The organism is Pontibacter mangrovi, from assembly GCF_006385705.1.
In the GTDB taxonomy this organism is placed as follows: Bacteria; Bacteroidota; Bacteroidia; order Cytophagales; family Hymenobacteraceae; genus Pontibacter; species Pontibacter mangrovi.
In genome coordinates this window covers 284,306-397,067 of the sequence record NZ_VFRQ01000003.1, presented here as the reverse complement: position 1 = coordinate 397,067, position 112,762 = coordinate 284,306, and the positions used below count along the sequence as shown (strand labels likewise).

At 54.0% G+C, this 112,762-nt stretch carries 108 protein-coding genes and 1 riboswitch; of the genes, 73 read left to right on the top strand and 35 right to left on the bottom strand.

All coding sequences use genetic code 11. The features are described 5' to 3' along the window. The first annotated feature begins 284 nt into the window (after window positions 1-284). From FJM65_RS21210 to FJM65_RS07920, 18 genes are all read left to right on the top strand, one after another. Window positions 285-422 carry a hypothetical protein gene (locus FJM65_RS21210; RefSeq protein WP_181163671.1) on the top strand — a complete coding sequence of 46 codons (138 nt, stop codon included), beginning with the start codon at window positions 285-287 and terminating at the stop codon, window positions 420-422. 44 nt (window positions 423-466) lie between these two features. Next, complete coding sequence (locus FJM65_RS08005) at window positions 467-2,881, top strand: BT4734/BF3469 family protein (RefSeq protein ID WP_140620976.1); 2,415 nt, start codon at window positions 467-469, stop codon at window positions 2,879-2,881. 151 nt (window positions 2,882-3,032) lie between these two features. Further along, window positions 3,033-3,383 (top strand): hypothetical protein, encoded by a 351-nt coding sequence (locus tag FJM65_RS08000; protein ID WP_140620975.1) that lies wholly within the window; start codon window positions 3,033-3,035, stop codon window positions 3,381-3,383. 73 nt (window positions 3,384-3,456) lie between these two features. Then, a complete protein-coding gene (locus FJM65_RS07995) occupies window positions 3,457-3,795 on the top strand; it encodes a VRR-NUC domain-containing protein (RefSeq protein WP_181163670.1) in 339 nt (112 codons plus the stop codon). 4 nt (window positions 3,796-3,799) lie between these two features. Further along, on the top strand, window positions 3,800-4,027 hold the full coding sequence (locus FJM65_RS07990) for a hypothetical protein (protein WP_140620973.1): 228 nt from the start codon (window positions 3,800-3,802) through the stop codon (window positions 4,025-4,027). A gap of 49 nt (window positions 4,028-4,076) precedes the next feature. Then, on the top strand, window positions 4,077-4,835 hold the full coding sequence (locus tag FJM65_RS07985) for a terminase small subunit (protein ID WP_140620972.1): 759 nt from the start codon (window positions 4,077-4,079) through the stop codon (window positions 4,833-4,835). A gap of 1 nt (window position 4,836) precedes the next feature. Continuing rightward, the gene (locus tag FJM65_RS07980) at window positions 4,837-5,997 is read left to right on the top strand and encodes a PBSX family phage terminase large subunit (RefSeq protein ID WP_140620971.1); all 1,161 of its coding nucleotides are present in this window, start codon (window positions 4,837-4,839) and stop codon (window positions 5,995-5,997) included. 274 nt (window positions 5,998-6,271) lie between these two features. Further along, window positions 6,272-6,973 carry a hypothetical protein gene (locus FJM65_RS07970; RefSeq protein ID WP_140620969.1) on the top strand — a complete coding sequence of 234 codons (702 nt, stop codon included), beginning with the start codon at window positions 6,272-6,274 and terminating at the stop codon, window positions 6,971-6,973. Between the two features lie 71 nt (window positions 6,974-7,044). Continuing rightward, entirely contained in the window at window positions 7,045-7,497 is a 453-nt protein-coding gene (locus tag FJM65_RS07965; protein WP_140620968.1) for a hypothetical protein, read from the top strand. Beyond that, window positions 7,497-8,441 (top strand): DUF5011 domain-containing protein, encoded by a 945-nt coding sequence (locus tag FJM65_RS07960; RefSeq protein ID WP_140620967.1) that lies wholly within the window; start codon window positions 7,497-7,499, stop codon window positions 8,439-8,441. Before FJM65_RS07965 ends, FJM65_RS07960 begins: the two co-directional genes overlap by 1 nt. After that, complete coding sequence (locus FJM65_RS07955) at window positions 8,441-9,232, top strand: hypothetical protein (RefSeq protein ID WP_140620966.1); 792 nt, start codon at window positions 8,441-8,443, stop codon at window positions 9,230-9,232. Before FJM65_RS07960 ends, FJM65_RS07955 begins: the two co-directional genes overlap by 1 nt. After that, on the top strand, window positions 9,229-10,536 hold the full coding sequence (locus FJM65_RS07950; protein WP_140620965.1) for a hypothetical protein: 1,308 nt from the start codon (window positions 9,229-9,231) through the stop codon (window positions 10,534-10,536). The genes FJM65_RS07955 and FJM65_RS07950 overlap by 4 nt, the downstream gene beginning before the upstream one ends. Then, window positions 10,533-10,826 carry a hypothetical protein gene (locus FJM65_RS07945; RefSeq protein ID WP_140620964.1) on the top strand — a complete coding sequence of 98 codons (294 nt, stop codon included), beginning with the start codon at window positions 10,533-10,535 and terminating at the stop codon, window positions 10,824-10,826. Before FJM65_RS07950 ends, FJM65_RS07945 begins: the two co-directional genes overlap by 4 nt. Continuing rightward, window positions 10,823-11,011, top strand: a complete 189-nt coding sequence (locus FJM65_RS07940) for a hypothetical protein (protein ID WP_140620963.1) — start codon at window positions 10,823-10,825, stop codon at window positions 11,009-11,011. Before FJM65_RS07945 ends, FJM65_RS07940 begins: the two co-directional genes overlap by 4 nt. Then, window positions 11,008-11,535 carry a hypothetical protein gene (locus tag FJM65_RS07935; protein ID WP_140620962.1) on the top strand — a complete coding sequence of 176 codons (528 nt, stop codon included), beginning with the start codon at window positions 11,008-11,010 and terminating at the stop codon, window positions 11,533-11,535. Before FJM65_RS07940 ends, FJM65_RS07935 begins: the two co-directional genes overlap by 4 nt. Window positions 11,536-11,548: 13 nt before the next feature. Further along, window positions 11,549-13,405 carry a hypothetical protein gene (locus tag FJM65_RS07930; RefSeq protein WP_140620961.1) on the top strand — a complete coding sequence of 619 codons (1,857 nt, stop codon included), beginning with the start codon at window positions 11,549-11,551 and terminating at the stop codon, window positions 13,403-13,405. Then, entirely contained in the window at window positions 13,405-15,585 is a 2,181-nt protein-coding gene (locus FJM65_RS07925; RefSeq protein ID WP_140620960.1) for a hypothetical protein, read from the top strand. The genes FJM65_RS07930 and FJM65_RS07925 overlap by 1 nt, the downstream gene beginning before the upstream one ends. Before the next feature lie 19 nt (window positions 15,586-15,604). Beyond that, entirely contained in the window at window positions 15,605-18,247 is a 2,643-nt protein-coding gene (locus FJM65_RS07920; RefSeq protein ID WP_140620959.1) for a coiled-coil domain-containing protein, read from the top strand. Between the two features lie 142 nt (window positions 18,248-18,389). On the opposite strand, the gene FJM65_RS07915 is transcribed toward FJM65_RS07920, so the two are convergent. Next, window positions 18,390-18,932 carry a DUF4468 domain-containing protein gene (locus FJM65_RS07915; protein WP_140620958.1) on the bottom strand — a complete coding sequence of 181 codons (543 nt, stop codon included), beginning with the start codon at window positions 18,930-18,932 and terminating at the stop codon, window positions 18,390-18,392. A gap of 119 nt (window positions 18,933-19,051) precedes the next feature. Between FJM65_RS07915 and FJM65_RS07910 the strand changes: the two genes are divergently transcribed. The 14 genes from FJM65_RS07910 to FJM65_RS07850 are packed head-to-tail and all read left to right on the top strand — an operon-like array spanning window position 19,052 to window position 27,212. Beyond that, on the top strand, window positions 19,052-20,413 hold the full coding sequence (locus tag FJM65_RS07910; protein WP_140620957.1) for an XkdF-like putative serine protease domain-containing protein: 1,362 nt from the start codon (window positions 19,052-19,054) through the stop codon (window positions 20,411-20,413). 28 nt (window positions 20,414-20,441) lie between these two features. After that, window positions 20,442-21,419, top strand: coding sequence for a hypothetical protein (locus FJM65_RS07905; RefSeq protein ID WP_140620956.1), 978 nt, complete (start codon window positions 20,442-20,444; stop codon window positions 21,417-21,419). Window positions 21,420-21,432: 13 nt separating this feature from the next. Continuing rightward, window positions 21,433-21,822: a hypothetical protein gene (locus FJM65_RS07900; protein WP_140620955.1), complete on the top strand. Its 390-nt coding sequence runs from the start codon at window positions 21,433-21,435 to the stop codon at window positions 21,820-21,822. A 3-nt stretch (window positions 21,823-21,825) separates the two neighbouring features. Then, window positions 21,826-22,362 carry a hypothetical protein gene (locus FJM65_RS07895; protein WP_140620954.1) on the top strand — a complete coding sequence of 179 codons (537 nt, stop codon included), beginning with the start codon at window positions 21,826-21,828 and terminating at the stop codon, window positions 22,360-22,362. Window position 22,363: 1 nt separating this feature from the next. Next, complete coding sequence (locus FJM65_RS07890; RefSeq protein ID WP_140620953.1) at window positions 22,364-22,849, top strand: hypothetical protein; 486 nt, start codon at window positions 22,364-22,366, stop codon at window positions 22,847-22,849. Window positions 22,850-22,856: 7 nt separating this feature from the next. After that, entirely contained in the window at window positions 22,857-24,266 is a 1,410-nt protein-coding gene (locus FJM65_RS07885) for a hypothetical protein (RefSeq protein ID WP_140620952.1), read from the top strand. After that, entirely contained in the window at window positions 24,247-24,735 is a 489-nt protein-coding gene (locus FJM65_RS07880; protein WP_140620951.1) for a hypothetical protein, read from the top strand. The genes FJM65_RS07885 and FJM65_RS07880 overlap by 20 nt, the downstream gene beginning before the upstream one ends. Beyond that, on the top strand, window positions 24,735-25,223 hold the full coding sequence (locus FJM65_RS07875; RefSeq protein WP_140620950.1) for a DUF6712 family protein: 489 nt from the start codon (window positions 24,735-24,737) through the stop codon (window positions 25,221-25,223). Before FJM65_RS07880 ends, FJM65_RS07875 begins: the two co-directional genes overlap by 1 nt. 2 nt (window positions 25,224-25,225) lie before the next feature. Beyond that, entirely contained in the window at window positions 25,226-25,501 is a 276-nt protein-coding gene (locus tag FJM65_RS07870) for a hypothetical protein (protein ID WP_140620949.1), read from the top strand. A 44-nt stretch (window positions 25,502-25,545) separates the two neighbouring features. Further along, window positions 25,546-25,722: a hypothetical protein gene (locus FJM65_RS21205; protein ID WP_181163669.1), complete on the top strand. Its 177-nt coding sequence runs from the start codon at window positions 25,546-25,548 to the stop codon at window positions 25,720-25,722. After that, window positions 25,719-26,123, top strand: coding sequence for a hypothetical protein (locus FJM65_RS07865; protein ID WP_140620948.1), 405 nt, complete (start codon window positions 25,719-25,721; stop codon window positions 26,121-26,123). Before FJM65_RS21205 ends, FJM65_RS07865 begins: the two co-directional genes overlap by 4 nt. Next, a complete protein-coding gene (locus FJM65_RS07860; RefSeq protein WP_140620947.1) occupies window positions 26,120-26,302 on the top strand; it encodes a hypothetical protein in 183 nt (60 codons plus the stop codon). Before FJM65_RS07865 ends, FJM65_RS07860 begins: the two co-directional genes overlap by 4 nt. Continuing rightward, on the top strand, window positions 26,299-26,715 hold the full coding sequence (locus tag FJM65_RS07855; protein ID WP_140620946.1) for an N-acetylmuramoyl-L-alanine amidase: 417 nt from the start codon (window positions 26,299-26,301) through the stop codon (window positions 26,713-26,715). The genes FJM65_RS07860 and FJM65_RS07855 overlap by 4 nt, the downstream gene beginning before the upstream one ends. Next, complete coding sequence (locus FJM65_RS07850) at window positions 26,712-27,212, top strand: hypothetical protein (protein ID WP_140620945.1); 501 nt, start codon at window positions 26,712-26,714, stop codon at window positions 27,210-27,212. Before FJM65_RS07855 ends, FJM65_RS07850 begins: the two co-directional genes overlap by 4 nt. Window positions 27,213-27,380: 168 nt before the next feature. Here FJM65_RS07850 and FJM65_RS07845 read toward each other — a convergent pair whose 3' ends face one another. From FJM65_RS07845 to FJM65_RS07830, 4 genes are all read right to left on the bottom strand, one after another. After that, on the bottom strand, window positions 27,381-27,920 hold the full coding sequence (locus tag FJM65_RS07845) for a sigma-70 family RNA polymerase sigma factor (RefSeq protein WP_140620944.1): 540 nt from the start codon (window positions 27,918-27,920) through the stop codon (window positions 27,381-27,383). 249 nt (window positions 27,921-28,169) lie between these two features. Further along, window positions 28,170-28,649 carry a hypothetical protein gene (locus FJM65_RS07840; protein ID WP_181163668.1) on the bottom strand — a complete coding sequence of 160 codons (480 nt, stop codon included), beginning with the start codon at window positions 28,647-28,649 and terminating at the stop codon, window positions 28,170-28,172. 332 nt (window positions 28,650-28,981) lie between these two features. Beyond that, window positions 28,982-29,371: a hypothetical protein gene (locus tag FJM65_RS07835; protein WP_140620943.1), complete on the bottom strand. Its 390-nt coding sequence runs from the start codon at window positions 29,369-29,371 to the stop codon at window positions 28,982-28,984. Window positions 29,372-29,690: 319 nt separating this feature from the next. Beyond that, on the bottom strand, window positions 29,691-30,806 hold the full coding sequence (locus FJM65_RS07830) for a hypothetical protein (protein WP_140620942.1): 1,116 nt from the start codon (window positions 30,804-30,806) through the stop codon (window positions 29,691-29,693). 33 nt (window positions 30,807-30,839) lie between these two features. Here FJM65_RS07830 and FJM65_RS07825 point away from each other — a divergent pair, with 33 nt between their 5' ends. The 4 genes from FJM65_RS07825 (at window position 30,840) to recO (ending at window position 34,924) form a co-directional block, all read left to right on the top strand. Beyond that, entirely contained in the window at window positions 30,840-31,163 is a 324-nt protein-coding gene (locus FJM65_RS07825; protein WP_140620941.1) for a 2Fe-2S iron-sulfur cluster-binding protein, read from the top strand. A 121-nt stretch (window positions 31,164-31,284) separates the two neighbouring features. Further along, complete coding sequence (locus FJM65_RS07820; RefSeq protein ID WP_140620940.1) at window positions 31,285-31,881, top strand: thymidine kinase; 597 nt, start codon at window positions 31,285-31,287, stop codon at window positions 31,879-31,881. Window positions 31,882-31,897: 16 nt separating this feature from the next. Then, window positions 31,898-34,210, top strand: a complete 2,313-nt coding sequence (porZ, locus tag FJM65_RS07815; protein WP_140620939.1) for a type IX secretion system anionic LPS delivery protein PorZ — start codon at window positions 31,898-31,900, stop codon at window positions 34,208-34,210. Continuing rightward, window positions 34,211-34,924, top strand: coding sequence for a DNA repair protein RecO (gene recO / locus FJM65_RS07810; RefSeq protein WP_140620938.1), 714 nt, complete (start codon window positions 34,211-34,213; stop codon window positions 34,922-34,924). A gap of 79 nt (window positions 34,925-35,003) precedes the next feature. Here the strand turns inward: recO and FJM65_RS07805 are convergent, their stop codons facing one another. From FJM65_RS07805 to FJM65_RS07795, 3 genes are read right to left on the bottom strand one after another with little or no spacing between them, the layout of a single operon-like run. Next, a complete protein-coding gene (locus FJM65_RS07805) occupies window positions 35,004-35,516 on the bottom strand; it encodes an FKBP-type peptidyl-prolyl cis-trans isomerase (protein WP_140620937.1) in 513 nt (170 codons plus the stop codon). A gap of 10 nt (window positions 35,517-35,526) precedes the next feature. Continuing rightward, window positions 35,527-36,501 (bottom strand): FKBP-type peptidyl-prolyl cis-trans isomerase, encoded by a 975-nt coding sequence (locus FJM65_RS07800; protein WP_219855958.1) that lies wholly within the window; start codon window positions 36,499-36,501, stop codon window positions 35,527-35,529. 26 nt (window positions 36,502-36,527) lie between these two features. Further along, a complete protein-coding gene (locus FJM65_RS07795; RefSeq protein ID WP_140620936.1) occupies window positions 36,528-37,550 on the bottom strand; it encodes a DHH family phosphoesterase in 1,023 nt (340 codons plus the stop codon). A gap of 220 nt (window positions 37,551-37,770) precedes the next feature. Here FJM65_RS07795 and FJM65_RS07790 point away from each other — a divergent pair, with 220 nt between their 5' ends. Then, the gene (locus tag FJM65_RS07790) at window positions 37,771-38,190 is read left to right on the top strand and encodes a nucleoside-diphosphate kinase (RefSeq protein WP_140620935.1); all 420 of its coding nucleotides are present in this window, start codon (window positions 37,771-37,773) and stop codon (window positions 38,188-38,190) included. Window positions 38,191-38,863: 673 nt separating this feature from the next. Here FJM65_RS07790 and FJM65_RS07785 read toward each other — a convergent pair. Beyond that, window positions 38,864-39,199 carry a LysM peptidoglycan-binding domain-containing protein gene (locus tag FJM65_RS07785; protein ID WP_140620934.1) on the bottom strand — a complete coding sequence of 112 codons (336 nt, stop codon included), beginning with the start codon at window positions 39,197-39,199 and terminating at the stop codon, window positions 38,864-38,866. 164 nt (window positions 39,200-39,363) lie between these two features. Here FJM65_RS07785 and FJM65_RS07780 point away from each other — a divergent pair, with 164 nt between their 5' ends. Beyond that, the gene (locus FJM65_RS07780) at window positions 39,364-39,777 is read left to right on the top strand and encodes a hypothetical protein (protein ID WP_140620933.1); all 414 of its coding nucleotides are present in this window, start codon (window positions 39,364-39,366) and stop codon (window positions 39,775-39,777) included. Between the two features lie 134 nt (window positions 39,778-39,911). Here FJM65_RS07780 and FJM65_RS07775 read toward each other — a convergent pair whose 3' ends face one another. The 3 genes from FJM65_RS07775 to dxs all read right to left on the bottom strand — a co-directional run bounded on the left by FJM65_RS07775 (window position 39,912) and on the right by dxs (window position 43,258). Next, window positions 39,912-40,685: an alpha/beta fold hydrolase gene (locus FJM65_RS07775; protein ID WP_140620932.1), complete on the bottom strand. Its 774-nt coding sequence runs from the start codon at window positions 40,683-40,685 to the stop codon at window positions 39,912-39,914. 113 nt (window positions 40,686-40,798) lie between these two features. Then, window positions 40,799-41,152, bottom strand: coding sequence for an endonuclease domain-containing protein (locus FJM65_RS07770; protein WP_140620931.1), 354 nt, complete (start codon window positions 41,150-41,152; stop codon window positions 40,799-40,801). Between the two features lie 183 nt (window positions 41,153-41,335). Next, window positions 41,336-43,258, bottom strand: a complete 1,923-nt coding sequence (gene dxs / locus FJM65_RS07765) for a 1-deoxy-D-xylulose-5-phosphate synthase (RefSeq protein ID WP_140620930.1) — start codon at window positions 43,256-43,258, stop codon at window positions 41,336-41,338. Window positions 43,259-43,595: 337 nt separating this feature from the next. On the opposite strand from dxs, the gene FJM65_RS07760 reads away from it, so the two are divergent. The 4 genes from FJM65_RS07760 (at window position 43,596) to FJM65_RS07745 (ending at window position 47,423) form a co-directional block, all read left to right on the top strand. Next, window positions 43,596-44,369 (top strand): segregation and condensation protein A, encoded by a 774-nt coding sequence (locus tag FJM65_RS07760; protein ID WP_239022875.1) that lies wholly within the window; start codon window positions 43,596-43,598, stop codon window positions 44,367-44,369. 87 nt (window positions 44,370-44,456) lie between these two features. Next, the gene (locus FJM65_RS07755; RefSeq protein ID WP_140620929.1) at window positions 44,457-45,533 is read left to right on the top strand and encodes a lysylphosphatidylglycerol synthase transmembrane domain-containing protein; all 1,077 of its coding nucleotides are present in this window, start codon (window positions 44,457-44,459) and stop codon (window positions 45,531-45,533) included. Window positions 45,534-45,610: 77 nt separating this feature from the next. After that, entirely contained in the window at window positions 45,611-46,126 is a 516-nt protein-coding gene (locus tag FJM65_RS07750) for a lipoprotein (RefSeq protein WP_140620928.1), read from the top strand. Between the two features lie 154 nt (window positions 46,127-46,280). Then, window positions 46,281-47,423 (top strand): FAD-dependent monooxygenase, encoded by a 1,143-nt coding sequence (locus FJM65_RS07745; RefSeq protein WP_140620927.1) that lies wholly within the window; start codon window positions 46,281-46,283, stop codon window positions 47,421-47,423. 318 nt (window positions 47,424-47,741) lie between these two features. On the opposite strand, the gene FJM65_RS07740 is transcribed toward FJM65_RS07745, so the two are convergent. After that, window positions 47,742-48,422 carry a hypothetical protein gene (locus tag FJM65_RS07740; protein ID WP_140620926.1) on the bottom strand — a complete coding sequence of 227 codons (681 nt, stop codon included), beginning with the start codon at window positions 48,420-48,422 and terminating at the stop codon, window positions 47,742-47,744. 215 nt (window positions 48,423-48,637) lie between these two features. Continuing rightward, on the bottom strand, window positions 48,638-49,627 hold the full coding sequence (locus tag FJM65_RS07735) for an aspartate-semialdehyde dehydrogenase (RefSeq protein ID WP_140620925.1): 990 nt from the start codon (window positions 49,625-49,627) through the stop codon (window positions 48,638-48,640). 294 nt (window positions 49,628-49,921) lie between these two features. Between FJM65_RS07735 and FJM65_RS07730 the strand changes: the two genes are divergently transcribed. Further along, complete coding sequence (locus tag FJM65_RS07730) at window positions 49,922-52,642, top strand: lamin tail domain-containing protein (protein ID WP_239022874.1); 2,721 nt, start codon at window positions 49,922-49,924, stop codon at window positions 52,640-52,642. A 170-nt stretch (window positions 52,643-52,812) separates the two neighbouring features. Here FJM65_RS07730 and FJM65_RS07725 read toward each other — a convergent pair whose 3' ends face one another. Together FJM65_RS07725 and FJM65_RS07720 are read right to left on the bottom strand one after the other, a co-directional pair. Beyond that, window positions 52,813-54,492, bottom strand: coding sequence for an IPT/TIG domain-containing protein (locus FJM65_RS07725; protein WP_181163667.1), 1,680 nt, complete (start codon window positions 54,490-54,492; stop codon window positions 52,813-52,815). Between the two features lie 19 nt (window positions 54,493-54,511). After that, window positions 54,512-55,276, bottom strand: a complete 765-nt coding sequence (locus FJM65_RS07720) for a hypothetical protein (protein WP_140620923.1) — start codon at window positions 55,274-55,276, stop codon at window positions 54,512-54,514. A 426-nt stretch (window positions 55,277-55,702) separates the two neighbouring features. On the opposite strand from FJM65_RS07720, the gene FJM65_RS21515 reads away from it, so the two are divergent. Both FJM65_RS21515 and FJM65_RS21510 read left to right on the top strand, forming a co-directional pair. Further along, entirely contained in the window at window positions 55,703-56,137 is a 435-nt protein-coding gene (locus tag FJM65_RS21515; RefSeq protein WP_239022873.1) for a sulfite exporter TauE/SafE family protein, read from the top strand. Window positions 56,138-56,199: 62 nt separating this feature from the next. Beyond that, the gene (locus FJM65_RS21510; protein WP_394348134.1) at window positions 56,200-56,523 is read left to right on the top strand and encodes a TSUP family transporter; all 324 of its coding nucleotides are present in this window, start codon (window positions 56,200-56,202) and stop codon (window positions 56,521-56,523) included. An 80-nt stretch (window positions 56,524-56,603) separates the two neighbouring features. Here FJM65_RS21510 and FJM65_RS07710 read toward each other — a convergent pair whose 3' ends face one another. The 5 genes from FJM65_RS07710 to FJM65_RS07690 all read right to left on the bottom strand — a co-directional run bounded on the left by FJM65_RS07710 (window position 56,604) and on the right by FJM65_RS07690 (window position 63,060). Next, window positions 56,604-57,050 (bottom strand): DUF2059 domain-containing protein, encoded by a 447-nt coding sequence (locus FJM65_RS07710; RefSeq protein WP_140620922.1) that lies wholly within the window; start codon window positions 57,048-57,050, stop codon window positions 56,604-56,606. A gap of 758 nt (window positions 57,051-57,808) precedes the next feature. After that, window positions 57,809-59,251, bottom strand: a complete 1,443-nt coding sequence (locus FJM65_RS07705) for a TolC family protein (protein ID WP_140620921.1) — start codon at window positions 59,249-59,251, stop codon at window positions 57,809-57,811. A gap of 8 nt (window positions 59,252-59,259) precedes the next feature. After that, the gene (locus FJM65_RS07700; RefSeq protein ID WP_140620920.1) at window positions 59,260-60,624 is read right to left on the bottom strand and encodes an HlyD family secretion protein; all 1,365 of its coding nucleotides are present in this window, start codon (window positions 60,622-60,624) and stop codon (window positions 59,260-59,262) included. A gap of 3 nt (window positions 60,625-60,627) precedes the next feature. Further along, the gene (locus FJM65_RS07695) at window positions 60,628-62,367 is read right to left on the bottom strand and encodes a peptidase domain-containing ABC transporter (RefSeq protein WP_239022872.1); all 1,740 of its coding nucleotides are present in this window, start codon (window positions 62,365-62,367) and stop codon (window positions 60,628-60,630) included. Between the two features lie 3 nt (window positions 62,368-62,370). Further along, entirely contained in the window at window positions 62,371-63,060 is a 690-nt protein-coding gene (locus FJM65_RS07690; protein ID WP_140620919.1) for a TetR/AcrR family transcriptional regulator, read from the bottom strand. A 310-nt stretch (window positions 63,061-63,370) separates the two neighbouring features. Between FJM65_RS07690 and FJM65_RS07685 the strand changes: the two genes are divergently transcribed. Together FJM65_RS07685 and FJM65_RS07680 are read left to right on the top strand one after the other, a co-directional pair. After that, entirely contained in the window at window positions 63,371-64,636 is a 1,266-nt protein-coding gene (locus FJM65_RS07685) for a DEAD/DEAH box helicase (protein ID WP_140620918.1), read from the top strand. Window positions 64,637-64,968: 332 nt separating this feature from the next. Then, complete coding sequence (locus FJM65_RS07680) at window positions 64,969-65,196, top strand: hypothetical protein (RefSeq protein WP_140620917.1); 228 nt, start codon at window positions 64,969-64,971, stop codon at window positions 65,194-65,196. A gap of 95 nt (window positions 65,197-65,291) precedes the next feature. On the opposite strand, the gene FJM65_RS07675 is transcribed toward FJM65_RS07680, so the two are convergent. From FJM65_RS07675 to FJM65_RS07665, 3 genes are read right to left on the bottom strand one after another with little or no spacing between them, the layout of a single operon-like run. Further along, on the bottom strand, window positions 65,292-65,822 hold the full coding sequence (locus FJM65_RS07675) for a dihydrofolate reductase family protein (protein ID WP_140620916.1): 531 nt from the start codon (window positions 65,820-65,822) through the stop codon (window positions 65,292-65,294). Between the two features lie 30 nt (window positions 65,823-65,852). Further along, window positions 65,853-66,221 carry a thiol-disulfide oxidoreductase DCC family protein gene (locus tag FJM65_RS07670; RefSeq protein WP_140620915.1) on the bottom strand — a complete coding sequence of 123 codons (369 nt, stop codon included), beginning with the start codon at window positions 66,219-66,221 and terminating at the stop codon, window positions 65,853-65,855. 31 nt (window positions 66,222-66,252) lie between these two features. After that, complete coding sequence (locus FJM65_RS07665) at window positions 66,253-66,465, bottom strand: YgaP family membrane protein (protein WP_239022871.1); 213 nt, start codon at window positions 66,463-66,465, stop codon at window positions 66,253-66,255. A gap of 280 nt (window positions 66,466-66,745) precedes the next feature. Between FJM65_RS07665 and FJM65_RS07660 the strand changes: the two genes are divergently transcribed. Further along, a complete protein-coding gene (locus FJM65_RS07660; RefSeq protein ID WP_140620913.1) occupies window positions 66,746-67,120 on the top strand; it encodes a hypothetical protein in 375 nt (124 codons plus the stop codon). A gap of 22 nt (window positions 67,121-67,142) precedes the next feature. On the opposite strand, the gene FJM65_RS07655 is transcribed toward FJM65_RS07660, so the two are convergent. Beyond that, entirely contained in the window at window positions 67,143-67,355 is a 213-nt protein-coding gene (locus FJM65_RS07655) for a hypothetical protein (protein WP_140620912.1), read from the bottom strand. Between the two features lie 655 nt (window positions 67,356-68,010). Here FJM65_RS07655 and FJM65_RS07650 point away from each other — a divergent pair. From FJM65_RS07650 to FJM65_RS07620, 7 genes are all read left to right on the top strand, one after another. Continuing rightward, the gene (locus FJM65_RS07650) at window positions 68,011-71,232 is read left to right on the top strand and encodes a SusC/RagA family TonB-linked outer membrane protein (protein ID WP_140620911.1); all 3,222 of its coding nucleotides are present in this window, start codon (window positions 68,011-68,013) and stop codon (window positions 71,230-71,232) included. A gap of 10 nt (window positions 71,233-71,242) precedes the next feature. Next, a complete protein-coding gene (locus FJM65_RS07645; protein WP_140620910.1) occupies window positions 71,243-72,793 on the top strand; it encodes a RagB/SusD family nutrient uptake outer membrane protein in 1,551 nt (516 codons plus the stop codon). Window positions 72,794-72,951: 158 nt separating this feature from the next. Beyond that, window positions 72,952-74,625, top strand: coding sequence for an amidase (locus FJM65_RS07640; protein ID WP_140620909.1), 1,674 nt, complete (start codon window positions 72,952-72,954; stop codon window positions 74,623-74,625). A gap of 114 nt (window positions 74,626-74,739) precedes the next feature. Continuing rightward, entirely contained in the window at window positions 74,740-77,145 is a 2,406-nt protein-coding gene (locus tag FJM65_RS07635) for a prolyl oligopeptidase family serine peptidase (protein ID WP_140620908.1), read from the top strand. A 430-nt stretch (window positions 77,146-77,575) separates the two neighbouring features. Next, window positions 77,576-80,695 carry a SusC/RagA family TonB-linked outer membrane protein gene (locus FJM65_RS07630; RefSeq protein WP_140620907.1) on the top strand — a complete coding sequence of 1,040 codons (3,120 nt, stop codon included), beginning with the start codon at window positions 77,576-77,578 and terminating at the stop codon, window positions 80,693-80,695. Window positions 80,696-80,732: 37 nt separating this feature from the next. Beyond that, window positions 80,733-82,232, top strand: coding sequence for a SusD/RagB family nutrient-binding outer membrane lipoprotein (locus tag FJM65_RS07625; protein WP_140620906.1), 1,500 nt, complete (start codon window positions 80,733-80,735; stop codon window positions 82,230-82,232). Between the two features lie 19 nt (window positions 82,233-82,251). Beyond that, entirely contained in the window at window positions 82,252-83,094 is an 843-nt protein-coding gene (locus FJM65_RS07620) for a DUF1735 domain-containing protein (RefSeq protein WP_181163666.1), read from the top strand. 73 nt (window positions 83,095-83,167) lie between these two features. On the opposite strand, the gene FJM65_RS07615 is transcribed toward FJM65_RS07620, so the two are convergent. Continuing rightward, window positions 83,168-83,971, bottom strand: a complete 804-nt coding sequence (locus tag FJM65_RS07615) for a phosphatase PAP2 family protein (protein WP_140620904.1) — start codon at window positions 83,969-83,971, stop codon at window positions 83,168-83,170. Window positions 83,972-84,185: 214 nt separating this feature from the next. Here FJM65_RS07615 and metK point away from each other — a divergent pair, with 214 nt between their 5' ends. Further along, on the top strand, window positions 84,186-85,490 hold the full coding sequence (gene metK / locus FJM65_RS07610) for a methionine adenosyltransferase (protein WP_140620903.1): 1,305 nt from the start codon (window positions 84,186-84,188) through the stop codon (window positions 85,488-85,490). A gap of 92 nt (window positions 85,491-85,582) precedes the next feature. Here the strand turns inward: metK and hpf are convergent, their stop codons facing one another. The 4 genes from hpf to FJM65_RS07590 all read right to left on the bottom strand — a co-directional run bounded on the left by hpf (window position 85,583) and on the right by FJM65_RS07590 (window position 88,346). After that, window positions 85,583-85,882, bottom strand: coding sequence for a ribosome hibernation-promoting factor, HPF/YfiA family (hpf, locus tag FJM65_RS07605; protein ID WP_140620902.1), 300 nt, complete (start codon window positions 85,880-85,882; stop codon window positions 85,583-85,585). A 28-nt stretch (window positions 85,883-85,910) separates the two neighbouring features. Continuing rightward, window positions 85,911-86,789, bottom strand: a complete 879-nt coding sequence (locus FJM65_RS07600) for a tyrosine-type recombinase/integrase (RefSeq protein WP_140620901.1) — start codon at window positions 86,787-86,789, stop codon at window positions 85,911-85,913. A 71-nt stretch (window positions 86,790-86,860) separates the two neighbouring features. After that, window positions 86,861-87,055 carry a 30S ribosomal protein S21 gene (gene rpsU / locus FJM65_RS07595; RefSeq protein WP_140620900.1) on the bottom strand — a complete coding sequence of 65 codons (195 nt, stop codon included), beginning with the start codon at window positions 87,053-87,055 and terminating at the stop codon, window positions 86,861-86,863. 151 nt (window positions 87,056-87,206) lie between these two features. Next, the gene (locus FJM65_RS07590; RefSeq protein ID WP_140620899.1) at window positions 87,207-88,346 is read right to left on the bottom strand and encodes an acyl-CoA dehydrogenase; all 1,140 of its coding nucleotides are present in this window, start codon (window positions 88,344-88,346) and stop codon (window positions 87,207-87,209) included. Between the two features lie 244 nt (window positions 88,347-88,590). Between FJM65_RS07590 and FJM65_RS07585 the strand changes: the two genes are divergently transcribed. The 14 genes from FJM65_RS07585 to FJM65_RS07525 all read left to right on the top strand — a co-directional run bounded on the left by FJM65_RS07585 (window position 88,591) and on the right by FJM65_RS07525 (window position 104,319). Beyond that, complete coding sequence (locus FJM65_RS07585; protein WP_140620898.1) at window positions 88,591-89,340, top strand: tyrosine-protein phosphatase; 750 nt, start codon at window positions 88,591-88,593, stop codon at window positions 89,338-89,340. 37 nt (window positions 89,341-89,377) lie between these two features. Continuing rightward, on the top strand, window positions 89,378-90,352 hold the full coding sequence (locus FJM65_RS07580) for an NAD-dependent epimerase/dehydratase family protein (protein ID WP_140620897.1): 975 nt from the start codon (window positions 89,378-89,380) through the stop codon (window positions 90,350-90,352). 84 nt (window positions 90,353-90,436) lie between these two features. Next, window positions 90,437-91,834 carry a tetratricopeptide repeat protein gene (locus FJM65_RS07575; RefSeq protein ID WP_140620896.1) on the top strand — a complete coding sequence of 466 codons (1,398 nt, stop codon included), beginning with the start codon at window positions 90,437-90,439 and terminating at the stop codon, window positions 91,832-91,834. A gap of 6 nt (window positions 91,835-91,840) precedes the next feature. Continuing rightward, complete coding sequence (locus FJM65_RS07570) at window positions 91,841-92,623, top strand: phosphosulfolactate synthase (RefSeq protein ID WP_140620895.1); 783 nt, start codon at window positions 91,841-91,843, stop codon at window positions 92,621-92,623. Between the two features lie 96 nt (window positions 92,624-92,719). Continuing rightward, the gene (locus FJM65_RS07565) at window positions 92,720-93,664 is read left to right on the top strand and encodes a DUF368 domain-containing protein (protein WP_219855957.1); all 945 of its coding nucleotides are present in this window, start codon (window positions 92,720-92,722) and stop codon (window positions 93,662-93,664) included. 18 nt (window positions 93,665-93,682) lie between these two features. Continuing rightward, window positions 93,683-94,417 carry a shikimate dehydrogenase family protein gene (locus tag FJM65_RS07560; RefSeq protein ID WP_140620894.1) on the top strand — a complete coding sequence of 245 codons (735 nt, stop codon included), beginning with the start codon at window positions 93,683-93,685 and terminating at the stop codon, window positions 94,415-94,417. Window positions 94,418-95,031: 614 nt separating this feature from the next. Continuing rightward, entirely contained in the window at window positions 95,032-95,610 is a 579-nt protein-coding gene (locus tag FJM65_RS07555; protein ID WP_140620893.1) for an RNA polymerase sigma factor, read from the top strand. Further along, entirely contained in the window at window positions 95,594-97,285 is a 1,692-nt protein-coding gene (locus FJM65_RS07550) for an outer membrane beta-barrel protein (RefSeq protein WP_140620892.1), read from the top strand. Before FJM65_RS07555 ends, FJM65_RS07550 begins: the two co-directional genes overlap by 17 nt. 204 nt (window positions 97,286-97,489) lie before the next feature. Then, window positions 97,490-97,855 carry a hypothetical protein gene (locus tag FJM65_RS07545; protein WP_140620891.1) on the top strand — a complete coding sequence of 122 codons (366 nt, stop codon included), beginning with the start codon at window positions 97,490-97,492 and terminating at the stop codon, window positions 97,853-97,855. A gap of 364 nt (window positions 97,856-98,219) precedes the next feature. Further along, window positions 98,220-99,614 (top strand): DUF4270 family protein, encoded by a 1,395-nt coding sequence (locus tag FJM65_RS07540; protein ID WP_140620890.1) that lies wholly within the window; start codon window positions 98,220-98,222, stop codon window positions 99,612-99,614. A 10-nt stretch (window positions 99,615-99,624) separates the two neighbouring features. Next, window positions 99,625-100,641 carry a Kelch repeat-containing protein gene (locus FJM65_RS07535; protein ID WP_140620889.1) on the top strand — a complete coding sequence of 339 codons (1,017 nt, stop codon included), beginning with the start codon at window positions 99,625-99,627 and terminating at the stop codon, window positions 100,639-100,641. 344 nt (window positions 100,642-100,985) lie between these two features. Beyond that, window positions 100,986-103,013, top strand: a complete 2,028-nt coding sequence (gene uvrB / locus FJM65_RS07530) for an excinuclease ABC subunit UvrB (protein WP_140620888.1) — start codon at window positions 100,986-100,988, stop codon at window positions 103,011-103,013. Window positions 103,014-103,403: 390 nt separating this feature from the next. Beyond that, the gene (locus FJM65_RS21505) at window positions 103,404-103,808 is read left to right on the top strand and encodes a TPR end-of-group domain-containing protein (RefSeq protein ID WP_239022870.1); all 405 of its coding nucleotides are present in this window, start codon (window positions 103,404-103,406) and stop codon (window positions 103,806-103,808) included. A 13-nt stretch (window positions 103,809-103,821) separates the two neighbouring features. Then, window positions 103,822-104,319: a DUF6624 domain-containing protein gene (locus tag FJM65_RS07525; protein WP_239022869.1), complete on the top strand. Its 498-nt coding sequence runs from the start codon at window positions 103,822-103,824 to the stop codon at window positions 104,317-104,319. A gap of 231 nt (window positions 104,320-104,550) precedes the next feature. Here the strand turns inward: FJM65_RS07525 and FJM65_RS07520 are convergent, their stop codons facing one another. Further along, window positions 104,551-106,758 carry a B12-binding domain-containing radical SAM protein gene (locus FJM65_RS07520; RefSeq protein ID WP_140620887.1) on the bottom strand — a complete coding sequence of 736 codons (2,208 nt, stop codon included), beginning with the start codon at window positions 106,756-106,758 and terminating at the stop codon, window positions 104,551-104,553. A 240-nt stretch (window positions 106,759-106,998) separates the two neighbouring features. On the opposite strand from FJM65_RS07520, the gene FJM65_RS07515 reads away from it, so the two are divergent. Next, complete coding sequence (locus FJM65_RS07515; RefSeq protein ID WP_140620886.1) at window positions 106,999-107,358, top strand: hypothetical protein; 360 nt, start codon at window positions 106,999-107,001, stop codon at window positions 107,356-107,358. A gap of 82 nt (window positions 107,359-107,440) precedes the next feature. On the opposite strand, the gene FJM65_RS07510 is transcribed toward FJM65_RS07515, so the two are convergent. Continuing rightward, complete coding sequence (locus FJM65_RS07510; protein ID WP_239022868.1) at window positions 107,441-107,650, bottom strand: DUF2798 domain-containing protein; 210 nt, start codon at window positions 107,648-107,650, stop codon at window positions 107,441-107,443. Window positions 107,651-107,714: 64 nt separating this feature from the next. Further along, window positions 107,715-107,888, bottom strand: coding sequence for a hypothetical protein (locus tag FJM65_RS21200; RefSeq protein WP_181163665.1), 174 nt, complete (start codon window positions 107,886-107,888; stop codon window positions 107,715-107,717). A 141-nt stretch (window positions 107,889-108,029) separates the two neighbouring features. On the opposite strand from FJM65_RS21200, the gene FJM65_RS07505 reads away from it, so the two are divergent. Next, the gene (locus FJM65_RS07505) at window positions 108,030-108,350 is read left to right on the top strand and encodes a hypothetical protein (protein WP_140620884.1); all 321 of its coding nucleotides are present in this window, start codon (window positions 108,030-108,032) and stop codon (window positions 108,348-108,350) included. Window positions 108,351-108,414: 64 nt separating this feature from the next. Here the strand turns inward: FJM65_RS07505 and FJM65_RS07500 are convergent, their stop codons facing one another. Then, complete coding sequence (locus tag FJM65_RS07500; RefSeq protein WP_140620883.1) at window positions 108,415-109,506, bottom strand: YncE family protein; 1,092 nt, start codon at window positions 109,504-109,506, stop codon at window positions 108,415-108,417. 24 nt (window positions 109,507-109,530) lie between these two features. After that, complete coding sequence (locus FJM65_RS07495; protein WP_140620882.1) at window positions 109,531-111,450, bottom strand: TonB-dependent receptor plug domain-containing protein; 1,920 nt, start codon at window positions 111,448-111,450, stop codon at window positions 109,531-109,533. 111 nt (window positions 111,451-111,561) lie between these two features. Further along, a riboswitch (cobalamin riboswitch) is annotated at window positions 111,562-111,762 on the bottom strand. 140 nt (window positions 111,763-111,902) lie between these two features. On the opposite strand from FJM65_RS07495, the gene FJM65_RS07490 reads away from it, so the two are divergent. Then, complete coding sequence (locus FJM65_RS07490) at window positions 111,903-112,502, top strand: DNA-3-methyladenine glycosylase (RefSeq protein ID WP_140620881.1); 600 nt, start codon at window positions 111,903-111,905, stop codon at window positions 112,500-112,502. The last annotated feature ends 260 nt before the right edge of the window (window positions 112,503-112,762 follow it).

Genomic DNA, 112,762 nt, shown 5'->3' with positions numbered 1-112,762 from the left:
TTAACGCGATAACCAAAGAGACGAAGTTAGACGCTAAAAGCTGGCGACTACTTTATGATGATAACCTGACACCAACACAGGCGATTGATGATAATATGGAAATAAAATACAGTTGGCCTTATAGTATCTAAAACCTAATGGATTTATGAAACCAAAAATCCCAAAGCGCTTAAAGCTGCGACCTGTTGAGAGAAAGATAGTCAGCATGTTCCAAATCCTGACTAAAGAACAGGTGGAGGCCAACAGGTGTAAGGCATACGCTTATATAGTTTAATCAATAAACAATGATACGAATCCTGATAAGACTCCGGCAGTGGTGGTGCAGGCATAAAGAGGTTGACCTGGTCAACATTTACTACTCTGACCGCCATGTGCACATGAAGTGCCAGAACTGCCACAAAGAAGTTAACGCTTATTTCTAACCCAGCACCAGCAGGTGCGCCAAACCCACCCTTATACAGAAATCATGGTAAGCTTATACCCTAACATACATATCACCACCAACGGCGCCGAGGTAGACCTGCTGGCGGTGTTCGACGGCATCCGCACCGGTCGCTGGCGTGAGCAGGTGGAGCACGTGCGCGCCTCCGAAACCGACACCGAGAAGCGCAAGCGTAAAAAGAAACTGCCCTACTTCACGGTATCAGGCACCTTCACCAAGCGCGAAGAGAAAGGACTGCAGCAGCACTCAGGGCTGGTGTGCATCGACATCGACCACGACCTCTCCATGCGGGAGGAGATCGGCGCAGATCCTTACACTTACGCTATGTTCGTGAGCACGGGCGGTGATGGCCTGGCAGTGATCGTACGCATCCCCACGGACAACCACAACGCCAGCTACAAAGCCCTCAAACGCTATTATGAGGAGACGTATGGCATCAGCTCCATCGATTCGCTGCCAGACGTCTCACGGCCCCGCTTCGTGTCTTACGACCCGGAGATCTTCATCAATGCCGAGAGCCAGGTATTTACTCAGCAGCTGGCAGAGCCGGAGTTCAAGCCCGCCTCGCGCCCGCAGGTCCAGTACCCGGCACCCACCAAGCCGGCCAGCCATGGCCAGGCGGCGCTGCAGACCGCCGTGCGCAAGATCCTGGAGGCCCCGGCCGGTGACAAGCACCACACCCGCAAGCGCATGTCCTACCTGTGCGGCGGCTATGTAGCCACTGGGTTGCTATCCGAGTACGAGGCGCAGGAGGCGCTGGAGGAGGCGGTGCGGCAAACCTCGCCTTCCTCTGCCTGGAAGGATGCCTTCAGCACTATCCGCTCCGGCCTGAAGAAGGGGCAGGAGAAGCCGATCCTGCCCGAGCCGCTGGAGTACAAGGTGTACAACAGCAGGAAAATCGGGGAGCCGCAGGAATACGTTGCCACCACTTTAGCTACTGCCAGCGGCGGTAACGCTGAGGCTATTGCCAAAGTGGTGGCCGAGATCTACGCAGAGAAAGAGGAGGTGATCGAAGCCTTCTGGAGCGTGACCTATGAAGAGAAGAAAGACAAGCATAACTTATTCCTTTCGCTAGAGATGTACACGAAGTTTCTGGAAGCGGCAGGCTTCCGTAAGTACCGCCAGGGCAAAGCCTGCTCAGTGGTGCGCGTTACCAACAACATCGTGCAGGAGGTGACGCGCGACCAGGTGAAGTCCTTTGTAATGGGCTACCTCACGGAGCTACCCTTCGCCTTTGACAATATCTTCCGCCCGCACCTGATCAACGAGATCATGACGCAGCGCCGCAACTTCTTTGACGAGGGCATGATGGAGTTCCTGGTGGAGTTGCCGGATAACTTTGTGCGCGACACCAAGCACAGTGCCTTCTTCTTCTTTCAGAACTGTTTTGTGGAGGTGACCAAAGCGGGGCCGGAGGTGAAAGAATACCACGACCTTCATGGTTACATCTGGGAACAGCAGGTACTCCCACGGGAGTTCAACCTTATCGCTCAGGATGAAATATCTGAAGGTGACTTCAGTCAGTTCCTCTACAACATCTCCGGAGGCGATGACAAACGCATGCTCATGCTGATGACAGCAATGGGTTACCTACTACACGGTTACAAATCGCCAAGCAACCCGCGCATCATCATTCTGGTGGATGAGGCCGTGAGCGAGGATCCGCAAGGCGGCACCGGCAAGGGGCTGGTGTTCCAGGCGCTAGGGCACATGCTTCCCGTGGAGCCGCTGGACGGCAAGCTCTTCGACTTCCGTGATAAGTTCGCTTTTCAAGGAGTGACGGACGCCACGCGCCTGGTGGTGTTCGAAGACTGGGACGGCAAGCGCCTACCATTCGACAAGCTTTTCAACATGGCCACCACCATGCTCAAGATCAACCGCCTCTACCAGGGGCAAGTGACGATACCCTACGACCGCGCGCCAAAATTCGGTATTACCTCCAATGACATGGTGGGCGGTGAAGGTGATAGCCATGCCCGCCGTAAGCTGGAGATTGAGATCGCGCCGCACTACTCGAAAGACTATAAGCCAAGCGATGAGTTCGGCCACGACTTCTTCACTGACTGGACACTGACCCAGTGGGGATACTTCGATAACCTCATGATTGAGTGCTGCCGCGCATTCCTCTCCCACGGGCTGCAGGAGGCGAAGCCAATCAACCTCAACCGCCGCAAGCTGCTGCAGGTGACCAACGCCGATTTTGTGGAGTTCTGCGACAGCCTGGAGACAGGAAAGCAATACTATAAGCACGAGCTATGGGCTGATTTTCGCGCCGCTCATTCCCTGAGCGAGAGCGACTTCAAATTGGACAAGTTTAGCAAGTGGCTCAATCATTATATCCGCTACGAAAAGCTGAAAACTGAACAAGGGCAAACCCGCGAAGCCGGGCCTTATGCCGGTAAAAGATGGATAGAGATCATCAAGCGAAACAACGATTAGAACAGGTGCACAGGTTTATTTCTTATAGTTATACCTTTTCTTTATTATTAGCTTTTTCGAATATGCGATATATTGGAATAAGTCAATAACAAGGATATAAGGGTAAGGTATAGAGATAAACCTGTTCACCTGTTACAAAAAACATAAACCCATGGCAAAGAGATTAGCAAACAAGAGCGCTTTAGAATTGGAAAATCATCTGTATGAATGTGTCAAGAGTTTAAGGATTACCCAGGAAGCCCACAAGGAGAGTGGTTACCACCGCTCCTGGATCACGCCTATCCTGAACGAATCTGCCGCGGTAGACCGGTGCCTGCAGCACTTCCCACTCAGACCCGAAGCCGGCAGCCTCCCAGCATTGGTCCGGGACATGCGCAAAGCAGAAACTGAGTTCTTTAAAGTCAGGCGTCATCCCAAATCAAGTCCAACCTACAAAGATCGCTTTGCCAACATGGAATCCGCCAGGGCACTGGTTGATAAGTATCTTAAACAATTACCCTAACCCTACACCCTTATATCCTTTTAGCCAAATGCAAAAATCTATTACCCAGCCCCCTAAACAATCCGAAGCCCAGTTGCAATCACGTTGCGTGGTCTGGTTCAAGAACAACTTCCGCGACCTGCGCAACCTCTACTACTGCAACAAGAACGATGGCAACAAGCACAAGATCGCCGGCTCCCTCGACATGGCCATGGGCATCACCCCCGGCATACCCGACACCTTCCTGGCGGTTCCGAGACCAGAGCACGGCTACTGGGGCCTCTACATCGAGTTCAAGACGCTCACCGGAAAAGAGTCCCCCGCCCAGAAGATCGTAGCCGCCCAGCTCCGCGAGCAAGGGTACCGCGTCGAGGTCGTGCGCACCGAGGAGCAGTTCCGCCAGCTCATCGAGGGGTACCTGAGCCTGCAGTAAGCCTATGCAGCTATCCCTGTTCCCCGACCTGGTGCCGCCCGCCAAGTTGGTCAAGCGCCACACCTACACCATGGCGGAGGTACGCACGGTCAAAGCCGACTATACCGAAGGCTGGCTAAAAGGACCCCAGATGGCCCGCAAGCTCGGGGTGCCCTACCCGGCCTTCAAAGCCTTCGTCAAACGCAACCCCCAACTCAAAAAAGGCTACCACACCAAGCCCGACAGCAAGTAAAGTGCCCTTTCCGAAACCCCTCGGAAGGGGCTTTTTATTTTCGGGCATTATGGCAGACAAACTCAAGAAACTGACAGCAAGGGAGCAGCGCTTCGTGGAGGAGTACTGCATCGACTGCAATGCTACACAAGCCGCTATTCGTGCCGGCTACAGTAAGAAAGGCGCTAAGGTGCAGGGGCACCGCTTGCTAACCAATGCTAACTTGAGGCCCCACATCGACGCGCGCCTGAAGGAGCTGAGCCTGGCGGCCGCCGAGGTGACCAAGCTCACCGCCGACATCGCCCAGGGCAACCTGGCCGACTACTTCACGGTGACAGAGGTGGAGGAGACCCCGCGCATCCGCAAGCCACTTGGCGAGGTGATCGACAGCATCCAGGCGGAGATTGAGTTCGAGGAGGAGTACGCCCAGCGCGCCGGCTACAGCGAGGAGGAGATGAAGACCCACGATGCCGCCCAGGCCCGCCGCCGCCGGCAGATCATTCGCCACCAGCTGGAGCTGGAGCGTGACCCGCGTGCCACCGGCTTTGTGCAGGGGCCGCCGCAGAAGGTAAAGCGCGCGGAGCTGGACATGGTCAGGCTGGTGGAGGACAAGGAGCGCGGCATCATCAAGTCGGTGAAGCCGGGCGAGTTCGGGCTATCGGTGGAGATGTACGCCCGCGATGCGGCCCTCGACAAGCTGGCAAAGATGCACGGGCTCTATGAGAAGGACAATGAGCAGAGCAAGGCCACGGCGGTCATTCAGACAGAGGTGAAGATCATCCCTTCTACAAAGAAAATAGCCACCGACGAAAAGGATGTAGAGCTGTAGCATGTTCGAGACATCGGCGTTATACAAGGCGAATTATGAGGCCACTGCGCAGGTGGTGGTAAACCAGGGCGGCACCAGTTCTGGTAAAACCTATTGCATCCTGCAGGCGCTGTTCACCAAGCTCTCCGAATTCCCGAAGCGCAAGATATGCACTGTGGTGGGGCAGGACATCCCAAACCTAAAGGCCGGGGCGCTCCGTGATGCGTTGGAGATCTACGATACCTCCGAGACAGTGCAGCGCCTGATTAAGAGCTACAATAAATCAGACAGGATATTCAACTTCCATAATGGCTGCATCATGGAGTTTAAGTCCTACGATGGACCTCAGGACGCCAAGTCGGGTAAGCGCGACTTCCTGTTCATGAATGAAGCCAACGGTATACCCTACTTAGTTTGGAAGGAGCTTTTCCTGCGCACCAGGATACAGAGCTACATCGACTACAACCCGAACGCCGAGTTCTGGGTGCATGAGCACCTGATCGGGAAGCCTCATGTCTTGCGTCTTATCTCAGACCACCGAGACAACCCCTTCCTTTCAGACATGCAGCGCGCCACTATTGAGTCGCTCCGCGATGAAGATGAGGAGCTGTGGCGCGTGTACGCCCGCGGGCTCACCGGCAAGATCGAGGGGCTAATCTACCGCAACTGGGTGCTGGTGGATGAGATCCCGGAAGGGGCCAAACACCTGGGCACCGGCATGGACTTCGGCTTTACCAACGACCCCACCGGCGTGGTGGATGTGTATGAGCAGAACGGCGAGCTTTGGCTGGATGAGCTGGTATACGAGACTGGCCTGACGAACCAGGACATCGGGCAACGCCTGGACAAGCTGAGCTTTGACCGCAGCCGCTGGATCATCGCCGACTCGGCCGAGCCTAAGAGTATCGAGGAGATCAAGCGCCTGCGCTTCAAGATCGAGGGAGCCAAGAAAGGGCCGGACTCAGTGAACAATGGTATTGACATACTCAAGCGCTACCGCCTGAACGTTACCCGCCGCAGCGTGAACCTGCGCAAGGAACTCAACAACTATAAGTGGAAGGTGGATAAGAAAACAGGCAAAGGACTGAACGAACCCATCGACGCCTTCAACCACTTGCTGGACCCGCTCCGCTACGTGGCCCTCAACAAGATCGGCGCGAAGCGAAGCTGGGGCTGGGCATAGACTATACTTAACCTACATACACAATGGCACGAAGATCAATCCTCAAGGGTATTAACACCGATGGCTTTCCAACCAAAATGTACATCACCACCTTCACCTGCAGAGGCGAGAAGTTAACGAGCGTGGTACGCGTAACGCTTGTTCCAGAAGACCATGTTTACCTATATTCCACATCTCTAAAGGTTTATAAGGGGCGCCGCCTCCTGATGGAAACAATGGGCTTCAGGTCCGACACTCTTGCGCTAATCAACACAATCTCCAAAACAGCAGAAGTATGAAAACCATCACCCTGACCGACAACGAAGGCACCCGCATCGAGGGCGCCATTCCCGAGGGCTGGCACGAGGTGCCGCTCTCTGCCTTCATCAACTACCACCAGCTCATGAGCGGCAAGCCTGCGCCCCTGGCGGCGGTCGTGGCGGCCTCCTGCCTCACCGGCCTACCGACAGAGGCGGTGCAGTCCGATGTGTCGCTGGCGCCACTTATTCTGCGCCAGATGCCCTGGCTCTCCGAGCTACCCCAGCCAGAGCCAATGCTCAGCTTCAAACACGGGAAGAAAACCTACGAGCACGTGGGCAACCTGGAGCGGATAGACGCCGCCCAGTTCGAGGCGCTGCTCTCCTTCCTGGAGGCCGCCGAGGGCAACCCCATCGCGGCGGCCCCGAACCTGTTGGCGGTGCTCTGCCGTGAGAAGGGTAAAGCGCAGACCGCCGAGAGTGTGGCCGCCGCCGCCGAGGCCTTTGCCTCGCTGCCGATGGACAAAGCCTGGGGCGCGGTTGCTTTTTTTTTGACCAGCTCGCAACCATACGCCGGGCGCATCCGCTCACTTTCCCAAGCCCAAGAGGAGGCGGAGAAGGCACTGAAGGCACTGGATCAGCTGGTGGCGCAACGTTTACCGAAGCGCTCATCGCGCATAGCCGCGCGGTTGGTGAGAGCATATACACGCTCCGCACGCGCAATGCTGCGGAAGTCCTAGAGGATATGGAGTGGGAGCGGAAAAATAATGCCCGCCCCCACCAAGATTCCGCCCTTCTGCATTAGTGGAGTATGCAGACACCCGAAGACTACATACAGGAGCTGGCCTCTCGCTTCACCGACCTCAAGCACGTGGGCTTCGGCTACGGCGACGAGCAGGGCGAGGGCGGCCACTCGGCCTACCCCCAGCTGTTCCAGGAAGCGGAGATGGAGATCAGGGAGACTAACCCAGGCCTCGACTCCTACAGCGTGGCCTTGCTGCTGCTGGACCTTCCGGCTGAGCAGGGCACCCAGCCCGGCACCCGGGCAGAGAAGGAGATCCTGCAGCGCACTAAGCGCATGGCCGATGCCTTCACAGAGCAGATCAGGCTAGAGGGCGTGCTGATGAGCCTGCGGGTGATGAGCATGCTGAGCCTGGTGGCCTTCAACGACGATGCAGCCTACGGCTGGCGCGTGGAGCTCTCCTTCGAGTACCCCAAGTATGTGGACCGCCAAGACATTCAATCACGATTCACCCCTAGATAATGGCTGGACAGAAAAAGACCGAGGAGGAGTTGTACCTCCAGAATGACGAGACCTTCCGTGATGAGGGCAGCGATGCGTTGAAGCTGAAAGGCAAGATCCGGGCGGCGGAAACCCGCAGCTTCTTTGCCAACATCATCGCCTCGATGAAGGGGGCCTTCACCCTCTCCGGCGCATCTGCCATAGACGATGCCAACCCTCTGGCAGACACCGACAACTTCGGCGTGCAGAAAGAAGACGGCAGCTGGTGGGGGCTTAGCTGGGCGAAGTTGCAGGAGCTGTTAGGCGCTACGGGCGGACAGGCAACTTTGGAAGCGGCAAACAATGCGCTGGCTTTCACCAACCCTTTTGGCCATATCCGAACAGAAGCTTTAACCGGGGCACAGACCTTTACCAAATCAGGCACCACGCTAGGCACTACCATTGTGCAGGCGTACACGGCAGACGGTACTTCTACTTTAACCTTTGACTTTGCCCATACTATCCTGAACTCAGATTTTGAGTCAGGCACGGCACTGGCTCAAGGGGAGTACAAGCTGTTCTTTTCCAATTGGGGGGATGTGGTAGCGGTGTCGGTTACTTCTGTAGGTGCAGGCGTAGAACCAACACCGAACACAGCGCCTGCTATTACGCTCTTAGGGGATAACCCGATGACTTTGACCGTGGGGGATACTTACACTGAGCCGGGGGCAACCGCCACCGATGCGGAAGATGGCGACATCTCAGCAAGCATTGTGATAACCGGCACCGTGGACACCGCCACGGCAGGAACTTACACCAAGTACTACAATGTGACGGACTCACAAGGACTGGCAGCTACGGAGGCTACCAGAACGGTGCAGGTGAACGCAGCGGGTGCAACCCAACTCAACGCGCCGGGCAGTTTCACGGCCACAGCCAGCGGTGACACGCAGATCAATCTTTCATGGACAGACACTAACTCGTAATGGCACAGGAATCAGGCATACTACTAGAGGTATCGGACAATGGCACAAGCGGCTGGACACAGCTTGCCTCCTTACCGGCGGGCACCACCTCCTACCAGCACACCGGCCTGACCCCCGGTGTGGCGAAATACTACCGGGCGAAAGCCTTGGGCAACGGCTCGACCACTACGGATTCAGCTTATACGGCGGTAGTGAGCAATGCCACCTCGGACGGTGCTTTGTTCTCTGACTACTTCGAGGGCGCGGCAGGGGCTGTTGATTCCTCTAAGTGGACACGCCGGGGGGCAAGCTCGCAGGTGACCTTCGCCAAGGACGGAACCGGCAGGCTGAGACTGGAAAGCACCGGAGGCGGCACCGGCACGGCCTACGATGACGCTTTGGTCTCCATCCCGACTTTCGGGGACTGCTACGTGGAGTTCCCGCTGGTGACCTCCGTGCACACGGCTAACGTGTTCTACTTCGGCTTTGAGGTGGATGCCGACAACTACGTGGTACTGTCACGAAAAACAGATGCTGCCACTTATGCTAATGCCCGCTATTTGCAGAAACTGGCAGGTACTACGACTTATACCGACTCCAGCCCTGTCGTTGCGATTGACGGGCGCTGGCGCATCAAACGGCAGGGCAATGTCTTTACCTTCTCCAAGTCAAACGATAACGGGGCCACGTGGCAGGATGTACACAGCCGCACCGCCGCCATAGGCGCAAGCGCTAAAATCATGCTAGGCGTTGCGGCGGCTGGGGACACGCGCCTGCAATTCATGGACTACCTCAAGGTGATGCCACTATGATAAACCTGTTCATGCAGTCACTGGGGCGGGTGACGGTAACACCACCGCCCATCACCTCCTTTACCTACACGTTCCAGAGCGTACTTGCGGACAACTCCTATTCGTGGTGGTGCAAACCATTGGCTACCTATGACCCGGTAACGGGAGATAGCTACTTTACCTCCATTGGATCGGAGAGTACCGGAAAGGGGCCGCACATGCTGCACCGCCTACAGCCTAACGGCACCATTACCAGCGCGCAGCTCCACGGCACCGAGGGGCGCGACGAGCACAACACGGCGGGCCTTTTGATACTGGATGATGCGGTACTGGTGGCCTACACCGGGCACAACATAGACAACATGTGGGTTCGAAGGGTAAGCAAGGATTTATCGGATATTGGCGCCGAACAGGATATTAACGCCAACGGGTTTGATAATAACTCTTACGCACAGCTTTACCGTTCACCGTCCGGCAGAATCCTTTTGTTTACCCGTAAGAACCTGTACCGCTGGGCCGTGGCATGGAGCGACGATAACGGGGTTACATGGAGTAGCGCAGTGGATTTTTTAGCAAAAAACACCACCACCATACCCGATAAACTGTACATGACTGGGCAGATGGACGCATCCGGGATGATACGTTTTGCCGTGTACCACCACCCGACCGGGGCGCTTGATTTGAATGAGATCTACCTCGTGGAGATCGACTCAGTAACGGGCACTGTAACGGATGCGGGCACCAGCTTGGGCAACCTCTATAGTGGCTGGACGGCCAAAACCGTGCATACCCGAACCGTGGTGCTACGGCCTTATACGGGCGGCTCCTTCCGGCTTTTGGACATCACCACCGACAGCACCTATACCTATTTGCTGGTAGCGGATTTTGTGAACGCGGAGAGCGGCAGCGACTACGTGTCGGGAAATTACCGCCACATTAAGGTGAACCGCAGCACAAACGCGGTGGTTTCGGACACCATCATTTGCCCTCATGGCACGGATGTATACAGCTCATATTTCGGCGGGGTGTACTACGTGCAATCCGATAAAGGCGAGTGGAACAACCAGATCACCGTAGCTAGGGAGGAATCAGGTACGTGGTATGTGGAGTTTTGGCGTTGGAGCGGTACTGCATTCGAGAAAACCCACACACTTGACACTTTGCAAACCGGGGCAACGGGCTTATCACTGACCAGGCCGCAGCCCTTTTTGAATGGGCACCTAGCGAATGCACCTCTGTGTATGTACCAGAAAGGTGACTATGACGAGGGATACACCTCATGGGATAATGAGATCATTCTGGTAACACGTCAAACAGCGACATGATGCACCTGCGCCTCTTCCTCTGCTTCCTCACCCTCCGAAAATCCACGCTAACAGAGCGCGACCTGTCAGCCAGTGAACTCGACAGGCTGCGTTCCTACGCGGCGGGCAACTACGACCGGGGTATGCTGCTGGCCTTCGGGCAGGTGCGCGTCGTGGAGGGCTACGTGCTGGATACCTACGACTTCCACCCGCAGCCGTGGACATCGCTTTTGAACGCTTTGCAGAACCTGGCTTGCCTCTACCACAGGCTGGGGTATCCTGGCTACAAAATCAAAATCAAACTGATATGAAACGATTCGCACGCGACTATTTCAAAGATAACTGGCACCGCTTTTTGTGGGTGTTCTGCGCTCTGTTTGCAGCCAAAGGGCTGCACCTGGTCTACTTAGAGGATTGGGGAGGCTGGGCTGGCGTATTCATGGGCGTAGTGGCCCCGGTGGCGCACTTCTGGATTACCTACAGGAGGGCAGCATGAGCGACATCCGCGACATACTGCAGGCCATCGGCGAGGCCATCATACAGCATGCCATCTTCCTGCTGGAGAGCAAGGGCCGATACCCGCTCGACCGCTCCACCTCCCGGCTCCTGAAGTCCTTCCGGGCGGAGGTGAAGCAGGGCCGCAACGCCAAGGGGCAGTTCGAGGGCTTCACACCCAACGCGCAGTTAGAGCTTTACGCGCTGGAGTACTGGAAGTGGGTAGACAGCGGGCGCAAGCCGTTCACAAAAAAAATTCCGCTCCGCTACATCCTCGAGTGGATAAAGCGCAAAAAGATGCGCGGCAGGGTGCGGGCCGGCAAAGGACGTGGGCGCTTCATCACCGATAACCAGCTGGCCTACATGATCCAGAATTCCATTTACAAAAAAGGCATACAGGGTAGGCCGTTTGTGCAGGCCGCCTTTGACGAGGGGCAGCGCCTGGTGGAGCTCTATCTGGACAATCAGTTGCTCGACGACATGACCTACGAATTGGACCGCACATTCAAAGACATTCCGAACTAACCTATACACGCTAATGGCGCAGATACTCCTTAAGTCTTACTGGTTCCTGGAAAATGCAGGCACCCCGAGCTTTCCCAGCTACTACTATGTCCAGCGGCTCTATGAGTTCAACACGGAGACACGCACCGTGGCCGTGCGGGATGATACCAACTCACCGCAACCCTCGGACCCGACCAATGAAGGGTACAGCCGCCCGACCAACCAGGCCTTTTTCTCTGAGTGCCTTCCAGAGACCTATACTAAGCGCAGCTATTACCATGACGGCAACGGTGGCTTTGTCTCCAATGACACGCTGAACTCTTCGGACTGCGGCTATGTGCCGGCCGAACCGGTGTACGGCTGCACCAACCCGGAGGCAAGCAACTATGACCCTACGGCCACTGTCGATAACGGCTCCTGTATTCTGCCGGAGCGCCTGACAGTGGACGCGCTGCCGGACCTGGCGGTGGTGGGCAACCCGATCACGGCCACGCTGCATGCCGCGGCAACAGGCCAGGAGCCAAAAAAGGCAGAGGCGGTGCTGACGCTGGGCGCGGTGGGGTATGCCACCCAACTCACGGTGGATGGCCAGCTGTTTACCTTTTCCCTGGCACCGCAGATGGGCCAGTTCTATGACGCCGACACCTTGGCGCAGGCATTCTTCGACAACGAGTACGTGAGCAGCCGCTATACCATCGGCCAGCCTGGAGAGGGGCAGGTAAAGCTGACGGCCATCAAGGAAGGATCGGCTTTTACCCCCAGCATCACCGTCAATGAGGAGACGATCACTGTGGCCATCACCGCCGGGGTGGATGCGCTCCGCTCTCAGACAAAGAAGGCATGGGGCTGCTACCTGGAAGTGTGGGGCTGCGCCGGCAGCTATGGCACTCCGGTGGGCAAAGAGGGGGCGGAGCTTTTGGAGCGCAGCGAGCTGCTGTACGCGCCCGGCAACAGCTACGCCTTTGACGTGGCCTCGGTGCTGCGCCTACATACGGGGCATGCGTTGTTCTCGGAGGCTGACCGCCTGAAGCCGTATTTCCTGCGCTATGGCGAAGTATACTCTTCCGATGGCCTAGCACTCAGGCGGCGCTATCCGGTGGGCGAGAGCCCGGTGCTGTGGGCGCTGGAGGGGGCGCTGCCGCTTTACGCGCTCAATGACCTTGCCGCGCCGAGGCTGCTCAACCGGCAGACCCTGGCGCAGGCGCCCCTGCACGGAGGAGCCTATGCCGAGGCGCTGTACGTGCTGGCAGCCACCGGCGCCGAGCTGACGCTGGAGGCATCTTTCCGCTACTATGACGGCAGCGTGGTGGAGGAGGTTGTATCCTCTGTCGCGACGGTGGGCGGCGTGCAGCGTCTGGCGCTGCAGGCGGTCTTCACCCGGGCCTACGCGCTGAGCGCCACCAAGAAAGTAACAGGCTGCACGGTTACAGTTAAAATAGCGATGGGCGCTGCCGCTACGGTGCTGGGCAGCCTGCCCTATCACTTCCCCCCGGCAACCGGAAGGGAGCGCTGCCTGGTGTTCCTCACCTCGCTGTCGGCCTACGAGACCGTGTGGGTGCAGGGGTACACGGAGCCGGCCATGCGCAGAAGCCCGCAGCTGTACCGCTCCGGCGTGCCATTCAACGCCACCACCTCCAGCCGCAACAGCCGCGTGCAGCGCGTGGAGCTTAGCCCCTCCGAAAGGCTGCACACTGGGCTGCTCACACGGGAGTCCTTTGATTTCCTGCTGGCTGAGCTAGCCCCCTCTCCGGAGGTTTACCTCTATGAGAACGGCACCTACACGGCCTGCCAGCTGACAGACATGGACCCTGCCGCCGACGTGCTGGCCGAGGAGTACTCCCTGTCGCTTACCCTGGAGCCGGGGCTCACCCATAACCCGATCAGCAACTAATGGAAGAGATAAAGCTGTACATCAACAACCAGCTGGCAGACCTGCCGGCTGATGCGGCGCGCCAGATCCGCGTCAGGAAGGGGGCCGCCGACGTGTCTGAGCTGGGGAGCCGCACCTCGGACATCTCCTATACCATGGCCCTGCCCCTGACGCGCGGCAATGAGCGCATCTTCGGCAACCGCAGCAGGCTGCACCGCATTGACAAGTTCCGCTCGCTCTCCCCCTACAGCGCCGTGCTGGAGGTCAGCGGCCGGACCCTGCTTCGGGGGTACTTTCAGCTGACCTCAATCAAGGGCGCCTATGTGGGGCGCATCGTGTCAGAGGAAGTGGACGTGTTTGCGCTGCTGGAAGACAAGAGCCTGCGCGACATCGCCTCCTTTGCGCCGTTCGCCTTCGAGGGGCAGCATGGCTTTGAGGAGCGGCTGGCCCTGGGCATAGACGAGACGGATGCGCAGTTTCCCCTGGTGGCCTACGGCAACTTCTTCCGGGAGCCGGTGGTGGAGGGGCAGGATGTGCCGGCCTCTAACGAGTACACCGGCGCGGTACACCCCGAGGATTACCCGCCGGCCGTGTACCTGTTGGCTGTGATCCGCAAGATCTTCGCCGACGTGGGTTGGCAGGTGGCAGGCGAGCCGCTGCGCGACGAGCTCTTCCAGGAGACGGTGCTGCCCTATGTGGGCGATGGCTTCCAATGGAACTGGGGCACCCTGCTGCGCTACCTGGGCGACGATACCGGTGTGTCAAACCCACTGACCCAGCGCCTGTACTTTACACAGCTGCCCGACGGATGGCAGCCGGGCCAGTTTGTGATCATCCACAACGCCTCCTACAGCACTGGTGAGCTCGGGGATCCGGGCGGGCACACCCTGTACTGGAAGCTCTCCCCGCAGGAAGTGCTCAACCCGTTCCGCTATTTCCAGGTGGGCGACTTCCGGGCCAGGAAGGGCGCCGGTTACCGGGTGGTGGTGACCACCACGCTGGGGGAGTATGCCGCCGATTACCAGCCCGACAGCGTGCTGCTGTCGGTGATTGCGCGCAAGCCGGGCCAAGGGATGGAAGCGGGCCGCGTGCTGGCCCAGGCGGATGTGCTCAACTCCGGCCCTTATCCCGGCAGCGCGGTGGGAACCTTTACCCTTGACACGGGGGTGCCGGTGTATGTGGATGAGGAAGACCTGCTAAGCGTCTGCATCAGCGTGGCCACGTCACGCAATGCCTACAACTGGGGCGACTTCCAGGTAACCCACACCGACACGCGCATCGAGATCCTGCCTGAGGAGCTGGTGGGGCCGACGCACATCGACCTGGCGGCCAACCTGCCGGACCTGGGGCAGCTGGACATGGTCCGGCTCTTTGTCACCATGGGCAACCTGCGCTTTGACACTGATGCCGAGAAGCGCACCGTCACCTTCTACTACCATGACCGCTACGAGCTGCCGGCTGACTTTGCCGTGGAGTTGACGGGGCTAGCGAACCCGGAGGACGCTGAGTACCTGCCGGCCCTGCCTTACCGCAGCATCGCTTTCACCTATGCCGACGACACAGCGGATGCGGTGCTGCAGGCAGTAAAGGGCTTTGCCGACAAGCTGCACGACTCCCGCAACCTGAACCTGGAGGGGGAGAAGACGATGGAGCTCCCGGTGGCGCCGGTGGCCATGCGCCGCTACGCGGCCGCGGGCGGCGCGGAGAAGGTGCTGCCCTGCATGGCCTCGCAGGATCAGCTGGCCACGCCCCTTAACCAGGTGCAGTGGGCCTATGGCTACCTGCCGCGCCTGCTGCGCTACCAGGGCCCCAGCCAGGCAGGTGATGTTATCAGCTATGGCGGCGTGCCGATGCGCTATGGCCTAGCTTCTTTTGAGGGGCTGGACTTTGAGGCGCTCTATCAAAGGTTTTACAGCAACTATATCACCGAGGTGACGCGCGGGCACCTGGTAAAGCTGCGCTTCATGCTCTCGCCTGAGCTGTACCGCAGGCTGTCGCCAGCCCGGCCGGTGCTCTTCCACGGCATCCTCTATCGCTTCAACAAGGCAGATGGGTTCCAGGTGTCGGGTGAGTCCGCCACAGAGCTGGAGCTGCTGCACATCGTGCGCGAGGCCTCAGGGGGCGGCAAGCCGCAGAACACCGAGGAGGCGGCCGGCAGAGAGTTCTACGGCGGTGAGTTCTCCAGCGCAGAATGGTACTAACAATCTAAACAAACGCATCATGGGATTAACTAAAACCTACACCATTGAGATCGAGGGCCAGAAAGGGCAGGCCACGGTCGGGCAGATCAAGGCCCGCATAGAAGAGCTGGAGACGGCCATCGACAGCGCCAAGCTCGGTACCAAAGAGCTTGAGGAGATGATGCTCGAACTGGGCAAGGCCAAGGGCGCGCTCAAAGAGCTCGACGACGCCGTGGACGCGCTGGACCCCAAGGCCAAGACCGCGGCCCTGCTGGACTTCGCCAACGGTTTCACCGGCGCCTTCGGCGTGGCCACCGTCGCGGCCGAGAGTTTCGGGCTGGCCTCGGAGGGAAGCATGGAGAAGTATGAGGCCAAGCTGCTCTCGGTGATCACCGTGATGCAGGGCGTGGAGGCCATGCACAAGGCGCTCAACTCCGAGACGCAATCGGTGCTCAAATCAGTGCTGGGCATGGGCAACGGCTGGACCATCGCCGGCGTGAAGGCCAAGCTCATGGGTATCACCACCCGGCAGGCGCTCATGGCCACCGGTGTGCTGGCCTTCGTGGTGGTACTGGGCACCATCGTGGCCAATTGGGATTCGATCAGCGCCGCGGCCAAGCGCTTTGGCTCCTACCTGGCCGATACGTTCCCACGCCTGTTCGCCTTCTTCGACAAGCTGGGGGACCAGATCCGCGATGTGGCCTCTTTCCTCTCGCTCGGGCTCGTGGACTCCTCCACGGAGAAAGCCCTGCAGGAGCTGGAAGATAAGGAGAAAGCCGCCACCGAGCGACGCATCGCCCGCCGCAAGCGCCTGATCGCAGAGGAGGCCGCGGCCGGCAAGTCCACGTATGCCCTCCGCCAGCAGCAGCTGGCTGATGAGCTGAGCCTGCTGGAAAAAGGATCGGAGGAGTATGCCGACAAACTGAGCGAGATCCGCCAGCTCAAGGCCGCCCACGACAAGAGCCTGGCCGAGCGCGATGAGAAAGCATGGGCCGAGGCGCTGGACCGTCAGAAAAAAGCCTCGGAGGAAGCCTACAAACTGGCAGAGGAAAACTACAACAAGCGGCGGCAGCTGGAGGCCTCACTCGCTGATCAGGCGCGCAGTGAAGCGGAAGAGGAGCGCCAGCGCCGCCTGGAGCAGGCCAAGCTGGACGGTGCCTCACAGCAGACCCTGCTCCGCATCGAGGCCGACGGCCTGCAGGAAGTATTGGTGGAACTGGTGGCCCAGGGTAAGCGCTACAGCTCGGAGTACCTGGCTATCCAAAACCAGATCGCCGAGAAGGAGAAAGCCATTGTGGCGACTAACCTGGCCGAGCAGAAAAAGGCGAAGGAAGAAAAAGAGCGCCTTTTAAACGAGGAGCTGGCCACGCTGCAGGAGGCCAGCGATATGGCCGTGATCGAGCTGAAGCTCAAGGGGGCCACCGAGCGGGAGATCACCGAGGCCACGATCCGGGGACTGGAGCAGCAGCTGGACGTGATGGAGAAGGCCGGGCTGGCCCGCACCAAGGCCTTTGCGGAACTCAAGCTGCAGGTAAAGGAACTAAGGGATAATCTGGTGCCGGCGGAGAATGACCTGATGGGTGAGCTGCTCACCAAGCTTTTCCGGGTGAATCCCGGGGACCTGGAGCGGGTAAAGGAGAGTCTGGCCGAATCACTGGCCTCGCTGCAGCAGAGCCTGGGCTATATCGCCGAGACGCTGTTCAACGATGCCTTCATGCGGCTGGATGCCTACACCGAGTATCTGGATGAGCAGCTGGAACTTTCACGGGAGCGGCAGGAGGCGGCAGAGGACAGCCTGCAGGAGGCCATGGAGCGGCGCCAGGCACTGGAGTCCCGCCTGGAGGACGCCCGCGGCGCCAAGCGCGAATACCTCATCCGCCAGATCGCCAAGGAACGCGCCGAGGAGGCCCGGCTGACAAACGAGAAGAAGAAGGCGGCAGCCGAGGAGGCCAAGATCGCCAAGCAGAAAGAGCAGGCAGAAGAGAAGCGCCAGCAGCTGGAGGCCAAGGCGCAGGCCCTGATGGCGGCCACCACCCTGGCCACGAATGTGCAGAATGCGGCCGATGCGGTAGCCGCAGCACTAAAAGCAACGAAATCAGGCGCAGGTTTACCGCCTCCCGCCAACATCGCGGCCATCGCTGCCGGGGTTGCCGCGGTGGCCGCTGCCGTGCTGAGCGCGAAAAAACTAGCGGGCTCGCTGCAGGAGGTAAAAGCTTCTAAGAGAGCCAACGGCGGGGCGCTGGATGGTCCTTCGCATGACGCAGGCGGCATCAGGGGCACCGGCCGCTTCTCTAACATCGAAGTGGAGGGCGGGGAGTTTGTGACCAACAAGCACGCTTACCGCAATAACCGCGAGGCCATCGAGCGGATCAACGCCATCGGCCGCTCGGTGCGCTTCGTGGCTATTCCGGAGCACCAGCTGAAAAGGAAGTTTGCGGACGGCGGCCAGTTGCCTGGGAGCGCTGCCGCAGCCGCTGCGAGTGTAGGAGCCGAGGGCGGGGCCTTTGTGCCGACCGCCACGCTAGAGAAGATCGAGCGCTACCTGCAGAGCATCGACGGCAACACGGCCCGGACGGCAGATAAGGACTTCACCTATCCGGAGCCAGACAACTGGCAGAGCCGGCGCATTGTCAGGAAAGCCGAGAGCCTTAACCGTGATGAGCAGGTAGGGAAGCTGCTTTAGTGAACAGGTGCACAGGTTTATTCTAGTACGTTACTACACTTCTTTATTATTGACTTATTCCTATATGTGCTGTATAGAAATAAGTCAATAATAAATATTATAAGGTAAGGATATACTGTAAACCTGTGCACCTGTTTTATTTTTACCAGTCATCACCGGCTACATCCAAGGCAAAAGCCTCAAACACGGCAGCTACGCTTTTAAAATCCTGATCCAAGCCTTGGTAAATCGTGTCAAGCTTCTGTGCCCTTCTGCCGGAAAGGTTTTGTTTAGGGTAGTCTTCCAGCGCAAAGCTGCCTCTTGTGGCGGGGGTGCCATAGTCGTACTGCAGCACAAAGTTTGTCAACTCATACTTATACCGTCCGTCTTTGAAGGAGAGTATAAAGTCGTAGCTGTGGGTATGGCCGTTGAAATTAGACTGCGCCACGCTTCCTTTCCCTATGATCTTCTCCCCTGGCACCTCGGTTTCAATCGCGTAGCGCGCATCGGAGTTTCTTGCGATCCATTCTTTGGCCGCGCTGTAGAGCTGATGGGCGCTCATGCCCTCAGCGGGCACCACCCCTTCATAGGTGACCTTGCCGGTCCTTTCATTCACGGGAAAATTCCGAATGCCTTTGTACTCATAATTCTGGGCATAGCAGGTCAGGGCGCAGAGCAGCGCCAGGAGGGTAAAAGCGTATTTCATGGCAATGGTTTGGTAAAGGATTAATAACAATAGCAGGGTAAGTATACGCAATCCCCTATATAAAGTAAAAATTTTTTCCCTTCAGCCACCAAGATTCCGGCTTTCTGCATTAGTGGGGTATGAAGCGGAAAAGCCAGGCGCCGGTATTTGCCATCTCCATCGACGACACGGACGAGAAAACGGGTGTGAACCTGATCTCCTTTGTGTCGCGCCCCGCCATCGAGGCTGATTTTGTGGCCCTTTCGCAGTCCGTGAAGCTGGCGCAGGACAAGCACAAGCAGATCCTGACCGGCCCGGTGCTGATCCCGGATAAAAAGATCTTCCGCCTCACGGAGGACGAGGAGCCCTTCTACATCCAGTTCGACGCCGACACCATCGAGCGCATTCGCAACAAGTTCCATAAGAACAACTTCACCCATGCCACCAACGACGAGCACGAGCTCGCCCTGGACGGCAATTACGTGGTGGAGTCCTGGCTCATCTCCGATGCCGAGAAAGACAAGGCCGTGGCACTGGGGCTTTCCGATCTTCCGGTGGGCACCTGGATGGTTTCTTACCGGGTGGAGGATGCCGACTACTGGGAGAAGGAGATCCTTTCGGGTAACAAGCGCGGCTTCTCGCTGGAGGGCCTCTTCGACTACGAGGAGGTGAAAGAGCAACTGTCAAAAACCGATACGCCTGACCAAGATATGAAAAAGCCAAAAGGCTGGTTCCAGCGCATGAGCGCGCTGAAGCTCTCCACCATCGAGCTGGAGGACGGTACCGTGATCGTGCATGACCCGATCACGAACAAGCTGTTCAACTCCGACAACACCTATCTGGAGTCCGGCACCTACAAAACCAAGCAGGGTGTCACCTTCAAGGTGGAGACCTCGACGAGCGTGTACCAGTGGTTCTACCAGGAGCCTGAAAAATTAGCCCAAACAGAAATGAAGAAACCCTTAAAGAAGCCGGGCCTGATCGCCCGCATGATGGCCAAGCTGACCGCCTTTATGGCACTGGCCACAATGACTTTGGAAGACGGCTCCACCATCGAGGTGGATGACGAGACCAAGGAAGTGTTCAGCCTCAGCGAAGAGGGCGAGCGCGGTGAGCCGCTGGCCGACGGCACCTACACCCTGGAAGACGGCACCACCATCGAGGTGGCCGAGGGCAAGCTGAAAGAGGCCGCCCCGGAGGAAGACCAGGAGCTGAGCAAGGCCCAGGCCCGCATCGCCGAGCTGGAGAAGCAGCTATCGGACGCCAACGCCTCCAAGCTGTCTGCCGAGCAGAAGGCCACCGAGCTGGAGGCGAAGCTGAAGGCCGAGGAGGACAAAGCGACCAAGCTTTCTGCCGAGAAGCAGGAACTGGAGGTGAAGCTGAAGAAGAAACCCGGCGCAGAGCTTCTCAAGATGGGCGGCGACAAGGAACCGGCCGATGAGAGGCTGTCCCCTGCGCAAGTGCGCCTGGCGGAGGTACGCAGCCGCAACAAGAAAAAGTAACCCTAACCCTTTTATACTTTAGCCAAAGATGGAATACAATCCAAAGGTATTTGAAGGTGAACACGCCCAGGAGATTTTCTCGGAAGTAATTCACCGCAACAACACGGTCGAGAAGAGCCTCGTGCGCGTGATGGATGACATTAAGAATGAGATCGTCGTGACCTCGATCGAGGGCGAGATCCCTTACTCTGACTATAAGGAGGACCTGCGCGAGACGGACCTGGCCAACTACACCGACACAGTGAAGTTTGGCGACAGCAAGATCCGCCCGGTAAAGATCATGGCTTTCACCACCTTTAAGATGGACGAGCTGCGCAACTCGCGCTTTGCCCGTGACATGCAACAGGGAGCGGCCAACATCACCTCCAACGAATTCGAGCAGGCGGTGCTGGGCCACTGTATCCCGCGCCTGGGCAAGAGTTTCGAGCGTCTGTTCTGGGTGGGTATCACCCAGGCATCAAAAGACGCCATCGCAGCCGATGCCGAGATACCGGCCAAACAGAAGGCGTGGGCCGCGGCGCAGGTCGTTGGCAAGGTGGATGGCATAATCACCCGCATGATCCTTTCCAAGCAGGTGATCGAAGGCTCGGGCACGGCAAACACAGTGGAGGCCCTGGCCACGGAATACGGCGACCTGTTCGCCCTTATCCCTTCCGAGGTGTTTGAGCAGACGGACCTGGTGATCTACGCGCCGCATGCCGACAAGCAGAAGATCCTGCAGGCCAACGCCAACCAGCAGTACCGCGACATCTTTACGGTGGCCGGGGATAACTTCTCTTTCCTGGGTGTGAAAATAGAGTTCGTGCCGCTTCCTTCTAACATGAAGCTGGCGGGTCGCGGCGGTGCATCCGGCGACTTTATCCTGGGCACAGACCTACTGGATGACTCGCTGAAGCTGGAGATCGGCAAGGTGAATAACTTCGGGGAGGAGATGTTCATGAAGCAGGTCTGCACCCTGGACTCTGCCGTGGTGACGCCTAAGCAGAAATTATTGTACATCATCTAAGGAGACCTGAAGCATGTCTAAAGCTAAGAACAATAAGCCCCAGGAGCAGCCAGCCGCTGCTCCTGTAGAGGCAACGCAACAAGTAGCCCTTGCCCCAAACGGTAACGCCATCGTGACGGAGCAGTCAAAGGAAGCCGCTGCGCAGGAGGCTGCGCCAGTTGCAGAACAGCCAGCCGCTGCTCCTGATGCGCCGACCCCTTCTAAGGATCCAGCGGAAGAGCAGGGAACTGCGGAAGTTGAGGATGAGCGCGTCTACGAGGTGAAGCGCGCCCTGCGCTCTTTCCCGACGCTGAAAGAGGGCTACCTCACCGCCAAAGGCGTGTACTTCGACAAGGCCGTGGCCGAGAAGTCGCTGGCCGAGGGCGAGGAGCTGATCATTGTGGAACGCGAAAACAAGCAGTAAGCCATGGGTAAGCTGACCAACATCAAACGCGGGAACGGCTACGCCCAGGGCGGGCTCGTTGCCATCCTGGCCTTCCCGACGTTCCTGGCCAACGGCGCCACGCGCTCGGCCTCCTACACGCCGGACGCCACCAACGAGAAGCTGATCTCCACCATCACGCTGGACGCCACGGTAGTACCCGTAATCCTGGAGTCGGAGATCGACAAGGCCAACTACACTGCCAACCTGACGGTGGGCGCCGGGCGCTACATCGCCCAGGCGCTGGGCTTCACGCTGGCCGGCACCGACGCTGAGAAGACGAAGGCCCTGGAGGACGTGGACCTGCAGCTCTACACCTACATCGTGAAGGACCGCCGCGGCAAGTACTTCCTGCTGGGTGAGGAGAACGGCCTGATCGCAAGCCAAAACAACAACGGATCGGGTTCTGCCGCCGGAGATCTGAACGGCTACGAGATCATCGTGGGCGGCTCGGAGAACGGCAGGCCGCGCGAGGTGTCAGAGGCCGCCTACGCTACCCTGGCAGCACTTGTAACGCCATAAGATGCTAAGGGCTATCCAGACAAAGTATGGGCAGGCGGGGTTTCGATCCTGCCTGCTCACTTTTTTTCAGCCGGGCGTGGAGGCCTTCTACGCCACGGCGGAGCTGGGCACCATCGCCACACTGGGCCTTTCCTTCCAGGAGGGTCTGAGCGCCTTTGTGGAGGCGCAGGAGGGCAGCACGTTCGCCGAGACGCAGACCACCAACCTGCAGGGCGACCTCTACATTCAGTCCATCAGCCTGGCAGCGGGTGGGCTCTCCGTGGAGAAGCGCGAGCTGCTGCGTAGCCTCTCGGGCCACAGGGTACACGCCCTGGTGCAGGACATGAGCGGCAACTGGTGGCTCTACGGGCAGGAGCGCGGCCTGCGGGTGGCGGTCAAGTCCGCCTCCGACACGGGCATGAGCCTGGCCATTACCGGCCTGGAGCGGGAGCCGGCACGCCGGGTGGCCGCCAGCCTCATTCCCGGATTCCTAACCTTTTTGAACTAAGCAAACGATGCACGCAGAATACATATCGGTAGCCCTGAGTGTGCCTGAGCCTCCGGAGGTGAAGGTCAACAAGCAGAAGGGCTGGGTGGAGTACGGCAAGAAGCACAGCTACTGGGCGAGCCTGATCAAGCTGAAGAAAAACAGCCCTACCCAGCGCTCTGTCACGGCGACGAAGACGGCGCTTCTGAGAGGCGAGGGCTTCAGCTATGACGAGAAAAACGCCCCGCTGCATGAGTTTATGTGCAACATGGCCGGCGAGGGCAGGCATGCCAACCGCCAGCTGGCGGGCATCGCCGCCGACAAGGCCTTTTTGAACGGATGGGCCGTGCAGGTGCTTTGGAACGATGCCGGCGACAGCGTCGCCGAGATCCACCATCAGCGTATCTCCACGGTGGCGCCGGAGCCTATGAACGACGAGGGCGTGATCGAGGGGTATTACCTCTGCCGTGACTGGAGCAAGAGCCAGGACGCCAAGTTTAAGCCTGAGTGGATTGCCGCTTTCAACCCCGACACGGCAAAAAATCAGAAGCGCCAGCTCTACGTGAGCATGACTCCTTCCGACTCGAACGACTACTTCCCCGAGCCGGAGTGCGACGCGGCGCTGGCCTACATGCAGCTGGAGAACGATCTGGGAGAATACCACCTGGGCAATGTGCAGGGCAACTTCGCCCCGCGAAACCTGCTGTACGTGCCCAACGACCCCCCGCCACGAGAAGGGCAAAGCATAGCGGAGGCAAGGAAGGAATTCGTGGATGCGATCAAAAAGAAAACCACGGGGCCTAAAGGGGAGAGCCTGCTGGTGATCTTCGGGGAGGCTGGCGTGGACGCCGCCTCTATCGTGCCATATTCCCCTCCTGTCAACGCCGACATCTACAATACCTACTCCTCGCTGGCTGTGGAGAAGATCCTGGCCGCCAACCGCGTGCCCTCGCCTACGATCGTGGGCCTTCCGGGCGGCGCCTCGCTTGGCGGCGACAGCGGCACCATCCGCACCGCCTACGAGCTTTACTACAACACGGTGGTAAGGCCCGAGCAGGTGGACATCATCGAGGGCTTTGAGGAGCTACTGCAGTACGTGCAGGGCGTGGAGCTGAAGGGCGACGCCGACACCCCGGCGCTGGACATCGTGACCAACCTGCCGGTGAAGTTCACCTTCTCCGAGGGCCTGCTGCAGGATATCGCCGACGTGGACGAGCTGCGCGCCATGGTAGACATGAAGCCGCTGGAGGAGAATACCTTCGATTCGGAGACCCGTGACAAGCTGGTGGAGCTGCTGGAGAAGATGCAGGGCGGTGAGCTGTCGCGGGCAAGTGTGTACGGTCTGCTGACGGTGCTCTACAAGCTGTCTCCGAAGGAGGCCAATGCACTGTTAGGGCCGGAAACCGCCACAGGAGCCAATGCAGAACAGGGAGCTTAGGAAACTTACCCAGGAGAAGCTAAAAGGCTACCGAAAGCTCTCCATGCGCGAGAAGAAGGACTTCGAGCTGTCGGCTGTGGATGACTTTCTTTTCTGGAGCCGCAAGACCTGGTGTCAGTTCATGTATTTCTACGCTGACAATGCAGAGAACAGGGAAAACGGCCGGGCAGGTAAAGCCACCAGCATACGCTTCGGCACCCGCAACCTGGACCTGATCCCATCCCGCAAAAGGCCCAAGACCCGGAATAAGTCCATTAAGACAGTCCGCTATTTCGACACGGGAAAGTTTGGGAAGATCAGGGGCGCAGATGGCAAATACAAGAATGCAGACGGGGCCGTGGTAAACGGACTATGGCGCTCCTTCCGCCGCGATCAGGTGATCATGGTGCTTAAAATATGGTCCTTCGAGCGCAATAAGTTCGTGACCGACTTTGAAGACTTCAATATCAGAGACACAGCAGCAAGCTAATGGAACAGAAATACTTCATCACGGCAGCAGAGGTGGCTATCCACACCGATGTGCAGAAAAATGTGGATAGCCCGTACTTCGCCCCGCGCCTGGCAAGGGTGCAGGAGGATGTCATCAAGCCGCTATTGGGCGCGGCGCTATACGAGGAGCTGCTGGCCGCCTTCCTGGCAAAGCAGCAGGAGGTGCCGGTACCGATGCCCGAGAACCTTGCCCAACTGCACGCGCAGCTGGCGCCGGTGATGGCGCAGTACGTGTTCCTCCGCTCGCTGCCCCACATGGTCGTGAAGGCCACCAACAGGGGCCTGAAGCCGGCGGGAGAGCTGGATCTGAGCGATGCCCAGTACCGCCGGTACCGCGACGCGGTGGAGGTGGAGGCCCAAAGCCGCAGCCGTGACTTTACCGAATGGCTGGAGGCCCGCAAGGCCGATTACCCCAACTACAAAGCCGCCGCGCTGGAAGGCCGGCCTATAGGGGGGATCGTGCTGTGAGTATGGACATGATTATCATCTCGGTGGGCGGCACGCTCATCATGGTGCTGCTCTCGGTAGTGAGCTTTTTCCTGGTGCGGCTGGTGAACCAGCTCGACAAGCTAGACGACCAACTCACGGAGCTGGAGCGCAAGCTGGCCCTCTACGCCCAGACGGTAGACTACCTGCAGAAGCAGCTGGAGAAGCTGCAGGCCAAGTACGACGAGCTTTTGAACAAGTACACCGTGCTGCAGCGCGGTGTGGAAGCCTTCGACGAATGGCTCAACCGCAACAAATAGCAACCAAACTTTTAGCCTAATATGAAAAAGGATTCCTGCGCCACATGCTCCAAGGAAAGGAGCTGGCGCTAAACATCTTCGCCCTCTGGCTCATCGTCGCCTGCCTGTGGTGGCACAGCCAGGACTTTTATGCCGATGGCCGCTACGACATCATGGCCCTTTTCTTTTTTGCGGTGCTGGCCCTGAACTGGGCCATAAGCTACAGGAGGTACAAGCCATGATCCTGCTGCTGTTCATACTCTACGCTCTGGCGCACGGCCTGACGAACGCCGTGTGCTACAGCCGCAGGGGCGCCCATGCCCTGACGATGAACGAGCATTGGCTGTTCGGGATAGAGCGTGGCCTGTTCGCCCTGGCCCTTTTATGGGCAGACTACGCCTTCCTGCCGCGTGTGTTCGAGGCAGTGGCCGGCGTGCTGGCCTTCTCGTGGTTCCATAACGGCGCCTACTACCTGATGCGCGATAAGATTGCCCGGGGAGGCCGCCGCTGGCAGGACTCCTGGCGCTACCAGTCCGATACCGATACGAGCCGCTACAGCTTTGACTACAAGGAGCGCACCCTGCTGCTCCTGGCCGGCCTGGTGCTGCTGGCGGGCTGTTACGCGGTATACCTGACGCAATGATGAAGAAGCTATACAAGTGGCTTATGGCCAACAAGTGGCGCAAGTGGGGCACGGTGGCCCTGCTCAGCATCGCCCTCAACTATACCCTGCTGATCCTGGAGGTGATCGACGCCGACCAGTTCCAGACCATCACGCAGGTGATCCTGTCGATTGTTAAATTTTTCACCCTCGGAACATGAGAAGCATAAGTTACATCGTCATCCACTGCACGGCCACGCTCCAGAGCGCCAAGGTGGAGAGCATCCAGAACTACTGGAAGAATAACCTGAAGTGGAAGAGCCCCGGCTACCACAAGATCATCGAGCCCAACGGCACGGTGCGCACGCTGGCCCCCGACGCTGCCGTGTGTAACGGCGTGAAGGGCCATAACAGCCACTCGCTGCACGTAAGCTACATCGGCGGTATCGATGCCAAAGGCAACGCCAAGGATAACCGCACGCCGCAGCAGAAGGCCGCTATGGAGCGCGTGGTGCGGGAGTGGAAGCGGCAGCACCCGCAGGCCGTGGTGCAGGGGCACCGCGACTTTGCGGGCGTGGCCAAGGCCTGCCCCTCGTTTGACGCCATCGCCTGGGCAAAGGAGGTGTGCCTGTGAGAGCGCTGCTGTTTGTCCTGATCCTGATGGCGCTGGTGGGGTGCAACTCCATCCAGGGCCTTTTCAGCCGCAGCACCGTGGCCCAGGCAAAGCCGTTCGTGCAGTCGGTACCGGACACAACGCCCACGCCTGTTGTCTCGCCCAACGGCTGGCAGCCGGTGCGCTCCACCCCCACGGAGATCATCTGGCTGCCGCCGCTGGCGCAACCGGTGCCGCGATGGGTAAAGAACAAAAACGTGGGTAACACCACCGTGAAGAATAGCGGCAATACCTCTGTAAAAGACAAGTCAAAAGAAAAGCCCAAGGTAAAGGACTCGGGCAACGCTGACTCCTTCAACACGGCCAAGCAGGCGGGGGTGATCGGCGACAATTCCAGGTCCGACCAAAAGAAGGGCATCCCGCCGCTCCTTATTTACATCGTGCTGGCGCTGGTGGTGCTGGGGATTATTTACTATATTATACAGCGCTTCTTCCGCCTGCCCCGCGGCGGCAGCTAGTGATGAGGTAATGATTAGGTGAGTGATAAGTTTTAAGTTTGTGAACGCAGAGAAGCCCGTTCTTTTGGAACGGGCTTCTTTTTTATGGGCCGCCCCGCCATGGAACCACCCGGGCCTCAAGCACCTCCTTTGGAAGATAGATTAAGGTTAATAGACGGGGCGGGTATCTTAGAGGCTGAAGTTGGCCTTGATGCTTTTTTTGATGCGGCGCACTGTCTCCACGGCCTTCCAGTAGGTGTAGCCGGTGGCGAAGACGATCTCGGCGTAGGCCAGGCCATTGACGTAGAGCTCCCACACCGCGGCGTCCTCCTGGCTGTAGTGGCTGGAGACAAAGGTCATGATGCCGGTGAAGAGGGCGTCGCGGCGCTGCTTCTCCTCGGCCGTGCCTTCCTCTTCGGGGATGGTCGCCAGCTGGAGGTCTGACAGCGACACGGTGGCCACCGCCTCGCGCTGGGCGTAGTAGAAGTTGTACTTGATCGCGCTCACCAGGTAGGGCACGAAGGCCGTGCCGAAGAAGCCGCAGGAAAGGATGCGATCGTGGCACTTTAGCAGCGCGTCCTGGAACAGGTCGTGCGCCGCTTCGTCGCATTTGGTAAGGGATCTGGCGTAGGCGGTGAGCTGCTCGCGGTGCCGGGTGGCCGCTTGCAGGAAGGCCTCTGCCTGCTGCTGGTGCGTCATATAACTAAGGGTGTGACCGAAGTTATACATGCCCGGCGGCAGGGTTGCGGAAAGGGCACTTAAGGTGCCGGGAATGCATAAAAACCGGGCAGTGTTTCCCTATAGTTTCCCTGAGGGAAAGGAGTATTCCGGTTAATTATTTGTTTTATAGCTACTTAGGTATTGTAGTTCTCACTATAGGCATAATACGGCAGTAGCGTCAAGTTATTGCTTAGCGGCGCGCAAAACAATAGCGCCTGCTGTCAGGCGCTTCGGATAAAATGCGGTGTAAGGGGTGATCTAGGCGGCAGCCATGGTGTCGGTGGCAGTGGCAAGACGAGCGGAGGCCTTGTACACCGGCTTTTCCAGTCCCAGCTTTTTCAGCCGCTTCTGCTGTGCCTGCCTCACCATGTCGATCAGGCTGTTGATGTGGCGCTGCTCCACATCTAACGGCAGTACCATGGAAGTGCCGCTGGTCGTAATCACGTGCACCCGGGGGTGGCGCGTCATAAAGAAGAGGGCGGTAAAGAAGCCGCTCAGCAGCAAAAAGGAGTCGTTGAAGTATACAAGCGCTGCCATCAGCAGGCCAAGGGCAATGTACAGTTGAGAGCCGGTAGCCTTCACCTGCCAGGTGGCGATGTCTTCCAGCATAACAGCCTTGTTGCCGCGCGCCGATAGCGGGCGGCGTAGCTGAATGAGCCGGTGGGTGGTGAGTGCTAACCGCTTATCCACTGTCTGGATAAGGTATTGCTCCCCAGAAAGTAGCTTTGGTTTAGCCATCTGTGCCGGAGTATTAAGTTTGTTACCTAGTGGGTAGAGAAAAAAAGTTGCTATCACTGCTTTCAAAAAATTCTGGTTTCCTTTTATCCTAAGATTCCGAAAACCAGCAAAGGGTTGCATTATATTATGGTGCAAATATATTAAAATTCCTCTTAAGAGTTATTCGCATTGGATTATTATACGCATAAACACCAAAGTTATTGTCTAAATAATTGATAATTAGTCAAGTATATTAATTATGAGATATTGTGTATTGCACCGTTTGGCCAAAAAAACATCAGCCTGAGCCGCGGGGCGGCTCAGGCTGATGGGTGCAATTAAATGTAAAACAATTAGTCTGTCAGGTACAGTTCGCCCTCGTAACCGTGCGCGCGCTGGTTCTTAAAGCGGGCAATATCGGTTTGCATGTTGTCGTATATTTCCTGTATCTCCTCCGAGTCCTGGGCCAGGGGTTTGATGTGCTCGCTCAGGAGCTTGGCTGCCAGTGGGTAAAACTTAGAGTCGTCGGTGTTCTTCGCATTTACCTTAAACGAGCTCACAGCGCTTTCCAGCTTCTTCAGGGCAGGGAACTGTGTTTTGTACTCCTGAATGGTGTCGCGGAGCTTTTCCCGTATCATCAGGTATAAATCCTCCTCAAACGTCATTCCGAAGTCATCATCCTCCTCCTCGTCGTCGTAATCGTTGTAGGCGAAGTCGTCGTCGTAGTCAAAATCGTCTCTCATGGCTGATAATCAGGTTGCTTTTTAGTTGTTACGGGTTCAAACGCTGTTTGTGTCAGGCTGTGGCCACTTTTTGCCGACTGCCTCAGCGGCCTGGCCGGGGCAAAAAACCAAGGCGCGGCGCAAAGCGAACTGCATAATTAGTATTTCGCCTTTTTATTTGCAATGCCTACGGCCGCACTTTTAGGCATGTTGCCTAATTTTTTACGGAGCTTTTATTTTGGTGAGTATAACAACCCAGGTGCGGCGTAGATGGAATCTTAAAAACGGCGAGAGCCGCTGTTTTGGCAGCGGCTCTCGTTATACTTTGGGAGTTAATACCTTAGGAAAACTTGCGCTCTATCAGGCGCAGCAGCTTGTTCACGTGATCCTGTTTTTTGCTCCAGTCATACTTGCTAGCCAGGGTGCCGGTTACATACTGCATCGCCGACTCGGCATCTTTGAAGTCATCCAGCGTCTGTACCGTCTGGTAATAAGTCAGGTTATCGCCGTTAAACAGCTCGTTTATAAAGCTGAAGCGCTGGTTAATAGAGATGGAGTTCTTCAGCGAGTCGATCTTACGGTTGCTGTGCGCGTCGGCCACCGACGAGGAGGCTGCCTTGCGGAAGTTATCGTTCAGGGTTGGACGCGCATTGGCCGCTGCTGCCTCCAGTTCCTCATCCTCCTCTTTATACATAGCGGGGCGTGCGGCAGGTGCGGCCTCACGCTGTGCTGTGTGTATCGGGGCCACCACATCCTTCTCCTGTACCGGCGCTACGGGAGCGGGCTTGGCTGCCATGCGCTCGGGCCTGTCCAGAAACGATGGTGAAGTCTTTGCCTGCGCTCTAATCTCTTCCTCTGAAATTGGCAGCAGGGTATTGAACTGCTCCACCAACTGGTGCAGCGGCGTGCGCAGCTCCTGGTTGGCGTTTATGTATAGTTTAAAGCGGCTCAGGATGTACTCGCGGTCGCGGCTGCTAGGCGAGAGCGTATCTACAAAACCTGCAAAAAGCTGCTTGTCAATGTCGATATACTTCAGGTTCTCCTGCAGCTTGGGCAACGTGATCTCCTCCTGTATGCGCAGGAACTTCTCCTCAAAGGTGGCCACCGGGTCCAGCACCACCAGAAACGTGTCGTAAATGGCCTTCTGCAGCAGCGGCTCAAAGGCGTTACGCTTCATCAGGATCTTGCGCGAGAGTACGTTCATGAAGTTCACCAGCGCCTCCTTTACCTCCTCGTGCTCATAGTCGAAGTATGGGCTGCGCAGGTTGGCCATCTCGTGGTGCCACTTCAGCAGCAGCTCCTTTATCCCGAACAGGTTTACCTGCTTAATAGGCGTAAAACTGATGAGTTGCGGGCCGTTCAGGGTGTCGTGAGAGGCAAAGTGACGGTCGCAAAGCAGATTTGCCAGCTCTTTGCTGTACCGTTCCAGGCGTAATTGATTATATTTGTCTTCCATTGCTGTCGCTTTCTCCTGTAAAGTTATAAAAATATGCCAAAGTTGAAGGTGCAAAACCTGGCTAATCTTGTAGTTGAGGTAGCCGAGGGGCAGACGCTGCTGAAGGCGCTGCAGGCCGGGGGCACCGACTGGATGCACGCCTGCGGAGGCAAGGGCCGCTGCACCACCTGCCGCATCATTATTTTGCAGGGGATGGAGCACACCGGGCCGCTCACGGCTGCCGAAATCCGCTACCGCGACAGAGGCCGCCTGAAGGATAACGAACGGCTGACCTGCCAATGTACATTAACCGGCGGCGAAATTACCGGAAAGGTGCCTGAGCAGACCAAGCTGCCGCACATGAGCTATAGTAGTTAGAAGGTTAAAAGTTAGAAATTTAATACGTTTTATTGTTGATTGTTAATTGCTGATTGTTCTTAAGAAGGACGCTGCTCTTACATCTGACAACAACAATCAACAACCAGCAATCAGCATCAATATGTTTATTGAACCACGCGTAGGCAACAAAAACAGCGCTAACAGAAAAGGATGGATTGAGGTGATCTGCGGGTCGATGTTCTCGGGCAAGACCGAGGAGCTGATCCGGCGGCTGAACCGCGCTAAAATTGCCCGGCAGAAGATCGAGATATTTAAGCCTACCGTAGACAAACGCTACCACGAGGAGGATGTGGTGTCGCATAACGCCAATGCCATCCGCTCTACGCCCATAGACTTTGCCCAGGACATGCTGCTTTTGGGCGGCAGCTGCGATGTGGTGGGCATAGACGAGGCCCAGTTCTTTGACGAAGGCCTGGCCGAAGTATGCGTGAAACTGGCCAACAGCGGCGTGCGCGTGATTGCCGCCGGCCTGGACATGGACTATCTTGGCAAACCCTTCGGGCCGATGCCGGCGCTGATGGCCGTGGCCGAGTACGTGACCAAAGTGCATGCGGTATGCGTGCAGTGCGGCGACATTGCCAATTACTCCTTCCGCAACGCCGCCGACGAGAAGCAGGTGCTGTTGGGCGAGACCGATTCTTACGAGGCCCGCTGCCGCCACTGCTTTACAGAGGGTATGAAGCAGAAGAAAAGCTGAATTTATACTTTAAGCCGTGAAAGCCATACTTGCCCATCGCCTCAAACAACTGCCCCTCGTGCTGCTGGTGTGGCTATGTTGGTGCCATGTGGCGCAGGCGCAGAGCCAACTGCCCATCGGGGGCTGGCAGGTGCATGTGCCTTACCACCGGGGCAAGGCCGTCGCCGTGGCCGGCGACAAAGTATACCTGGCCGCTGAGCGCGGGCTTTTCTACTTCGACACCGAGTTCAATACCACTGAAATCATTTCCAAGGCGGACGGACTGAGCGAACAGCAGCTTAGCGATATTGCCTTTTCTGGAGATGCCAACACCCTCATCATCGCCTACCAAAACACCAAAGTAGACCTAGTGCAGGGCAACCGCCTTTACGCCATCACCGACATCTTCCGGAAAAGCATCTCGGGCGAGAAGAAGATCAACCGCATTTATACTTACAAGCAACTGGCCTACCTGGCCACCAGCTTTGGCGTGGTGGTGCTGGACCTGCAGAAGCATGAGGTGAAGGAAACCTACAGCGGCCTGGGTGCTAACGGCCAGAATATTTCCATTGCTGATGTGGCCGTGCTGGAAGGCAACATCTTCCTTGCCACCAGCCAGGGCATTCTTACAGCCCCAACCGCGGGCACAAACCTGCAGGACTACCGGAACTGGAGCACTTTACATGCCGGCTTGCCTGCCCAGGCGGCGGTTACCGCACTGGCGGCTTTTAACGGGAGGCTTTATGCGGGCATCGGCAGCGGCGTCTATACTTTAAGCGGCGATACGTGGGAAGAAACCGCCCTGGCTGCCGGCACAGCGGTACAAAGTATAAATGCCACGGATGCTTACATAAGTATAACTACGGCAGAAGGGGTGCTGGTGCAGGATGCCGGCGGCCATACGTATACTTTGGATCAAGCCTTACTTACGGAGCCGCGGGAGGCAGTGGCCACAGTCACCGGCGATGTCTGGATAGCAGATGAGGCAAAAGGGTTGGTAAGGCTGAGCCTAAACACTGCAGAGGCCGCAGCCTATGCTCCCCAAGGCCCCTTCTCCAGCAAAAGCTTTCAGGTCTATGCATTCAACGGCAACGTATATGTGTTAAGCGGCGGCTACAGCGGCGGCTACGAACCCTTCGGAAATCAAGAGGGATTTTATACGTACAGCAACGGCACGTGGCAAAACTATAACAGCCAGCTTTACCCGCACACGGCGCTTGCCTCCGCCCCGGATCTGGTAGATGCCATGTATAACCCCATCACCGGTAAACTATACCTTGCCAGCTTTGGCGGTGGCCTGCTGGAGTGGGAGGGGCCGGATAGCGCTAAACTGTACAATGGCTATAACAGCCCGTTACGAAGCACATTATCCTACTCTGAGAAGGAGAAAAGTATAAGAGTAGCCGATGTGGCCGTGGATTACGAAGGAAACGTGTGGGTGGTGAACCCGAACCAGCTAAGCGGCGCGCCCGGCCTGCACCGGCTAAGCCCAAGCGGGGAGTGGGAGTCGTATACTTTGCCGGGGGTGGCGGAGGGCAGCAGCCTAATGCACCTGGAGCTGGATGACTACGGGCACAAATGGCTTTCCTATGCCGTCGGCAGTGGCCGCGGCGGGTTAGTGGTGTACGATGAACAGCAGGAGCGCACACGTATACTTGCTGCTGGCGAGGGCAACGGCGGCCTGCCAAGCAACGCCGTTTATAGTATAACCCGCGACCTGAACGGCGACATTTGGGTAGGTACGGGCAGCGGCGTGGCCGTTTTCTATAACCAGGCACTCGTGTTTGAGCCGCAGCGCTACGATGCCCGCATCCCTATCATAGACGGAAGGCCGCTGCTGAGCGGGCAGATCGTTAGAAGTATAGCCGTGGACGGCGCAAACCGAAAATGGATCGGAACCGACAACGGCCTCTGGCTTTTCGGGCCCGACGGAGATGAGCAGATCCACCACTTCACCACCCAGAACAGCCCTTTGCCATCCGATAAAGTATACGCAGTAGGCGTGGAGCACCAGTCGGGGGAGGTGTTTGTGGCTACCGAGGCCGGTGTGGCTTCTTTCCGCTCCAGCGCCACCGTTACCGAGGGCAAGCCCGAGTGTGCCATGGTGTTCCCAAACCCGGTGCGGCCGGACTATACGGGCCAGGTGGGCATTTCCGGTTTACCAAACAATGCCGATGTCCGTATCACAGATGTGGCGGGCACGCTGGTGTACAGGGGCCGGGCCTCCGGCGGCACATTTGCCTGGAATGTGCGCGACTACAACGGAAACCGCGTGAAAGCCGGGGTATACCTGGTGATGAGCAGCAATGGAGAGCAAACCTGTATCAGCAAAATAGCCGTACTGGAGTAAATGTTAGTCAAGACAAGAGGGGTCGTTCTCAACAACATCAAGTATAGGGAGACGTCCATCATCACCAAAATCTATACTGAGGCGCTGGGCGTGCAGTCGTACGTGGTGAACGGCGTGCGCAAGAAGGGCAATGGCTCGCGGGTGGCGCTTTTCCAGCCGTTCACGCTGCTGGAGATGGTGGTGTATACCTCCCACCGGGGCGGCCTGTCGCGCATCTCTGAGTTTAAAACCGATTACTCCTTTGTGTCCATCCCGTTTGATATCCGGAAGAGCAGCATCGTGCTGTTTTTATCGGAGGTGGTGTCGCGCACGGTGAAGGAGGAGGAGGAGAACCCGCCGCTGTTCCATTTCCTGTACACGGCCATCACCACGTTTGATGAGATGGAAAGCGGCTTTGAGAATTTCCATCTGGTGTTTCTGCTGCAGCTGAGCTTTTACCTGGGCTTTGGCCCCGGCTCGGGGGCCGAGGTAGTGGAGCAGGTGGCCTTCTCGCCAAACGCGCAGGCAGCCACGTCGGCACCCACCGTCCTGAACATGCAGGTGCACGAGAAGTACTTTGATGAGCTGCTGCAGGAGCCTGACTATGCCACTATTCCTAACGGGCGGGTGCGCCGCGAGCTACTCGATATCCTTGTGCGCTATTACCAACTGCACGTAGACAGGCTGGGCGATATGAAGTCACTTTCCATACTTTCGGAGGTGCTGGCGGAGTAAGAACGTAGAGTATAAAGTATAAAAAAAGCGCCGCTGGTATGTATACCAGCAGCGCTTTTTTATAGGTGTAGGATATTGGTTAATCCTGCATCTCCACTACGTGCACTTCAAAAACGAGCGGTGAATTGGCAGGAATAGCTACGCCTTGTGGGTTTCTACCGTAGCCAAGGTGAGACGGGATGAACAGGCGCGCTTTCTCGCCTACCCGCATCAGCTGCAAACCCTCGTGCCACCCAGCTATCACACTGCTTATGCCTACCGTTACCTGGTAAGGCTCGCCTCTTTCGTAGCTGGAGTCAAACTCGGTATCGTTCAGCAACATGCCTTTATAATCCACCAGCACCACGTCGCCAGGGAAGATTCTGCTGCCAGTGCCTTCTTCCAGCTTCTGGTAATACAGGCCGCTGTTAGTTTTAACCACGGTGGCCGTGTCGATGTTGTGCGACACGAAGTACTCCTGTATCTTTTTGTCGTCCTTTACCTTCTGGTCTACGCTGTCGTCTTTGCAGGCGGCAAAGCCCAGCATCACCACAAGAAGGAGGAGCGCCTGTAGCAGGCGCCCTCTGTTGTCTCTCTGATAGCTAGCCATCATTCTTGCTTAATTATTTTTCGGCTTTCTTCACGTCAACCAGTTCCACGTCGAAACGCAGGATGGAGTTGGCCGGCATTTCCGGTCCGCGCTCCTGCTCGCCATAAGCCAGCGGAGAAGGGATTAGCAGGATAGCCTTGCTGCCTTCGTTCAGCTCTGCAATGGCATCGTCCCAACCCTGAATTACGCGTCCCTGTCCTAGCGGGAAACGGATCGGCTCGCCACCAGACATCGGGTTGTTGTAAGATGAGTCGAATTCTTTGCCATTCAGGTGGGTGCCTTTGTAATGCACAGCCACTTCGTCGCCGGGAGCTGGCTTTTGGCCCTTGCCCTGCTCGGTTACCACATAGTATACGCCGGATTCGGTCTTCTGTACATTCTCCAGGTTTTGCTCCTTAATGTACTCCTGTATCTTCTCGTCGTCTACTTTAGTCTGCTTCTTGGCGCGCACTTTCGACTCTTCCATGTACTTCTGCATCAGCTCCTGCTGGTAAGTCTCGGCTTCGGCCTGGTTCATTACGCGCTCCGCCTTAATACGGAACGTAAGCTCAGAGCCTGGCTTCACGAATGGAGGAAGTGGCTGGCCAAACGTTTTGTTGAAAAGCGTGTCGGCGTTCAGCTTAAACACGCCGCTGTCGCCGGCAGAAAGCATCATAAAGGCATTCTCCAGGCCGCCTTTCATGGTTGGGGCCATTACCGGAACAATTCTAGGAAGGCCCGGGCCCTGCGCACGCGTATCCACAAACACAGAGTCATCGGAGTTTACCATCTGCCAGTGGAAGGACACAAATTCACCAATCTTGGCACCGGTAGAGTCCTCAGGAGCTACCTCTCCTTTGTTTTCGTACTCGCCCTTGTCGTTTTTCTCGTAGATTTTATAGGTCAGGCCATCAGCCGTCTTATAAAACTCATCACTTTTCTTGTTGCATCCCTGCAACGCAATGGCACCGGCCAACACCGGCAACAAAAATTTAGTTTTAGATAGCATCTAGGTATAGTTTGATATAAGGTTTTTTATCTGATTGTGGCGTGCTGCAGCTTGTCTTTGTACTGCGGCAGCAGGCTCTCGAACTTAGCCACGGTGTTCTCCAGCGTGTCCAGAGACATACCGCCGGCTGCGTTTTTGTGGCCGCCCCCGTTAAAGTGCTCGCGGGCAAACTCATTAGCGGAGAAATCGCCTACCGAGCGGAACGACATCTTCACGGCATTGGTGCGGTCGATGATCAGGGCCGCAAACACAATGCCGTCAATAGAGAGCGCATAGTTCACAAGCCCCTCCGTGTCGCCTGTCTTAGAGTCGTATGCCTTCAGTTCGTCAGCCGTTATGGAGATATAGGCCGTATTATACTCGCGCAGCACCACCAGCTTGTCCTTCAGGGCATAACCCAAAAAGCGCAGGCGCAGTTCCGAGGAGCTGTCGTATATCAGGCGGTGGATGTCGGATGTTTTCACGCCGATGTGCAGGAGGTCGGCAATAATGAGGTGCACGTTCTTGGAGGTGCTCGGGTGGCGGAACGAGCCCGTGTCGGTCATAATGCCGGCGTAAAGGCACTCGCCAATGCCCGTGTCGATCAGGTCAGCGTCGCCCATGGCCTTGATCAGGTCGTACACGATCTCGGCGGTGGCGGCAGCGCTGGTGTTGGCAAAGTCCAGGTCGGCAAAGTCTTCGGGCTGCAGGTGGTGGTCTACCAGTACCTTGGTGCCGGGGGCCTGCCGGATGTACTCGCCCATCTCGTTTATGCGCGAGAGGTTGTTAAAATCTAGGCAGAAGATCACCTGCGACTCATTGACGATGCGCTGCACCAGGCCGTCGTTTTTCTCCGAGTACACGATCACGTCATCGTTGCCCTCCATCCAGTTCAGGAAGCTGGGATAGTCAGACGGCGTGATGACGGTAACGCGGTGCCCTTTCTTTTTGAGATAGCCGGCCAGGCCAAGCGAAGAGCCCAGCGCGTCCGCGTCTGGTTTATGGTGTGTGGTGATCATCACCTCTTTAGGCTCTTTCAGAAGCTCTTTCAGAGCGTTGATATCATGCATAAGGTAAGTATAAATCCTCTGATTAATAAGGATATAAGGCGCAAATTTCTGAATAAAATATGTTTAAAGCAACACTATGCGCTGTCGGAGGGGCCGCAGATCCCACTGCACGACGCGGCGCTTTCATTAAAGTTAGCGGAAAAGTATACTAATATTGGCTGAAATGCGCTACTTTTGCAGGCTAAAGTAGACATTATTAACGATAAAGTAAAAAGAGAACATGGCCGGAAACAAGACATTCACCATGATTAAGCCTGATGCGGTGGCAGAAAACCATATTGGCGGCATTACCAAAATGATCGAGGAAGGCGGCTTCCGCATTGTGGCGATGAAAAAGACAAGACTGTCTGAGGAGCGCGCAGGCAAGTTTTACGAGGTGCACAAAGAGCGTCCGTTCTACGGCGACCTGGTAAAGTATATGTCTTCTGGCCCAATTGTGGCGATGATCCTGGAGAAAGACAACGCAGTGGAAGACTTCCGCAAGCTGATCGGCGCTACTAACCCTGCGCAGGCGGAGGAAGGCACTATCCGTAAGGTTTACGCCAAGTCTATCGAGGCCAACGCCGTGCACGGCTCTGACTCTGACGAGAACGCGCAGATCGAAGGCGACTTCTTCTTCGCTGCCGACGAGCGCTTCTAAGCTCCCAAAGTATACTTATTGATTGAGAAGCCCGCCAGGTGTTATGCCTGGTGGGCTTTTTGTTTTGCCCCAACCTAAAACCAGGGGAGGGAGTTATCAGCAGGTGTAAACCCACCCCAACCCCTCCGAGGAGGGGGATTTACCCCGCTCAATCCTAACCCTTAAAAACAAGGGGAAACTTGCAGGACCGGGTCCAACCACCCCTGCCCCTCCTTGGCTAAGGAGGGGAAATATACTTGTTCCATAGCCATACTTGTTCCATAGCCGAAACCATAGCTATCGAACTTGATCCCAGTCCTTGGGTGGGGGTAGGGGCCCTCGACAAGAGCGCCTTGTGCATGTTGAGGTGCCGCGCATGCGGCAGCCGGAGCAGCGCGAAGGCAGCTTCAGGCACGCCGCGCGATGCCCGAGGACGAGCCCTCCCGTGCTTGAGGGCACCAAAGTATGAAATGAAACTGTAGGCTTGTAAGACTGAGGATGATTGGTAGCTAGAAAGGATAGCTTGGTTCAAGCTACAGGAAGCAGTAGCTAATAGCGGTACAAGCGGACGCTTGCGCCAGGGAGGTGAGGATCAGCAGCTACGGAAGTATAAACCTTATCAAAGTATAAGAAAACAAACAGCCAACCCCAGAAAGGGGGCTGGCTGCTCTACCTTCAACACAAACAGGTGCCTTTAATCTCTTGGTATCGTCAAGCGCTGGCCCGGACGGATCAGGTCTGGGTTATCGCCGATGGTTTGCTTGTTGGCATTGTAGATCTTTTTCCAGTCGTTGGCGTTGCCGTAGTGCTTTTGCGCAATTTTAGAGAGCGAGTCGCCGCTCTGCACTGTGTAAATATCCTGATTGGCGTTGGCCTCAACTGTTTTATCTGTGGCGGCAGCCCCGAAAGGCCCGGCGCCCTTGCTCACCGGCTGCGTGCCCGGAGGCGTCTGCACGTTCTTAGACGAAATATTGCCTGATGTATTAGCGGGCTCTTTTTTGCCCTTCTTAAAGAAATCTGAAAGTCCCATATCAGTATCTGTTTAAATCAAATCTTATACAATGGCCCCTGTGTCTCAAAAATAGGTAGCCTACAGTAAGATACGCCGCCTGCAGGAGTTGGTTGTGCCTGCCCACGCAACGACAAAGCATTACAGGCCGTAAGCATCAGACAGAACATCAACAAGATAAAACTATGAATAAATTAAAGAACAGCTGGTACGGCCTGTTGGGGCTGTTGCTGGCAATAACCATAACAAGCTGTGGCGGAAACAAAGAGGAAGTAGGCTCAGAAAGTATGATCTCGGGAACGAGCAGCAAAACCTGGGTAGCCGATAAAGAAAAGAATGCCACCGGGGACAAAGAGAAAATGACGGACGCCGAGGAAGCCCAGACGATGCAGTTTTATGCAGATGGCCGCTTCGCGTTGAGTAGCGGCGGGTCTTTGCAGACCGGCACCTGGTCTTTCGACCAAACGGCTAAGCGCTTGACGCTGCAGTTTGAAGGAGCTGACATGACAGAGAATTTTGATGTGATGAAGCTGGACGATGATGAACTGGACCTGAAAGCATCTGACGGCAGCACCATGGAAATGGAGCTGAAAGAGTAACCAAAAGCCTCTATAAAAGTATAAATAAGTGGTTTCGATACAGCGGCAGCCTGCCCCAAGCAGGTTGCCGCTTTTTTTTGCACTTCAACCGGGTTAAAGAGCAGTAGTCTTATAAAAAGCTGTTAGGTTATAGCTTAGCCAAAAATGGTCTCGGCAAACTTCTCGATGGCTTTGCGGGTTTCGTAAGTGCGCTCAAACATGCCCATGTGGCCGGTTTTCTCCAGAAAGTAGACCATGCTGTTGCCGGGCAGGTGGCACTGCTCCAGCGCCTTCTCCAGCGGCACGGCCCCATCCTCTTTGCCAAAAATAAACAGCACCGGGAAGGTGGCCTTGCGCAGCACATCAGTGCGGTCGGGGCGGTCGCGCATGGCGGCCAGGGCGCCAGTCACGCTATCCTGCGGGGTGGCGCGGCCAATCTCCTTCATCATCTCTATCTCCTGCTTTAGCCAATCGCGGTTTTCTTTGTAAAAGAGCGGCTCCACAAACGGGTTGATGAAATTGATCACCCCGTGGCGCTCTACATAATCTATACTTTTTTCGCGGTTCTCCTTTTTCTCGTCGGTGTCGGGGAGAGCGGAGGAGTGGAAGAGGCAGAGGCCCTGCAGCATGTTGCCATACTTTTTGGCGAAGGCCATACTTACGTAGCCGCCCATCGAGTGGCCCACCAGGATGCAGCGGCGCACGTTCAGTTCCTCCAGGGTATGCTTCACATAGTCGGCCATGCTTTCCATGCTGTAGCTGCTGATGCTGTGGGTGTTCTCGCCGAAGCCGGGCAAATCCAGGGCGATGATACGGAACTTGTGCTGCAGCGGCCTGGTGAACTCCGCCCATACCTGTTTGCTCTCGCAGAAGCCGTGCAGGAAAACCAGTGTATCGCCGGAGCCGTGGTCGGTGTAGGTGTTTGCCATTTTGTCTGAATCAGGATTTTTGTTGGTAGTAGCAAAGATAGTAAATACAGAATGGCTGCAGTACCGGGTCCAACCACCCCTGCCCCTCCTTATCCAAGGATGGGAGCCTACTGCTACCTAAAGTTGCGGGTGACTTCTTGTAGCACGGCTTGCAAATTCTCAAACACATCTCTATTCTCAAATCGGATCACTCTAATATTTAATTTTTTCAGATGCTGGTCTCGTTCCTGATCAGCATATTCTGCCACAATGCTGTTATGCACCTGCCCATCTAGCTCAACAGCTAATTGCTCTGATAGACAGTAGAAGTCAAGAATATAATTTTTGACGCTATGTTGTCGCCTGAATTTTCTGCCCTTAAGGCTCCCGCTTTTCAAATACTTCCACAGCTCTGCCTCGGCAGGTGTTAAATTACTCCTTAGCTCCCTGCGATTTTCTTTTAAGTATCTGCGATTTTGTATTGCCACTTCTTATAAATAATAGAGTGTTAAAGCAATTTAACGTAAAGTAGAGGAATAAGTAAGAAGGAGCTCCCTTCCTTGGATAAGGAGGGGTAGGGGTGGTTAGACAATCTGCACAAGACAAAAAGTCCCCGCAAGTATAAAACCTGCGGGGACTTTTTCTAACGTCTAATATCTAGCGCCTAAAATCTATACTTGTACTTTCACCGGCACACCGGCCAGCTCGCGTACGGTGTTTTCAATGTCTATCGGGGCAAATCCGGCCTCGTGCTGCAGCTCTAGCTGGGTGCCGTGCTCGAATATCTTGTCCGGAATGCCGAGGCGCTTCACCTGGCAAGTATAGCCGTTGTCTACCATAAACTCCAGCACCGCGCTTCCGAAGCCGCCCTGCAGGCAGCCGTCTTCCACGGTCACTACTTTATCATACTTGGTAAAGATGTGGTGCAGCAGCTCGGCATCCAGCGGTTTGGCGTAGCGCATGTCGAAGTGGCCCGGGGTGATGCCGTCTAAAGCCAGCTTCTGGCAAACCTCCACCGCATAGTTGCCCACGTGGCCGAAGGTAAGTATGGCTACCTCTTCACCTTCCTGAATCGTGCGGCCCTTGCCCACCTGCTGCAGCTCCAGCGGCGTACGCCACTGCGGCATAACGCCCTCGCCGCGCGGGTAGCGGATCGTGAACGGGCCCATGTCATCCTGCGAGGCGGTATACATCATGTTGCGCAGTTCCTGCTCGTTCATTGGGGCGGCTACCACCATGTTCGGGATGCAGCGCATGTAGGCAATGTCGTAAGCGCCGTGGTGCGTCGGGCCGTCGGCACCGGCAAAACCGGCCCTGTCGAGGCAGAACACCACGTTCAGGTTCTGCAGGCACACATCGTGCACCACCTGATCGTAGCCGCGCTGCATAAAGGTGCTGTAGATGTTGCAGAACGGTACCAGGCCCTGCGTGGCCAGGCCAGCGGAGAAAGTAACGGCGTGCTGCTCGGCTATGCCCACGTCAAAAGCGCGGTTCGGCATGGCCTTCATCATAATATTAAGGGAGCAACCCGACGGCATGGCAGGCGTTACGCCCATGATCTTGGGGTTCTGCTCGGCCAGCTCCACCATGGTATGGCCGAACACGTCCTGGTACTTCGGCGGCTGCGGCTGGTCGTACTGTTTCTTGTAGATTTCGCCGGTAATCTTATCGAACGTGCCGGGGGCGTGCCATTTGGTCTGCTCTTTCTCGGCCAGGGCAAAGCCTTTGCCTTTGGTGGTGAGCACGTGCAGGATCTTCGGGCCCGGAATATGCTTCAGGTCTTCCATCACCGACACCAGGTGGTTGATGTCGTGGCCGTCTATCGGGCCGAAGTAGCGGAAGTTCAGCCCCTCAAACAGGTTACTCTGCTTCAGGATGGCCGCTTTCACGCCGCTCTCTATCTTAGATACAATCGTGCGGGCATCCGGACCGAACTTGCTGATCTTGCCCAGTATCTTCCAAACCTCGTCGCGCATCTTGTTGTAGGTGCGGGAGGTGGTGATGTCTGTTAAATATTCTTTGAGAGCGCCCACGTTCGGGTCGATGCTCATGCAGTTGTCGTTGAGCACCACCAGCAGGTTGGCGTTGGCCACGCCGCCGTGGTTCAGGGCCTCAAAGGCCATGCCGCCGGTCATGGCACCGTCGCCGATCACGGCAATGTGCTGGCGCTGGTTCTCGCCTTTATACTTGGAGGCAACCGCCATACCCAGCGCCGCCGAAATGGAAGTGCTGGAGTGGCCCACGCCAAAAGTATCGTACTCGCTTTCTTTACGCTTCGGGAAACCGGAGATGCCGCCATACTTGCGGTTGGTATAAAACACGTCGCGGCGACCGGTCAGGATCTTGTGCCCGTACGCCTGGTGCCCCACATCCCATACCAACTGGTCGTGAGGTGTGTTAAACACGTAGTGCAGCGCTGTGGTCAGCTCCACCACACCCAGGCTGGCCCCAAAATGACCACCATGGATCGACACGACATCGATGATGTATTGCCTTAGCTCCTGGCTCACTTGCAGCAGCTGCTCCGGCTTCAGGTTCCGTAGGTCGGCAGGCGAGTTGATGGAGGCAAGCAGCTCTCCGGGTTTGATTATCATACTGTTATCCTTATAGACCCCTAACAAAAAATTAGGGCTAAAGTTTAAAAACGAAAATTGTGCCTTTTTATCAAAAGCGTAAAGTTAGCAAATATAAAAACACGAGCCGCTACTTAATAAAGGCAAGCGGTTAAAGTGCTTCTAAATGAGAGCGGTATCTTCCGGAGGCTGGCACGTGCGGCATATCCGTTTCGCTATATACCTTCTCCTGCCAAAATAGTTGTGAACCATGCCCCGCCCGTTTAGGTTGAAGCAGAGAAGCGGAGGTTCCCAATCCGCTGAAAATGTTTATTTTTGCCACCTGCGCAGCCAAACGCGCCCATAATAAGTTGATAAGGTGAGTTTCGAGATAAGATTACCATTGTTTGAGGGTCCGTTCGACCTGCTGCTGTTCTTTATTGAGCGCGATGAGCTTGACATACACGACATTCCGATCTTCCGGATAACGACGGAGTTTGTGGGCTACCTGCAGCAGCTGGAGCAGCTGAACATTGAGGTGGCCAGCGATTTTATACTTACCGCCGCCACCCTGATGCGCATTAAGGCTAAAATGCTGCTACCCCGCGTAGAGAAGGACGAGGAGGGCAACGAGATTGACCCGCGCGAGGAACTGGTGCAGCACCTGCTGGAGTACAAGAAGTATAAAAGTGCCGTGCCGAGCCTGTCGGAGATGGAGGACCAGCGTATGGCGCAGGAGAGCCGCGGCAACATCCACCACGAACTGCAGCAGATCGCCAACGCCAACCACTTCGAGTATGAGCTGCAGGACCTGAGCCTCTATAAGATCATGCGCGTGTTCGAGAAGGTGATGGTGCGCTTTGAGGAGGAGCAGAACAGGCCTAAACACACCGTTATCCAATATCCGTATACCATCGAGGAGCAGCGCGACGTGATTTTGCGGATGGTGCTTGCGCGCAACCGCGTGGCCTTTTCGAAGCTGATAGAGGAGTTTCCGGACAAGATCGGCATGATCTTCAACTTTCTGGCCATCCTGGACATGCTGCAGCTAAACCAGATTGGCGTAGAGGTGGGCGAGGGCTTCAACGATTTTATTATTACAGAAGCAGAAGGGCAGGCGACCCAGGTAACGCAGCTGCTGGTGGCCGAGTAGCTTTTGCGTACCGGCCAATAGTTCTTAGCTTTACGCGTTTGCCCGGCTAAACAGTGGTAAGCGGCAAACCTCCCACGATCACGTTACATGGATCAGAATAAAAAAACCATACTTAAGAGCTTTAGCCCGGTAAAGGTGCTGATCCCCGTGCTGCTGGGCTTGGCCGCCACGGCCTGGCTCTTTATTAAAGACGATAAAGTTAGCGAGCTGAAAGGCATTGCCGATGCCAACATCTGGTGGCTGGCGGCGGCCTTGGTCGTGCTGGTGATCCGCGATGCGGGCTATATGTACCGCATCCGCTCGCTTACCGATAAGTTCCTGACCTGGCGCAACAGCGTGGACGTGATCATGCTTTGGGAGTTTGCCTCGGCCGTTACACCCTCCGTGGTGGGCGGTACCACCGTGGCCACCATCATCCTCAACAAAGAGGGCATTCCGCTGGGCAAGTCCCTGGCCTATGTCATGCTCACGGCGGTGCTGGACAACATGTTCTTCATCGTGGCCGCGCCCATTGCGCTACTGCTCTCGCAGGGGCAGGTGTTCCCCACCTTTAACCTGGAGCCCGCCGACGTGGCCAAGCTGCAGTCGGCCTTCTACATCAGCTACGGCCTGATCGCGGTGTATACGTTCATCATGATCTATGCGCTGTTCGTGCGGCCGCGGGCGTTCAAGTGGCTGTTGCTCAAGATCACCTCCATCGGTTTCCTGCGGAAGTGGCGCGTGAACGCCTTTCAGCACGGCAACGAAATTGTGTGGGCATCGGAGCAGCTCAAGGGCAAGGACTTTAACTACTGGGCTCGGGCCATACTTTCCACGGTGTTTGTCTGGAGCGCCCGCTATTTCCTGCTCAACTGCCTTATCGCCGCTTTCGTGGACGTAACCTTCAGCGAGCACCTGCTCATCATCTCCCGCAACCTTATCTTCTGGATCGTGATGCTGATTGCCATTACGCCGGGCGGGGCCGGCATTGTGGAGATGGCTTTCCCGAGCTTCTTCGGCCTTTTCCTGGGCACGTTCAGCAGCGTGGTGGTGGTGCTGTACCGCCTCATCACTTACTACCCATACCTCATCCTGGGCTCCATCTTCCTGCCGAAATGGGTGGCCAAGGTGTTTGGGCGGCAGCAGGAGGAGCAGGAAGAACTGGCGCAGGAGTATAAGCGCTAGCCCAAAGTATGGCATGTTTGTAAGGTATAGCCGAAAGCCGTACCTTCAGCTGCACAATGTATAAAGTATAAATTTTGATGAAACGATACCTCTTGCCACTGCTGGCGCTGCTCTGGCTGGCCGGCTGCAGTGGCAGCAACGACTCGCTGCGCGAGAAACTGCAAGCCGCCGTTACCGAAGGAGAGGCCGGACCGGAAGGCTACAAAACCATCGATATGGCCGCGCTAACTGATTTTGACTGGGACAGGATGTACTTCTTTCAGCCAAACGAGGACGAGGCAGCCATCAGCGATGTGCTTGGGTTTGAGTGGAGCGGCTCTGAGGTGCCGGAGGAGCACCGCCGCCTGCTGTTCGTGAAAGGCCAGGAAGTGGTGAGCTACGTGGACTACTACTATAAGGACTTTCCGCTGTTTGTGTATGGCTGCGGCGATGATAGGTGGATCTACCCGAAAAGCCGCGCTGCTTTTGCAAGCTTTAAGTACTGCAGCGGCGACCAGGAAATCTATACTTTTATTCCGGTGGCCTGCCTCGATAACGTGCGGGAATTGATGGGCAGTAAGTGCCCGGAAGCGGAGGCCACAGTGGCAGAATAGTATAAGCCGGTTTAACGCCGGCTTTTTTTGTGCAGCGGCATATTTGTTAGGCCAAAATAAGAGGCTACAACCTGATCGAAACCGTATAAAAAAGTAATACCACAGCCCTGCGCAAAGTATTTGGCCGGGCTGGTGAAAACAAAGCATTAGCTATATGAAAGCCATTGTGATAGGAGGCGGTATCGGGGGGCTGTGTACGGCCCTAGCCCTTCAGAAAGCAGGCATAGCGACAACCGCGTACGAGGCAGCACCCAAAATCAGGGGGCTTGGGGCCGGGGTTGCCTTGGCTGCCAACGCCATGCAGGGCCTGGCGCGGCTAGGCGTGGCCGAGGAAGTGGTGGCGCGCGGCAAGCAGCTGGAGGCGCTCGTTATTTTCGATGAGCACGGCAAGGTGATCAGCAACATGGATACCCGCTCCTTGAGCAACAAGTATGGCATCAACAACTTTGTCGTCCACCGGGCCGACCTGCACGAGGTACTGTGCAACCACCTGAATCCGGGCTCGCTGGTGCTGGGCAAGCGCTGCGAGGAGGTACGGCAGGAGGGGGAGCAGGTAACAGCCTTGTTTACCGACGGCAGCTCCGACACGGCAGACCTGCTGGTTGCCGCCGATGGCATTAGCTCGGTGGTGCGGCAGCAGCTGGCGCCAGCAAGCGTCCCGCGCTACGCCGGCTATACTTGCTGGCGCGCTGTGGTGGATAACCCCGGCGTAGACATCAACAACATGATTTCTGCTGAGACCTGGGCCCCGGCAGGCAGGGTGGGCATCGCTCCGCTGCAGGGCGACAAGATTTACTGGTATGCCTGCATCAATGCCCCGCAACGCGATGAGAAGATGCGCCACATGACGCCTGAAAAGCTGGCCCGCCATTTCGAGAAAGTACACTCGCCGGTAGAGATGCTGCTGGCCTCTACTGCCCCGGACCAACTCATCTGGAACGACATAGCCGACCTGAAGCCGCTGAAGCATTTTGTCTTTGGCCGTGTAGTTTTACTGGGTGATGCCGCCCATGCTACGACCCCCAACATGGGCCAGGGCGCTTGCCAGGCCATAGAAGACGCCGTGGTGCTGGCGCAGTGCCTGCAGCAGGAGCCTGACCTGGCAAAAGCACTTACAAAGTATGAAAAGCGCCGAATGCCCAGAACTGCCAAAGTGATCGAGCTATCGAGGAGGCTGGGCGAGGTAGCGCACTGGCGCCACCCGCTGCTGGGCCGCCTGCGCAATTCCCTTTTCCGGGCCATGCCAACGTTTGTAACACAGCGCCAGATGGAAGATTTGTACAAGGTAGATTTTTAGATCAGGATTTTCAGGATTGGGAATTCGCGTCTTCTGGCCTGCCGCAAGTTTAGCGGTAGCGTAAATGTGGCAGTTCATGAGGCAAGTTTGAAACTTGCCTGCTGCATTAGCAGAAAAAGTATACTTTAGGTGCGTTTATACTTTGCTAAAGTATAAAGTATGGCTTCAGTTGTTGTCGGTCTTGCTTTTGTAAAGCAAAGCAGTCGCAAACTGCTGCCAAGGTAGCCACAAGTTGCGCTGTCGCTAAACTTGCGGTATGGGGCATATATTGTTTAGCTTAGTATGTTCTAATGTACTTTAGCTGGAAATCGAAACAAGTTAAATCATGTTCCCCACCAACCTTTGAGTTAATCCCCAATTTGTTAGGACCCAAACAATTTCATAGGCACCGGCACCATCGCTGTTCCACTGGTGCACAAAGTATGTGTCGCCGTTTTCATAAACCTGAAACTCATTGTCACACTCAAAAATGTCCATATACAAGTGTTTGGGTACATCTATACTTTTACCATTTACACTTACTACCATAGCTTCAACTTCCGTTACTGGCATATTCCCGTCAGTGCCCCAAGGGTGCCTGCCATCTACTGCAGTAACTATTTTCCCGTCCCTGTAATCAATGTAGTGGGAATTAGGATCAAATTTTTTTGTTGAATAATGGAAGGTAAATCCTAAGCTTGTGTATGGCTTTAGCTTATCCAGGGGTAGAAGTTTGCTTTTATGAATATAGCCTGTGAAGTATGGCTGTGTAGAACAGAGGTTGCCATTCAAAGAATATTTATTTGTTGGAATGAAAACAGCTACCCAGTCTCCGTTGGCATTATTTTCATCATAGTTATACCAAAAGACCTCGTTAGGTTTTAGTTGGTGGATGATTTGAGCTTTACTGCTAGGCTTTTCCCGCACACTTGTAAAGCCATCTTTATCCTGAATAATGGCAACCTGTGCCTGAGCGGTGGTAAAATTCAGGAGTAGTAAAAGAAGTATCAGTTTTTTCATACAAATAGTAATATAGAAAATTTATACTATCCCCGCTGTTTCGGACTTCCCAGTCCGAAACCATACCTGCAGCGGATTTCCTAATCCGCATTTCCCGCAAAATAAAAAAACGGGGACTAAGAAGTCCCCGTCAGTTCGCTTCCGGACTGGGAAGTCCGGAAGAGCGTGTTGTCATAAGTCTAACGTCTAGTATCTAGCGTCTAATATCTAAAAAACTATACCAGCTCGTGCTTCACCAGGTACTCGGCAATCTGCACGGCATTGGTGGCAGCGCCTTTGCGCAGGTTATCGGCCACGATCCATAGGTTCAGCGTTCTTGGCTGCGTTTCGTCCAGGCGTATGCGGCCTACCAGCACCTCATCTTTGCCGTGCGCGTCTTTTGGCATCGGGTATTGCAGATTTTTCACGTCGTCTACTACCTTCACGCCCTCTGTCTGGTTCAGGATGCGGTATACTTCGTCCAGCGTAAAGTCCTTCTCAAACTCCACGTTCACCGATTCCGAGTGGCCGCCCATTACCGGTATGCGCACCGCTGTGGCCGTTACACGGATGGAGTCGTCGCCCATGATCTTCTTGGTTTCGAGGATCATCTTCATCTCCTCCTTGGTATAGCCGTTGTCCTGGAACACGTCGATGTGCGGCAGCACGTTCAGGTCGATCGGGTAAGGATAGGCTTTCTCACCTTCTTTGCCCGCACGCTCGTTCATCAGCTGCTCCACCGCCTTCACGCCCGTGCCTGTCACCGACTGATAGGTGCTCACGACAATGCGTTTTGCCTGCAGCTCCTCGTGCAGCTTGTTCAGGGCCACCACCATCTGGATGGTGGAGCAATTCGGATTGGCAATGATCTTATCTTCTTTCGTCAGTTCTTTGGCGTTGATCTCCGGCACCACCAGCTTTTTGGTAGGATCCATGCGCCAGGCCGAGGAGTTGTCTACCACCACGGTGCCTGCTTCGGCAAACTTCGGGGCCCACTCCGTAGAGGTGCTGCCGCCGGCAGAGAAAATGGCAATTTGCGGGGCAGCCGCAATCGCGTCCTGCATCCCGATAACCTTTATCTGTTTACCCTTAAACTCCATCTGTTTACCAACAGACTTCTCAGAAGCAACCAACATCAACTCTGTCACCGGGAAGTCGCGCTCCGCCAGTACTTTCAAAATTTCGCCGCCTACCAAACCGGTAGCGCCTACTACTGCTACTTTCATTTAGGGTATATATTTAATTGTTTAATGGATGAATGGGTAAATTGTTGGGGTACGATTCGGACAGGTCGCGACCTGTCCCTACAAAAGAACTAACTCTTTAACTCCCAAACTCTTTAACTTCCTTAACTAACGCCCCAGCATCCCGTAATAGTTCTAAAAATACAAAAGAGGTTGCATGGTACCCGACCTCACGGCGTCTGAAAGACCTGGGAGCGTCTTTGCGTTTGCTCAAATGTAGGGAGTAATTGCTGATGCGGCTGCTAAGTTCGTAAGTTTTCACCACAATTTCTGCGCATGGAACAAACTTTACGCCAAGCTATTACCAAAGAAACAAAAAGTATACTTGCCCGATCAGCTATAAAAACTCTCATCCTTAGACAAGGAGGGGCAGGGATGGTTGGACTCGGCACTGCACAAAGCAACAAGAGCAGCAGAGGCTTAACCATACTTTTACTCCTGTTTCTCCTGCCATACTTCGCCGCCGCCCAGCTGCATGATGATTTCTCCGACGGCGACTTCACCCAAAACCCCACCTGGAGCGGAAACACCGATAGCTTTATCATCAACTCCCAAAAACAGTTGCAAAGCAATGGGCCCGCCGTAACCGGAACCATACTTCAGCTCGCCACACCATCGCAGGCAGCGGTGGGCACTATCTGGGAGTTCTGGGCAAATTTGAAACTGGCCACCTCCTCCAGTAACTACGCCGATGTATGGCTCACCTCCGACGCCGGGGACCTAAAAAGCAACAGCACCAGCGGCTACTTTGTGCGCATCGGCGGCACGCCCGATGAGGTAAGCCTGTTCCGGAAAGACGCCGGCAAAACTGCCGTGAAGATTGTTGACGGCCAGGACAAAACCGTGGCTTCCAGCAATAACGTGGTGCGCGTGCAAGTAACCCGGAGTATAACCCACGAGTGGGAACTAAGTATAGACGTGACCGGCACCGGCGATAGCTACGTGAGCCAGGGCACGACCACTGACGCCACCTACACCCGCTCGGCATACTTTGGCGTGCTGCTGAAGTATAGCTCCGCCAACAGCCAGAAATTCTATTTCGATGATTTTCGCATTACCGACACCGCGCCGCCGGTGCTGCAAGAGCTGCAGACTATCAACCCGCAGGAGCTGACGCTGCAGTTCAGTGAGCCGCTGCAGCCGGAAGAGGCGCAGAAGCTGGCAAATTATACGTTGAACGGAAGTATAAACCCGCTCCTCGCGGAACTGGTAGAGCCGGAGAAGGTGCGGCTGGTGTTTAGCCAGAGCTTCCGGAGCGGCAACAATGAACTACGTATAACTAACCTGCAGGACCTGTACGGCAACGCAATTCCTGAGCCTATACTTTCCAGTTTCAGCTTTATACCTCCGGCCGTGCTGCCCGGCTATAACGAGCTGCTGATCACCGAGATCATGGTCGATGAGAGTCCGGTGGTGGGGCTGCCGGCGCAGGAATATATCGAGCTCTACAACCCCACCGACAAAGTGCTGCAGCTGCAGGGCATCCGCTACTCCGACGCTACCTCCACGGCTACCTTTCCGGATGTGCAGCTGCTGCCGCAGGAGTATACCGTAGTGGTGCCCACCAGCCAGGTTACAAACTTCAGCGGGTACGGCAACGTGATCGGTATCAGTAATTTTCCGAGCCTCAACAACAGCGGCGAGCTGCTGCAGCTGCGCCAGCCCAACGGTAAACTCATTTATGATGTCAACTACAGTGATGCCTGGTACAAGAACAGCGGCAAAAGCGAGGGCGGCTGGAGCCTGGAGATGATCGATGTGAACAACCCTTGCGGTGGCGTGGAGAACTGGGCTGCCTCCGAAGACTCGCGCGGCGGCACACCCGCGCAGGCCAACTCCGTAGCCGCCTCTAACCCCGACAACACGCCGCCTATACTTGTTGACGTCACCGCCACTGCGCCAGACAAGCTGCTGCTCCGCTTCAACGAGCGCCTCGACAGCACGCAGGCCGCAAGTATAGCCGACTACAGCCTCAGCCCAAGTATAGGTATAAAGCAAGTTCAGGTGCAGGGGCCGCTGTTCACGGAAGTTATACTTCTACTTGGCGACCAGTTGCAGGAGCGACAGGAGTATACGTTAACTGCCCAAAGTATAACCGACTGCGCCGGCAACTCTAATCCGCAGCCCTTGACTTATACTTTTGCCTTGCCCTCCGCACCTGCGCCCGGCGATGTGGTGATCAACGAAATCCTGTTTAACCCGCGCACCGGCGGCGCCGATTTTGTGGAGCTGGTCAACCGCAGCGACAAATACATCAGCCTAAAAGACTGGAAACTGGCCAACACCTCCGGCGACACCATCAGCAATATCAAAAATATAACGACGGCCAACTACGTGCTGGCGCCGGGGCAATACGCGGTGCTCACCTCCAGTCCCGACAATATCAAGCAAAACTACCCGCTGGCCCGGCAGGAGACTTTTATCCGCATGGCCAATCTGCCCAGCTACCCCGACGATGCCGGAACCGTGGTGGTGCTGCAGCCGGATGGCGAAGTGTCGGACAGGTTCAGCTATGATGAGAAGATGCACTTCGAGCTGCTGGACGATGTGAACGGCGTGTCGCTGGAGCGGGTGCGACTGGAGGGGCCAAGTATGGCCGGCAACTTCCACTCGGCGGCCACCACGGTTTTTGCCACGCCGGGGTATAAAAACTCGCAATCGCAGGAGGAGGTGCAGGCGCAGCGGGTGTTTGAGATCTCGTCCAAGGTTTTCTCGCCTGACGGCGATGGCTACGAGGATTTTACCATCATCAACTACCGCACCGACAAAACCGGGCTGGTCGCCAACATCACGGTCTTCGATGCCAATGGCCGCGAAATACGCAAGCTGGTGCGCAACGAACTGTTGGAGGCAAACGGCTTCTTCCGCTGGGACGGCCTCCGCGAGGATGGGGCCAAGGCCAATATCGGCTACTACCTTTTCTACATCGAGTTGTTCGGGCTGAACGGGGAAAAGGGTGAGTATAAAGAGAAGGTCGTAGTGGGGGGCAGGTTCTGATTATACTTTTCTTAGCAAGAGTAGCTAAAATTTTTGGAGTGCAGCTAAATATGTTAGCAACTTGTGTGGAAAACCTGCGTTATCCACAGTTTGGTTAAATAATACCTCGTGTAAAAATAAAAACGGCCCCTGTTAAAGAGGCCGTTTTTATTTAGGAGTAGTTGCTAAAGCTAGTTCGTTACCACGAAGTTGTCAGGGCTTATAAGCGTTTGCCCGTTATGGACAACGTTTATTTTCATAGAGCCAGTTACGTTAGAAGGAACTACGGCGCGTATGGTGTTTTCAGTGACACCTAGTACCGAGGTTGGCACTGTGCCGAACTTCACAGCTGTATAGGAGCTAGGTGTAAAGCCAGAAGTTGTTATGGTTACCACTGAGCCTGCCACGCCAGAGGCTGGGGAAAAAGAAGCAATGGACGGGGCCAGCACAGTAAACTCATCCTCTGCCTCTATTAGCTGGTTTCCGTGCTTTACAGCTATTTTCACCTTGCCCGCCTCTATACCTGACGGAACATAAACCCGAAGTGCGTTTCCTGTATAGCTACGGGTGGTTACCGCTACCGACCCAAAGTATACCTGATAGTACTGGTTCGGCAAAAAACGGCCATTGATCACGACCTCTTTGCCAATACCGCCGGAAGCAGGCGAAAATCCTGTGATCTCAGGAGAGAGTACCTGGTACTGTTCAGGCGCATCCACTGTATGAGGCCCTGCCGTAACACTTACTTTATAGCTGCCGGCCGGCAGGTCATGAGGTACTGTTACGGTGAGCTGCCCCGATGACACGACAGAGGCACTGGCAGGTATTTCGCCAAGCTTAACCGATATGTTGCTGTTGTAATTATAAGGGAAGTTGCCAAAAACAGAAAAGGAGCTTCCTGTTAAGCCGGAAGCGGGCGATATGGAGGATACTGTGTGTGGCGTTATGACGAACTCACCGGGCAAAACAGTGGTCACACCGTCAATTAGTACTGATATAGTTACCTTGTCGCTGGTTAAGGTGTAGGGCACCTGTACCTGAAGGCTACTTGGGCTGTAGTTAGAAACAGACACCTCCGTTCCGTTCATGTAGACCCTAACATAACCTGAGTAATAATAAGAGGAGTAAGGAAGGTTTTCCCCGGTGATAGTGATACTGGTGCCTAAGGGACCTGTAGTAGGGGTAAAGTCCTTAATCGTGGATATTATCTTGAAGTTAGACGTTACGTTATAAGTCTGGCCTGCCATCCTGAGCACTACCTGCACTTGGTTATAGCTGTAATAGCTGTTGAAGGAGATGCCGCTTGGTACCTCCACCACAACTTTAGATGGCGAAACCTCCAGCACCTTGGCCGCTATGCTGCCAAACAACACTTCTACCTCGCTTGTGTTGTTGCTATAGAAATTACCGGTTATAGTAACTCTGTCGCCTGCCTTGCCGCTGCCAGGAGAAATGCCCTGCACGTTAGGCGACGGCAGCACCACGGAGGATACCTGGCCAAAGACCGTTCCTTTCTCATTCGTTAAGTAAGCCCTGGCATACAGGGTGCGGTCGTAGTTGTAACCTGAGATGTTCAGGTTAGTTAGATCCTTAGAGTAGTCCCCCACCTGCGCATCCTTCCCCAAAGAGGCTTTCGCCCCTCTGGTTTCGCTCAGGTCAGAGTTATAGCCATATACAAAGCCGTAGTCAATAATCTTAAAGTCGCCCTTGTTGGTGATATGGCCTTTTAACCTGGCGCTTGTTGGTGAAAGGGCTGTTACTTCTGTTGTCTCTACCTCCGGATGGTTTACCTCGTCTTTCTTACAAGCCTGTAGCAGCAAAATAGAGAACAAGGCCAGCAGGAGGGGGTGTTTTAAAGTATATAAACGCATAACTGTACCTCGTTTTCCCTTAGAACACATACCCTATTCTAACTCCATTCATCAGGCTTGGGCCAAATGAGAAGGACGTGTTAGTAACATCAGCAGAATTGGATGGAGAGTTGGAGGAGTCACTTTGCTTCACCTCTATGTCATCCATTGATCTTTTGCTGAAGCCGAAGCTTGCCTCATAGCCAAAGAACAGGTTCTTTGCCATGTAAAAGTCGAAGCCAGTCACTAAGTTTAAGCCATAGCGGGAGTAGCCCTGCTGCATGAAAGTATAATACGTCTGTGACGGATAGCCACTTGAGTAGCTGCTCTCGCGCCACGCGCCGGTTATGGTAGTGGTGCTGTTGCCGGAGGTAATCTCTTGCTCTGATGTCCTCTTCTCAAGCACAAGATCAGCCCCGATGTAAGGAGAAAGCCTTCTGGTGCCTTTAAAGTGTTTTTCGATGCCGGCATTTACCCCAATGGTAGAGCTGCTGCGCTCGTCCTTGTTGTCATAGGCGTTGGTGCCGTAGGCGTTAGAGCTTTCCAGCCGTCTGCTATCCTTGCTACCGTTAAAGCCCAGGCGCAAGGCCAAATCAGTCTTGGCGAAATAGCGGAACTTTAGTTGGTTAAGTGAGTTGTTTAAGCTGATCGTGCCGTTAAAAGGGTTCACGTTTAGCTCTGTGGCCAATTTTCCAGCCAGTGGCTTCAGCGGCGACACAACAACACTGTCTGGCTGAGAAGTTTGCCCATAGGAAGTGAGAGCGGCTAGCGTGCAAGCCGAGAGCGCGAGTAAAAATGTTTTCATATAAATTGGTTAATAATTGAGGCCGCGAATATAGAAACTTAAAATATAACATTTGATATATATTCGTAAATATTGTACAATTTTTACAAGGTGCCGGAAGCGGCTTATAGAAAGGAAATTTAAAAAGAGGAAGTATAGTTGAGCTTTGAACAGAGGGACGCGAAGAACATTGGGTTATCCACGTTTCCTTTATGGTGCTGCCGCTCTTGCTGCGGCCATAAAGGCCAGGCATTAGAGCAGCAACGTATAAACAAAGAATCTCTTAATTACAGGCGATCTGTTTTGGGTGTGCAAAAGCTCAGCATTGCTGAGGCTGTAGAAGTGCCATCAGGCTTAGTAAAAATCAATCAGAAAATTTTAAGGCGGGGGAGAGTCAGGTAAGGGAACTGCGCTGTAACTTGCGCCGCTTCTATACTTTATACTTCTGTGGAAGAGATTGTTTACCTGTGCCTGTTCGCCTTTATGGCAGGCTTTATCGATTCGGTGGTGGGCGGCGGCGGACTGATACAGGTGCCGGCACTGCTCGTGTTTTTGCCGGGCGTGCCGCTGCCCACGGTGTTCGGCACGGGCAAGTTTGCGGGCATTGCGGGCACCACGGCGGCCATGGTAAAGTACGTGCGCAGCGTCAGGATCAATTACCTGGCTATACTTCCGGCGGCAGCGGCGGCCTTTGTGTGCTCGTTTCTGGGTGCCCGCGCCCTGAGCCACCTCGACGCCAGTTTGCTGAAGCCGCTCATCCTGGTGCTGCTGGCGCTGGTGGCGGTGTATACGTTCATCAGGAAGGATTTCGGCTCGCTGCACGCGCCCAAGCTTACCGAGTCAAAAGAGCGGCTGTACGGTTTGCTGATCGGGGCGGCATAGGTTTCTACGACGGCTTCTTCGGCCCCGGCACCGGTAGTTTCCTCATCTTTATCTTTATCGGCTTGTTCGGCTTCAACTTTCTGGCGGCCTCGGCGGCGGCCAAGGTGGTGAACGTGGCCACGAACCTATCTGCCCTGCTATACTTTGCCTGGAACGGGCATGTGCTGTACCAGGTGGCGGTGCCGATGGCAGCGTGCAGCATCATCGGTTCGCAGTTGGGTACGCGCACGGCCCTGAAGCGCGGCGTGGGATTTGTGCGGGTGCTGTTCCTGGTGGTGGTTGCCGGCATCATCCTCAAATTCGCCTACGACACCTACGGCTCCGGCGGTAGCGATTTTGCCAAAGTAGCTACCTCGGTGCAGGAGTGGTTCGGCAGGAAAGGCTGATTACGCTTCAGGTATAAATACATCAGGCGCCACCTCCTAAAGTATAGGGTGTGGCGCCTGAGCTTTTGCTAGTTTGCCTATTAGTTTTGCGGGAGCTTGCCTTCTGCCTGCATTCTCTGGATAACACGCATGGCCACCTCCTGGCCGTACTGTTGCCCTTTCACCATGGACTCCTGCAAGATCAGCGGCATCTTCTCCAGCATTTTCTGCCCAAGTGGCGTTTTGTACAGCGCAATCATGTCTTTTATCTCCTGGTGGGTGAAGTGCTTGTCGTAGATCGGAACAGTCATGTTAACGAGGTCTTCCTTCGAAAAGCCTTTCTCAAACTCGTCCCATACCTCGGACGGAACGGATGGGTTTGCCTTGCGCACGGCCGCCATGTTGCCTTTTATTGCCTGCATGCCCAACTCACCGGACTTTGTTAAGCGCAGCAGCTCTCTGATGTCGTTTGTTTTGGCGGCATCCTGCGCGAAAGCCGTTGCGCAGCTTACCAGCAGCACAAGTACAAGGGTGTAAAGTTGTTTCATTGAATTAAAGTATAAAAGATAGAATAATAAATGACAGAGAAGGAAAAGGCGAGTTAGCGCCTGAGTGGGAACAGCTTGTTTTCATGTTAGTGTAGGTTTGTGGCGTAAATATAAGAACATAGATTTCTTATGTTCTTATAAAAGTATACAGCTCCAGAATCTGGGCTCTGCTTTGTGGAGTGGGGTTGGTTCGTTGTTGGGGAAGGTAGCTGCTCTTCTTCATGGCTTTACCGGGTCCAACCACCCCTGCCCCTCCTTGTCTAAGGAGAGGAATTTTGCTACTGCTAGCTCAAAAGTAAAAGTTTCATAGCTGACGGTATAGCGCGGACAGGTCGCGACCTGTCCCTACAAACCCCTCCCCAACCCTCCCCTAAGAACAGGAGAGGGAGTCCGGTTCTAGTTGCATCAGCCGTGGCCACCGAACTTGATCCCAGTCCTTGGGTGGGGTAGGGGCCCTCGACAAGAGCGCCTATGCGAGTTTTTCCGGTGCTGAGCCGGAGGCGAGGCAGCCCGAGGCACGAGGGCAGGAAAAGCTCCCAGCGCGATGCCCGAAGGCGAGGCCTCCCGGCCTAGGAGGGCACCAAAGCTAGCTATGGAAAAGGACGCTTGTAAGACTGAGTATAATCGGCAGCTAGAAAGTATAGCTTGTGTCAAGTCGCAGAAAGCAGTGGCTATGAAAGTATAAAGGCATTTGCGCCAGAGGGAAAGTGGAGCCGGTATACGCCTTCCGCAGCAGAAGGCTGACCCCAACAACCAAGCTACTCCACTTCTATACTTCCTGCAGACCAGTAGAGGAAGGTGCGGGCCTTGGCATACTTGGCGCGGAGAGTATAAAGTTTTACCTGCGCCTCCATCAGCTTCATTTCGCGGGAGTTAACCAGGAACAGTGAGCTTTCGCCGTTCTGGAAGCGGACTGCTTCGCCGTTGCGGAGCGTGTTAGCGTTCTCCACCATCTGCTCCTGCAGCCGTATCTGCTCCTCCAGCGCCAGCCACTCGTTGTAAGCTGCCAGAATACTGTTTTCTACCTCGCGGGTGGTTTGGGTTAGCTCCAGGGCGTTTGCCTGCTGCTTGGCTTTGGTAAGCTGCAGCTTTCCGCGCTCTTCCCGTAGAAAAAGGGGTAGGCTAAAGCTGAGACCCAATTTATAGTTCTCGCCCATGTAGGCACGGTCTATCGCCTCCGGCCGCATGTAAAAATCGCTTTGCAGCAGGTTATACTCTGCGTTTAGCTTGGGCTTCAGCTTATCGGCGGCTACGCGACGGTCCAGTTGCAGTTGCTCGCCCTTCAGGCTGAGTTTGCGCAGGTCGGGGTGATTGGCTTTGGCCGTTTCCAACAGCTGTTGCAGCTCATTTTGAGGTAGCGGAACAATCTCACTGCCGGTAAGGGCAGGGGTGGTTGTCTCCTGCAGCTCCAGTGGCGTTTCGTCTTCGGCCCAGAGGTGGGTGGCCACCATCAGGCGGGCGTTGTTATAACCTAGCTGCGCCTCCTGCAATAGCACTTGCCGCGTTTGTACTTCCGTCAGCGCCTCCACGGTATCAATGGCCGCCAGGTCGCTTTCCTGCACCCGCGCCCGCACCGCCTGCAGCCGGAACTCCGCCAGCTCCACCGCCTCCTGGTACAACTGCACCTGCCTGAAGTATAAAAGCCAGTCCCAGTAATCTTTGGTGGCCTGCAGCAGCAGCTTGTTTATGAGTTTTACGCGTTCTGCCTCGGCCACATCCTGCATCAGGCGGGCCTGCCGGATGGTAGCGCGCCGTTCGTCTATAAACAAGCCCTGCCCCAGCGGCACCGAAATGCCCACCGAACTCAGGCCTTCGGAGGAAGTGTAATCCATGGGGTTGAGGTTGGCGCCGCTGTTCTTATCAAAGCCTGCCTTTAGCTCCGGCCCGAACCACAGCGGCACGCGCAAGGTATTGCTCCAGAGTTGATAGTACTCCTTGCCGCCGTACTCTTTACGGTATACTTTACTGGAGATAACAGGATCCAAGGTGCCGCGGGCGATGCGCAGCTCCTGCCGCGCCTGCTCAGGCAATAGCGCCCCCTGCGAGGCCACTGGGTGATATTGGAGCACGATCTGGTAAAACTCCTGCAGCGTGAGCACCTGCTGCACCGAGTCCGGCTGCTGCGCCCTAATGGTGGGCATGGCAAGTATAAACAGAGCCGCAAAAAGCAAAAGTGCCCTTATGTTGATGTTGATGCGCATGCTGTAGGTTATTCCTTTTTACCGTCTGCTGTTGTCTTTTTGTCTGTTGCCGAAGCGCCTTTACCCTCAGTATAGTCTGGCGGGAAGTTGTTGAGTTGGCGCCACAGCTCATACCAGATCGGCACGGTTTTCAGCATCGCCCAGCCATACACGCCCGAGCCCACACGCAGTGGCTCCGGCCATGGCTCTGCGTTAGGGTCGGGTATTACCAGCATGCGGTAGCGGCCGTTGGTGCCGGTGTTATCTATCACGGCCACCCTGCCGCCAAAAGTGCCGAAGCTTGCCCCCGGCCAGCCGGAGAACACCAACGTAGGCCAACCCTCAAACTGCAGGCGCACCTCGTCACCAGTCTTTATCAGGGGCAGGTCCAGGGCATCAATGTATAGTTCGGCGGCCAGGTCCGGGTCGCGGGGCATGATGGTGGCCAGCGGCTCGCCTTCTTTTATCGTCTCACCTATACCCGCCTTTAGCGTTTGTACCACATAGCCATCCTGCGGCGCCACAATTTGGTAATACTGGCTCCGGACTTGGGTGCTGCTGAGCTCGTTCTGCAGCTTGGCCACGTCGGCTTGCGTGGCAAAAGTATAGGAGCGGGTGGAGCTGAGCTCGGCTTCGGCCTTGGCGATCTTATCGCCATACTCCGCCTGAAGCGAGTTTAGTTCGGTACGGGCGTTCTGCAGCTCGGCCTGCGTGGCCTCATACTTGTTGATGAGCGAAAGCAACTTGGCCTGTGCCTCCTGCAGCTTCAGGCGCCGCTGCTCCAGTTCCGTCAGCGATTTCAGGCCCTGCTCGTACAGGTTCTCCTGGCGCTCAAACTGCGACTCGGCAATGGCCAGCTCGGTGCGCTGCGCCACCACGTCCATGCTATCGCTTTGCAGTTTCAGGCGTGTTTGCGCTACCTTGTTGCGGGCTTTCTGCAGGCTGAAGGTCAGCCCCTCGCGCAGGGCGCTTATCTGTTCCTGCATAGCTTTTTCCTTCGCCAGGTTGGCTTCCACAGCTCCTTCTTTTGCCTGTACCTGCTCCTCCAGCCGCGTCAGCAGGTTCGGGTCCATGTACTTCTCCTTTATCTCTGATAGGCTGGCAATGGTATCGCCTTTTTTCACGAACGCCCCCTCCATCACGTGCCATTCCTCAATACGGCCGGCGATGGTGGCCTCCACGGTCTGCGGCCTGTCCTGCGGGGTAAGCGCCGTAAGGGTGCCCTGCGAGCGGATGTTCTGCGTCCAGGGGAGGAACAGGGAAAGTATGAGGATCAGAAAAATGCCCCCGATCCAGAAGGCGAGCGTGCGGCCCAGGTGCGGCGTCTGCACCTCATCCATCACCTCCAGGTGCTGCTTCTCGGTATTGTCAAACTCTTTCAATTCGGTAGCCATAAGTTAGCTGATTACGTCGGTTAACTCCTGCAGAACACCCATTTCCTTTATCTCCTCATAGCTGCCGTTGGCTACCAAGCGGCCGTCCTGCAGCAGGAGCGTGCGGTCGCACAGGCGCATCACCTCTCTGTCGTTAGATACGATGATCATGGTCCAGTCGAACTGCGGGCTGGTGAGCAGGCGCAGGAGCTCCATCTTATCTTTCTTGGCCATGCCTGCCCAGAAATTATCCACGATCAGGAGCTTGGGGCGCTGCACCAGGCTGCGGGCCAGCACTATTTTGCGCGCCACGCTGCCAGGCAGGCGCATACTGCCGCCGGTAAGGTAGGCGTGGAGGCCATCGGGCAATGAGTGCACAAACGGCGTAAGGCCGGTAACCTCCACAGCCCAAAGTATGTCCTGCATCGGCAGTTGGCGGCCTAGGGTGATGTTTTCTATCAGGGTGCCGTCAAACACCTGCTCCTTGCTGATGTTGTCGCCGATAAGGCTGCGCAGGCTGCCTTTGTGCAGGTCGTGCATGGAGATGCCGTTGAAGCTCAGGGTGCCGCTATAGGAGGGCAGGAGCCCCAGCAGTATACTTATCAGCGTGCTTTTGCCGGAGCTGTTAAAACCTGCCAGGCACACGCGCTGCGACGGTTGTATGGCAAAGGTAAGGTCTTCCAGGGCTACCTTTTTGGTATCCCAGAACTTGTAGCCCAGCTGGCGGGCCTGTAGGCTCAGGCCGCCATTCAGGGGCAGCTCGTCCAGTTTTATGCCTTTCACCTCCTCCACCGGCAGGTCTGTTACCTGGCCTATCTTGTCCAGGCTCGCCATCACGTCGTACACCGTGTCCAGCTTAATAATGATCTTCTCCACGGCCGTCATGATAAGGATGATGATGATTTCGGACGCGACGAACTGACCGATGTTGATTTCCTGCTGCACCACTAGGATACCTCCCAGCACCAGCAACCCGCCCGTAATAAAGGTCTTGAAGCCCACGAAGCTGTAGTACTGCGTCATCAGTACCTTAAAATGCTCGCGGCGCACGTCCAGGTAGCTTTTTACATAGTTGTTGGTGCGCTCCATGGGCAGGTTAGTATGGCCCACCAGCTTAAAGGTGCTCAGCGAGCGCGCCATCTCCTCCAGCCACGCCACCAGCTTATACTTATACTTCGATTCCTTTACACTGGTGTCGATGCCTTTGCCGCCGGTGGCCCAGATGATGAGCACCAGCACCGTTATGAGTAGCAGGCCCAGAAAAATAAAGTATGGGTGGTAGAACGAGAGCAGGATCAGGCCGAAAACGATCTGGATGACCGCCGTGGAAAAGTCCACGAGTATCTTGGCTATCCCTTTTTGCAGGATGGGCACGTCGAAAAAGCGGTTCATGAGCTCCGGCGGGTTGTACTGCAGCAGCGCCTCGGGCTGAAAGCGCGGGATGCGGTAGGCAAACTCGGAGGCGGTGCGGGCAAACAGGCGCTGCTGTATAAACTCCACCAGCCACAGTTGCATCACCTGCAGGCCGCCCACAATCAGCAGGGCCAGCACGATCAGGCTGATCAGCACCACCACTGAGGTCGTAACCTGCCCGCTCGACACAAAGCCCACAATGCTCTGTATGCCCAGCGGAATCATCAGGCTGATGAGGCCGGCGGCCACGGCGTATACATACATATACATGATCTCCCGGCGCTCGATGGAGAGCAGGTTCAGGAAACGCTGCAGGGGCGTCATTTGCTTTTTTGGTTTGGTAGCGTCCATCTTTTAGCGGTAGTTCAGGTGTTGGTCTATGGCGGCAAAAACCATCTGCTTCAGAAAATCCACTGTCTCCGTGTATCGCTCGGCCTGCACATCAGTTAGCGAGGGCAGGTGCTGCGCAAAGAACAGCTGCTGGTGCGCAGCTTCCAGCATGGTGCTCATCAGGGCGTGCGGGTAAGGGAATGCCGGGTTGATCTCGAGCACGAGCAGCGCCAGGTAATGGCAAAAGTGCTTTAGCTCCAGAAAAAAGCCAGCCTTGTTCTCCGCATCCACCTCCTTGGTATGGTATACTTTCGACGACTCAGCCACCACCACGCGGTGCAGCACGCGCTCATCAATGTGTGCCACGGCAGGGTCGTCGGCCTCGCCGGCTTTGGTGATCACCTCTATGGCACGGGCCAGGCGCTCGCGCGGGTCAGCTATGTTCTGCGTCTGGAAGATGACGAGGTAGTGCAGCCAGGCCCAGTACCACGACACCAGGTATACCAGCAGCCTGTGCTTGTTCTCGAAATAGCGGTACACCGAAGCCTCGGTAGAGCCAATCTCGGCGGCTAGCTTTTTAAAGGTGAAGTCTTCAAACCCCAGCCCGTCTATCAGGTTTATACTTTCAGAAACAATTTTTCGGCCCAATTCCGTCGCTTCCGGCTCACGCAGGTACGACTGGTGCTTCAGGTTTATCTGTATGCTGGTGGTCATGGTTTGGGTGTTTTATACTTTGCTGCGGATGCGTTTTTAAACTTTGTAACCGCTTCTCAGGGAAATAGTTTTTAAATGCTTTCATGTATAATAGTATTACTATCAAAAAAGTTTTGGCTTAATTCGGATTTTTGTGAGAGGGGAGAAGCTGCGGGCTAAACGTTGCCTAAACGGAGGCAAAGGGTGGAGCAGGGCAACACCGCTGTGTCGGCATCAGTAATAAGAAAAACCAACAATCAACAATTAACCCTACCTTTGCATCAGGGTTAAGCCGAGCGAGTTGGCGAAGCCAAGTATAAATGCCATTACCATGAAGTTTGAAGATTACCGCATCTCCGACGAGATAAAGAAAAGCCTGAGCAAACTGGGCTTTAAAAAGCCAACCGATATCCAGTTCAAGGCCATCCCGCCGATCATGAAGGGGGAGGACGTGCTGGCCATTGCCCAAACGGGCACGGGCAAGACAGCCGCTTTCGCCATCCCGGTGCTCGACAGGCTGCAGTTTAGCAAGAACCGCAAGCGCGGCGACGGCATTAAGTGCATTGTGATGGTGCCGACGCGGGAGCTGGCGCTGCAGATTACAGAAGTGTTTAATGAGATCGGCCGCGGCACCCGCGTGACCACGTTCTGCGTGTTCGGAGGCGTGGAGCAGGGGCCGCAAATCGCGAAGCTGGAGGATGGCATTGATGTGCTGGTGGCCACGCCGGGCCGCCTGTTCGACCTGGTGAGCCAGGGCCACATCCACCTGCACCGCGTGGAGACGCTGATCCTGGACGAGGCCGACCACATGCTGGACCTGGGCTTTATACACGACATCCGCCAGCTCATCACTAAGCTGCCGCGCCAGCGCCAGACGCTGTTCTTCTCGGCCACCATCAACGAGAAAATAAAGGAGCTGGCCTACTCGCTGGTAAACAAGCCGGTGCGCATCCAGATCTCCCCGAAAGACCCGGTCTCCAAAAACGTGGACCACTCCGTGATGTACGTGGAGATGGAGGATAAGCGCTTTTTCCTGGAGAGGGTGGTGAAGCAGAATCCGGACAAGAAGATACTGGCCTTTGTGCGCACCAAAGTACGCGCCGAGCGTGTGGTGGCGGCCATGGAGCGTGTGGGGATTCAGGCGATAAGTATACACGGCGGCAAAGAGCAGAAAGACCGCCTCGACGTGATGCGCAAGTTTAAGAAAGGCGAGGTGAAGCTGCTGATCGCCACCGACGTGAGCGCCCGCGGCATCGATATACCGAACGTGGAGTATGTGGTGAACTATGATTTGCCGGAGCAGCCCGAAAACTACGTGCACCGCGTGGGTCGTACCGGCCGTGGCACCGAGAAAGGCATTGCCGTGAGTTTCTGCTCCCTGGAGGAGCGGCCTATACTGGAGGAGATTCAGCAGTACCTGACCAAAGACATTAAGGTGCTGGAGGTGGAGAAGGAGGACTACGAGGCCACCCTCGACTTCAGCGCCGATGCCAAGTATGACTGGAAAGCCCTGATTAAAGAGGCGGAGCAGACAGATGAAAAAGTGAAGGCGGCCAAGTCTAAAAAGGCAAAAGCTAAAGCCAAAAAGAAGAAGTAAGACTTGCGAGTGACATACAAAACTGGCCTGTGCAGACCTGTCTCTGCACAGGCCGGTTTTATTGTATTCAGATTTCAGTAGTTTTTCTATAACAGCGGGTGTAGGTTTTAGCGTGAAAGATTATTACTTGCCTGCGAACGGTTGATAGAGGCCCTAAAAGCCCTTGTCGGTAGATTAACTTTGCTGGTAGAATAATTGCATCAAAACCCAAGCCTTAGTTGCACTATGTGGCGCTTTTTTCGTATAATACTATAGATAAAGGCAAATAAATATGTAAAATTTAAAATTGTGTACCTGTGCCTCCGGTGCACAGTTGGAAAGGAGCGAGAGACATGAGACGACATAGGAGAAGGTCTACAGGTGAGATATCAGACACCTGGAACTACACCTTAAGTTCAGTAGACGACAGCATGGGCTTTACAAGGGATTTTACCGACGCTCTGAACCAGGAAATGATGGACGAGGAGCGCATCCTGAGGAAGCACAGGCTGGAAAAAGAGCACAGGCACGACCCTGAGTATCCAAGCTGCAACCTCGACGACAGACCGGCGCTAGTATAGCTATGGTTTGATATGGTGGAAGTATAGGATTGATCACCCAAACATATTGGCGGCCTACCTTGCGTTATAAGAAAACTGCAGGGTAGGCCGCTTTTTTATGGCTTCAGCCTTAGCTGTACAAAGCCGATCGGGTATGTTTTGCTCTCCCGCACTTCTAACTGCCGCTCCGGGGCACCGGTGGCGAACAAAGGGACGCCTGCTCCAAGTATGACCGGCACCGTCGTCAGGATAATTTCATCTATAAGATTGGTCCGCAGCAGCATTGTGTTCAGTTTTCCGCCGCCAATAAGCCATATAGCCTGCCCGCTTTGCTGCTTTAACCGCTTCACGAAGGCTGTAGCTTCCTCTTGCGGTATAAAACTTACCTGTGCCGTGTCGGCCTCCGGCGACCTGCTAAAAACATAGTTTGTTTTACCGGAGTAAGGGAAGGGGCCGGCAAAGTTAAGGATGGTTTGATAGGTGTTGTAGCCCATCAGCGTGGTATCTATACTTTGGAGAAAAGTACTGTAACCAAAGTCTTCATCTTGCAAGGTAAACGCTGGCGCTTCCAGCCAATCGGTGCTGCCATCGGTGCGGGCAATATAGCCATCCAGGCTGACGGCAATATAAAGTATAACTTCGCGCATCGTTCCGATAAGTATACAGTACAGCCTTCGTCAGGCATCTTTAAAAACTAGCTTTGTGAGCTTGTAAAAAGCATCACGGTTGTTAGCCACAATGCGGTAGCCAACCTCTGCCAGGCTACCAGCCAGGGGCACACGCTGATAGATCCAGTGCCACACGCTGAAGCCGCTTAGCTGCAGCAGCGCCGCCACTGCCTCCGCCCCATGCAGCCGCTGCTCGTAGGGGGTAATCAGGTAAACGGATTTTTGGAACTGCGCCCGCGACACGCCATGAAAGGGATCGGGCACCTCCTGAAAAGGCACATACGTAATGCGGCTGCCTGTTCTGTGCCGCCACTTGTTTACCCAATACTTGCAGAAGCTGCACGCACCGTCGTATACCAGGATCGGCTTCTTTTCCATACTTCTGCAGGGGCTGATAGTCGAGAAAAAATTATTTATTGCCTCTGGCTGTTTCAGCGCAGGAGCTGTATCCCAGGGCCGCGTTGATGGGGCACCACCGCAGCATACCCGTAAGGATAGGAACCAGGCCAGCGGCAGCCAGCGGCTTTGAATTATAGTAGGCGCCAATACCTATAAGTGCAAGCCCTGCCAGCACGCGCGCCTTCTGCTCTACTAATCCTACATTACATTCCATTGTTTTCATAGTTTAGATCTTTCCTGTTATACTTCTCCGGCATACTTTGGTTAGCCTTTTTAGGGAGCCTCTTTGCTGCCACAATTTAGCCCCTTGTTGCATAACAGTCTGTGGATAATATCCACACATTGTAGAATATTTTAGCAGGTTGTTTATAGAGTATTTGAATTCATTTGCGAATAAAAAGCTTTAAAACGGCGTTTAAAGCGATGTTTTGAGAGTATGTATGGGTTTGGCACGGTTCTTATACAGTATAAATCAGATTATTTGAAATACGACAACTATAACTATGAAAAAAGCGACATTTTTTGCAGCAGCAATAGCCATATTAGGATTTACTTCATTAGAAGCAAATGCACAAACGCAGCAGGGCCAAACGCAAACACAAGGCCAGCAGCAGGGCGAGCAGATGCAAGAGCAGAATGCTAACGAAAACCGCGAAGCGGTAACCCAGGACCAACTACCGGAAGCAGTACAAAACGCCTTGAAGAGCGATGTGTATAAAGATTGGACAGTGGGCGAAATTTATAAAGTAACCCCAACAGAAGGCGCTGCCAACGCGGAGGCGGTTTATGAAATCAAAATGACCAATGCCGAAGGCCAGTCAGGGGTAGTAAGAATGAATGAGAAAGGCGGAGCAGCCGACTCATCTGAAAAAGAATAACTGTGAACGTCATATAGTAAGCTTAAAAAAGCTCCATTTTGTGGAGCTTTTTTTTTTGCCCAAAAGTATGAGTTGGCATTAAAGTGTGGCTGTGCAGTTCGGTATGGGAGATTACCAGCAAATCATAAATGCACAGTCGCCAACGAAAGTTGTATATTTCTGCACTAGCACTATCCCCGCCAGTTCCTTTGTCAGTATCTGCTTGCCATGTTGGGTAGGAGCGCAATTTATTCATATCTGTAAGTATAAACTGTTGTTAGCGGCTCTTCTATATAGTTGGTGAAGCTAACTATAAGGGCTAATATATCTTCTGTTACTTTAGTCACTTGCCGGAACTCCCAGCTTTGGTGTTAGTTTAGGGGCAAGGCACCTCTCTCCATTCCACTCATACTTTTACTCTTCAAAATTTAAGTATAGCGGCAACAGTGCCGGCTTGTAATAACAACAGAAGTAAGTATGAGTCCTGCGGTTTAATGCTAGAAGACTAATATTATAGTGCAAAATATAGTAAGCTTTCTTCGCGTGCGGTGGCAGAAGCCATGGGGCAAAAAGCTTGTACATCAAGGCTGAAATAGCAAGAACCTGGGCAGGTGTTTCTATGTAGGGGAGAATTGTTGCCGGATAATACACTCACAAAGGTGTATTAATGTTTAAACATTTATTGTCTGTTTTCAAGACCTTCAAAATTTATTTTACAGGCTACAAGTATGAGATAAACGCATAATGTGCTGTAGTCCATAAGTTTAAGGATTGGGTGGGGTGGGAGGCGATTTTTATCAAAGATCACTATATAAAGATAATTTTTCTAGGCGTATTTTTAATTAAGGTGAAAATAGTTATGTTTGGATGTAGAACACATTCAAACCAATTATTCACCTTAATTATTTTTTATGAAAAAACTGCTACTACTCAGTTTTATTCTGGTAGTTACGCTGTTGCAGCAGGCAATGGCGCAGGGTAAAACGGTAACAGGTACAGTAACCGACGCAGAGAGCGGGCAAGGATTGCCGGGCGTTACTGTATTGGCAAAAGGTACTCAGGTGGGCACAGCAACCGGTGCCAACGGTAGTTATACCATCAATGTGCCTGAGGGAAGCAACACGCTGGTATTTAGCTTTATTGGCTATACCACCGCGGAGCGTGAAATCGGAAATGCATCAACAGTAAACGTAACGCTGTCTGTAGACCAGAAGCAGCTGGAGGAAGTTGTGGTAGTGGGATACGGAACAGCCACACAGGAATCCTTTACCGGTACTGCTAAAGTTGTTAGCGCCGAGAAATTGGAGAGCAAGAGCGTATCCAACGTTTCGCAGGCATTGGCAGGTGAGGTTGCCGGTGTGCGCGTGATTAACACCAGTGGCCAGCCGGGTACGGAGGCTACTATCCGTATTCGTGGTATTGGCTCTCTTAACGGTAACCGTGATCCGCTATATGTAGTGGACGGTGTGCCATTCTCAGGAAGCCTTAACTCTATCAACCCAGCCGACATTGAGTCTACCACTATTCTGAAAGACGCCGCTGCAACTGCTATCTACGGTTCCAGAGGCGCTAACGGCGTGGTGCTGATCACGACCAAGAGCGGTAGAGGCCAAAAATCTTACATCGAAGTAGACGCTAACCTTGGTACGAACATGGCCTTGCTGCCTCGTTACGATATTATCAAATCGCCGGAGCAATATATCGGCCTGAGCTGGGAAGCGCTTTATAATTATGGAGTAGAAGAAGGGTTTGATGGTGAATCTTATGCTAATGATAATTTGTTCTCCAGCAAAGGTATTTCACCTGGCTATAACCTGTGGAACGTAGCAGACGGAGGGGAGTTGATCGACCCGGCAACAAGAACAGTAAGACCAGGCGTAACAAGAAAGTATGACCCGGAAAATTGGGAAGACTATGGTTTCCAAAATTCAGCTCGCAGAGAGGTGAATGTGAAGTTCGGGGGATCTTCTGACAAAACTAGCTACTACTCTTCTTTCGGTTATCTGGATGACCAGGGCTACCTGATCAACTCTGACTATGAGCGTCTGTCTGCACGCCTGAACGTGAAGCAGGAGATCAACTCCTGGTTGACAGGCGGGGTGAACTTTAACTACGCCCGTTCCGAAACGAACAACAACGGACAAAGCGAAGACTCCGGCAGCATCTTCTGGTTTGTGGATAACATTCCTTCCATCTACCCGCTGTTCATGAGAGACGCGGAAGGAAACCTGATCACTGACCCGATCTTTGGTGGCAATCAATTTGACTATGGTGATAGAAGAGGGTTCTCCCGTGCTTTTGGTGGTTTGACAAACTCAATTGCTGATGCAACTTATGACATCAACAGACAGAAGCGTAACGAACTGAACGGAAGCGCCAACCTGGATTTCACCCTCACAGAAGGCCTTACCTTCGAGAACCGCTTCGGTGCACAGTACTACCACAACAACTACATGAACAGAGGCAACAAGTACTATGGCGGCTCTGCTTCACAAAACGGTAGTATATATCTGCAGCGTACCGAGCTGTTTAACTACAACCTGTTAAACCTGTTGCGCTTTAACAGAACGTTCGGAGACCACAGCCTGGAGGTTATGGCCGCACACGAGGCAACTAACTGGAATCGTAACATCATGTCGGCTTCAGCATATAACTTAGTTGATCCAAATAATTTGGATCTAAATAATGCTGTTGTGAAGAACCCTTCTTCATCTTATACGGATGAGTATGCTCTGGAAAGCTATTTTGCACAGGCTAACTACGATCTGGATAAGAAGTACTTCCTGTCGGCCACTATCCGTAGAGACGGTTCTTCCAGATTCCGTGAAGATAAGTGGGGCACTTTTGGGTCTTTGGGCGCTGCCTGGGTTATTTCTGATGAAGACTTCATGGATAACCTGCCGGTATTCGACTTCCTGAAGCTGAAAGCCAGCTACGGTCTGATTGGTGATCAGGCAGGCGTTGGTTTCTATCCTGGATATGACAAATTTAACGTAGACAACTTGAACGACAACCCGGCCTTCTCTTTTGATTCAAGAGGAAGCTCAGAGTTGACTTGGGAGACATCGAAAATGTTCCAAACAGGATTTGAGTTCGAGATTGGCAGCCGTTTCTCAGGCTCTATCGATTATTATGTGAAGAACACAGATGACCTGATCTTTAACGTAAGACAAGCTCCGTCACTGGGTTATGCTATCCTGACGCAAAACGCTGGAGGCTTGAGAAACAACGGCCTTGAGTTTGATTTTACCGGTGATGTGTTTAAAGGCAAAGACTACCGCCTGAGCCTGAATCTGAACGGTGAAATGTTTAGCAATGAGCTAACAGGCGCACCTATCGACCCAGTAACGGGCGAAGAGAAAGCCATTGACGTTCAGGCACCTTACGGATGGGCAACAGGCCACTCTATCTTCGATTTCTACATGAGAGAGTGGGCCGGTGTTGATCCGCAGGATGGTACCTCTACCTGGAACCTGTACTACAACGACGCCAACGGCAACAATACGGTGGATGATGGCGAGGAAATTGCCAGCATGACGGACTATCTGACCAACAACCCGGATGTAAATGAGTCTGACATCAAGTCAACTACTACAAAGTTGTATTCAAGTGCGACGCAGAAGTATGTTGGTAAGTCTGCTATTCCGGACGTAAGAGGTGCCTTTAACCTGGGTGCTGGTTATAAAGGCTTTGACCTGAACGTGCAGATGCTGTACAGCTTTGGAGGCTACGCTTATGACTATACTTATGCGCAGCTGATGAGCAATACTAACGTAGGTGGTAACAACTGGCATAAAGACATCCTGAACAGATGGCAGAACCCTGGCGACGAAACAGACGTGCCAAGGCTTTCAAATGACCTGGATCAAAACGTTAGCTCACTGTCTACACGCTTTCTGACGAAGGCAAACTACCTGGTGCTAAACAATGTACGCCTGAGCTATACGTTGCCAACCAGCTATACAAGCAAAATTGGCGTAGGCGGACTTTCTGTGTGGATATCGGGAGATAACCTGTGGATCAACACCAAGCGTGATGGCTTCAACCCATCAACTGCAGAGGCAGGAGACTCAGACACATATCGTTACTCTCCGCTTTCTACTGTTACAGCAGGTCTAAGAATCAAAATCTAAGTTTACCGAAATGAAAAAGAATTTATATATAATAGGTGCGCTGGCGTTATCAGTTCTAACCACGAGCTGCAAGGATGATTTCTTGGACACCAAGCCATCACAACAATTGTCTCCAGAGCAAATTAAAACTGCCGCAGAAACTGACCCGTCACTTCTGAAAGGTTTTATGGCCGGTATATATTCGAATATGTACAATACGGGAACAGGTGGTACTACGGGTCACGATGATTTTGGCCAGAAAGGCTACGACATCTATACAGATATGTTGTCGTCAGACATGGTGCTGGCGGGTACAAACTATGGCTGGTATACAACCCTGGCCAGATACCAGGCCACTACCAACTATACGCTGAACGATGCTTACCAGCCTTGGCGCTATTATTATCAGATCATTTTCAGCGCTAATACCCTGATCGAGATCCTGGGTGGTAACGATGCAGTACAAGAAGAGGTGGATAGACAGTACGTAATGGGGCAGGCAAAAGCCATGCGTGCGTACGGATATTTCTACCTGGCCAACCTGTATGCTAAAGGATACGGAACAGGTTCTGAAGCAATACTACCCATTTATACAGATACCACTGTTCCGGCGCAACCACTAAGTACTTCTGCACAAGTATATGAGCAGATTATAAAAGACTTGGAGGAGGCTATTACCCTGTTAGATGGGTTTGAGCGAGGCGCTAAAAATGAAATCAATCAATCTGTAGCTAAAGGTTTGCTTGTGTATGCACTATCTGCCAGAGGCACCACAGAAGACCTGCAGCGCGTTGTAACGCTTACGGATGAGATCATTACAAGTGGTGAGTACGCGATGTTAACTCCAAACCAGGTAGTGGCGCAGTTCGATGCGGACGGTAAAATCACAAACAGAGAAAGCGCAGGCTTTAATGATGTAGCCAGCCCAAGCTGGATGTGGGGCGTAGACCTTACGCTGGACATTAACCTGGATCTGGTATCCTGGTGGGGGCAGGTGGACTTGTTTACCTATAGCTATGCCTGGGCAGGTGACCCTAAAGTGATTGACGCTAGCCTGTACAATGCTATCCCTAGCGATGACTACAGAAAAGGTCAGTTTTACGAGCCTTACGACCTGATGCCTATCAATAAATTCTATGCTCCAGATAGAGTAAAAGGTGGCCAGCGTAACGTAGTAACAGACTATGTGTACATGCGTATTGAGGAGATGGTTCTGCTGAATGCGGAGGCCAACGCCCGCTTAGGTAACGATGCGGAGGCGAAAGCCATGCTGGCCATGCTGATGGAGCAGCGCCGCAGAGAAGTGGCAGGTAGCGAGGCAACAACAGGAGCTGATGCTTATGAAGATTATCTGGCGACGCTGAGTGGCGATGCACTTCTAGATGAAGTTTTCCTGCAGACGCGTATTGAGCTGTGGGGCGAGGGTAAGACCTACCTGGCGCTGAAGAGACTCAAGAAGTCAATCACCAGAGGCGAGAACCACCTGTTCCTGGCTGGCCAAACCTTCGGATGGGAAGATGATGAAATGACCTTCCCGATTCCGCAAGCAGAGCTCCTGAACAACCCGGCTCTGTATCAGTAAAAATAAGTTAAGGATGTGCTGCATCCTTAAAACTATAACAGCAAGAGGCTACCCAACAAGGGTAGCCTCTTTTTTTTTGCGCCAGCTCTAACACTGGGGCAACAGTGCTTTTTAAAGTATAAATTCCTTAACTTAGGAAGCCAAAACCTCTAAACCAGATGAAAAACAAAACCATAGCCCTGTTGGGTGCTGCCTGCTTTGTATCAGGAGCATTTGTTGCCAGGGTAGCAGATAACGAGCTGTCGGTAAGCGTGCTGCAGGAGGCCCAAAAAGTGTTTGGCCTGCACTTCTCAGATGCTCAGCTAGACTCTACGGTGTCTGAACTGGAAGACCTAAAGAAAAGCTATGAGGTGCTCCGCAAGCAGGATTTGCCCAACAGCGTTGCACCGGCGCTGGTATTCAACCCGATTCCGGTAGGCTTTACTTTCGAGACGCAGAAATCAGCTTTTGAGGTAGAGCGACCGCAAGGCGTAAAGCTGCCGAAGAAGCGCGACGAGCTGGCATTTTACACCATACCCCAACTAGCGGAACTGGTGCGAACGCAGCAAATTACCTCCGAGGAGCTAACGAAATTCTACCTCAGTCGCCTGAAGAAGTATGGACCAACCCTAGAGTGCGTAACAACCCTGACAGAAGAGCTGGCGCTGCAACAGGCCAGGCAGGCAGACAAGGAAATAAAGGCCGGCAAGTATAAAGGTATGCTGCACGGCATTCCGTTTGGCGTAAAGGACCTGCTCTCCACCCGCAAGTATAAAACAACCTGGGGCGCCATGCCTTACAAAGACCAGGTGATAGACGAGGATGCTACCGTGGTGCAAAGGCTGCAGGAGGCAGGCGGTGTGCTGATGGCAAAAACAACCTTAGGTGCGCTGGCCATGGGCGATGTATGGTACGGCGGCAAAACCCGTACCCCGTGGGATGTTAACCAAGGCTCCAGCGGTTCATCGGCCGGGTCGGCGGCGGCAGTGGCAGCCGGTCTGCTGCCTTACGCCATCGGTACCGAAACGCTGGGCTCTATCGTGTCGCCGTCTACAGCCTGCGGCACCACCGGCCTCCGCCCCACCTTTGGCCGCGTGAGCCGCCACGGGGCTATGGCCCTGAGCTGGTCCATGGACAAGATCGGGCCCATCGCCCGCTCTGCCGAAGACTGCGCCATTGTGTTTAACGCCATCTATGGCCCGGACGGAAAAGACCAGTCAGTGTATGATGCGCCGTTCAACTACAGCCCAAGTATAAATCCGAAGAAAATGCGCGTTGGGTATTTGAAAGGTGACTTCGCGAAGAAGTATGGCTTCAGGGAAAATGACCAGGCTACATTGGATGCGCTGCAGAAAGCAGGAGTGGAACTGGTACCGATTTCCCTGCCAGACCTGCCTGCCAACGAGCTGGCCATGACCATTTCGGTGGAAGGGGCAGCCGCCTTTGATGAACTGACCCGCAGCGGCCGCGACAGCCTGTTGGTAGCACAGCATAAAAACGCATGGCCCAACACTTTCAGAACAGCACGTTTTATACCTGCCGTAGAGTACTTGCAGGCGCAGCGCGTGCGCTCTCTGCTGGTGCAGCAAATGCAGGAGGCACTGCAGGATGTAGACGTATATATCAGTCCGTCTTTTGCCAGCAATAACCTTGTGATAACCAACCTTACCGGCCACCCGTGCGTGGTGGTGCCAAACGGCTTCCGCGATAACGGTTTGCCAACTACGATTACGTTTATGGGCAAGCTTTTCGGGGAGGCGGAGCTGCTAAGCTTTGCCAGGTTTTACCAAAGTATAACGCCGCACGAGGAGAAGCACCCAAGTATGGATTTCAGCAAAAAGAAGAAGTCCTAAAGTATAAAAAGGCCGCACCCGGGCACCGGCTCTCTAGTGCGGCCTTTTGCTTAATTCGTGTTTATACTTTAATTTGAGGCACATCCTAATCTATCTAAACCTAAAACAGTAAACATGCAACTGAAACAAAAAGCCGTAGCCCTTATGGCTTTGCTGATGCTGGGTGCAGGTAATCTTTATGCGCAAGGCGACAAAATGGAGCTGAGCGTAGAAAAGATCATGCGCGACCCCAAGTGGATCGGCACCTCGCCGAGCAACGTGTTCTGGTCAGAAAACGGAAAGAAAATATACTTCTACTGGAACCCCAACGGCAACCCGCAGGACTCGCTGTACAGCGTGAACGCAGATGGCAAAAACCTGCAAAAAGTACGTGCGCAGGAGCGCCGTAGCCTGCCGTCGCAGCGCGGGGCATACAACCGTGCCGAAACGAAGAAAGTGTACGAGAAGAACGGCGATATCTTTCTGTTGGACATCAAATCAGGCAAAACGCAGCAGGTAACCAACACTGTGGAGCGGGAGAGTAACCCGGGCTTCAATCAGAGTGAGCGGAAAGTAGTTTATATAAAAGACAGCAACCTCTTTGCCTGGGATATAAATAGCGGCCAAACTGCGCAGCTAACCGATTTCAGGAAAGGGCATAAGCCAGCTGAAGAAGGAGAAGACCCGCAGCGCGACTGGCTAAAGGCGCAGCAGCTGGCGCTGTTGCAAATTGTGCGCGATAGAAAAGAAGAGAAGGATGCGGCTGAAAAGCAGGCAAAGCTGGAGGCGCCGGATCGCCCGAAAGAGATTTATGTAGGGGAGAAGATGGTGAACAATGTGACTTTGGGCCCGGACGAGCGTTTTATTACCTATCAGCTCATCTCCAGGCCTAAAAGCGCCAAAGTGGCCAACGTGCCCAACTTCGTAACAGAGTCGGGCTACACCGAAGACATCAGTACCAGAACCAAGGTGGGCGATGCACAGAGCACCTACGAGCTTTTTGTGTACGACACCAGCCGCGACACAGCCTACGCCGTGAAGATGGACGAGGTGGAAGGGATTTATGAACAGCCGGCCTACTTAATGGAGAAAGAGGCCAAGGCTAGCGCCTCGGCTAGTGCCGCTGATAGCAAAACAAAAAAAACGTCGCCCCGCACCACAGTTATCTATGGCCCCTACTGGTCTGATAATGGCAAGCAAGCCGTAGTAGTGGCCCGCTCTGCCGATAACAAAGACCGATGGATATTGAAGCTAGACCCTGCCACAGCAAAGCTGACGCTGCTGGACCGCCAGCGCGACGAAGCCTGGATAAACGGCCCTGGCATTGGCTATGGCCCCGGCGACATTGGCTGGATGCCGGACAACGAGCGCGTGTGGTTCCACTCGGAAGAAAGCGGATACTCGCACCTGTATGCTCTAAACGTGAACAGCGGTAACAAGAAAGCCCTGACAAGTGGTAAGTTTGAGGTGTCGGATGTGCGCATGTCGGACGACAAGAAGTACTTTTATTTTACAGCCAACAAAGTGCACCCGGGCGAGCAGCATTTTTACCGCATGCCGGTAAACGGAGGCGACATGGTGCAGCTCACAAGTATGGCAGGCGCCCACGAAGTGCAGCTTTCTCCGGATGAGAAGCACCTGGCGATCCGTTACTCCTACAGCAACAAGCCTTGGGAGCTGTATGTGATGGACAACAAGAAGGGTGCTAAGGCGAAGCAGGTGACAAGCTCACTCACTGAAGAGTTTAAGTCTTACGACTGGCGCGACCCGGAGGTAATCACCTTTAAGGCAAAAGACGGGGCTGATGTATACGCCCGCCTATACCAGCCCGAGCAGCCGCAGCAAAATGGCCCCGCAGTAATTTTTGTGCATGGTGCCGGCTACCTGCAGAATGCGCACAAATGGTGGAGTACCTACTTCCGGGAGTACATGTTCCACAACTTCCTGGCTGACCAGGGCTACACTGTGCTGGACATTGACTATCGCGGCAGCGCCGGCTATGGCCGCGACGTGCGCACCGGCATCTACCAGTTTATGGGCGGGAAAGACCTGAGCGACCAGGTAGACGGGGCCAATTTTCTGGTGGAGAAGTATAACGTGGACCCAAAGCGTATCGGCATCTACGGCGGGTCGTACGGCGGCTTTATCACCCTGATGGCCATGTTTACGGAGCCGGATGTGTTTGCCGCCGGTGCCGCCCTGCGCTCTGTTACCGATTGGGCGCACTACAACCACGGCTATACCTCCAACATTCTGAATACCCCACAGACCGATAGCACCGCCTATGCCAAAAGCTCCCCTATATACTATGCAGAGGGGTTGAAAGGCGCTTTGCTCATCTGCCACGGTATGGTGGATACCAATGTGCACTTCCAGGATGTGGTGCGCCTGACGCAGCGCCTGATAGAGTTGGGCAAAGACAATTGGGAACTGGCGGTATACCCTGTCGAGGACCACGGCTTCACGGAGCCAGCCAGTTGGACCGATGAGTACAAGCGAATCTTTAAGCTGTTCGAGGAGAACCTAAAACAGAAGAAGTAACTTATACTTTTTCTGCCGGGAAAGCGTGTGGTGCGAAAGCATCACACGCTTTTTTTATGCAGGTAAAATTGGGGTGACACAACATAAGCTGGATGTATGAAAAGTATAAATCATGCCGCTCTTTCTATAGGAAACGGAATGCAGCAGGCTCCTCAAAACACTGTACTTTTCAAGGCAAGGCATGATCTCTGAAGCCTTTTTTCTGAATGTTTTAACATCATTGCTAAAAAATTATAAAAAGTTTTACTGGTTTGTAAATGGCTTATTAATAGATGTTTATATGTAAATAAAAGCCTGTTACAACAAAGAAAATAGCCATTATTGCCGCTGAAGGGGAAAAAAATAAGCTTGATGTGTAAAGTGTTGCAACATTAATATATATTTGAAAGACAACTAAAATCTATTTTACCAACTAGTCTAATCTAACTTTATGAGAAAAGTTCTATTATTTGGTTTGGTGATGTTCCTAACGCTTGTTAGTCAGGCGTGGGCGCAGAATCGGGCCATTTCAGGTAAAGTGACAGACGCAGACAATGGGCAACCATTGCCTGGTGTTGCAGTCATTGCTAAAGGCACTACCGTAGGCACCACTACCGGCCTTGACGGTAGCTACACCATTAACGCTCCGGAGAGCAGCACTACGCTGGTGTTCCGCTTCCTGGGCTACAAAACAATAGAGCGTGCCATCAACGGCGCATCTGTTATTGACGTTACGCTGGGTAGCGACACCGAGCAGCTTTCCGAAGTTGTGGTGACGGCGCTGGGTATCGAGCGTCAGAAAAAAGAGATTGGATACGCTACTACCACCGTAACGGATGAGGTAGTAACACGCGCTAACCCAGTAAACGTGGCAAACGGTCTGCAGGGTAAAGTGGCAGGTATGAACATTACTTCCGTAAACAACGGCGTTTTCGAGAACGTGAAGATCAACCTGCGTGGTATCCGTTCCCTGACAGGTAACAACAACCCGCTGTTAGTTCTGGACGGCGTGCCAGCTGACATCAACTTCCTGTCTTCTATCAACCCGAATGACATCGACAACGTGTCGGTGCTGAAAGGTTCATCTGCAGCTGCTATCTACGGTCCTGACGCCCGTAACGGTGTGATTATCGTTACAACTAAAAAAGGTGCGATCACTGATAAGCCAACTGTAACTGTAAGCCACTCTACACAGCTGCAGCGCATCTCTTTCTTCCCTAAACTGCAGGAGAAATTCGGTTCTGGTGCGCCAGGCGAGTATATCCCTTACGAAAACTGGTCTTGGGGACCTGCCTTTGACGGCACCATGCGCGAACTGGGCCACGAACTGCCAGACGGAACAGTGCAGATGGTGAAGTATAGCCCTACAAACGACAGAAAAGAGTTCTTCGAGACTGGCGTGACTATCCAGAACGATGTATCGTTCGCTGCAAAAGACTTCTACATCAGCTTCCAGGATGCGAACATCAAAGGCATCGTGCCAGATGATAAGAACCGCAGAACCGGTATCCGCCTGAACACTGCCAAAGAGTATGGTAAGTTTAAAGTTGGCTTCAACTCTAACTACATTCAGCAGAACTACAACGTGTTCGACGAAAATGCTATGTCTGACTTCTTTACTGGCCTGGGTACTGGCGGTAACGATGGTCTGATGAGCCAGATCTTCAACACACCAGCTCAGGTTCCGATCACGAGCTACAAAGACATTGACAACAACCCATACGCACAGTACAACACGTACTTCAACGACTACGGCCTAAACCCATACTTCGCGATCGACAACTGGCGCCGTGAAGGTAAGCGTGAAGACCTGTTAACGAACGTTGACTTCAACTTTAAGGCAACTGACTGGTTGAACCTGACTTACAGAGCTGCCTTGAACTCAAGAACAACTACTGATCGCAATATCTCGGAAGGTGAGATGCCAAACCAGTATGGCCTGGACAGATCACTGAACATCATCCCAGGAGCCATCAATGAGTACACTTATAAAGATATTCGTCTTTCTTCAGAGGCTTTCGCTAATGCCAATTACGAGATCAACGAGAACTTTAAAGTAACGGGTATCCTAGGTACTTACGTGCGCCAGAACGACACCCGCTCAAACAACATAGGTGCGCCAAGCCTGGTAGTGCCGGAACTGTATAACGTAGGCAACCGTTCAGGCGAACTGAATGGCGACTCATACTTTGGCCGCACCAGAATGTTCTCTCTGTACGGAAGTGCAGGCTTGAGCTACAAAGGATGGGCTAACGTAGAAGTTACTGGCCGTAACGACAGAGTATCAATGCTGAGCCTGGACAATAACTCATACTTCTATCCAGGCGTGAGCGGCGCGGTTGTTCTGACAGACGCACTTAGCTCACTGCAGGACAGCAACCTGTTGTCTTATCTGAAGCTAAGAGCAGCCTGGAACAAGACAGGTAACGCTTTCATCGATCCATATTTGTTGGCAGCGACTTTCTCTCAGAACAACGGTTTCCCATACGGTGGTGTACCAGGCTACTCGGCTAACAACACGACTTATGACCCTAATCTGGAGCCAGAGTTCATCAACAGCCGTGAGGTTGGTTTCGAGTCAGGCTTCCTGAACGGTAGAATTAACCTGGATGCAACGTATTTCAACCAGGACAACGACAACCAGATCATTAGCATTGCGGTTTCTAACGCAACTGGTTATACACGTGCTTATGTAAATGCAGCCTCTTTCATTAACAGAGGTATGGAGCTGGACCTGCGTTTGACACCACTTGTTGAGCTGGGCGAGGTAGATATTGACTTCAGAGCAAACGCAACTTACAGCGACAGCGAAATTACAAGTGTTTACGAAGGCTTGGATGAGCTGTTCATCGGTGGCTATACTGCCGGTACAGGTAACTACGCCATCGTTGGTCAGCCTGCCTTCATTCTGAAAGCAACTGATTACCTGAGAGACGACCAAGGGCGTGTGATTGTGGATGCCGAGACTGGCTTCCCAACATTGGATCCGAACCTGAAGAATTTTGGTCGTACTTTGCCTAAGTGGATCATTGGCCTGAACCCTTCTGTGAAGTGGAAAGGACTGAACTTCTCTGCTCTGGCTGAGTACAAAGGTGGCCACTACGCATACCATGGTATAGGCCCGGATATGGCTTGGACAGGTGTGTCTGCCGCTACTGCGCGCAACAACCGTGAGCACTTCGTGTTCCCTAACTCTTCTATCGAAGATCCAGAGAATCCAGGTACTTACATCGAAAACACAAACGTGACGGTGAGCAACGTGAATAGCTTCTACACAGGTGTGTTCCAGGACGTAGGCACTAACTTCATCACGAGCGCTTCTCACTGGAGACTGCGTGAGGTGTCGTTGAGCTATGCACTGCCTGAGAACCTGCTGAGCAGAACAGGCTTCATCAAAGGTGCTACCGTAGCGCTTACAGGCCGCAACCTGCTGCTGTGGGTGCCGGAGACAAACGAGTTCCAGGATCCGGACTTTAACTTCGCTACTACTGGCAACACTTCAGGTATAACTACTTCTCAGATCAACCCTCCAACAAGAACTTTCGGAGCTAACGTAACCCTGAGATTCTAGTCAGTAAGAGGTATTAAAATACATTAGATTTAAGAAAATGAAGAAAATCATATATCCTGTTTTGGCGCTGCTGCTGATGACATCAGCCGGTTGCGAAGACAAGTTTTTCGATATAAACCAGAACCCTAATGCTCCGACCGAAGAGTCTATCACCTCGGAGCTGTTGTTGCCAGGCGTATTGCACGCTTCGGCGGCTAAAATGGCGATCTCCTATGACTTTGCAGCGCACTGGCTGGGCAGATGGGCACGTTCAGGTACTTATGGTCAGAGCTTGCCGCTGGAGAACTACGATATCACGACTACTTACCAGCAGGATGAGTGGTCTGGTTGGTACGACATCCTGAAGGACGCAGACCTGATGGAGAAGAAGGCTACAGAGTCTGGTGAGGCTTTTTATGCCGGAACTGCCAAAGTAGTTAAGTCGATCGGCTTTATGTACCTGGTAGACCAGTACAACAATGTGCCATACTCAGAGGCTTTTGACATTGAAGGCCACATCTTGCCTAGCTATGACAAGGGTGAGGACATTTATGATAGCCTGCTGGTAGAGCTGGACGAGGCTGCGGCCCTGTTTGCTTCTGCTGAAGTAACACCAGCCATGGAGACTGCTGACGTAGTATTCGGTGGTGACACTGAAATGTGGCGCAAGCTGGTGAACACGCAGCGTTTGAAGCTGTTGCTTCGTCAGTCTGAAGTATCAGGTTTCGATCCAAGTGCAACGCTTGCCAAGATAGAGGCAGATGGAAGCGGCTTCCTGGAAAGCGGCGAAACTGCGTGGGTAAGCTTAGCTTATGCTCAGAATGAAAATAAGCAGAACCCATACTGGAATGCTTATAAGGAAACGTTCAGCGGTGGATCAGCTGATGACTTCAACAGAGCCAATAACTATGTGCTGAACAAGTTTGTCAACAACGACGACATCCGCTATCAGTACTTCTTTAGCGAAGCCAGAACACCTGTAAATGGTAAGCTCTATGTAGGCTATGACTTTGGTTTGGTTTCTACTGACCCTAATGAGCCAAAGGCTGCCAACTCTTCTGACGTGGCAGGTCCTGGCCTGGTGCAGAGCGCTACAGACCCACAGTGGCTGTTCACTTCTGTAGAGAGCATGTTCCTGCAGGCTGAGGCAACCCAGAGAGGATGGCTGACAGGCAATGCTGAAGAAGCTTATAATGATGCGGTGAGAGAGTCTTTCATGTGGTTGGGTGTAGAGGATGCGGTAGCTACTGCAGACGAGTACCTGGAGCAGGATAAGCCGATCGTTAACTGGTCTGCCGCTTCAGACAAAATCGAGCTGATCGTGATGCAGAAGTACCTGGCATTGGTAGGCATCAACAACTTTGAGGCTTGGGCTGATTACAGAAGATTGGGCGTTCCTGGTGATGTGCCGCTTTCTTTGTCTGAGAGCCGCAATGGAAAAGAGATCCCTAAGCGCCTGATGTACCCACAGACAGAGTACAACTACAACGCTGCAAACGTGAAGAACGAGGGCGCTATTAACCCTCAGACATCAACTGTATTCTGGGATGTTGAATAATTTTAAAGAAATAGAAAAGATGAGATTCACGAAAATATTTGCCCTGGCGCTGTTAGCTGTTGGGCTTACCTCCTGCCTCGAAGATCAGAACATCGAGGACATGGAGTACGGCATGAAAGGCGTAGAGTCTAAAAAGATAATCGAGCTTACGCCAAACCCTGCATTTTTGCTGCCTTACTCTGAAGAAGAGCAGACAGTAGACTTTGTTGCCGTTAGGCTGGCCGCGAAAGACCCGGCTCCTGAGGACATCGTGGTGCAGCTGAGCATTGACAGAAGCGAAGAGCTGATTGCAGAGTATAACGAGAATAAGTCTGCAAGTGCTCCTACTGTAGTAGAGTATCCGGCTGAGCTATATACTTTCGAAGGTTCTGGCCTTACCGTAACCATTCCTAAAGGCAGCCGCGAGGCTATCGTTCCTATCAGAATGAAGTCTTCAGACCTGAATGCTGACCTTACGTATGGCGTAGGTTTCGAGATTGTTAGCGTTAATAAAGAAGGCTATACTATCAGCGGTAACTTTGGTGATCAGGTAGTGAGAATTGGTGCCCAAAATAAGTACCATGGTACTTATACCCACACTTATGACTCATCTCTGGGCTCCGGCGAAAACGATGTACAACTGATCACACTTGGTGCGAATGCAGTAACACTTTCTCCAGGTCTGTTAGGCGTATACTCTAACGCTGTAACTCTTACAATTGATCCTGCTACTTATAAAGTAACAGTTTCTATGACATCGTTGCTGCCAATCGAGACTGATCCGGAAAGCTACTACGATCCGGAAACAGAGACATTCCACCTGAAGTGGACTTCTAACGGTGGTAAGCGATACTTCGAAGAAACATTTACAAAGAAGAACTAATCCTGTTCTGACATAATAAGAAAGGCCGCCCTATAATTAGGGCGGCCTTTTTGCTTTTATACTTACAGGTAGGCTAGAAATTGTACGTCATCAGAGCGCCATTGAAGTATCTGCCAGATACTGGCATCAGGCTGATGTTGCGCTTGTTGTTTTTCTTGTGCAGCTGTGGTACCAGTATGCCCGCGGCAGCTCCTAAGCCATACCCTATCAGGTTATCGCTAAGGAAGTGTTTGCCGGCTTTTAGGCGCAGGTAGCCCACTGTGGCGGGTATGGCTGCGGCAGCTGCCCAAACGTATGGCCTGGCCGGCGAGTCGGGGTTAAAATCATGAAAGATCTTAGCTGCAAAGAAGGTCGCGCTGGCAGTAGCGGCAGTATGGCCTGCATAAAATGCGTTAAGGGCGTTGGCGTCGTTCTTATTGGAGAGCTCTACTTCTTTGCTGTAAGTCAAGGGGCGGGCGCGCTCCACATTGCCGTTGGTCATGGTAAACAGGGCGCCTGTAACGGCCATTGTCTCAACATAGAGCACCAGTACCTGCCCGGTTTTGCTGCGCACGTTGTCGTTCAGGAGCATCAGAAAAGGAGTGGCAAACGAACCATAGAACGGGAAATCGCTTATCTTTTTGGCGTTGTCAGAGTGGTAACCGGCTGAAAAGCGGTCAAAGCTGTTCACATCATCTTTGCTTAACAGCATTATCTCCTCCTCGGTCATAGGCTCTTTGTCTTTCATCAGCTTCAGGCCATAGCCACTCAAGCCCATGCCGGCCACAATTATCGGGGCGTCCACGGCAAAGCTGGTTTTATAGGGAGAGTCGTCTTGCGCAAATGCATTGCCCACCAATAAGGTTAGCAGGCAAATCATCGAAAAAAATCGTTTCATATAGGGTTAATAAGATGCTTTAGAATGTATGAGAAACGCGAGCCTCAGGTAAAAGGTTATGGCAACGAATTGCTATGGTATACGGATAATAAGCAATAGCCAGCCTGTATAGCAAGCTATTGTAGTTTCAAGTATGGCAGAATTGTCTTAGCTTTGTACCCGCTGCCAAAGGGGGCAGCCGGTTTATACTTTGTACCTAAACCCACAGAAAAAAATGCCTTATTTATTTACATCTGAGTCTGTGTCAGAAGGACACCCGGATAAAGTGGCTGATCAGATTTCAGATGCCCTTTTAGACGAATTCCTGAAGCAGGATCCACAGTCTAAAGTGGCTTGTGAGACCTTGGTAACTACCGGCCTGGTAGTGCTGAGCGGAGAAGTGAAAACAGAAGCTTACGTAGATGTGCAGAAGGTCGCCCGCGAAGTGATCAAGCGCATTGGCTATACCAAATCAGAATACATGTTCGATGCGGATGCCTGCGGCGTTATTTCCGCCATCCATGAGCAGTCTGCAGATATTAACCAGGGCGTTGAGCGTGCCAACCCGGAGGACCAGGGCGCCGGCGACCAGGGCATGATGTTCGGTTACGCTACCGACGAAACGGACAACTACATGCCGCTTGCCCTCAGCATCTCGCACCTGTTGCTGCAGGAACTGTCTGCCATCCGCAAGGAAGGCAAAGAGATGACTTACCTGCGCCCGGACGCAAAGTCTCAGGTTACCATTCGGTATAGCGATAACCACGTGCCGGAGAAAATCGACACGATTGTAATCTCTACCCAGCACGATGAGTTTGTAGCCGCCAAAGACGATACCCAGGAAGCCCGAAATGAGGCGGAGCGGCAGATGGTGGATAAGATTAAAGAGGACGTAGACAGAATCCTGATCCCGCGTGTGCTGAAGCAGCTGCCGGAGCGTATTCAGAAGCTGTTTAACTCCGAGATAACTTACCACATCAACCCAACCGGCAAGTTTGTGATAGGCGGCCCACACGGAGACACGGGCCTTACAGGCCGTAAGATCATTGTGGATACTTACGGTGGCAAAGGAGCGCACGGTGGTGGCGCGTTTTCTGGCAAAGATTCCTCTAAAGTAGACCGCTCTGCGGCCTATGCAGCACGGCATATTGCTAAAAACCTGGTTGCGGCCGGTGTAGCAAGCCAGGCGCTGGTGCAGGTGGCTTACGCTATTGGCGTGGCCAAGCCAGTTGGTTTATACGTTACAACGTATGGCTCTACCAAAGTGAAGGGGGCAGATGGCAACGTGATGAGTGACGGTGAGATAGCCGAGCGTGTAAACAAGCTGTTTGATATGCGTCCTTATGCTATTGTGCAGCGTTTTGGTCTGCAAAACCCGATCTTCTCTGAAACAGCCGCTTACGGCCACATGGGTAGAACACCAGGTAAGAAGACTGTAGAAATTGCGCGTAACGGCAGCAAAGAGGTGAAGGATTTTGAGACCTTTACCTGGGAAAAGCTTGATTATGTAGATAAAATTAAAGCTGAGTTTGGCCTTTAAGACCTAAGACCAGATCCAGTAAAAGTATAAAAGCCATGCGGCCCGCTAGTATCTAGCGGGCCGCATGGCTTTTATACTTTCTCAGCACAGGGCTAGTGTGCCAACTGCTTCTCTTTAAAACGTTTCAGCTGTCGGCGCATAGCTTCTACAGCGGCATCGGCGGCGGCTTCAAAAGATGGGGCGTCCTCTTGTGAGAATAGGGTAGAGCCGGGCACAAACAGCTTGATCTCCACAGTCTTGTTGTTTATGCCATCAGTGTTGTTATGTTTAAGAAACACTTCGCCTTCCACAATGCGATCGTAAAAAGTCTCGAGTTTGTCTACCTTCTGTTGAATGAAGTCAGCAAGTTGTTGGTCTGCCTCGAAGTGGATGGAATGCATCTGTAGCTTCATATGCTTAACATTTAAAAAGTGGAACTTATTATGCTTTTGGATGAGCTTTCTCAAAAATGGATTTGAGTTGCTCAATGGAATTGTGAGTGTAAACCTGGGTAGCTGCCAGGCTGGCATGCCCCAGTAAGTCCTTAATAGCGTTAAGGTCGGCTCCCTTGTTCAGCAAGTGAGTGGCGAAGGAGTGTCGCAGCACGTGTGGGCTGTTGTGTTCGGAGGTGGTTATCAAGCTGATATATTTTTTTACGACACGATAAACAAACTTCGGGTAAAGGGGCCGTGCTTTATTAGTAACGAGCAATTTTACCGAATTGTTATCACCGAAAAAATGCTTTTTCTCAGCTTTATAGGCGTCCAGGGCCAGCAGCAGCGAGTCGTTGAGCGGCAGGATGCGCTCCTTGTTGCCTTTGCCCAGCACGCGCACGGTTTTAGCGCTCAGGCTAATGTCTGTGGGCTCAATGTTGATAAGTTCGGCCAGGCGGATGCCGGTGCCGTACAGGAACTCCAGGATGAGCCTGTCGCGCTGCCCTTCAAAAGTGTCTTCAAAGGTAAAGCTGTCCAGTAAGTTGTTGAAAGGCTCTTCCTGCACAAAGGCTGGTAGCTTCTTGCTGGCTTTGGGGGCCTTAATGCGCAGCATCGGGTTTACTTTGATGCGCTCCTGCGCCTGCAGAAATTTATAGTAGGAGCGGAGGCAGGCAATCTTCCGGTTAATGGACCGCGGCTTGATGTTGTTCTGCACCAGCGTCAGTATCCAGGAGCGGATAATGGTATGGTCGGCCTCAGCGGCATCGGTGATCTGGTATACCTCTTTCAGGTAGCCGGCAAACTGCCCCAGATCGGTGTGATAGGAGGTAAGGGTGTGCGGGCTGTACCGCTTTTCGTACTGTAGGTACTTAAAGAATAATTCCATAAATTAGTAAACCTGCCTGAGTAACGCAGGTTTACTAATTTATGGAAAAATAAAATATCTTGTTAGAGATACTAGTAGTTTTGCTCAGCAAACATCTGCTGCTTATATACAGCTCTCTCTTTCTGCTTTCTTTTTGAAATAGAAGGCTTCTCGAAATACGCTCTTGAGCGCAGTTCTTTCAAAACACCGGTTCTCTCAAATTTCTTCTTGAATCTCTTCAGAGCACGGTCTACAGACTCGTTATCTTTTACGTTTACAATAATCATATTTTTCCTCGCTTCTCTTTGGATTTAGGGTTGCAAATGTAAGCAACCTTACACTTAAAAATCAACTCATTGGCTAAATATTTATTAGCCAAACATGTTTTTATACTTTAAAGCAAGCAGAAGCCCGTATTTTGGCCCCTGCTACTGCCTTTTATTTCAGCATTGCTCTGGATATAACAAGTTTCTGTATCTCGCTGGTTCCCTCGCCGATGGTGCAGAGCTTGGCGTCGCGGTAGTACTTCTCGGCCGGGTAGTCTTTCGTGAAGCCGTAGCCGCCAAAGATCTGTACGCCCTCGTTTGCAACTCTTACCGATACCTCAGAGGCGTAGAGCTTCGCCATAGCAGACTCCTTGTTCACATTCAGGCCGCGGTTCTTCATGTCGGCTGCCTGGTACGTCAGCAGCGAGGCTGCCTCCACCTCCGTGGCCATGTCTGCCAGCTTAAAGGCAATGCCCTGGAAGCTGGAGATCGGCTTGTTGAACTGGTGACGCTCTTTAGAATAGGCTACTGCCGCCTCTAGCGCACCTTGCGCAATACCCAGAGAAAGTGCAGCAATAGAGATACGGCCACCGTCCAGCACTTTCATTGCTTGGATAAAGCCTTCGCCCACCTCACCCAATATCTGGTCTTTGTGCACGCGGCAGTCCTGGAAGATGAGCTCGGTGGTCTCAGAGGCGCGCATGCCTAGTTTGTCTTCTTTGCGGCCGGCGCTAAAGCCCGGAGTACCTTTCTCAATCACAAAAGCCGTCATGCCATGTGAGTCGCCCACCTCGCCGGTTCGCACGATCACCACCGCCACATTGCCGGATTTTCCGTGGGTGATGAAGTTCTTGGCGCCGTTGATCACCCAATAGTCACCGTCCTGTGCCGCTACCGTGCGCATGTTGCCAGCGTCTGAGCCTGTGTTAGGCTCCGTCAGGCCCCAAGCACCGATCCACTCGGCAGTGGCCAGCTTTGGCAGGTATTTTCTTTTCTGCTCCTCGTTTCCGAAAGCCAGGATATGGCCGGTGCAGAGCGAGTTGTGCGCCGCCATCGACAGGCCGATTGAGCCGTCGATCTTAGCCAGCTCTGCAATGGCAGTAACATACTCCAGGTAACCAAAGCCTGATCCGCCATACTCCGTTGGCACCAGCACGCCCATCAGCCCGAGTTCACCGAGCTTTTTAAAGACCTCTACCGGAAACTCCTGGGTGTCGTCCCACTCCCGCATCTTAGGTTTAATGTGCTTGGCGCCAAAGTCACGGACCATGTCCGCAATCATGCGCTGGTTTTCAGTTGTTCTTAATTCCATGTAAAATTTTGGGTTCTTGTTAAGGTGATATGTCGCATGTATAACGGTATTGCACTATCCGTTGTTTACAAAGCTATATAAATAAGGGCAAAGCGCCAATCAGGTATATAGATTTAATCGTATGTAAAAGAGGATGCTATGGCGCTGAAGCTTTATTTTGACAGTGCGTTTTATTTCCGTTACTTTGAAGTTTGCCTGCGAAGTTGCGCCTGATGGCGGGGCCGCGGGCACCAATGTTAGCAGAATGATACAGTTTTTGAAGAACCTGTTTGGAGGGAGTGAGCCTGTGCTGAGTGTTTCGCTTGGCGAGCTAGGCGTAGACATGCACTCGCACATACTTCCCGGCATAGATGATGGCTCTGAAAGCCTGGAGCAGTCGCTGGAGCTGGTGCGGGCGATGAAGGAGCTGGGATACCGCAAACTGATCATGACGCCCCACATCATGAGCGACTTCTACAAGAACACGCCCGAGATTATCCGGGAAAAGCTGGCGCTGCTGCGGCAGGCGGTAAAGGAGGCGGGCATTGAGATGGAGCTGGACTGCGCGGCAGAATATTACCTGGACGAAGGGCTGCTGGACAAGCTGGATAACGACGAGGAACTGCTCACCTTTGGGCAAAACTACCTGCTGTTCGAGACATCCTTCCTGAACGAGCCCCTGAACCTGCGCGAGACCATCTTTAAGATGCGCTCCAAAGGATTTCAGCCGGTGCTGGCGCACCCCGAGCGTTATACTTATTTTTATGGCAAATTTGAGGAGCTGGTGGCGCTGCGGGAGCATGGCGTGCTGTTTCAGCCAAACCTCAACTCGCTGGCGGGCTATTACTCGCCGGGCGCCAAAGACGTGGCCGAGCGCCTGATTGAGCAAGGGTATGCCGATTTTCTGGGCACCGATACGCACGGCATGAAACACATTTCTACCCTGCACAAAGTGCTTAGCTGCAAGTTTCTTGTTAAAGCGCTAGCGTTGCCGCTGCGCAACAGGCAGCTCTAGTTTTCGTCTCTTTTCATCCTTTATACTTCCACAAACCATGGTATTTGTAACGGGCGGCAGTGGCCTGATCGGCAGTTTTCTGATTCCGGAGCTTGTTCGGCAGGGGCACCAGGTAAAGGCGCTTTACCGCAGGCAGGTACCCGCTATAGCCGGTGCAGACCAGGTGCAGTGGGTAGAGGGCGATATACTGGACCCGGCGCTGCTGCGCGAGGTGCTGGCCGATGTAAAGTATGTGTTCCATTGCGCCGGGCTGGTGTCTTATGCGCCGCAGGATGAGGAGCTGCTGAAGCAGGTGAACATAGAGGGCACTGCTAACGTGGTAGATGCCTGCCTGGAGGCCGGAAGTATAAAGCTTTGCCACGTGAGCTCGATTGCGGCGGTGGGGCGGCCAAAGAAAGTGGAGGTGCTGACGGAGAGCGCTAAGTGGGACCCGGCAGCTGACCTGTCGGCCTATGCCAGCTCCAAGTACTTTGGGGAGCTGGAAGTATGGCGCGGCGTGGCCGAGGGCCTAGATGCCGTGATCGTGAACCCCTCCATCATACTTGGCCCTGCCGACTGGAACCGCAGCAGCACACAGCTGTTCCGGTACGTGTACAACGAGCGCCCGTTTTATACTATCGGGGAGGCAAATTTTGTGGATGTGCGCGATGTGGTGGAGGCCATGGTGCAGCTCACCTTCTCGGAAATATCCGGCGAAAGATTTATCTTGAATGCAGAGCGAATGGCTTACAAATCCTTTTTTGAGAAAGTGGCCGGCTGCTTCAACAAAAAGGCCCCGGCCACCAAAGTGCCCCCGCTGCTGGCCGAAGTGGTGTGGCGGCTGGAGCACGCCCGTGCCTGGCTTACCGGCGCCCGCCCGCTCATCACCAAAGACACGGCAAGGGTATCGCGCAAAGCCCATTTTTTTAGTAGCGAGAAGATCCGGCAGATGCTTGGTTTTGAGTTTCGACCGGTGTCAGAATCAGTGCATTGGGTATGCGGGGAGCTGCAGGGGCAAATGGCCAATAGCTAGCTGTAGAGGGCCAAATAAACTATTTGCAGTGTTAAAATGTAGTAAGGAAAGGGCTGTTTAACCACAGCCTGTTGGATACTGGAGATGAAAGAAAACTTTGACGAACACAGTGAGGAACTGGAGCTGATCCAGCGCTACGAGCGTATGCTCGGAAACAATGAGGCTGTCTTTTTCGACCTCACCGATTTTGAGTATATCATAGATCACTATACGGCTAACTTCGAGTATAAAAAAGCGCTTGCCGCCTGCGACGCCGCCATGGTGCAGTACCCTTTCTCGATGGAGCTGCAGATAGACAAGGCGCAGCTGCTGGCCATGTCCGGCGACTTTGAGGGAGCGCTGGAAATGATAAACAAGGTGGCGGAGGTAGAGCCCGAGAATGCGGATGTGCAGCTGACGCGCGGCATCATCTATACCCAGCGCGGAGAGTTTCGCGATGCCATCGACTACTTTAAAAAAGCCCTTGCCTACGCCGACGACCGCGACGACATATACTTCAACATCGGCCTGGCTTATCAAACCTGGGGCAAAGTGGCCTCGGCCATAAAATACTATAAAAAGTGCGTGGAGCTGAACCAGGAAAACGAGGCGGCCATGCAGGAAGTGCTGTATTGCATGGATGTGACGAACTCCATCAGCGAGCACCTGCCGTTTTTCCAGAAGTTCGTGGACGACGACCCTTACTCGTATGTAGCCTGGTTTAACCTGGGCAACGTGTACAACAAGCTGGGCGCCTACGACAAAGCCATTGCCGCCTACGAGTATGCCACCCTCATCCGCCCCGACTTTATCACGGCTTATAACAACATGGCCAATGCCTTGGTGTACACCGGCGAGTACAGCAAAGCCATCGAGGCCTTCAATGCCATGATAGAGCATGGGCAGCCGAACGCGGAGATCTACTGCAACATTGGCGAGTGCTACGAAAAGCTGCAGCAGTGGGACCTGTCGCGGCGCTACTACCAGAAGTCGGTGGACCTGGACCCGGAAATGGACGAGGCTTGGTTTGGCATTGGCGTGATACTGGATGCGCAGGGCAAGTGGTACGAGGCCATCCACTTCTTTAAAAAAGCCGTGGACCTGTACGACGACAGCGCCGACTATTGGGTGGCGCTGGCCGGGGCAGAGTACCATGTGGGGCATGTGGTGTCGGCGCTGGAGAGCTATGAACGCGCCTCCGAAATCCGGCCCGACGATAAGAATATCTATCTGAACTGGTCTGTGATACTTTATGAGCAGGGCAATTTTGAGCAGGCTACCGATATTATACTTAATGCCATAGAGCTGCAGCCACGCGAGGCAGAGCTGTATTACAGGGCCTGCGCCTACATGCTTTCTGCAGGAAAATACCGCGAAGCTTATAATTATCTGGAAAATGCATTAATTTTGGACTTCGACAAGCACAAGCTGCTGTTCGAGTTCTTCCCTGAGCTGGAGTCGCAGCGTGCATTAGCCCGATTAATTGATCAGTACCGCAAATAAAATCAGATGAACTATACCCTTAAGAGCATTCCGGAGCGTGAGGCAAAGCCACGTGAGCGTGGTTTTACAATGGCCATGGATAAAGGCCTGAGCGTGCGGGAGGTGGAAGACTTCCTGGAGGTAGCCGGAGAATACGTAGATATTGTAAAACTGGGCTGGGCCACGTCTTTCGTTACGCCTAACCTGAAGAAGAAGCTGGACGCGTACAAGGCGGCCGGTATCCCTACCTACTTTGGCGGTACCTTGTTCGAGGCTTTTATCGCCCGCAACCAGTTTGAGGATTACCGCCGTGTGCTGGACAAGTATGAGATGACCTTTGCAGAGGTGTCGGATGGCTCGTTGGAGATGCCGCACGACGTGAAGTGCGAGTATATCTCTAAGCTGGCAGACCAGGTAACGGTGCTGTCGGAGGTTGGCTCTAAGGATGCTGAGAAGATCATTCCGCCGTACATGTGGATTAAGCTGATGAAAGCGGAGCTGGAAGCTGGCTCCTGGAAAGTGATCGGCGAAGCCCGCGAGGGAGGCAACGTAGGCCTGTTCCGCTCCAGCGGTGAGGTGCGCAGCGGCCTGGTGGAGGAGATCCTGACGCAGGTGCCTTTTGAGAAAATCTTGTGGGAGGCACCGCAGAAGGCGCAGCAGGTGTGGTTTATCAAACTGCTGGGCGCTAACGTAAACCTGGGTAACATCGCCCCAAGTGAGGTGATTCCGCTGGAGACAATCCGCCTGGGCCTTCGTGGCGACACCTTCGACCATTTCCTGAACATGGAAAAGGCAGGCCTGAAGATTTAAAGTATAGAACTAAAAGTATAAATTGCCCGTCGGTTTGGCCGCACGGGCAATTTCTGTTTTCGCGGAAGCCGCACCAGTATAGGAACAACACACTTTATGGAAAGAAGATCTTTGCGGGAGTACCTGCTATTGTTTGCCAAAGGGGCGGGGATGGGCGCTGCAGACGTAGTGCCGGGCGTGTCGGGTGGTACCATTGCCTTTATCACGGGTATTTATGAGGAGCTGCTGGGCTCTATACGCTCCGTAAACGGAGAGGCCCTGAAGCTCCTGCTGCGCCTCAACCTCAAAGGCTTCTGGAAGCACATCAACGGTACCTTTCTGGTGGTGTTGATCTCTGGCATCCTGTTTTCCATCGTGTCGCTTTCCAGGCTTATATTATACCTGCTGGAGCACCACTCCGAAATGCTCTGGTCGTTTTTCTTTGGCCTGATTGTGGCATCTGCCTTGGTGGTGGCCAAACAGATTACCCGCTGGACGCCGGGCGTACTGGTGGCAGGCCTGCTCGGGGCGGCACTGGCCTACTACATCACGGTAGCCACGCCCGGGCAAACCCCCGAAGCCTACTGGTTCATCTTCCTGTCTGGGGCCATCGCTATTTGCGCCATGATCCTGCCGGGTATCTCGGGTAGCTTTATCTTAGTGCTGCTGGCTAAGTATGAGTTTATCATGCTGTCGCTCAAAGAGCTTAAAGTAGGCGTAATTGCCACGTTTGGCTTAGGCTGTGTGTTCGGGCTGCTGGCTTTCTCGCACGTGCTGAACTGGATGCTAAAGCATTACCACAACATTACCGTGGCGCTGCTCACCGGTTTTATGGTAGGCTCCCTGAACAAAGTATGGCCTTGGAAGCTAACGCTGGAAACCTACACCGACCGTCACGGCGAGGTGAAGCCGCTGGTGCAGCAGAATGTGCTGCCGGGCAGCTACGAGGCGCTGACAGGCCACGAGCCATACCTGCTGTACGGGGTGCTGCTGGCCATCTTCGGCTTTCTGCTCGTATACCTGATCGATCGCTTTACCTCAGACTCCACAGCCGAGGTGTAAGAAAAACATACTTTATAGATGCGCAAATTCGGTCTGATCGGCAAAAAACTGGGGCACTCCTTCTCTAAGAAATACTTTACAGACAAGTATGAGCGGGAAGGCATTGCCGATGCCGTTTACGAGCTGTATGAGTTGCCCGGGGTGCACGAGCTGCCAAAGCTGCTGCAACAGGAGCCGGAGCTGCTGGGCCTGAACGTAACGGTGCCTTATAAGGAGCAGGTTATACCTTTGCTGGACGAATTGGACGAAGCTGCCGAAAGGATCGGGGCTGTAAACACGATCAAGATCAGCAACGGGCGCACCAAAGGCTATAACACCGATTACATCGGTTTCCGGGACTCGCTGGAAACTTTTTACCCGGAGCAGGAGCGGAAACAGGCGCTGGTACTAGGCACGGGTGGCGCAGCCAAAGCTGTGTGGGCCGCGCTGGAGGCGATGCAGATACCATACTTGCGGGTGTCGCGGCAAGAGGGGGAGGGGCAGCTGAGTTACCGGCAACTGGGGCCGGAGATACTGGCTACGTATAACCTCCTTATCAACACCACGCCGCTGGGCATGTACCCGCAGGTGCACGAGGCACCGCAACTGCCATATAGTTATATTACGCCGCAGCACTTTGTCTACGATTTGGTGTACAACCCGGAACAAACGCTGCTGCTGCAGAAAGCGGCGGCTGAAGGGGCTAAAACCCTAAACGGGCTGCCTATGCTACAAGGTCAGGCCGAGGCTGCCTGGCATATTTGGAATTCCTGATATTTTTGAGTACAATTGCTAAGCAAGTAAAAAGGTGGGCATAGTGCAACTTTGCCCTGTATTTCCCTCGTTTAACAAATAAAGAGCCTTGCAGTTCAGCTTCTGTGATGCTGGAAAACACGGTTGTGGCGCAGCACGCTCGCCTAAAGTATAAAAAAGCTTTTTAGTAAGGTTTAAGATGATTTACAACACTCAAAGCCTGCTACAAAAGAAGAAAGCCTCTCTGCCCGGAGAGGCTTTTCTTGTTTATACCACCCTCTTTGTGCGTTACTCTAGTTGTACACGGCAGCTCGACAAGGCGCGATGCTGCTTCCCGGGGTCCCTTCCTCTGTAGGGCTAGTAACATTTATTCGCTCAAGATTAGTCGATCAAAATCTGCTTCTGAGCAAAGTCAAAGCTAATCGTGCGTTTGCGCCGCGCACCCTCAACTTCCTGATCATCAAAAATAAAAACCTGGCAAGGCGAGGTGTGCAACAGCGGGAATGCATACCTTTACTTATGCAGGAAATAATTTTTCTTGGAGAAGGTATAGATCAAAATTTTTTTTCTGACGGCTTGCAACCCTGCGGGCTTAGCAGGAATCATAGAAGAAAATAAGCGTTAACAGGCAGCATTTGAAGCTTTTTACGAAACCAAAGTCGGACGAGGATAAACTCATAGAGGGGTGCATCGCGGGCAAACGCGACATGCAGCGCCTCCTCTATGACCTTTATGCTAAGAAGATGATGGTTGTCTGCCTGCGCTACGCCCCCACCACTTTCGAGGCAGAGGATATCATGCAGGATGCCTTTATAAAGGTGTTTAACCATATCCAGAACTTTAAAAAGGACTGCCCGCTGGAGTTCTGGATACGCCGGATCATGATTAACACAGCCCTCAAGCACCTGCGTAGCAAGCAGCTGCTCACGGTGTCGCATGAGGCCGAAGAAGTGGCAAACCTTAGCTCCGACGATGTGAACTTGACCGGCTATACCATGGACGAGCTGTTAAGTATGATCCAGAGCCTGGCGCCGCGCTACCGCATGGTATTCAACCTCTACGCCATTGAGGGCTATAACCACAAGGAGATCGGAGAAATGCTGGGCATATCGGAGGGGACGTCTAAATCACAGTATTCGAGGGCCAGGGCCATACTGCAAAGTATGCTGCTGCGCCAGGAAAAAAAAATTAAGGAACATGTCATCAGCAACTAACAATAGAGGAGGGGGCCTGGAAGAAGCGTTCCGCCACCGTCTGCAAGACGCTGAGGCTTCTCCGTCCGCAGAGCTTTGGGAACGCATAGACCACAGCCTGACGCTGCAGGAAAGCAACCAATATAAGCGCGGGATGCTGTTTTACCGGCAGCTCGCTGCGGCCTGCATTGCACTGCTGCTGTTGGGAGGAGGCTTTGCCGCCTACTACTTCGGGGGTCAGGAGAAAGCAGCGCCTGTGGCACAGGTGAAGCCTGCGGCTGAAAGCAGCTATGCCGCTGTGGTGCCGTCCGGTGCGCCAGTAGCCGAGGGAGAAGCATTCATACAAGAAGAAGTATCTGTAGATGAGTTGATAGCTCAGGCCATGCAACAAGCCGTGCAGCCTCAGCGGATCTATACTCCGGAAAGAGAGCAGAACAGAGAAGCCCGTGCAACCCGGCAACAGGATACAGCCGGCACACTGGCCGCTGCAGAGCAACCAGGCATAGCTAACTCCGGCGCCTGGCGCATCATGCCTGGTGCCAGGTATAGCCTGTCATCAGCACAGAAAAAAAGCGTTAGCATAAACGGTGTTGGCGTGGATGGCGGCGATGTGCGGCAGCTGTTCGAGAATATGCGCCGTGGCATTGTCAGTGATTTCGCTGCCGGTGGCAAGCATACTTCGGGGGGCAGCAACAGCATGGCCTTCTCCAACAGCAGCAGTAGCCCCGCAGACTTTAAAACGCTGAGCGAGATGGTAATGGGCCGCATGAAGCAGCTGGAGGCAGAGCAGGAGGCAAACAAGCAACTATACAAACAAGAGAAGGCTCCACTGCCAGGGCAAACGGAGGCAAACAAATCCTCCTCGGCTTCGGGCCGCTGGTCTTTGGGGATGGCCTATGCGCCAAGCTACTTTGAGCAGAACATCGGCATGCCCTCGCAGATGATGATGGGCGCTGCCAGCAGCTTCAGCTCTTTTGCCCCCCCAATTGCTATGCAGCAGTCCGCTAGGATGGTAGAAGAGGCCCGGGAAGAGCATGAGCAGGAGGTGGAGCCCGGTTTCTCGTTCGGCGTGGAGGCAAAAGCAGGCTTTAAAGTTGGCCGCAAATGGAAGCTGCTGGCTGGTCTGGGCTTCACCCAAAACACGGCCCGCTCCAAATCAAGCTATGTGATAGAGCAGTTCTGGCGCAAGCCGGGCAGCAAACAAGCCGAGTCGCCGGGGGCCACCACTATCTTTGTGCCTTCACTAAGCAGCAACTTCGCTTCCGATTCGCTCAGCGTAACTAAAACAGACGAATTTAACGTGCTGTACCGCTATCGCCACCTTACCGTGCCGCTGGGGCTGCAGTATGCGGGCAAGATATCGAAAGACTGGTTTTGGTATGCCAGTGGCGGCGTGGCGGCCAACATACTGCTGCAAACCACGGTGCTCGCCTCATCAGCCGAGGTGCAAGACACAAACTACGGCCCCGGCGATGACAGCTCTCCGTTTCGGAAGCTGCAGTGGTCTGGCAATGTAACCGCCGGCGTGGGCAAGCAGCTCACGGATCAGGTATCAGTTACGCTCGGCCCGGAGTACAGAGGCTACTTTGATACCATGCTCTCCTCTCCTGAAAAAGCATACGCGCCACAGGGCAAGCCCTATACCCTAGGCATTAACCTGGCGCTAAACTACGATCTGGGGCACGGCCGCAAATAATTTACCGGCCCATGCAACGCCCTGGTGCCGGATAGGGTCATACAGGTACAGAAAGAGAATATAGGAGTGATGAAGCCATTGCAAAACCTTTCTATGCTTGTAGGGATAATTGCCCGGCAAAACCTGTACGGCTGGTATATGCTACTGGCGCTCCTGCTTCTGGCTATACTGTAAGCAAACGCTGCTACCTGAATATAAACAACTATGAAAGCCCTTTACCTTCTGCTAACCTTGTGCCTGACCATGCTGGCAGCTGGCTGCTCCAGAACAGCGCCGGTGCCGGTTTGCACGGTGGCAGAGGTGGTGGCGCAGGATTGTGAGGAAGGGTGGTATGTGCTCCGGCTGGAGGACGACTCGGAGAAGCACTCTGAGAGCGCCGGGGCCTACATTGGGCAGCTGCATGGCGGCTACGTTACTACCAAAGACCTGCCCGAGCAGTATAGGCGTGCCGGCCTGAAGCTGAGCCTGCGCCTGCAGCTAAACGGCACCGACGGCCCGCGCTGTGTGGCCACTTACATGATGTACCCGGCCGTAAAGATTGTGGATATATGCGGGGAGCCCGCGGCATGAACGAGAATAAATTTAAGTTAAGTGTAATGTGATTAATTACAATAAGGTGAATGTTGTTTCAGAAGGCCTGTTTCGCGGGCCTTTTGTGCGTTCTGGAGGCACAGTCGGGCACTTGCAAGTATGGGAGAGGAAAGATTCGGCTGCTTTTGCCCTGCATAGCGCAATAAACCCACGGCAGTTATAGTTTACAGTTGGGAATATCTTTCTGTTGAAGAAAATATAGTGTTATATTTGAACCCGAATAAATTATGGGTTCTTGGCTATAACTTAAAAGATAAACATGGTGTCCGCTTGCCGTTACGCGAAGGACATCAGCCAAGTCTTCCTGCCTCTTTAGAGGAAATCCTGTTTTTAAGGTCAAAATATGCAATTTTTAAATTCAAGATCCCGCCTGAAAACCAAGTTCAACTCTTTGCTGTACTGCCTGTGCGCAGCGCTGGTGCTGACTTCCTGCGAGGATCCTAACGACCTCGGCCTGGAGATGGTGGAGGATAACGTGAATGGCGTTTATACCGATACGCTCACGATCAACGTCTCTACCGTGCTGCTCGACTCGGTGGCCACCTCCGGCACAGGTAGCCTGCTGGTGGGGCAGTACACCACGCCCCAAACAGGCACACAGCAGCTCTCTACCTATTTTCAGGTTGGTCCGGGTGGCTCTGCCCCAAAACCTGCTGCCGATGCTACCTTCGACTCGCTGACGCTATACCTCCTGCCTTTTAACTACTATTACGGCGATACCACCCAAACCGTAAGCATCGCGGTGCAGGAGCTAAACTCAACTTTGGAGCAGTATGAGTTCTCGCCTGTTGTTCCGGTAGAGAAGCCCGCTTCTTATTTCTACCAAAGCGCTGGCATTTACAACACCAGCAAGGTGGCGCTGAAAGAGGAGCCGCTGACAGTCTTTTCTTTTGCACCCAGACCCGCTCGTAAGGATACCATGGAGATAACCCTGAGCAGCGAGGTGGGGCAGCAGTGGTTTAACATGCTGAAGAACGAAGATGAGAAGATGGAGAGCAACGCCAACTTCACAGAGTTCTTTAAAGGTATCGGTTTAGTGCCTACTGCTGGTAGCGCCGTGCTCCGTTTCCCCAATAGCGGCGTGGCAGTGCGCTTATACTACTCAGAGCCTTCTTCGTCAGGAACGGCCGTTTCTAAGACAGCGGTTTTCTCTTTGGCTAACGGCAGCCTGCAGTTTAACAAGTCTGTAAACGACTTCTCGGGCAGCTCGATTGACGGAATAAAGGAAAGCAAGGAGCTGCCGGCAAGCGCCACCGACGGCATTAGCGTAGCGCAGGCCGGTGCAGGCCTGATGATAAAGCTGGAGATTCCGTACCTGGAGAAGCTGAAAGAAAAGCTGAAGCCGGAGTTCATCAACAAAGCCATTCTGGTGGTGGAGCCTTACAGGGGCGCATCTGTTTCTTATCCGTATGCCGTGCCAGACATGGCCAGCCTCTATGAGACCAGCGTGCCAGGCGTGCTGTATACCCCGTTGGTGACAGAGTATGACCAGAACGCCACTCCGCTGGCTTCCAGCTTTATCAAAGACAGCGAAAACGCAGCGGTAGGTCGGTACGAGTTTTCCATCACGGAATTTTTGATCGATAAGCTGAAGAACGATAACCGCGTGAACGAGCCGCTATACCTGGCGCCGGCAACGACCGAGTTTAAGACAGGCGCATCCAGGCTGGTAGTGGCCGCGCAGGACAAAGCCCTTAAAAACGTGAGACTGAAAGTATACTACACCAATATCCAATAACCCTTCTAGCATGAAAAGCTTTTTTACCAATTTTCGCCTGCTGGCGGTAGTAGCCATACTTTTCTCGGTATGCGTGCTGCCATCATGCGACAGTGAGATCGACAAAGAAGAAGCGGCGCCGGTAGAGTGGCAGAAAAAGGCTGATTTCCCTGGCGTGGCCCGCAGCAGCGCCGTTTCGTTTATAATCGGAGGGAAGGCCTATGTAGGAACGGGCTTTAGCGGAGCCACCCAACTGAACGATTTTTGGGTATATGATGCCACAAGCGATAGCTGGGAGCGCCTGGCGGATTTCCCGGGAGAGGCTCGAAGCGGTGCAGTAGGCTTTTCTGCCAACGGCAAAGGCTACATCGGCACTGGCTACAACGGCACCGGCTATCTGAAAGACTTCTACGAGTATGACCCTGCAACGCTTACCTGGACTCAGATTGAGGATTTCCCGGGCACTGCCCGTTTTGGTGCCATAGCCATGTCTTTTGCTGATAAAGGCTTTGTTGGCACCGGCTTCGACGGAAACTTCCTACGCGACTTCTGGCAGTATGACCCAGCCACCGCCACCTGGATGGAGCAGCCGGAGTTGGACGGTGCGAAGCGCCTTAACGGCTTTGCTTTTACAGTAAATGGCAAAGGTTACATAGGCGGGGGCCAGAACAACGGCCTCATTCAGACGGACCTGTTGGAGTTTAACCCGGCAAACGGGCAGTGGCGCATCCTGAAAGGGCTGAAAGCTGACCAACGAGTAGGCGAGCAGTTTCCGACAGCCAGAAACTTTGCCGCCACCTTCAGCATCAACAATAAAGGATACGTGGTGGGAGGCACCAACAGCCTTGGCGCCAGTGTAGGCCTGAGCGATGTATGGGAGTATGACCCCACTACCGACACCTGGACACAGCGCGGTAACTTTGGAGGAGGAACGCGCTTAGGCGCCGTTGCCTTTGGCCTGAACGAGCAAGGGTTTGTGGGACTGGGCAGCGGAGGCTCCGCGCGCTATAAAGACCTGTGGCAGCTAAAGCCGAGCTCCGGCGAGTAGAAAAAACTTGAAGATAAACGGAAGCAGCCTGGCCAAAAGTCAGGCTGCTTTTTTGTATCCAAATTTAAACAAACAAAGTATAAGTCGGTTGAAGTATAAATGGTTGATACTGTGGGCAAAATATGGCTCCGCTATATTTCCGGCACACACGCAGCGTCAGCCCTTCCTTAAAGCAAATAAAATTCTGTAATAGAGTGTACTAAGCCTGTTGTTTTGCAGCAGGCTTTTTCTTTTTTGCAGGATGCGTATTAAACGGTGGCGCAACGGGCAAATAGCAGCTTCTGCCAAACTTCCTGCACACTTTACGTGTTATAGTTTATCTTTACTATCCGTAAACCAGACGAATGGATTTTAAGCTAACTTCAGAATTTAAACCTACCGGCGACCAGCCGAAAGCCATCGCCCAGCTAACTGATGGCATAGAGAAAGGCGAGCCTGCGCAGGTGCTGTTAGGAGCCACCGGCACGGGTAAAACTTTCACCATGGCCAACGTGATCAAAAACACGGGAAAGCCCACGCTGGTGCTGTGCCACAACAAAACGCTGGCTGCACAACTCTACGGAGAGTTTAAGCAGTTCTTCCCGGACAACGCCGTGGAGTACTTTATCTCTTACTACGACTATTACCAGCCCGAGGCATACATCGCTTCTTCAGATGTTTTTATCGAGAAAGACCTGCAAATCAATGAAGAGATCGAGAAGCTGCGCCTGCACACAACCTCTGCGCTGCTTTCGGGCCGCCGCGACATTGTGGTGGTGGCATCGGTATCGTGCATCTACGGTATCGGTAACCCCGAGGAGTTCGGCAAGAACGTGATCTACCTGGCGCCGGGGCAAAGGTATAGCCGCAACAACCTGCTGTATACGTTTGTGCAGATCCTCTACAGCCGCACCGAGGCAGAGTTCACACGTGGAACATTCCGGGTAAAAGGCGACACAGTGGATATTTACCCCGCCTATGCTGATTTTGCCTACCGCTTATACTTCTTCGGCGATGAGTTGGAGGCCATCCACCGCATAGATCCACAGTCGGGCAAGAAGCTGTCGGATGAAAAGGCGGTGACGCTGTACCCAGCTAACCTGTTCGTGACGGGTAAGGACACGCTGCAGCAGGCCATTTCGGAGATACAGTATGACATGGTGGCGCAGCACGATTACTTCCTGAAAGAAGACCGACCGGCTGAGGCCAAGCGCATCAAAGAACGCACCGAGTTTGACCTGGAGATGATCCGCGAGCTGGGCTACTGCTCCGGCATCGAGAACTACTCCCGCTACTTCGACCGCCGTGCGCCCGGGGCACGCCCGTTCTGCCTGCTCGATTATTTCCCAGACGATTTCCTGATGGTGATAGACGAGAGCCACGTGACAGTGCCGCAGGTGCGCGCCATGTGGGGAGGTGACAGATCGAGAAAAGTGTCCTTGGTAGAGTATGGCTTCCGGCTGCCGGCCGCCATGGACAACCGCCCGCTCACCTTTAACGAGTTTGAGAGCCTGATGCACCAGGTGGTGTTCGTGAGCGCCACGCCCGGCGACTATGAGATACAGAAGTCCGAAGGCGTGATCGTGGAGCAGATCATTCGCCCAACCGGCCTGCTGGACCCTGAGATTGAGGTGCGCCCAAGCGCCAACCAGGTTGATGATTTGCTGGATGAGGTTGATGAGCGCATCAAAGTAGGGGAGCGCGTGTTGGTGACGACGCTTACCAAGCGCATGTCCGAAGAGCTGACCAAATACATGGACCGCCTCAACATAAAAGTAAAATACCTGCACTCCGAAGTAAAAACGCTGGACCGGGTGGAAATACTGCGGGAACTGCGCCTGGGCGAGATAGACGTGCTGATCGGGGTGAACCTGCTGCGCGAAGGCCTCGACTTGCCGGAGGTAAGTTTGGTAGCCATACTAGATGCCGACAAAGAGGGCTTCCTGCGCGACCAGCGCTCGCTGATCCAGACGATGGGCCGTGCCGCCCGAAACGAAAAGGGCAAGGTAATTATGTATGCCGATAGAATTACCGGCTCTATGCAACGCGCCATGGACGAAACGAACCGCCGCCGCGCCACCCAGATGGCCTATAACGAGGAGCATGGCATCACGCCGCGAACCATACTTAAGTCGCAGGATGAGATTCGTGAACAGACATCCGTAGCCGATGCCAGGAAGAAGGAAGTGAAGATGTATGCCGGTCCGGAAGAAGTTTCTATTGCAGCTGAGCCGATCATCCAGACCATGAAGCGCGAAGAACTGGAGAAGCTGATCAAGAAAACGGAGAAGCAGATGGAAGCCGCCGCCAAAGACCTCGACTTTTTGCAGGCCGCCAAGTACCGCGACGAGCTGACGGAGCTGCGCAAGCTGCTTAAAACGAAGCGGGATTAAGAGAATTAGGAGGTTGTAGGGACGCCATACTTTGCGTCTCATTTTAAAAGTATAAAATCAGAACAGGCACCCTGGCTTTCGCTGGGGTGCCTGTTCCTTTATGTAGAGTAGGGTTAGGTGCTTTGCTGTGCCTGGTGTTCCCGCCCCTGCCTCGCAGAGAAGCAGGAACGGGGCCAGGTTTTTTCCATAGTTTTATGTGGTAGTAGATAGTGGTAGTAGTCTGAAAGCTGGCAGCTTTAGTGCCGGCTTCCGATAGTAAGATGCCTGAACAGCGGGAGTGGTTGCATGTCCTTATAAAAAAAGTATGACCGCAGGAATATTTTGTTAACTAAAAAATTAGTTAATTAGATAGTAAACCTGTACATTCATACAAATCAATCTATTAAAACTATGAAAAAGACTTTTTTAGTAGCGCTTCTTGTTGCCGGCATGGCGGCTTCTGCATCTGCCCAAAGTATAAGCGAGGCAAGCGCCAAATACGATGCAAAAGAGTATAAAGCCTCAGGAGAAGTATATGAGAAAGCTTTTGCCAAGGGTAAGGGCAGTACGACGGACTATTACAATGCGGCCTGTTCCTGGGCTTTGGCTGGAAATAAGAACAAAGCCATGGCTTACCTGCAGCAGGCGGTGGAGCAAGGGTATTCTAACCTTAGTCATTTAAAGCAGGACGCCGACCTGAACAGCCTCCATGGCGACAAACGCTGGAAGGCGCTGGTGCAGGAACTGGAGAAAAAAGTGGCAGCCATAGAAGCAAAGTATAACCAACCGCTGAAGGCGCAACTGGAGAAGATCTAAAACGGACCAGGGGGTGCGGAGGAAGATAGCCCCGCTACAGGAAAAGTATGGCAACGACTCACCGGAGATGCAGGCGCTGTGGCAGGAGATGAGAGAGATTGATGAGGAGAATAAAAAAGCCGTAATAGCTATGATAGAGGAGCATGGCTGGCCGGGTAAAAGTATGGTAGGGCCACAGGCTAGTTCGGCAGCGTTTTTAGTTATTCAGCACATTCCTCAAGAGGAAAAGGAAATTATGGAGAAGTACCTGCCCCTGCTGCGGGAGGCGGCCAACAATGGCGAGGCCGAAAAAAGCCAGTTAGCGCTGATGGAAGACAGGGTGTTGATGTATAATGGAAAGCCTCAGCTTTACGGCAGTCAGCTTAAGATGAACAATGAGACCGGGCAGTATGAGCTGCACCCTATCGAAGATGAGGCAAACGTAGACAAGCGCCGCGAAGAGATGGACATGGAGCCCCTGGCTGATTATGTAAAAAGGTTTGGGTTGGAGTATAACCCGCCAAAGCAATAAATAATACCACCATCAGTTAGTTCGTGCGCAGTGCCTTTTACAAATTTACAGGCTGATTCCCCTCCTCTGGACTAGCCAAAACGAGAGTTTTGAGCTAGCGAGCGTAGCTCATAGGGGTGGGTTTTAGGCTCTAAATAAACTGTGGAACCAATCCATGCACAATAATCCATCAAGATTAGTATAAAGTATAAAGTATAAGCCCGAAGCCAAAGTAAGCTTCGGGCTTATACTTTACAGCAACAACAGCCCCCGCTCCCGCAGGTCAAACCAGCTCGGCGAGCTCAGGAACTCGGCAAAACTCAGGTGTGCCTCGGCCGGGAAGCTTGCCTCCAGCTGCTTCAGCGTCACCGCCTCCGCGTTGTCGGGCGTAATTTTCTGCAGCACCTCAAACAGCCACTGCCCGATAATGGCGGTAGTCTTCACCTCAAAATCCTCGCCCTTCTCGAAGAACGTAAGCAGGCAGCGCTCTATGGTCTGGCCTTTCTGGGCGATCATGGTGAAATCGATGGCCGGCGTGTTCCCTAGCCAGAGCGCGCGCGCGTTGGGGCGGGTACTGTCGGGGCGGTGCGGAGCGGAGATAGCCTGGGTGATCAGGTTTGGGTTCTCCTTGGTGCGCGGCACTTTAAAATCAAACCAGAACGAGAGCGGCTCCTCCAGGCCGATGCCATGCATGTAGTTATAAAGCGCCTTGGCCAGTCCCTCGCCAAATAAAGTATGGTCGGTGCCTTTCGGGTCGTCGTGCCAGAGGTCGTTGTTGGCGAAATCCCCTTCCGGCGGACCAACTTTCACCACGCCATACTTCTCCGGGCTCTTACCGATAGGGCTGTGCGCCGTCATGCTGAAGCGGTGCCAGTAACCAGACTGAATCACGCCGGTTTCGAACAGCTGCCGCACCACCTCCAGCGAGTCGATGGTTTCCTGGGCAGTTTGGGTCGGGAAGCCATACATGAGGTAGGCGTGCACCATAATGCCGGCCTGCGTAAAGCTGTCGGTGACGCGGGCCACCTGCTCTATACTGACGCCTTTGGCCATCAGCTGCAGCAGCCTGTCCGAGGCCACCTCCAAACCACCCGACACGGCAATACAGCCCGAGGCGGCCAGCAGGCGGCACAGGTCCGGCGTAAAGGTTTTCTCAAAGCGGATATTCCCCCACCAACTGATTTTCACGCCACGGCGGATGAGTTCGATGGCCATGTCGCGGAGTGGGGCAGGAGGGGCAGCTTCGTCCACAAAATGAAAGCCGGTTTGCCCGGTCTGGGCAATGATCTGCTCGATGCGGTCTACCAGCAGCGTGGCCGGGGCCACATCGTAGCGGTTGATGTAATCCAGCGTCACGTCGCAGAAAGAGCAGCGCTTCCAGTAGCAGCCGTGGGCGATGGTGAGCTTGTTCCAGCGGCCGTCGCTCCAGAGGCGGTGCATCGGGTTGATCACGTCGATCACCGAGAGGTAATCGGGCAAAGGCAAATCGCTGTAGTCGGGTGTGCCGACCTCCATATGCGGAATATCGGCATCCGTGGAGCCATTGATAAATTTTACCTCGCCACCGGCAAGTATAAACGCCCGTTGCAGCTGCCCCGCCTCGCGCTGCCCCTGCAGGTGCTCCAGCAGTTTCAGCCACGGGCCCTCGCCATCGTCCAGCGTCACGAAATCGATGTACTTAAATAGGCGCGGCTCGCGCAGGCTGCGCAGCTCGGTGTTGGGGTAGCCGCCGCCCATGGCCGTTTTTATACCTGGGTTCTTCTCCTTGATATACTTTGCCATCCGCAGGCCGCCGTACAGGTTACCCGGGAAAGGGATGGAAAAGCCCACCACATCCGGCTGTACCTCCTGCAGGCGCTCTTCCAGTAGTTCCAGTAACATAAGGTCCACGAGGCTTGGCTCCTCCTGCAGCGCCTCCTCCAGCGGGTCGAAGGACGTGGCCGACAGCGCCAGTTTTTCGGCGTAGCGGCTGAAGGCAAAGTGCGGCGAGATGGTTTCCTTGATCAAATCGCCCAAGTCCTCTAAGTATAAAGTAGCCAGGTAGCGCGCCCTGTCGGTGATGCCCATACTTCCGAAGGCCCAGTCGATGTCCTCTACCTGGTCGAAGCGCGAGGCCTCGGGCAGAAAGCGGCTGTAGCTGATCTGCTGCGCCAGCGTGTGGTCCTTGTTCTGCAGGAAGCGAATCACCGGCTCAACGGTGTTCAGGTAGTCGCGCTTGAGGTGCAGGATGCGCAGGCTGTTGTCCGACAGTTCATACTCGCCCTGCTCTATCGCCTCAAAAATACGCTGAAGGCCTTTGCGGGAGAACATGCGCAGCACCAGCTCAATGCCCATGTCGGCCTGGGTAACGCTGTAGCCGCGGCCGGTTAAAAAGCCCTTGAGATAGGCGGTGGCCGGGTAAGGCGTGTTGAGTTGCGTGAGCGGTGGCGTAATGAGCAGGATGGTTGGCTTCTTCTCCAAGGTAAATCAGCATTAAAGTATACGTATGGCGGCAATGCTGCCAAAACACAAAAGTAAGGATAATAGCAGAGACTTTTAGAACTGCTGCCTTAGCAACAGCCCGCTGTCAGTTCCGGTTCAGGGGATTGAATACTGCAAGGCTTCTAAATTATTTTTATGATATTTTTATAATAAATAATTGTAAATAATTTTTAAAAATAATTTTTTGTGTTTAAGTTTGTACTAAGAAGAATTGTGAAGATGAGGAACTTAGCTTACTACGCCACCATAACCAAGCCCTCTACCATGAACACCCGAAAAAACCTGCAGATGGTGCTTACCACCCTGCTTTTGGTACTAGCAGTTTATGTGATAAACCTGCCTGAAAACTCCGCTCTGGATAACTGGCTTCCGGCTGCCCGCGCACAGGCGATGGTTACGCAAACCGAAATGCAGCCGTCCGTTAGCTGTTGCCTGCAGCATGCCTTACAGGCTACGGAGGTAAGCGGTGCGGCTGCCGAAAGTATGGTGCAGCGGAGGTTTGTGGAAGTGTTTAGCCATGAGCCCAGGCTACTGGTGCAGTATGACTCCATGGCGCAACTGGCCACCGCTTGTAAATAATTACCCCGACTAACTTATACCCTTTACAAAATAGAAAAGCCTGCGCAAGTATGCGCAGGCTTTTCTATTTCAGTGTTTCTTGCTACTTCAGTACTTTGTTGGCGGCTTTGCTCACGCCCGGCACAATGGCCAGCGCCAGGAGGGCAACCAGCATAAATAGCACAAAGAAACTGCGCAGCAGCCGAAGCGGAAAGTCAGAGGCCATGCCAAAGGTGTACAGCTCCAGTGCCAGGGCCAGCAGCAGGCTAAGAACGGCGATAATTTGCAGCTTGCGCCGCAGCTGTGGTTTCATAAACGGTTTGGGCATGTGCGTATACTTTGCACCAAAGATAAGCCGGCAAAAGGCACATCAAAAATCAGGGACGGTCTTTTTCTACGTCAGCCTGCTTGCCTGGCGCCGGCTGGTGCGGGGCTTTGCCTTTCCGGGGTTGCGGTGGCGGGCTCGGCTTTGCCTGCTTTACTTTTTCTACATCCGATGAATCGTCGTGGGTGGTTTCTTGGGGCGGATGCTGCGGTTTAGTTTCTTCCATAGCTCTGAAATTTGATGGTATACCAACGTGTACGTGTAATACCTGCAAACGGAGGCTATCTAACTCTAAACCAAACCCTGCCGTACAATTTAAAGGAGCCGGCTAAGTCCGGCATGTATGTAAAACGGAAATCAAAGTATAATGAATACAAAAAACATCAAATCAACCTTATTCGCGCTGGCTGCCGGTACTATGATAAGTTTTGGCATGGTGTCCTGCAACACAGGCACTGACCCCGGCGATACCAACGTAGACCGCGGCGAAATTCATGACGAAGGAAGTATGGTTGGCCGGGAAGAGGGTGAAGACTATACAAAGGCTAAGTCTGAGCAAGACAGTATGGAGCAGCACTACGACCACGCCGACCACCAGAACCATGACGATAACACCGGCAAAGTGCTGGGCGATGGCGCGTATGACGGCGAAGGAAACGGAGCGGAAAGAGACGACGTGCAGCAGTAGCACAACCTTTAAGAAAGCGAAAGCCTGCCTCTCAGTAATGGGGGGCAGGCTTTCGCTTTATGACTTAATTAAACACAAACCCGTTCGGGCCGATACCTGCCTTAAAGCTTCCTGTCTGGTTGCCCTGTGGGTCGTAGATGTATACTGTGCCGTCGCCTGCAAAGCTGTTTTCATCGGCACCGTAAATATTGCCTGTTACCGGGTCAACGCCCAGGCCGTAGAAGGTGCGGTCGATCAGCGGAGTGGTGCTGGGGGCACTGGCACTTATGCTTAATTGGTGCACGCCTCCGCTATAAAGGAAGTACAGCGTGTCTTTATCGCCGTTGATCAGCAGTTTGCTAGCCGAGGCTGTGGGGTCCGGGAAAGTGATCGTGCTTGTGACCGTGTTATTGGCTATGTTGATTTTGGAAAGAGCACCTGCCGTGTGCTCAGATGCCGGGGCGTTCCAGTCTTTGTTGCCAGAGCTTAATACCCACAGGTTGTTGTTGCGGTCCAGCACCAGGCTGTTGGGGCCATACGCCACCTCAATCGTTTTTATCACCATATCACTGCCCGTGTCTATAACATGTACGAGGGGGCTGCCTGCATTGGCTACGTACAAGTTGCCGCCTGCCAGCAGCAGTTGTTCGGGCTGCACATCTACTTCTATCGTTTTCACAACTTTATAAGTCCGCAGGTCGATAACCGAAACGCGCCCCCTGTGGTAAGACCAGTCCTCCTTTGGTGGAAACCACTCGGTAACGTAGCCTTTTTCGTTGTTGAGGGCTACAAAATAACGCGGGGCGCTCAGCCCCTCTATCACGCCCACAGATTGGAAGGTGGCGGCATTTACTACCTCAATCTTGTTGCTGTTGTTCATCACGATGAAGGCGCGGTTACCGACCAGCTCCATATCCTGCACCACATCCCCGAGCAACCGCCCCTGGTTCTCTTTTTTAAAGATACTTTGCTCCGCCTGCCCTGTGCTGTTGCTGTAAAAAGAGATAGAGGCATTCGACTCCCTGAAGTTACCCTCGTTCAGAACGAACACGCCGTCCTCGGCATAGGCACCGCTTGGGGCATCGCTATCTTTGTTATCGCAACCCGTGAAGGTGAGGGCGCTTGCCAGCAGTGCAACGGCCAGTAAAAAGCTGCGGCTACAGTTAAGTTTTTTCATGATGGTTTAAGTATGAGTATAAATTTATGGAATGCTAAAGCGTAAGCTAAACGTATAGCCGCGCGGCGGCATGGGCCGGTAAGCCATGGTCTGATAGGCGGTGTTGGTTATGTTATCAGAGAGGAGCGTGAGCAGGAGCGTGTTTGGCCCCAGCTGCAGCTTTCGGCTCAGGGCCAGGTTCAGAAGTGTAAAATCATCCAGATGGCTTGTTTCGGAGTTGGAGGTATAGCGCAGGCCGGTGTAGTTCAGGTTGCCCAGCAGGCTCCAGCTTTTATAGTTTGCCTCAGCCGTAAGGATGGCCTTGTGGCGCGGCACGTACATCAGCTGCCTGCCCACATCGCTTCCGCTGCCCTCGTACACCTCCACCTGCTCCGACAAAGTATAAGTATAGCCGGCGGTGCTGTTGAGCTTTAACTTGCCTAAGGTAACCGTGGCGGTGGTGCTCAGCTCCAGCCCCTTGCTCTCTACCTTTTGCAGGTTAGTAGGCCGCCAGAGGCCGGTACGGTTCGGCGACCATTGTATCCAATCGTCAATCTCTATAAAGTAACCGGTAGCCTCGGTTTCCAGCAGGAAGGCGTTGCCCTGCACCAGCACGTGGCGCAGGCCCAGCTCGTAGTTCCAGCCGTGCTCGGGCCGCAGGTCCGGGTTGCCGGCGCCTACCCAGAAGCGGTCGTTGAGGGTGGGCACGCGGTAGCTGCCGCTGGCATTGCCTTTCAGAGAGATTTGATGCCGGTTGCTATTGAAGAACTTCCAGTTAAAGCCCAGTGCCGGGGTGAGCGGCGGGTCGTAGCCCTCTACCAGCGCCTGCCGCAGGTTCAGCGAAAGCTGCAGCGGCTGCACCGGGTCGTAGCGGAAAAGCGCGAACAGGGAGGCGCGGTTCTCATCTTTTCGGCCGTGGTAGCCATCGTTCGTTGCCGCAAAACGCTGCAGGTTCAGGCCGCCGCGTAGGCTCCAGCGCTCGCCAGAGGTATAGGTCTGCTCCGCCTGTAGCTGGTCGGTGTTAACTTCGGATTCAGAATCGTTGCTAAGGTCGGTGTAATGCAGGAGGTCGTTGAACCAAGCCGCTTTTATACTTGTCTGCCCCAGCTGGCTTTGGTGCTGCAGCTCCGCCATCAGGCGCAGGTTCTTGTCTTTTTGCTTCGCTTCCGTGTCTGATGAGCCCATGGCGGGCGGCAACTCGCGGTCCGAGAAAGTATACCAGCCATGCAGGGCCAGCTTTGTTTTGGGCGAGATTTGCCAGTTCAGATCCTGTGTAAAACCGTGCTGCTGTACCTGCGCATGCTGCAGCCGCACTTCCGGCGTTCCGAAGCGGCTCAGGTCTTTATACTTGAAATCGTTTTCTGCCTGATGCTTGTAGAGGCTCAGGCCATAGCTAAGATTTTTGCCCCTGTAGCCCGCGCTGCCGCTGCCAAAGTACCGGCCAAAGCTGCCTGCCTCCAGTTTTACATCCCCTCCAAAACCATCTGTTTTATACTTGGGCGAGTTGAGCAAAACAGCCCCGCCTACAGCCCCGCTGCCATAGTTTGCTGCCGCCGAGCCGTACTGCAGGGCCACCTCACCGATGCCGCTCAGGGGTAAAGTAGAGAAATCAGCCTGGCCCAACGTGGCGGGCGTGATGTGGAGGCCGTTCCAGAGGACGGCGGTCTGTGAGGCGTTGGTGCCCCGGAAAGCTACCGTGGAGCTGCCGCTGGCGCCATAGCTCTTAAAGTATAACGGCGTGCGGGCCTGCAGCGCCTCGGCCAGATTGCCAGAGCTGTAGGTGCTCAGGAAAGCGCTATCCACCTGCGCCACGCGGCTGCCGGCGGCGTATACTTCGGCGGGCCTGCCGAACACCTCTACAGTGCGCAACTGGTGCTGCGTCGTGTCCTGCTGCGCTATAGCGGTAGTGCAGATGCAGCCCAGGCAGGCGCAAAGCCATACGTTCAGAAAAGAAAATTTTGCCAATACAAGTGTTGCTTACATCCCGAAGCATGCAATTGGGCAAAGAGGGCAGGAACAGCGATCGCAGAAAAGTATAGCGGTGGCCGTGCAGCTTTTTACCCGAAAGCATACGACAATTCGTGTGTCGGACTGGCAGGTCTCCTGGCTCTCTTCAGTTAGCGCGCCTTCCCATGCAGCGTGCGGCACAGTGGCTAAGGTGTTGGCTAACCCTTTTTAGAAGATGACAGTTGCGGGAACAGCGCAGGACTCACACCTGCTTCCCTTTTAAGGCCATAAAACGATAATCTTACAGCCACCAATCTGAAGGCAAAGGTAGGGAATATTTGGGAATGGATAATCAATAATGATGAATGATTAATCATTGATGGGTAGAGAAGAATTTGAATTATAGCTGAAGCGCGCGCAACTATCGTAATGCAATTATTCATTACTCATTATTCACTAGTCATTAAAACTTGAAGCTTCCAAAGGAATTTTATACCCGACCCGATGTGGTGCAGCTGGCGCAGGAGCTGCTGGGTAAGTATTTGTTTACCTGTGTGGATGGCATGCTGACCGGAGGGATGATCGTGGAGACAGAGGCTTACTCCGGCGAGAACGACCGCGCCTGCCACGCCCACCTCAACCGCCGCACCGCGCGTACCGAGATCATGTACAGCGAAGGCGGCGTAGCCTATGTATACCTGGTGTACGGCATGTACCATCTCTTCAACATCATCACCAACGAACAAGACAGGGCCGACGCCGTGCTGGTGCGGGCCATTGCGCCGGAGGTGGGGGTGGAGGAGATGCTGCTGCGGCGCGGTTTTCAAAGTATAAAACCGAACCTCACCGCCGGGCCGGGTGTCCTCAGCATTGCCCTGGGTATCGACAAAAAGCTCTACGGCGCCGACCTGACCGGCGACACAGTATGGATAGAGGATAAAGGCGTTGTGCTGCCCGAGGAAAGAATAGCCACCGGCCCCCGCATTGGCATAGACTATGCCGGAGAAGATGCCCTGCTGCCCTGGCGCTTCTGGGTGAAGGGGAACAGGTGGGTGAGTAGGAAGAAGTAAGTCGTTTAGCTTGTTCTTTCATACTTTAGCTGCTGCTATACCCTACGCTGGCGCAAGCGTCCGCTTGTGCCTTTATACTTTAGCTCCCGCTTGTTGGAACTGGAGGCAAGCTATCCTTTCTAGTTCTTGCTGATCCTCAGTCTTACGAACCTAAAGCTCCACCTCATACATGGCTCCTTCCAAGGCCGGGAGGCCTCGTCCTGGGGGTAGGGGCCCTCGATAAAGGGGAGGGTGGGGTGAGAATTCCCCTCTTGGGAGGG

What these genes read in the sequence shown, in the direction of transcription:
- FJM65_RS07690 (WP_140620919.1), bottom strand. Translation starts at nt 63,060, where the DNA reads ATGACCACCAGCATACAGATAAACCTGAAGCACCAGTCGTACCTGCGT.
- FJM65_RS07725 (WP_181163667.1), bottom strand. Translation starts at nt 54,492, where the DNA reads ATGCGTTTATATACTTTAAAACACCCCCTCCTGCTGGCCTTGTTCTCT.
- FJM65_RS07580 (WP_140620897.1), top strand. Translation starts at nt 89,378, where the DNA reads ATGGTATTTGTAACGGGCGGCAGTGGCCTGATCGGCAGTTTTCTGATT.
- FJM65_RS07640 (WP_140620909.1), top strand. Translation starts at nt 72,952, where the DNA reads ATGAAAAACAAAACCATAGCCCTGTTGGGTGCTGCCTGCTTTGTATCA.
- FJM65_RS07515 (WP_140620886.1), top strand. Translation starts at nt 106,999, where the DNA reads ATGAGGAACTTAGCTTACTACGCCACCATAACCAAGCCCTCTACCATG.
- FJM65_RS07620 (WP_181163666.1), top strand. Translation starts at nt 82,252, where the DNA reads ATGAGATTCACGAAAATATTTGCCCTGGCGCTGTTAGCTGTTGGGCTT.
- uvrB (WP_140620888.1), top strand. Translation starts at nt 100,986, where the DNA reads ATGGATTTTAAGCTAACTTCAGAATTTAAACCTACCGGCGACCAGCCG.
- FJM65_RS07670 (WP_140620915.1), bottom strand. Translation starts at nt 66,221, where the DNA reads ATGGAAAAGAAGCCGATCCTGGTATACGACGGTGCGTGCAGCTTCTGC.
- FJM65_RS07915 (WP_140620958.1), bottom strand. Translation starts at nt 18,932, where the DNA reads ATGAAATACGCTTTTACCCTCCTGGCGCTGCTCTGCGCCCTGACCTGC.
- FJM65_RS07930 (WP_140620961.1), top strand. Translation starts at nt 11,549, where the DNA reads ATGGCGCAGATACTCCTTAAGTCTTACTGGTTCCTGGAAAATGCAGGC.
- FJM65_RS07655 (WP_140620912.1), bottom strand. Translation starts at nt 67,355, where the DNA reads ATGAATAAATTGCGCTCCTACCCAACATGGCAAGCAGATACTGACAAA.
- FJM65_RS07560 (WP_140620894.1), top strand. Translation starts at nt 93,683, where the DNA reads ATGCGCAAATTCGGTCTGATCGGCAAAAAACTGGGGCACTCCTTCTCT.
- FJM65_RS07890 (WP_140620953.1), top strand. Translation starts at nt 22,364, where the DNA reads ATGCTAAGGGCTATCCAGACAAAGTATGGGCAGGCGGGGTTTCGATCC.
- FJM65_RS07855 (WP_140620946.1), top strand. Translation starts at nt 26,299, where the DNA reads ATGAGAAGCATAAGTTACATCGTCATCCACTGCACGGCCACGCTCCAG.
- dxs (WP_140620930.1), bottom strand. Translation starts at nt 43,258, where the DNA reads ATGATAATCAAACCCGGAGAGCTGCTTGCCTCCATCAACTCGCCTGCC.
- FJM65_RS07720 (WP_140620923.1), bottom strand. Translation starts at nt 55,276, where the DNA reads ATGAAAACATTTTTACTCGCGCTCTCGGCTTGCACGCTAGCCGCTCTC.
- FJM65_RS21210 (WP_181163671.1), top strand. Translation starts at nt 285, where the DNA reads ATGATACGAATCCTGATAAGACTCCGGCAGTGGTGGTGCAGGCATAAA.
- hpf (WP_140620902.1), bottom strand. Translation starts at nt 85,882, where the DNA reads ATGAAGCTACAGATGCATTCCATCCACTTCGAGGCAGACCAACAACTT.
- FJM65_RS07865 (WP_140620948.1), top strand. Translation starts at nt 25,719, where the DNA reads ATGATCCTGCTGCTGTTCATACTCTACGCTCTGGCGCACGGCCTGACG.
- metK (WP_140620903.1), top strand. Translation starts at nt 84,186, where the DNA reads ATGCCTTATTTATTTACATCTGAGTCTGTGTCAGAAGGACACCCGGAT.
- FJM65_RS07860 (WP_140620947.1), top strand. Translation starts at nt 26,120, where the DNA reads ATGATGAAGAAGCTATACAAGTGGCTTATGGCCAACAAGTGGCGCAAG.
- FJM65_RS07950 (WP_140620965.1), top strand. Translation starts at nt 9,229, where the DNA reads ATGATAAACCTGTTCATGCAGTCACTGGGGCGGGTGACGGTAACACCA.
- FJM65_RS07615 (WP_140620904.1), bottom strand. Translation starts at nt 83,971, where the DNA reads ATGAAACGATTTTTTTCGATGATTTGCCTGCTAACCTTATTGGTGGGC.
- FJM65_RS07735 (WP_140620925.1), bottom strand. Translation starts at nt 49,627, where the DNA reads ATGAAAGTAGCAGTAGTAGGCGCTACCGGTTTGGTAGGCGGCGAAATT.
- FJM65_RS07500 (WP_140620883.1), bottom strand. Translation starts at nt 109,506, where the DNA reads ATGAAAAAACTTAACTGTAGCCGCAGCTTTTTACTGGCCGTTGCACTG.
- FJM65_RS07700 (WP_140620920.1), bottom strand. Translation starts at nt 60,624, where the DNA reads ATGGCTACCGAATTGAAAGAGTTTGACAATACCGAGAAGCAGCACCTG.
- FJM65_RS07940 (WP_140620963.1), top strand. Translation starts at nt 10,823, where the DNA reads ATGAAACGATTCGCACGCGACTATTTCAAAGATAACTGGCACCGCTTT.
- FJM65_RS07790 (WP_140620935.1), top strand. Translation starts at nt 37,771, where the DNA reads ATGGCCGGAAACAAGACATTCACCATGATTAAGCCTGATGCGGTGGCA.
- FJM65_RS07945 (WP_140620964.1), top strand. Translation starts at nt 10,533, where the DNA reads ATGATGCACCTGCGCCTCTTCCTCTGCTTCCTCACCCTCCGAAAATCC.
- FJM65_RS07630 (WP_140620907.1), top strand. Translation starts at nt 77,576, where the DNA reads ATGAGAAAAGTTCTATTATTTGGTTTGGTGATGTTCCTAACGCTTGTT.
- FJM65_RS07755 (WP_140620929.1), top strand. Translation starts at nt 44,457, where the DNA reads ATGGATCAGAATAAAAAAACCATACTTAAGAGCTTTAGCCCGGTAAAG.
- FJM65_RS07730 (WP_239022874.1), top strand. Translation starts at nt 49,922, where the DNA reads ATGGAACAAACTTTACGCCAAGCTATTACCAAAGAAACAAAAAGTATA.
- FJM65_RS07780 (WP_140620933.1), top strand. Translation starts at nt 39,364, where the DNA reads ATGAATAAATTAAAGAACAGCTGGTACGGCCTGTTGGGGCTGTTGCTG.
- FJM65_RS07935 (WP_140620962.1), top strand. Translation starts at nt 11,008, where the DNA reads ATGAGCGACATCCGCGACATACTGCAGGCCATCGGCGAGGCCATCATA.
- FJM65_RS08005 (WP_140620976.1), top strand. Translation starts at nt 467, where the DNA reads ATGGTAAGCTTATACCCTAACATACATATCACCACCAACGGCGCCGAG.
- FJM65_RS07750 (WP_140620928.1), top strand. Translation starts at nt 45,611, where the DNA reads ATGAAACGATACCTCTTGCCACTGCTGGCGCTGCTCTGGCTGGCCGGC.
- FJM65_RS07900 (WP_140620955.1), top strand. Translation starts at nt 21,433, where the DNA reads ATGTCTAAAGCTAAGAACAATAAGCCCCAGGAGCAGCCAGCCGCTGCT.
- FJM65_RS07590 (WP_140620899.1), bottom strand. Translation starts at nt 88,346, where the DNA reads ATGGAATTAAGAACAACTGAAAACCAGCGCATGATTGCGGACATGGTC.
- FJM65_RS21205 (WP_181163669.1), top strand. Translation starts at nt 25,546, where the DNA reads ATGCTCCAAGGAAAGGAGCTGGCGCTAAACATCTTCGCCCTCTGGCTC.
- FJM65_RS07665 (WP_239022871.1), bottom strand. Translation starts at nt 66,465, where the DNA reads ATGAAAACAATGGAATGTAATGTAGGATTAGTAGAGCAGAAGGCGCGC.
- FJM65_RS07820 (WP_140620940.1), top strand. Translation starts at nt 31,285, where the DNA reads ATGTTTATTGAACCACGCGTAGGCAACAAAAACAGCGCTAACAGAAAA.
- FJM65_RS07985 (WP_140620972.1), top strand. Translation starts at nt 4,077, where the DNA reads ATGGCAGACAAACTCAAGAAACTGACAGCAAGGGAGCAGCGCTTCGTG.
- FJM65_RS07910 (WP_140620957.1), top strand. Translation starts at nt 19,052, where the DNA reads ATGAAGCGGAAAAGCCAGGCGCCGGTATTTGCCATCTCCATCGACGAC.
- FJM65_RS07675 (WP_140620916.1), bottom strand. Translation starts at nt 65,822, where the DNA reads ATGCGCGAAGTTATACTTTATATTGCCGTCAGCCTGGATGGCTATATT.
- FJM65_RS21200 (WP_181163665.1), bottom strand. Translation starts at nt 107,888, where the DNA reads ATGGAAGAAACTAAACCGCAGCATCCGCCCCAAGAAACCACCCACGAC.
- FJM65_RS07795 (WP_140620936.1), bottom strand. Translation starts at nt 37,550, where the DNA reads ATGCATGATATCAACGCTCTGAAAGAGCTTCTGAAAGAGCCTAAAGAG.
- FJM65_RS07695 (WP_239022872.1), bottom strand. Translation starts at nt 62,367, where the DNA reads ATGGACGCTACCAAACCAAAAAAGCAAATGACGCCCCTGCAGCGTTTC.
- FJM65_RS07905 (WP_140620956.1), top strand. Translation starts at nt 20,442, where the DNA reads ATGGAATACAATCCAAAGGTATTTGAAGGTGAACACGCCCAGGAGATT.
- FJM65_RS07585 (WP_140620898.1), top strand. Translation starts at nt 88,591, where the DNA reads ATGATACAGTTTTTGAAGAACCTGTTTGGAGGGAGTGAGCCTGTGCTG.
- FJM65_RS07510 (WP_239022868.1), bottom strand. Translation starts at nt 107,650, where the DNA reads ATGAAACCACAGCTGCGGCGCAAGCTGCAAATTATCGCCGTTCTTAGC.
- FJM65_RS07545 (WP_140620891.1), top strand. Translation starts at nt 97,490, where the DNA reads ATGAAAGCCCTTTACCTTCTGCTAACCTTGTGCCTGACCATGCTGGCA.
- FJM65_RS07645 (WP_140620910.1), top strand. Translation starts at nt 71,243, where the DNA reads ATGAAAAAGAATTTATATATAATAGGTGCGCTGGCGTTATCAGTTCTA.
- FJM65_RS07805 (WP_140620937.1), bottom strand. Translation starts at nt 35,516, where the DNA reads ATGATGGCTAGCTATCAGAGAGACAACAGAGGGCGCCTGCTACAGGCG.
- FJM65_RS07600 (WP_140620901.1), bottom strand. Translation starts at nt 86,789, where the DNA reads ATGGAATTATTCTTTAAGTACCTACAGTACGAAAAGCGGTACAGCCCG.
- FJM65_RS07740 (WP_140620926.1), bottom strand. Translation starts at nt 48,422, where the DNA reads ATGAAAAAACTGATACTTCTTTTACTACTCCTGAATTTTACCACCGCT.
- FJM65_RS07660 (WP_140620913.1), top strand. Translation starts at nt 66,746, where the DNA reads ATGAAAAAAGCGACATTTTTTGCAGCAGCAATAGCCATATTAGGATTT.
- FJM65_RS07625 (WP_140620906.1), top strand. Translation starts at nt 80,733, where the DNA reads ATGAAGAAAATCATATATCCTGTTTTGGCGCTGCTGCTGATGACATCA.
- FJM65_RS07925 (WP_140620960.1), top strand. Translation starts at nt 13,405, where the DNA reads ATGGAAGAGATAAAGCTGTACATCAACAACCAGCTGGCAGACCTGCCG.
- FJM65_RS07990 (WP_140620973.1), top strand. Translation starts at nt 3,800, where the DNA reads ATGCAGCTATCCCTGTTCCCCGACCTGGTGCCGCCCGCCAAGTTGGTC.
- FJM65_RS08000 (WP_140620975.1), top strand. Translation starts at nt 3,033, where the DNA reads ATGGCAAAGAGATTAGCAAACAAGAGCGCTTTAGAATTGGAAAATCAT.
- FJM65_RS07970 (WP_140620969.1), top strand. Translation starts at nt 6,272, where the DNA reads ATGAAAACCATCACCCTGACCGACAACGAAGGCACCCGCATCGAGGGC.
- FJM65_RS07885 (WP_140620952.1), top strand. Translation starts at nt 22,857, where the DNA reads ATGCACGCAGAATACATATCGGTAGCCCTGAGTGTGCCTGAGCCTCCG.
- FJM65_RS07650 (WP_140620911.1), top strand. Translation starts at nt 68,011, where the DNA reads ATGAAAAAACTGCTACTACTCAGTTTTATTCTGGTAGTTACGCTGTTG.
- FJM65_RS07775 (WP_140620932.1), bottom strand. Translation starts at nt 40,685, where the DNA reads ATGGCAAACACCTACACCGACCACGGCTCCGGCGATACACTGGTTTTC.
- FJM65_RS07745 (WP_140620927.1), top strand. Translation starts at nt 46,281, where the DNA reads ATGAAAGCCATTGTGATAGGAGGCGGTATCGGGGGGCTGTGTACGGCC.
- FJM65_RS07635 (WP_140620908.1), top strand. Translation starts at nt 74,740, where the DNA reads ATGCAACTGAAACAAAAAGCCGTAGCCCTTATGGCTTTGCTGATGCTG.
- FJM65_RS07980 (WP_140620971.1), top strand. Translation starts at nt 4,837, where the DNA reads ATGTTCGAGACATCGGCGTTATACAAGGCGAATTATGAGGCCACTGCG.
- FJM65_RS07835 (WP_140620943.1), bottom strand. Translation starts at nt 29,371, where the DNA reads ATGAGAGACGATTTTGACTACGACGACGACTTCGCCTACAACGATTAC.
- FJM65_RS07955 (WP_140620966.1), top strand. Translation starts at nt 8,441, where the DNA reads ATGGCACAGGAATCAGGCATACTACTAGAGGTATCGGACAATGGCACA.
- FJM65_RS07575 (WP_140620896.1), top strand. Translation starts at nt 90,437, where the DNA reads ATGAAAGAAAACTTTGACGAACACAGTGAGGAACTGGAGCTGATCCAG.
- FJM65_RS07540 (WP_140620890.1), top strand. Translation starts at nt 98,220, where the DNA reads ATGCAATTTTTAAATTCAAGATCCCGCCTGAAAACCAAGTTCAACTCT.
- FJM65_RS07710 (WP_140620922.1), bottom strand. Translation starts at nt 57,050, where the DNA reads ATGAAACAACTTTACACCCTTGTACTTGTGCTGCTGGTAAGCTGCGCA.
- FJM65_RS07785 (WP_140620934.1), bottom strand. Translation starts at nt 39,199, where the DNA reads ATGGGACTTTCAGATTTCTTTAAGAAGGGCAAAAAAGAGCCCGCTAAT.
- FJM65_RS07830 (WP_140620942.1), bottom strand. Translation starts at nt 30,806, where the DNA reads ATGGAAGACAAATATAATCAATTACGCCTGGAACGGTACAGCAAAGAG.
- FJM65_RS21505 (WP_239022870.1), top strand. Translation starts at nt 103,404, where the DNA reads ATGAAAAAGACTTTTTTAGTAGCGCTTCTTGTTGCCGGCATGGCGGCT.
- FJM65_RS07845 (WP_140620944.1), bottom strand. Translation starts at nt 27,920, where the DNA reads ATGTATAACTTCGGTCACACCCTTAGTTATATGACGCACCAGCAGCAG.
- FJM65_RS07565 (WP_219855957.1), top strand. Translation starts at nt 92,720, where the DNA reads ATGGAAAGAAGATCTTTGCGGGAGTACCTGCTATTGTTTGCCAAAGGG.
- recO (WP_140620938.1), top strand. Translation starts at nt 34,211, where the DNA reads ATGTTAGTCAAGACAAGAGGGGTCGTTCTCAACAACATCAAGTATAGG.
- FJM65_RS07870 (WP_140620949.1), top strand. Translation starts at nt 25,226, where the DNA reads ATGGACATGATTATCATCTCGGTGGGCGGCACGCTCATCATGGTGCTG.
- FJM65_RS07920 (WP_140620959.1), top strand. Translation starts at nt 15,605, where the DNA reads ATGGGATTAACTAAAACCTACACCATTGAGATCGAGGGCCAGAAAGGG.
- FJM65_RS07965 (WP_140620968.1), top strand. Translation starts at nt 7,045, where the DNA reads ATGCAGACACCCGAAGACTACATACAGGAGCTGGCCTCTCGCTTCACC.
- FJM65_RS07705 (WP_140620921.1), bottom strand. Translation starts at nt 59,251, where the DNA reads ATGCGCATCAACATCAACATAAGGGCACTTTTGCTTTTTGCGGCTCTG.
- FJM65_RS07685 (WP_140620918.1), top strand. Translation starts at nt 63,371, where the DNA reads ATGAAGTTTGAAGATTACCGCATCTCCGACGAGATAAAGAAAAGCCTG.
- FJM65_RS07680 (WP_140620917.1), top strand. Translation starts at nt 64,969, where the DNA reads ATGAGACGACATAGGAGAAGGTCTACAGGTGAGATATCAGACACCTGG.
- FJM65_RS07880 (WP_140620951.1), top strand. Translation starts at nt 24,247, where the DNA reads ATGCAGAACAGGGAGCTTAGGAAACTTACCCAGGAGAAGCTAAAAGGC.
- FJM65_RS07550 (WP_140620892.1), top strand. Translation starts at nt 95,594, where the DNA reads ATGTCATCAGCAACTAACAATAGAGGAGGGGGCCTGGAAGAAGCGTTC.
- FJM65_RS07960 (WP_140620967.1), top strand. Translation starts at nt 7,497, where the DNA reads ATGGCTGGACAGAAAAAGACCGAGGAGGAGTTGTACCTCCAGAATGAC.
- FJM65_RS07800 (WP_219855958.1), bottom strand. Translation starts at nt 36,501, where the DNA reads ATGCTATCTAAAACTAAATTTTTGTTGCCGGTGTTGGCCGGTGCCATT.
- FJM65_RS07535 (WP_140620889.1), top strand. Translation starts at nt 99,625, where the DNA reads ATGAAAAGCTTTTTTACCAATTTTCGCCTGCTGGCGGTAGTAGCCATA.
- FJM65_RS07895 (WP_140620954.1), top strand. Translation starts at nt 21,826, where the DNA reads ATGGGTAAGCTGACCAACATCAAACGCGGGAACGGCTACGCCCAGGGC.
- FJM65_RS07840 (WP_181163668.1), bottom strand. Translation starts at nt 28,649, where the DNA reads ATGGCTAAACCAAAGCTACTTTCTGGGGAGCAATACCTTATCCAGACA.
- FJM65_RS07875 (WP_140620950.1), top strand. Translation starts at nt 24,735, where the DNA reads ATGGAACAGAAATACTTCATCACGGCAGCAGAGGTGGCTATCCACACC.
- FJM65_RS07825 (WP_140620941.1), top strand. Translation starts at nt 30,840, where the DNA reads ATGCCAAAGTTGAAGGTGCAAAACCTGGCTAATCTTGTAGTTGAGGTA.
- FJM65_RS07570 (WP_140620895.1), top strand. Translation starts at nt 91,841, where the DNA reads ATGAACTATACCCTTAAGAGCATTCCGGAGCGTGAGGCAAAGCCACGT.
- rpsU (WP_140620900.1), bottom strand. Translation starts at nt 87,055, where the DNA reads ATGATTATTGTAAACGTAAAAGATAACGAGTCTGTAGACCGTGCTCTG.
- FJM65_RS07505 (WP_140620884.1), top strand. Translation starts at nt 108,030, where the DNA reads ATGAATACAAAAAACATCAAATCAACCTTATTCGCGCTGGCTGCCGGT.